Genomic DNA, 115,343 nt, shown 5'->3' on the forward strand with positions numbered 1-115,343 from the left:
ATCGCTTGTTTTCATCGTATTATAGTACAAAAAAATGTATTAAACATAAATTAAAACGTATTAAATATACTAATTAATTTATGTTTTAAACTTTTTATAGAATATTATACCAATAATATTGTTTATTATAGCACTTATATTGATTTAAATATACAATATATTGTATAAGAATAGGCGATTTTGTTGTCGCCACTTTTTTCGCTATAATGATGAAAACTAAAATTTAGGAGAATGTATGGCCTCTATTTCAATGGGCGACTTAAAAAAAGGGTTAAAGATCGAAATTAACGGTACACCGTATAAAATCGTAGAGTATCAACATGTTAAACCGGGCAAAGGTGCGGCATTTGTACGTTGTAAAATCAAATCATTTATGGATGGCAAAGTTATCGAAAAAACATTTCATGCAGGCGATAAATGTGAAACACCACATCTTGAAGATAAAATCATGCAGTTTTTGTATGATGATGGTGAGTTCTTACAATTTATGGACAGCGTATCGTATGAGCAAATTGCCTTATCACACGATCAAGTGGGCGAAGCAGCGGACTGGATCATTGATGGTATGAATGTAGATATGCTGTACCATAATGGTAAACCTATCAGCGTTGAAGCACCTCAATTTGTTGAGCTTAAAATCGTTGAGACTCCTCCTAACTTTAAAGGAGATACTCAAGGTGGTAAAAAACCTGCAACGCTTGAGAGTGGTGCTGTTGTTCAAGTACCTTTCCACGTGGTTGAAGGCGATGTCATCAAAGTTGACACCGTTCGCGGTGAGTATTTAGAAAAAGTCAAATAATCTTACATGTAAAAACATAGTACAGGTGATTGTACTATGTTTTTACGCTCTCTCCTCGCTTCTTTCATGTTATAATAACTCCAACTCAATCGTTTGATAGGAGTGTTGCCATGTTGACGAATCTCTCCATTAAAGCACGTAATATTTTATTGGCCTGTGTTGTTGTCTTGGGTCTTACCGCAATTCATTCAACGGCAAAATTTTTTCATGATAAAGAAAAAGTTCTTTTAACGCTTCGTGAGAATATCTCTTCGCTTAAAGAAGATATTTTGACACTTCGTAAACATGAAAAAGACTTTTTAATGCGTCATGATGTTACGTATGAAAAAGCACTGTTAGAATCATCCACTAAACTGTTGGAACGTTTAAAAATTATTACCCAAACAGCAGATGAAAAAGGCATTAATACCAGCAATCTTAAGCAGTTGCAAGAGGTTATCACTACCTATGTACGTATTTTTAATGAAGTAGCCGCTCAAAAAAAGAGAATAGGTCTCAGTCCTGAAGAGGGGCTTGAAGGACAAATGCGTCAAGCGATTCATGAAGCGGAGAGTGGTTTTAAAGATCTTAAAGATTATAAAATGCAAACGTTAATGCTGACATTACGCCGCAATGAAAAAGATTTTATGCTCAGGTTATCTCCAAAATATGCAGAAGAACATCGTATGAATTATGAAAAAGCACTTGAGTATGCACGCAGTCATGAAGAGCTTGCTTTTTCTATCAAACTTCTCGAAACGTATCGTCAGAGTTTTGTTGAATTTGTGAAGGCCTATGAAGTATTAGGGCTGGATGAAAAGAGTGGACTGAATGGAAAGCTTCGTGATACGGTGCACCAAACTGAAGTGCTTGTGGCACAATCCACCCAAACACTTGACACTGAAATTGATGAAAGTATTCGTAAAACAACCGTGATTTACGTCATTGTAGGTGGAACGATCGTGGGCATTGTGTTATGCCTGATTTTTTTGATTATACGTAGTGTTTTAGTTCCATTACGTGCGTTAACCAAAGCGATTGTCGCCAACGAACGCGATCTAACCCTTCGTTATAGTACGCCTTACAATGATGAGCTTAAAGAGATTGTGGATGCACTCAATGCCTTTATGGAGCGGTTGCGAAAGATTGTTATCGGTGCGATTCATGCCAGTGACGAGAATGCTGCCGTATCGCATGAACTCTCGACCACATCCAACAACATCGGTAAACGTGCGGAAGAAGAGAGTCACATCGTGGCGCGCACGACTCAAACGGGCAATCAAGCACGTGATAACATCGATGAATCGGTGGATAACTCCAAAAAGGCACAAGTTGAAATTATCCAAACCAACGAGGCACTCACGGAAGCCAATCAAATTTTTACGGTTTTAATTGCAAAAATTGAGCAAACAGCTGTCGTCGAGAGTGAGTTACAAACCAAAATGGTCACACTTTCGCATGATGCTGAGAATGTCAAAGGAATTTTAAGCGTGATTAGTGACATCGCCGATCAGACCAACTTATTGGCACTCAATGCTGCCATCGAAGCGGCACGCGCAGGTGAACATGGTCGAGGATTTGCGGTTGTGGCGGATGAGGTGCGTAAATTGGCGGAACGAACACAGAAAAGTTTGGTCGAAATCCACGCAACGGTGAGTGTCATAGTGCAAGCGATTGTCAATGCTGCCGCGCAGATAGAACAAAATGCAACACTGTTTGAAGGTCTTGTAACCCAATCGGGCGGAAGTTTCCCATAAAATAGACACGTCGGTGCTTCTCATGGGCAATGCCATTAACGTGGTCGCTTTAGCCACCCGTACTTCGGAAGAGACCGGCAGTGAGATCAAAACGATTGTCGATGAGATTAATGAGATCAACCATATCACATCAAGCAATGCAAGAGACATCGAAGAGATTGCTTCAGCGGCAGAACATCTGCACAGCGTGACGCAAAAACTCAACGACCAGTTACACTATTTTAAAGTTTAAAACAAGGAGTTCAAAATGAGTAAAAAAGTGATTGTCCCTTTGGCGGAGGGATTTGAAGAGATCGAAGCCTTGAGTATTGTCGATATTTTAAGACGCGCAGGGATTGAGGCGGTGATGGCAGGCTTAGAATCTTTACATGTAAAAGGAGCACACGGTGTTACCGTCGTAGCAGACGCACTTTTAAAAGAGTTAGATGGAAACAGTTTTGATATGATAGCGCTTCCTGGAGGACTCCCCGGAGCGACCAATTTAGCCGCCGATAAAACGACCCAAGCACTCCTAAAAGCATTTGATGCCAAAGGCAAAGCGATAGCCGCTATTTGTGCCGCTCCTTATGCGCTTAAAACGGCGGGCGTGCTTAAAAATACCTACACGTGTTACCCAGGATTTCAGGCTAAAATTGGCGAAGAAGGGTACACCGCAAACGCTAAAGTGATCAAAGAAGACAATGTAACAACATCGCAAGGGCCTAGCACCGCCATGCTATTTGCACTCTCACTCGTGGAACAGTTGTGCTCTAAAAATGTAGCGGATGCGTTAGCCAAAGATTTATTGATAGTGTCATAGTAGGCACAAAATAGGAGATTGTGGTATGTTGTCGAAAATTAAAGTTAAACTCATTTTTTTATTTGTCATTTTATGTGTTGGTTTTGGTATTATTGGTTTTGATACCATTAAGATGGGCTCCGATGCAAAAGGTGTTGCGGTGCGTTTTCAGGCGCTTCAACGTCTTGAAGCTGATGTCTTGACGTGCATGATGGATCTTCGAGGTTTTCAGCTTTTGGGCAATCCAAAAATGCTCGAACACTATGAGCAAAGTTATCAAAAATCATCGCAAACTATTGACAAGCTGGCAACCATTTTTTTTAAGTAAAGTCAATCAAGAAAAAATAGCAGCCATTAAAAAGAATTTTGAAGAGTGGCATACCATGAATGTGCCACGTGTGAAGATTTTAGCACAGTATGGTAAAGGGGTCAACGACCCAACGTTTGAGCAATACCATCCAGCAGAACACGCAACACTTAACACCTTAACGCAAGAGAGTGCCGTACATTTTGATACCTTAGTGGAACAGTTACAGTCCCTAACGAAAAGTGTTGAAAAAACAAATTTCGCACGTTTAGATACGGATGAGTGGGTCAATAAAATTGCGCTAGTCATTATTTTAATGGTTGTATCTGTTGCATTTATGATGATTGCGCGAAGTATTCACCGCTCTGTTGCTGAAGCTCAAAGCAAATGCGAACAGATGCGTCAGAGCAAAGCGCTCAATATGTCACTGCAAATTTCCAGCCATGACGAGATTAGCGAAACCATGCAAACGGTCAATGCTCTTTTGAATGAAATAGCGACGGCGATTGCGCAAGCCAAAGATAATGCGGCTGAAAATGCTTCGGTGGCGGAAGAGCTTTCCAGTACCAGCCTAGAGATTGGTAAACGCGCGGAAGAGGAAGCTAATGTGGTAAAAGAGACTACCAAGGAAGCCGAAACGGTTGCTTTAGAAATTGAACGCACGAGTGCCGATGTAACCCGTGTTAAAGAGACGATTTATACCGCGCAAAAGAGCCTTTTGTTGGCGCAAAATTTGTTGAACGAAACGATTGCACAACTGGATGATACGGTTCATGCAGAATCAGACATTAACGCGCGTCTCAATCAGCTCTCACAGGATACCGATCAAGTGAAGAGTGTGTTGGATGTCATTAGCGATATTGCAGAGCAGACCAATCTTTTAGCACTGAATGCTGCAATAGAAGCGGCAAGGGCAGGGGAGCATGGGCGTGGATTTGCTGTCGTGGCGGATGAAGTGCGCAAGTTGGCGGAGCGAACCCAAAAGAGCTTGGTGGAGACCAATGCAACGATCAATGTGATTGTTCAGTCTATTCAAGATATTTGTGGGCAAATGAATCATAATGCAAAGCGTATTCATGATTTGGGCGCGTTCTCCGTTAAAGTCAGTACACAAACGGGTGATGCGGTCAGTTTGCTCGATGAAAGCGCTCATGCTGCCGATGGTGTTGTTGCAAAAGCAGAAAACAATGTTAAGCGTATCAATACCGCCGTCATTCATAAAATCGAAGCGATCAATAGCCTTTCAAGTTCCAATGCAAGAAGTGTCGAAGAGATCGCTGCTGCCGCTGAACATTTGGCACGTTTATCGGAGAGTTTGAGCCTCACGTTAGCACAATTTAAAACCGCGTAACCTTTTACATGTAAAGCTTATACCTCTTTGCAAAATCTAAGAGGTATAAGTGACTACACTGTCTTCCTATAAAACAAAACTAATAATACTAAGAATGAATTAAGTGAATAAAATATATTATTGCATACTATTTTATTAAAGGATAATAATGTCAATTTCAACAATTAAAAGTAAACTGATACTTCTTTTGGTCGTATTGCTTACCAGTTTTGGTATTTTAGGTTACGAACTAAACCATTTGTCTAGTGTTGGAAAAGTGGCAGCGATGCGCTTGGCGGGGACGAGCGAGATAGAAGAACATATTTTACAAATGCGGTTAGAGCAATGGAATTATCAAATTTATTTTCAACAAAAAAATCTTGATAGGTATAAAGAGCATTATGAAGACGCTGTTAAAAAAATGGAGACGCTCTCTGGGCAGTTGCTTTTGAAAACCAATCAAGAAAAAGTGATCACCATTAAAAAAGGTCTTGAGGCGTGGTATGCTCTTGACGAACAGCGCATGGCACTTTGGAAAAAATATGGGAAAAAAGTGCATGAGCCCTCTTTTGAGGTAGACCATAAGGCTGATTATGAGATGCTGGAACGCATAGCCAAAGAGAGTGGCGAAATATTTAATCCATTATTGGTACAGCTTAAAGATATTCATGATCAGATTAAAACAGTCAATTTTGAAAAACTTGATACGGCTAAACTAACGTCGATTACACTACTGATCGTGGTTATTATCGTAGTGCTGATCATCTTTTTTATCATCAATTCATCGATACAATCTTCTGTAGAGCGTGCGAAAAAAAGCTGTGATGCGATAATTCATACGAAAGATTTAAGTCTGAAAATAGAAACTGGTAGTCACGATGAGATTAGTGGCATTACCCATGCTGTCAATACGCTTTTGGCGGAACTCAAAAATGCCATTTCAAATGCAAAAAGCAATGCTATTGAAAATGCTTCTGTGGCTGAGGAGCTCTCTAGTACCAGTTTGCAAATTGGTAAGCGTGCCGAAGAGGAGTCTGCTATCGTCTTTCAAACAACAAGCGATGCGGGGATCGTTTCATCACAGATGGATGAAGCCAGTAGCCAAGCCAAAAAAGTCAAAGATGTCACTGGCAATGCTCAAAAGAGCTTTACTATTGCCCAAGATTTGCTCGAAGAGACCATCGCGCAACTCAACCAAACCGCACACGCGGAAGCTACCATCAATGAGCGCCTTAACCACCTTTCTGAAGAGGCTCAACAGGTACGATCTGTTTTAGATGTGATTGGTGATATTGCCGATCAAACGAACTTACTAGCACTCAATGCCGCGATTGAAGCCGCGCGTGCGGGAGAACATGGACGTGGATTTGCCGTCGTTGCCGATGAAGTGCGAAAATTGGCGGAGCGAACCCAGAAAAGTTTGGTGGATACCAACGCAACGGTAAATGTCATCGTTCAATCCATCGGCGATATCAGCGGCGAGATGAATGGCAATGCGAAACGCATCCATGAGTTAACGGAATTTTCCACCAAAGTAACGACTCAAACGAGTGATGCAGTGGCGATGCTGGCACAAAGCGTTGAAGCGACGGACGAAGTGGTTAACAAAGCCGATTCCAATGTTAAATTGATTCAAAGTGCAGTTATTGAAAAAATTAGCACGATTAATGAACTCTCAAGCTCAAATGCGAGAAGTGTCGAAGAGATCGCCTCTGCGGCTGAACATCTCTCCAAGCTAGCAGGTTCACTCAGTAGCACGCTCTCCCAGTTTAAAACCGCGTAAACTTTACATGTAAAGAGTAGAAATACTCTTTACTTCTCTTCGTAGTGGAGTTTTAAACCGTCACTGCCCATCACAAAACCGCTAATGACGATCTTCCCCTCATGCACCAGTTTATGATGCTTGGCACACAATGGGATGAGATTATAGCGGTGGTTTTGGTGAAAGTGGTCGATGTTGCCGTGCTCATCCGCACACTCTTGCGCTTTGATGTGATGCACTTCATCAACGTATTCATCGCACAGCGCACACTTGGCAAGGTAGAGGTTTTTGTTGTATTTACTGCGTTTTTTCTGCTTTAAAAGCTCTACGTCAACCAGTTCTCCCGCAAGGCTTCTTCGAATGTCATACGCGGTTTTAATGAAGGTTGGATCCATATGCAACGACTTGGCAAACTCCAAACCGTACAGTGAACTTCCGCTTCCAATTTCCAGTTTGCGGTTGTACAAGAGTTTGTCGCTCTCTTCATCATAACTCACACCTAAATGCAGGTAAATCACCTTTTTAAGCTCCGAAATGAGTGAAAGGCGATTTAGTTGGTGTAAGTGCGTAGCAAAGACAAAGAAAGAGCCAAGAGAGTGCATTTTGATGACGCTACTCGCCACAATCGCCAACGCCGATTCGGTCTCCGTTCCATGGCTGATCTCATCACCCAGAACAAGTGAAAACTCTGTAGCGCGGTTAAAGATATTTTTGAGCTCCAACATCTCAACGGTAAAGGTGGAGAGCCCTTTGTAGAGATTGTCATGGCTGATGATGCGTGTAAAGATTTTATCGAACAGATGAAACCGCAGACTTGCACACGGTACAAAAAAGCCTGCTTGCGCCATAATGACCGCAATGCCAAGGCTTTTCATGAGCGAGGATTTACCGCTGGAGTTGATGCCATAGAGCAAAATGCCTTGCACATCATCAGTACTGCACGCTTCAAGCGTGACGTGATCGTGCGTGATCTCTGGCGTGCTATGGCCTAAGAAAAGATCGTTGGGGATGTAGATGCCATTCTCTTCGCGCGATTCGATGAGCGGATGACGAAGCCCAATGGCTTCAATAAAACGCCCTTTCTCTTGCATAGGAAGAAGTTCAGGTCTGACGTAGTTGTATAAAATGGCGCATTTGGCGTTACTCAGAGCGACATCCAGCGTTCCCACAAACGAGATGAGGTGCTCTAATGTCAACGCATAATGCGTCTCGATTTTTTCCAGTATCTCATCGTAGCGCTGTTTCACGAGCGCAATCATCTGAAGGTTACTGAGCGTAATCTCTTGGGAAATCTCCTCAATCAGTGAGGCTGAAATCTTCACGCTGTTTTTGAGATGTTTGTAACTGAAATCTTTGAAAAAATAGTGTTGCTCGCCAATGGTGATGAAGCTTTGCATCAGTTTGTCTTCAATGAGTGCAAAACGGTTTTTACTCATCGTGATGTAGTGTCCTTCGCTTTCCAACCATTCGATACTGAGCGTGGAGCGGTTGCTCTCTTCAAAGAGCGCTTCGATATGGCTTGCGATGTGCTCTAGGGCACTAAAACGCTCCTGTTTACTCTGCTCAATTTTATCGATTTGGGGGAAAATACCTCTTTGAAACAGGTTTTCGTTGATTTGATCTTTACGAAATTTCGCACAAATATCCAGCACAAACGTGCTTTTTAGCATCAAAAGAAGCGCTTCACTTTCATCAAAAAGCTCTTTGGGAATGGGCACTTTTTTAAGCTCTGCTGCTTTGAGAATGCCTAAAATTGCTTCCAGTGATGTGCCGAGGTAATCCAGCTCCAATGGGTGCAACTTTTTAAGCGCAATCCGCCTTAAAATGCGTTCCAAATCGTAGACTTGCTTGAGTGCAATTTCAAATTTTTTATAATCGTTGATGAGTTGAGCACTTAAATCAAAACGCTCATTTAAGGTTTTGAGATCACAAATGGGATTGAGTAAACGCTCTTTTAACAGTCGTTTTCCGATGGCCGTTGAGGTCTGGTCAATGAGGGTTAAAAGGGTCATCTCCGAAGGGTTTTTGGAGATGATGTCGAGCTGTTCGAGTGCGTTGTTGCCGATGTAGAGGTAACGACTGTTCCCCAGCAAAATGGGGCGGCTCATCTTCTCAATGATATTAGCATCGTGTTCGATGATAAAATCGCATAAAATCGCCAACGATTCGCTCGCATACGGGTAGCGTTCGATGTCAAGGTACTCGATCGGAGAAAGCAGAGAGCGAATGGCGTAAATGCGTCCAAAAAGCTCGTTTTGATAGCTCACTTTTAGGCGCTCTTTGTTGATGCAGTGTACGACACTCGGTGTAATTTCAAGGTAGTTTTGCACCCACTCTTTATCGATGCTCTCCGTGTTAAACGTGAGCACAATTTCGCTGGTTTTATAGGTCTGTAAAAGGTTAAAAATCTCGTCTAGTGCGTAGGTTTTATCTTCTCTCGTGCCATGCACTTCGTTGATCATCGTCTTACCGGTGGTGACATCAATCGCGCTGTAGCCAACAGAATAGATCTGGTGATTGCAGTCGATCAGCAAAGAGACGAGGTAGTTTTCACTGGATTCGATGAGATAATCAAAGTTCGTTCCGGGGCTGATGATGTTGGAGATGTAACGTTTGACATGCGGTGGCTCGCCCTTTTGGCGTACCAAAACGATGGTGTATTTTTTACTTTGAACCAGACGGTTGAGGTAGCGATCCAGCGAAACAGAGGGGATGCCTGCAAGAAGGGGATTTTGGAGTGAATTTTCTAAAATGGATTTGTTTTTTCGGGTGAGTTGGATGTTTAAAAGCTCACTCACTTCTTTGGCTTTGCCGATTTGGTGGGTTTCGTTGTTGACTTCGTAGGTTTCAAAAAAAGAGCCAATTTCCATAAAAACAATCGTGTTTTTGCCATATTTTGATTCAAAAAAGAGCTGAAGATCGAAGTAAATTTCAGTGAGTAGTCTCTCTTTTGAGCAGAGCATTTGAGCAATATTTTCAAGCATTCGTGTCGTTTCCACCTCTGTAAATTGGTTAGATTATAGCGCACGGAAGCATAAAGTTTGGTTTGATAAAAGCCGTTTTAAGGTACAATAAAAGCACTTAATGTAAAGGATAACCATGGACATTGAAATTTCAACGCCCGCACTTTTATTTCCCGCCGTTTCACTCCTTTTGCTTGCCTATACCAACCGTTTTCTAGCAGTCGCACAACTGGTTCGTATGCTTCATCGTCAATCGCAAGAGAGAGAAAATTGTGAAGAGTACAAGCAAATTCAAAGTTTAAAACACCGTTTGGAATTGACCAAATGGATGCAGTTTTTTGGAGTTCTCTCCATTCTTCTTTGCACTCTCTCTATGTTTGAACTTTTCCTAGGACTTTTTGGCATCGGGAAACAAATTTTTGGACTCAGTCTTATTGCCATGTGTGTGTCGCTTTTTATCTCCCTTTGGGAAGTCATGATCTCCACGCATGCCTTGAATATGGAACTCAGCGATATGAATGATCGATGTAAAATAAAAAAATAAAGAAGTCATTATGAATCAATACCTCCTTGTGGGTGAAAAAAACCGTCTTAAGATCAATCGCTATACGGACAATGGCGTTTACCTAATCTGTAAAGATGAGGATGAAGTCCTTCTTCCCAATCAATACGTCACTTTTGCGATGAAAGAGGGCGATGAAATCGACGTTTTTGTCTATTTTGACTCCGAAGATCGTATTGTGGCGAGTACCACGTTTCCCAAAGCCATGCTCGATGAATTTGCCTGTTTTGAAGTGGTCGATGTCACTCCTTTTGGCGCTTTTTTAGACTGGGGCTTGCCCAAAGATTTGCTCGTACCCAAAGCGCTTCAAAAGTTTCCATTTTACGTGGGGATGAAGGTGATCGTACAGGTCAGTTTGGATGATGAGACCGGACGTATTATTGGGACACAAAAGTACAACGACTTTTTGAAAAAAGATTTGAGCGCACTCAAACTCAAACAAGAGGTTAAACTCTTGGTGCGTGAAAAAACGCCTCTTGGCTTTAAAGTGATCGTAAACAACCTGTACGACGGGCTTATTTTTCACAGTGAAATTTTTGAAAACATCGAAGTGGGTGATGAAAAAGTAGGGTATATTAAAACCCTTCGCAAAGATGGAAAACTGGACATCATTTTACAACCCATTGGCGATAAAAGCGATGAAGTCGCTGCGGCTAAGATTGTTGAGATTTTAAGTGCAACGGGTGGGGCATGTGAGATGAATTACAAGAGCACACCTGAGCAGATTTCACAGCGTTTTGGGCTCAGCCGTAAGGCGTATAAACGTGCCCTCACCAAACTGATTGATGCGAAAAAACTCGAAGTGAACGATGAGGGAATGCGTCTTTTATGAGTCGTGTTGCTATCATCGGAGCGGGAGCCTCAGGTCTTGTATGTGCCATTGAAGCGGCGCGTAAAGGTCACCAAGTAACGCTCTTTGAAAAGAACAGCAAAGTCGGTCGCAAAATCCTTGCTACGGGCAATGGCAGATGCAATATCTCCAATGAAAAGATCAACATCACGCGTTACCATGGCGAATCACCGAGCTTTGCCAAAGAGGCACTCAGGCGTTTTGACACCTTTACATGTAAAGCGTATTTTCGCGCATTAGGACTGGAAATGCGTGAAGGCGAAGAGGGCAGACTTTACCCGATGAGCCATCAAGCGTCCAGTGTTGTCGATCTGCTCATCCACGAAGCGCGATCTTTACATGTAAACGTTTTGCTGGAAAGCGAAGTGACAAAAATCGAGAAAAAAGATGCGGAATTTATGTTACATGTAAACGCACAAACGCATATTTTTGATGCCTGTGTGATTGCCACAGGAAGTGTCGCAATGCCCACGCTTGGGAGTTCGGGGAGTGGGTACGACTTTGCGAAAAGCTTGGGTCACAGCGTCATCGAGCCGTATCCTTCGTTGGTTCAGTTGATCAGCGATGAGCCTTTTCTGAAAGAGGCGAGTGGCGTCAAGATGGATGCAGGGGTGGATCTTTACATCGACAATCAAAAATGCCAAAGTGTGCAGGGCGATCTGCTTTTTACCACGTATGGACTTTCCGGTTCGGCCATTTTAGAGGTCAGTCGCAAGGCGTCTAAAGCGTTTGTGGATGGCGAAACGGTGCATGTTGTCCTCGATCTTCTCCCCAATCTCAGTCGCGAAGCGCTCGCTTCACTGCTTCAAAAAAGGCTCTCTTTCGCCAAAGGGAAGTCACTCTCTTTGTGGCTAGAGGGAATCATTCCTAAAAAATTGGCACTTTTTATCCTTCAGCGTGAAAAACTCACTTCCCTAAAGGACGCATCATCGCTTGGTGCCAAAGAGATGAAAAAAATACTCTTTGCGTTGAAGTCGTTACGTTTACATGTAAAGGCAACCAAAGGGTTTGAAAGTGCCGAAGTGTGCGCAGGTGGTGTGGATGTAAGAGAACTAGACGCTAAGAATTTGATGTCAAAGAAGATTCCAAATCTCTATTTCTGTGGCGAAGTGTTGGACATTGATGGCGATTGTGGGGGCTTCAACCTTCATTTTGCATGGGCTTCGGGGTATCTTGTGGGGCAGAGTCTTTAGATTTTTTAATACACTATTATTTATACTCAATTGCAAAAAGTAGCTTCTTTTCTTCTTTGTCTCTTAAGGTATAGACAAGTACAATACAGCACTTAAAGTTACATTTTCATTATAATTAAAGTGAATCATTGCACTCACTATAGACAAAAGAGGTACTTTGTTTACATTGAAAGACGATCGTTTGAGCAAAATTAAAAATAGTATTCTTACTCGCGTCATTTTGTTTGCATTTATGATCATCATTATAGGGGGATTCACACGGTATTATCTCTCCTTTCAGACCATCCATACGCATCTTTTCAAAGTTCTTTCTATTCATCTAGAAGCACTTGCCGACGAGGGAGCTCAAGATGTCACGCATAACTTAGACGTTCGAAAAAGTTTTCTGACGAAACTCGCTTCTTTACTACCTCCTTCACTGCTCGAAGATCCAAAGGCACTCAAAAAATGGCTTACGGAGCGAGAAGAATTAAACCCCGTTTTTTCAGGTGCTTTGTTTGTTTTAAATAAAGAGGGGACGCTCATCGCTGGAAATGGTACTGAAATCAACGAAGGTGAAAAAGCTTATGCAGAGGACGATTTTTTTAAGCAGGCAATGACACAAGCGTTTGTCATTGGAACACCGATTGTGAGTACGATTTCAAAAGTGCCTGTTCTTCCGCTCTCTGTACCTATCAAGGATAATTTAGGAAATATATGTGCAATTATGGTGGGGATGACCAATTTTGATACCCCAGGTTTTTTTGACCGTGTTCTTAATGGTCATATTGGACTGACAGGTGGGTTTTTGCTGGTGGATGCAAAAAAACAAATTTTTATTGCTGCTACGCAAAAAGAACTCATACTAAAACCTACACCCAAACGAGGGAAAAACCTTTTACATGACAAGGCAATAGCAGGTTTTAGAGGGAGTGGAATCACGATTAATGCACATGGACTGGAAGAATTATCGGCAATGACATCTGTTCCAAACACAGATTGGTTTGTCGTTTCTCGTATTCAAACCAAAGAAGCTTTCGCTATGGAAGAAAATATTAAAACAACCCTTATTCAAGCACATGCAGCAAGTCTTATCATTGTCCCTAGCATACTTTTTGCATTTTTATTTTTCTTTTTTAGACCTTTGCGAACGTCTGCTTCTTTGGCTGATAAGATGTCGCTAGGAGAAGTACCTCTTAAACCATTGCCAATTAAACGAATGGATGAAGTTGGTTATTTAACCGCGGCCTTCAATCGACTGATGGCGATGCTGTTAGAGAGTCAAAAAGAGCTTAAAGAAATAGCGCACTATGACTATCTGACAAAGCTTCCCAATCGTTTTTTGATGGTTGATAGGTTGGAGCAAGCATTAGCACGATGTGCGAGAAATAATACACGATTAGCATTGCTTTTTATGGATTTAGATGGCTTTAAGGCGATCAATGACTCTTTGGGTCATAATGCAGGAGATGAAGCACTGATGGAAGTGGCAAAACGTTTTTCATCGCTGATACGCACGAGTGATACGTTGGCAAGAATTGGAGGCGATGAATTTGTGATTTTGCTGAGTGACCTTGATGGTGATCTATCTTGTGCAACGAGCGCTGCTAGTTTGGTGGTATCAAAGTGTACAGAAGCGTTAAAAGAGCCAGTCATACTAAAAGGGAATAGACGGTATTTGGGAGTCTCTATAGGTATGGCTATAGGCAATAAAGAGAGCTTGCTTGATGATTTAATGGTAGAGGCCGATACCAAAATGTACAAAACTAAAAATAGAACCAGCAATAACATAATGCCTTCTTCAGTTAACTTACCACCTTTACAATAAGAGGCTCTTTATCGTTTACATGTAAAGGTATGTGAGCAATAAAAAGAAAATTACTCTTTATGCTCTGGTTGTTGAAAAATCATGTAGATGACAAAGGCAAAAAAAGCAATGATAATGGCGGTAAAGAGTAATGAAAACGTTTTAACCACAACGTACGCGACAATCAAAATAGAAAGAAGCGTTGGAACTTCATTGTAGGCGCGAAAAAACTTGCCACTACGTTTGCATTCATCGTTCTCAAGTTGTACTCTAAAATACTCTAATGAAAATGAATACGCTGTCATTAGAGCGACCACAACAAGTTTTGCATACAGCCATTCGCCCGTTTCAAATAAAATAGGGTTCACTATAAGCATGGCGGCACCACTTAAAAGGGTTGCCCAAAAAGCAGGTAGACCGATGTATTTGTAGACTTTGTACTCTTGAATTTTGACGACTTCAACAAATTCACTCTTATGAGAGTGTTCCACATGGTAAACAAAAAGACGCGGGAGATAAAAAAGCATTGCCATCCATGACATAAACGCCATAACGTGAAAAGTTAAAATCCAACTATAATAAGCCATCTTCTGCTCCTGCAAAAATCTTGGTGCAATTATAGCAAGTCAACATGGTTTTTTGTAGGATTTTTAACAACACTCCATTTCGGCTTTTTCCATCAACTCGATGCCTTTTTCAAACGCATACTCTTCAAAAAGCGCTGAAAGATAAAAAACATGAGAGCAAATATGGTAAAGAATATCTTTTGAATCATGCTTGGCAAAAACAGCTTTATAATCTTTAGGAATGAGTGTTTCAAAACGAATCCATAAATCATTTTTTGCTTCAGGACGAAGCTCAAAAAGTTCGTACATGGCATCTAACACATGGGTTGCATTTTCGTAGCAGTCAATATTATGAAAGCTCACGTAACGATCGCGTACTTCTTCCATGATGTAGCCTTTTTAAAAGCTTTATGCATGTTGTGTTCCATAAGCTTACATCTTTTTAACATATGATATTTTTAATTTATTTATAAGTTTTAAATAAATCGCATATGGCGCATATTAAAAGAACAAAGAAGTTTGATTTTTAATGCAATGCCGCTTCTAAGCTCTGGTTTAAAAAGTCATCGACTGCTTTGGTATACATGACCTCTTCACCTAAAAGTTTGTTGATTTCTCGGTGGCTCATATTTTCTTTCAATAATAAGGTTTTTGTTCCCAATGTTGTCGCTTTGGTTAAAAATTTTTCAGCTTGTGGGCAAGAATCTTCACGTTTGGTCGAGCAAACGGCAAGAAGAGGCATCCGTTTTGTTGTAAGTTGATGGTACGGTGAGAGACTTTGCCAATAGACAGGGTTTGTTCCAAAAGCAGGGTCATACAAGCGCATATGTTTGGCACTCATAAGGGCTGGTGTGTCCATCACGGCACTGTCAAGAAAAACAGCAGCAATGGGAGGGGTAATCGAGTACGTAGGATATAAACTATTTGAAGAGGCAATAAGCGCGATGATATGCGCACCCGCCGAGTGTCCCATAACAATAAATTTAGTTTTATCTCCACCCCAAGAAGCACTTTGGGCTTGAGCAAATCCTAGTGCTTTAGCGACGTCATTGAGTTGCTCACTCACTGGCGCTTCGGGGAGAAGTTTATAATTGGTAGAGATAACAATGTAGCCTTTAGCAACCCAATAATTCACTTTGTTTTCCACTACATTTTGCATCTTCTTGTCGCCAATTTTCCATGCACCTCCGTGCACCATAAAGATAACTGGCGCAAGGGTTGAGGTGTTTACATGTAAAGGAGTATAGACATCGAAACGCTCTTTGGCATTGTTTCCATAACTGACATTGGCGATGAGCCGTATCTCTTTGGAAAAGCGAGCCTCTTTTTCCTCTTCGTCATCTCCTAATCCCAAATGATCGCGCAAAATACCAGCCTGTAAGCTTTGGAATACGACAAGAAAAAGAAGTATAAACCATACGTTTTTGATCATCGACAACTCCTTACAAATGAATTACATGTAAAATTAAAAGGCTCTTACATAGGAAGGCTCAATGAGTGCTTTTTTACCTTCTTCTTTAGCGGCATAAAAAACAAAATTAGGATTGCGTAACAGTTCTCTACCGTAAGCCACCAAATCACAAAAGCCTCCTTGCAAAAGCTTTTCTCCCTCTGCTGCGGTGGTAATGAGTCCCACAGCAATCGTCGGAATTCCTACGCTTTCACGAATGACTTTGGCATACGCAGCTTGGTAAAGTGGTACAAGTGGTACAAGTGGTGGCATGTTTTGCGCTTCATTATTACCGCCTGCTGAGACGTGAATCATCGCAACACCCATACTTTGAAGCTTTTTGGCAAGATAGATGCTTTCTTCAATATTCCAACCCTTTTCCATCCATTCATCGGCACTAATACGTACAAAGAGAGGTACTGTTTCCGTTGCATCCAAAATAGCTTGAGCAACTTCGATGACAAACGCACAACGGTTTTCCACACTGCCACCGTATTGGTCGGTGCGTTGATTGGTCAGAGGCGATAAAAATTCACAGAGCAAATAACCATGTGCAGCATGCAACTCAAGAAACTCATACCCAGCATAGGTGGCACGAAGGGCAGCTTGAACAAAATGTTTTTTAATCCCTTCTAGTTCTGCAAGACTGAGCTCATGTGGAAGCTTATAGCCATTGCTTTCACTAAATGCCAGTGGACTTGGTGCTACAGGCGTTGAAGAAGCACAAAGGCTTTTACGTCCTGCGTGAGCGAGTTGTATGCCCATTTTTGCACCGTATTCATGGCAGAGGTGAACCAGTTGTTGATGTCCTGGTACTTGGGCATCATCCCAAAGTCCTAGATCAGCTTCGCTGATTCTGCCACGGGCTTCGACTGCTGTGGCTTCAACGATAATCAATCCCACGCCTCCCATGGCGCGTGTCGTATAATGGACAAGATGAAAAGGGGTGACTTCTCCGTCACTTTCGGCTTTGTACATGCACATCGGTGGCATGACCACTCTGTTCTTAAGAAAAATTCCATTTTCTTCATACGGACTTAAAAGTAGGCTCACTATCACTCCTTTATTTGGTTGTCAAAAGTTCACTCTCTTGCCATCCACCACCGAGTGCTTTGAAAAGTTCTGCTTGTGAGGTTAGTAAGTATTGTTTGGTTGCAACAACATTTAAAGAAGCAGAAAGAACGCCTTTTTGGGCATCTAAGACTTCAAGTTGGTTAGCAACACCTTGATTGAATCGTTTGGTAGAGAGGTCTAGCACTTTTTGATAGGCTTTCAGCTCTTCTTCTTGGAAGGAAAGTCTACTTTGGGCTAAGTTCTCTTTTGCCAGTGCATCATGTACCTCTTTGTAAGCTTTCTTGACACTTTGTTCATAGCTTACAAGCGAAGATTGCAAATCGGTTTCGGAGATAGCAACACGTTGTTTAATACGCCCAAAATCAAAAATAGGTACGCTGAGGCTTGGTCCAAAGCTCCAGCGATTGGCCGTTGATTTAAGGATGTTGCTTAGATCATCACTCTCTTGACCGTAACCTCCTGTGAGACTAATGGTTGGAAAATAGGCGGCTTTTTCAACACCAATAAGTGCATTTTTACTTCTAAGATTTTCCAGTGCTTCTTGAATATCGGGGCGATTTTCCATCAGTGTGGAAGGTACGCCTGCAGGTATCGTGAGTGCATTGGGTAAGCTTGCTTCTGAGTTTTTATCTTCAAAAAGTGCTTGTGGGTTTTTGCCCAATAAAATCGTTAAAGCACTTTGTTGGAGTTTATAACTCTCCATTAAGCTGTTTTGAGAGGCTTTAACGTTGTTATATTGAGCAAGCGCTTGATTAGCCAAGACATCACTAATCGTTCCCACTTTTTGCTGTTTTGATCTAAATTCATAGCTCTCTTTATACGACTGTGCAGTTTTTTCTAAAATAGCCATACGCGCTTGGAGTGAAGCTAGGTTAAAATACGCACTGATTACATCGTGAATGAGTGCATTGCGAACGGTTTCGCGTGAAGCTTGTGTGGCTAAGTAAAGTGACCAGTTAGATTCGCTCTGATTAGAGAGTCGTCCCCAAAAATCAACTTCGTAAGCAAGCCCTAGCCCAAGTGTAAAGTCTGAGTACGTAGCTCCCTTACCTTTTGTGCTATAGGCTTCATTACTAGTTTTCATACGTGTATCACCCGCATTGGCACTGAGTGTTGGAAACTCATTGTCTGTGCTGAGCCCGTAAGCTTGGCGAGCTTTAATGACTTTTAAAGCGGAGAGTTTAAGATCATCACTGCCGAGAAGTGCTTCATCCACAAGAGCATTGAGTTTCGCATCATTAAATTGTTTCCACCACTCTTTGTTTACATGTAAAGCTTCTTGCGTCGTTTGGGGAAGATCCACTTTCGGAACATTCAGCTCAGGAGAGAGTGAACATCCACCCAAAAAGAGGATCGTGACAAAGGATAAAAGGGTAATACTACGAGTCATGAATGACTCCTTTTTGAATCAATTTTCTCTTTAGTCTTCATAATGAGGTAGAAAAAGAGCGGTACAAAGAAAGTACCGATCAAGGTCAATGTAATCATACCACCCACAACGGTTGTTCCAATAATATGGCGGCTATTGGCTCCCGCACCTGTGCTTAAGGCAAGGGGGAGTGTTCCTGCAATAAAAGCAAAAGAAGTCATAACGATCGGTCGGAAACGAATACGTGCACCTTCAATCGTTGCATCTAAGAGATTATAGCCTTCATGCATTTTTTGTATTGCAAATTCAACCATCAAAATGGCATTTTTAGACGATAATCCAACCAGCGTTACAAGACCGACTTGGAAGTAAATATCGTTTTGTAAATCTCTAAAATAGACTGCAAGGGCAGCACCAAAGAGTGCAAAGGGAACAGCAAGTACAATGGCAAACGGAATCGTCCAGCTTTCATAAAGGGCAGCCAAAATTAAGAAAACAAAGATGATGGCATAAATAAAGGCAGTATTTCCACTTTTTTCAAGCTGTTTCTCTTGGTAGGATGTTCCTGCCCATGCAATGGTATAGCCATTAGGCAGAACCTCTTTTGCCACCTCTTCAATAATGCGTAATGCATCACCTGAACTGTATCCAGGGGCAGGTTGACCTGAAATTTGTGCGGCTTGAAACATGTTGAATTTTTGGACAACCGATGGACCTACAATGCGTTTAATACTTGCCAATGAACTAATTGGGACGAGTCTTCCTTCACTGGATTTGACAAAAATATCATTGTAGTTTTCGGTGCCTTCTCGAAAGGTGCTTTCCGATTGAACATTGACATGATAGGTTCGACCAAAGAGGTTAAAGTCGTTGGTATAGGTATTACCAAACGTTGCTTGAATCGTTGTAAAAATATCAGCGACATCCACCCCTAAAGATTTAGCTTTTTCATTATCAACATTGATAAGAAATTGCGGTACATTGGTATTGAGTGTTGTACGCATGGCCGCAAGTTCTTTACGAGCACTTGCTTTTTCAATGATCGTTTTCACGTAACTATCGAGCACTTGGATATCAGAGCCTGTACGATCTTGAATGTACATTTCAAAGCCACCCGTGGTACTCATACCCATAATAGGAGGGGGTGTCACAGGAATGAGCATTGCCTCTTTATTTTGAAAAAGCCCCATCATCATTTGACCAGCGATGGCTTGGGATGTTTGATCCGCACGAGGACGTTGATCCCAATCTTTGAGACGTACAAAGCTAATACCTGCATCGGTTTTATACGCGCCGGTAATGAAGTCAATTCCCGACATTGCGCCAACACGTTCCACATTGGGATTTGTAAATGCAAAATTACTGACCTCTTGGCTAACCTTTTGAGTACGACCTAAAGAAGCACCTGGCATAAGGTTGTTGATGACTAAGATAATCCCTTTATCTTCGTTAGGAACTAACCCTGTTGGAATACGTGTTGTAATCAGGTAGATTGCAAAAATCATTACACCAAAAACAGCCACATTCATGATGCCAAAGCGAATGGTTTTACGTACACCTGTGGAAAAAAGTTTTGTGCCTACTTCAAAAAGTGCATTAAATTTTTGGATGAGCCAAAAAGGTTCACTCTCATGTTTACGCAATAAAAGAGCACATAAAGCCGGTGTTAGTGTCAATGCCACGATACCCGAAATGGTAACAGAGATAATAACGGTCATCGCAAATTGCTTGTACATCATGCCACTAAATCCACCCATAAAGGCAGCAGGAATAAAAACGGCACACAGAACCATTACGATGGCGATAACAGGATTGGTGATCTCACGCATTGCTTTAATGGTTGCATCTTTAACGCTTAAATCTTCTTCATCCCTTAAAATTCTCTCGACATTTTCGATAACAACAATCGCATCATCAACAACCAAACCAATCGCTAAGGTTAGACCAAAGAGTGTTAACAGGTTGATTGAAAAGCCTGCGGCATAAAAGCCTGCAAAGGTTCCAACGATGGAAACTGGAATGGCAAGGACAGGGATAAACGTTGCTCGAAGATTTCCTAAAAAGAGGTAGATGATACCTACAACGAGGGCAATGGAAAGAAGTAGGGTAAAAATAACCTCATGGATGGATTCTCTTACAAAGGTGGTAGGATCATACGCCGTATTGATTTGAAGATCCGCTGGAAAATTGGTTGAAATTTCAGCCAGTTTTTTATCGAGCAGATCAGAGACTTCCAATGCATTTGCGCCTGAGGCTAAAAAGATACCTATAGGAATCATTAGACATCTTGCAAAACTCAAATAAAAGGCACTAAAAATGCTTGGCAAGAGGCATGAAAAAATATGAACAAATGCAAAAGCATAAACCCAAAGATTTTAAGCGCCATATTGGCGTTAATGAAGAGACATTTAACGCAATGATAGAGGTGTTTAGGCAATACGATGAGAATCGTAAAAAAGGATTAGGTGTAGGAGGGAGGAGATCTCTTTCACCAGAAAATAAAGTACTTTTGATGCTTGGCTATTATCGTGAGTATCGCACCCTTGAACATATTGGATTTGATTATGGTGTGAGTGAATCAACGGCTTCAAGGATTGTATGTGAAGTAGAAGAAGTGTTGATTAAGTCTGGTAGATTTTCATTGCCAAGCAAGAGAGAACTCTATAAAAGTGATGTTGCCCTCTCTTTTGTTGTCATTGATGCGACAGAAACGCCTTGTCAAAGACCCAAAAAAAGCAAAGAGAGTACTACTCAGGTAAGCAAAAGCGTCATACCCTTAAAGGACAGATTGTGATTGATAAAGAGGAGAGGATTATGTGTGTGCATACCGCTAAAGGTACGACACATGATTTTAGACTGTTTCAAGAATCTAATCTCCCCTTGATGCCCAAGACCTGTGTTTATGTTGATTTGGGATATCTGGGTATTGCCAAAGAACATAGCCATTGTCAAATTCCCCATAAAGCCTCCAAACTTCATCCTTTGAGTGAGGAGCAAAAAGAGGAAAACAGACAAAAAGCAAGTGCTAGAATATGTGTTGAACATGTGAATGCTAAAATCAAAACATTTCAGATACTCACCCAAAAATACAGAAACAGAAGAAAACGATTCAATCTACGCTTTAATTTGATATGTGGATTAATCAACTTTGACCGTGGTTTTGCTGTGGAATACAAATGAGTTTTGCAAGATGTCTATTGGATTATTGTTGTAGATACCACCAAAATAGTAAGCTTCAACACCCAATTCAACACGGGCAACATCTTTGAGTTTTAACGATGAGCCATCCGCATTAGACTTAAGGATAATATTTTCAAATTCGGTTGCATTTTTAAGTCTGCCATCGGTTTTGACAGTATAGGTAAACGTAGGCTCTTTCTCCATCGGTTCTTGTCCGATTTGACCTGCGGCATACTGTTCATTTTGACTTTTAATGGCATTGACAACTTCGGCAGTTGTGAGCTCATAGGTAGCCAATTTATCAGGGTTAATCCAAGCGCGAATCGAATAGTTTTTATTACCAAAGATACTCACATCACCAACCCCTGGAATTCGCTTAAGGTCATCGACAATATTGACCAGTGCGTAATTGGAGATAAAGGTTGTGTCATGAACATTCCCTTTAGACGTAAGTGCCAAAACTTTCAAAATATCAGGTGATCGCTCTCTGGTTGAAACACCTTGTCTTCGTACCGCTTCAGGAAGTTTATTGGTCGCAATTTGAACGCGGTTGTTGACATCGACTTTGGCTTGGGCAACATCAGTTCCAATTTGAAAATAGACGCTAATGCTCACACTACCACTTGGCGATGCTGTTGTGGTCATATAGAGCATATTTGGAACGCCGTTGATTTCCTCTTCCAAAGGAGCAGCAACGGTGGTCGCTAAGGTTTGCGCATCAGCTCCTGGGTAGGTTGCAGAGACGATGATCTGTGGCGGAGCGATGCTAGGGTACTCTTGCACCGGCAAAGACTTAATCGCAATAATACCTGCCAATATAATTACAATCGAAACAACGGTTGCAAAAATAGGGCGATTGATAAAGAACTTTGAGAACATTATTTTGCCTCTTCGTTAGTCACTTTATCCACTTTGACAGGGGCTCCAGCTTTAATTCTGAAGAAATTATTAACGATGACAACATCGCCAGCTTTGAGTCCACTTTCGATAACGTAGTCATTTTCGCTCGCTTCACCCATTTTGACAGGTTTAACAACAGCTTTACCATCTTCCACGACAAAAACAATGGTGCCAAGAGGATTTTGAAGCACCGCTTTTTGAGGTACTTTAATAACGTTATTACGCGTCAAACCTATAAGATTGACTTTCACAAATTGGTTAGGTAAAAGCTCTTTATCGACATTTTTAAAGGTAGCACGAGCTTTGAGTGAGCCTGTTTTGGCGTTGAGTGAACTGTCTAAAAAATCTACCACACCGATCTCTTTAAATTTGGCATCGCCAACTTGTAAAGAAGCTTTGAGTTTACCTTCTGTTGGATTTGACCATTTACCATTTTTGATGTTGTACTTTTGTTTCATGATATCAATATCAGGGATGGAAAATTCTACATGTAAAGGATTGATCTGTGTAATATCCACAAGTGCTGTTCCATCGGTTACAAGGGAACCAACATCGACTTGTTTCAGTCCTGTCATACCACTCATGGTTGCTTTAATGGTCGTGCGGTCTAAATTGATGGTGGCATTTTGTAAAGCAGCTTTGGCACTGGCTAAACTGGCTTTTGCCCCTTCATATGCCCAATATGCGGTATCTTTTTCTTGTTCGCTGGAAGCTCCAGAATCGTAAAGCGCACGAATTCGCTCCCAATCTTTCCCTGCTTTTTGCATTTGAACATCCAAGGCATTGACATTGGCTTTAGCAAGATTGAGCGCTGCTTCATAGGTGTCAGGTTCAATTTTGTAAAGCACATCACCTTCTTTAACAAAATCACCTTCATTAAAGAATTTTTTGAGCAAAATGCCGTTGGCACGTGCCTTAATTGTGACACTTTGAGAACTGAGTGTTTTACCAGGATATTGAAGTGTTAATGCTTCTTCTTTAGCCGAAGCAATTTTAAATACATCAACTGCTGGAGCAGGGGCATTCGTGGCAGCAGCTGCAGGTTGCTTCTTTGCTTCCTCTGCATAGCTTTGCGTTCCAAGAGCTAGACACGTGACGAGAAGAAAAATCTTTTTATTAAGTAAGAACATCCGCATTCCTTGTGTGATTATAATAAGACTATTTTAACATATCGCTGTTAATAATATGTAAATAATAAAATTTGCGATCATGCTTTAATAAACTTTAAATGCAACACCCTTTATAATCAAGCAAAAGATGATGTTAAGGATATGTCAATGCAAACCTTAGGCGATGAAATTTTACTGGATGAAACGTCTTTATTGGTTTCCGAAACGGATGCAAAAGGCGTTATTGTTTATGCGGATGAGACTTTTGCCAAATTTTCTGGGTATACCTTAGAAGAGTTAATTGGACAGCCTCATAATATGATTCGTCATCCTGATATGCCCAAAGCGGCATTTAAAGAGCTTTGGGAGACCATTAAGCATGGCAATACATGGCAAGGATTTGTCAAAAATAGCACTAAAAATGGAAAGTATTATTGGGTTTATGCAACTATCTTTCCTTTTGGAAAAGATCATTATCTCTCTGTTCGTAAAATGGCAAGTCGAGATGAGGTGGAAAAATATTCAAAACTTTATGCTGCAATGCGCGCAAGTGAGGGAAAATAATGAAACATTTATCCATACAATTTAAAGTGACCTTACTTCTTGTCATCTCTTTGGTAATGACGGCAGTTGTCTCGACAATAGTTGTCGCTTTTTTAATGAAAAGTGATGCTTCAGAGCGACTGGATAGTGTTCGTGCAGTCATGACACGAGAGAAGGTCGAAGCACTCTCCGATAAAGTTAAGATTGCGTATCACGTGGTGAATTCGTTTTATGAGGCATTGCAAAATGATCCCGAGAAAAATGACCCTGTCGTGGTGAGTGCTTATCAAGAAAAAGCAAAAATTGCAATCAAAAAACTGCGCTTTGGCGAAGATGGTTACTTTTGGATTAATGATTTTACTCCTAAAATGATCATGCACCCCATCAAATCTTCCTTAGATGGATCTGATTTGAGTGGTTCAAAAGACCCTAAAGGGAAGTTTTTATTTAAAGAAATGGTTGAAGTTGTCACTAAAAATGGTAAGGGTGTCGTGCATTATTTATGGGAAAAACCTGGTTTTACAACACCGCAGGCGAAAATCTCTTTTGTGGAAGGGTTTAAACCGTGGGGGTGGATTATAGGAACAGGTGTTTATGCCGACGATATTGACGCTCTGGTTGTTAAAGAGAAGCAAAAATTGGATGATGCATTGCTCTCTTTAATCCTGCGTAACAGCATTATTCTCTTAATTGTTGTCATACTTTTCTCTTTTGTCTCACGCTATTTGAGCCAAAAACTCATTGGTCGCAGAATGGCAGCATTGAAACGGTATGTAGAAGATTTTGGACTGTATGTGACCAACAAAAAGAATCTTGTTGATGAACGTTTGGATGACCATGCCGATGATGAAATAGGCTCAACGGTGAGCGTCATTGATAAAACGTTTAAAGATTTTGAGAAATTACATCTGGATGATATTCGTGTTGTGGGTGAAGTGCTCATTATCTGTTCTAAAATGTCCAATGGCTATATGAACAATAAAACTTCTTTTATCTCTTCTAACTTCTTAACCAATCGACTCTCGTATGAAATTGATGCGATGATTGCTAAGGTCAATGAAGTGATGCAAGCAACACTCTCATCTTTGAATAATTTTCAAAAAGGTGACTTTAGCAAGCCTATTCCTATCGCAACGAATGGGGAGCTTAAAGAGTTGGTTGAGGGTGTGAATGCGCTTGGCAGTGCTCTTTCTAAAATGATTCGTGAAAATGCAGAACAGAGTGCACAACTTCATGAAAATGCTAACCAACTAGCAAGTTCTGTGGCGACAATCAAAAATGAACCACTCAGCGATCTCAACCGAATTGTTAAAAAGACAACGGCATCAATGCATGAAATGGGCTTGGTTCAACAACACCTTGCCGAAACCCTCAGTACCCTGACTCAAAATGCGAAAGAGGCCAATGACATCTTAAATATGATTGGAGATATAGCCGATCAAACCAATCTTTTAGCGCTGAATGCCGCCATTGAAGCAGCACGTGCTGGGGAGCATGGTCGTGGTTTTGCTGTTGTGGCCGATAACATTCGCGAACTTGCCGATAAAACAAGTCACTCACTCACCCAAATTCAAGCAACCATCGGTGTAATCGTAGGCGGTATTGTTGATAGCTCGGCTAAAATGAGCACAAATGCTAAAGAGATGAATAGCTTGACGGGCGATGTGGAAGAGATTCAAGAAAAGACCAGTGATATTTTAAATATCATGAGTAAACTAGGCTAAATCACGTTACATGTAAAGTACGTTATCTTTACATGTAACCCCTCTTTTTGTTCTCGCCTTCATTTTTTGCCATATTTCCCGATTTAGGTATGGGGCAAATAAAATGAAGGAGATGGACATGAGCACCATCAACACATCTTACACCAATCAAGTTCTGGTAGATCAAAATCAAAATACCTCCAGTAACAGTTCTACCTCTTCAACTAAAACGGAAGAGACAGTATCAAGTGTGACAGAAACTTCGAGTAGTACACCTGTTGATAGCGTTGAAATTTCGGATGAAGCAAAAGCTTTGGCTGCTAGTAGCACAACCAGTGCTAGCTCAAGTAGCAGTGATACCTCTTCATCATCGACATCAACGAGTAGTCAAAGTAGTGGTTCAAGCAGTGCACAAAGCGGGGGCGCAAGTGCAGCTTCGGGAGCCAGTGGTTCGTCATCAACAACGAGTAGTGCAACAATAGATGCACAGATCAAAGCACTTGAAAAGAAAATTGCTGCACTTGAAAAAGAGATCGTGGCACAGCAAAAAACAGCTAAAAATGATGAACAAAGTGCTAAAGATCTTCAAGCAAAAGAGGCTCTATTAGCGTCTTATCAAGCACAATTGGCTGAACTTGAAACGGAAGCTGCTAAATCAGCATCTGCCTAAATAACCTATTTGGCTTGGGCAAAAGCTTTACATGTAACGTTTACATGTAAAGCTTTTTAGGCAACTCTTACACCCTCTTAAGTCCTCATGCGCTACAATAAATACTAATGAAAAAACTAATTATTGATGAGAAACCATGAGCGACATACCGTACACCCATTTACATTTACATACCGAATATTCACTCCTTGATGGCGCCAATAAAATAGGCAAGCTGGTCAAAAAACTGAAATCCCAAGGCGTGACTTCTGTGGCGATCACCGATCATGGAAACATGTTTGGCGCGATTGATTTTTACAAAACGATGCGCAAAGAGGGCATCAAGCCCATCATCGGCATGGAAGCGTACATCCACAACCAAGAGGACATTGGCGATAAAACCACGAAACAGCGTTTTCACCTCTGTTTGTACGCTAAAAATGAGGTCGGCTATAAAAACTTGATGTACCTAGCGTCGATGAGCTATATCAAAGGTTTTTACTATTATCCACGTATCAATAAACAGATGTTGCGCGAACACGCGGAAGGGCTGGTGTGCTCGGGTGCATGTCTGCAAGGTGAAGTCAACTGGCATCTCAATCTCAACAACAAACGCAATGTCCAATTTGGCGCGAAAGGGTATGAACGTGCTAAAGAGGTAGCGCTTGAGTACAAAGAAATTTTTGGTGAGGACTTTTACTTAGAGCTAATGCGTCATGGCATTACCGATCAACACTTCATCGACGATGATATTTTGCGCATCTCCAAAGAGACGGGCATAAAAGTCATCGCCACCAACGATACCCACTACCTAGAGCAAGACAATGCCGAAGCGCACGAGGCATTTATGTGTATTGCGATGAACAAAGAGTTTGATGACCCGAATCGTCTGCGTCACTCCGTGCATGAGTTTTATCTCAAATCGCCCTCTCAAATGAGCGACCTTTTTGCGGATATTCCTGAAGCGATTTCCAATACGCAAGAGATTGTGGAGAAGTGCAATTTGGAGATTAAACTGGGCGATCCAACCCCTCCTAAATTTAAATTTACCAAAGAGTATGCCGCCAAAGAGGGGCTTAGCTTTGAGAGCGATGACGAGTTTTTTGCGTACCACAGTCGTAAAGGACTCGAAAAGCGTCTTTTAAATGTTGATGTCAGTAAGCATGAAGAGTATCGCGCCAGACTGGAACGGGAAATTGACATTATCTGCAAGATGAAATTCCCTGGTTATATGCTCATCGTTTGGGATTTTATCCGTGAAGCCAAAGAGCGCGGTGTTCCTGTGGGACCAGGCCGTGGTTCAGCAGCAGGTAGTTTGGTCGCATTTTCGCTTTTTATCACTGACATTGACCCGATGCCCTATAACCTGCTCTTCGAGAGGTTCTTGAATCCTGAACGTATTAGTATGCCCGATATTGATATTGACTTTTGCCAGAGTCGTCGTGGTGAAATCATTGATTACGTTGTCGAAAAATACGGACGTTACAATGTGGCACAAGTCATTACCTTTGGTAAGCTGTTAGCCAAAGGTGTCATTCGTGATGTTGCGCGCGTTCTCGCCATTCCTTATGCCGAAGCCGATGCAATGGCAAAACTGATCCCCGATGAACTGGGCATCACACTTAATGGTGTGGGTGTTGAGGGAGAAGAAGGGTACAAACCAGGCGCCTTTCAAAAAGAGCCAAAACTTCGTGAACTCATTGAAAGCAGTCCGAAGATGCAACGCGTGTGGAAGTTTGCGTTAGCACTTGAAGGACTGAACCGCAACTCAGGCATGCATGCCGCGGGTGTGGTTATTAGCGATGAAGAGTTGTGGCACAAAACACCGCTTTACCAACCTTCTGGCGAAGATCACTTAGTGACGCAGTATTCACTCAACTATCTTGAAGATGTGGACTTAATCAAGTTCGACTTCTTGGGTCTGAAGACCCTCACGGTGATTGATAATGCGCTTAAGCTCATTAAACTTCGTTATCAAAAAGAGATTGATTTTACGACCATTGATATGAATGATCCGAAGGTGTATGAGCTGATTCAAAGTGGCGAAACGGTGGGATTGTTCCAAATCGAGTCAAGCGGTATGCAGTCTTTGAATGAACGCCTCAAACCGACCAACTTTGAAGACCTGATCGCCGTACTCGCGCTTTACCGTCCAGGTCCGATGGAATCAGGCATGCTCGATGACTTTATCGAACGTAAAAACGGTCTCAAAGAAATCAGTTATTTTTTTGACGAGTTTACGAAGCCTCTTCGCCCGATTTTAGAGCCAACGTATGGGGTTATTGTTTACCAAGAACAGGTTATGCAGATCGTTCAAGCGATTGGTGGTTTTAGCCTTGGCGAAGCGGATTTGATTCGTCGTGCGATGGGTAAGAAAAAGATCGACTACATGAAACAAAAAGCCGAAGAGTTCGCGCAAGGTGCGGTCAACCAAGGCTTAGATCGTGCCCATGCGATTGAGCTCTTTGGCTTAATTGAGAAGTTTGCGGGATATGGTTTTAACAAATCGCACTCCGCGGCCTATGCGATGGTTACATTTGAAACGGCGTATTTGAAATGCTACTATCCACAAGAGTTTATGGCAGCGCTTCTTACTTCAGAGCAAGACAATACCGATAAAATTGTTAAGTACATCGATGAGGTCAAACGTCTGGGATTGAAGCTTTTACCACCATCCATTCAGCACAGTTTGATCGAATTTAGTGCGATCACCGATACCGATGGACAAGAGGCGATTCTCTTTGGCATGGGTGCGATCAAAGGTGTAGGCAATGCGGCGATCAGCAAGATTTTAGAAGCGAGAGAGGGCGCACTTTTTGCGGATATGAGTGATTTTATCTCCCGAATTGATAGCTCCAAGGTCAATAAAAAAGTGTTAGAATCGTTTATCAAATCAGGTAGTTTTGATGACTTTGGCTACTCCAGACGTGCGTTACTTGAAAATATTGATAGCATCATTGAAGCGAGTGCGGAGTGCAGCCGTGCCAAAAAAATGGCGGAGTATTCGCTCTTTGGTGATGCCGAAGAGATGATGACGGTACAAGTGAGCATTGAAAATATCCCTGAATTTGATAACAAACGCATGCTTGAACTGGAAAAAGAGACGATTGGTTTTTACATCTCAGGGCATCCTTTGGACGCATTTAGAGCGGAAATTGATGAAATGAATTACACGCTTTCCAGCGAGCGCGATCAGGTTGAAGATGGAAGTAAAGCCCTTTTTATTGGAAAAGTGGAAGGCATTACGGAAAAAATTAGCAAAAAAGGCAACAAGTTTGGCATCATCTCGCTCATGGATTTTCATGGTTCAATGGAATTAACCGTTTTTGAAAAACAGCTGGAATTACTCTCCCGAATGGATTTGGAAAAACCACTCTGCTTTAAAGTTGACGTGAGCAACGATGGGCAGAATACCAAAATGCGTGTCATGAAAATCATGGAGCTTGGTGAAGCGAAAAAAGAGAAGATTGAAACCAAAGTCATTGAAGTGCCCCAAGAGCCCAAAGTGCTTCTGCTTGATCTGAGTGATGATACGAGTAAGCTGGAATTTTTATACCAAATTGTGCGCCAAAATGGAGGGCGTAGACCGCTTCATCTCGTTATCACCTCAAAATTGCAAGATGTCGTGATCGAGACAGGCTTTTGTGTCGATGATAGTATTGATGAACAGATCGCAGCACTTGAGTATGTTAAGGTCGTCTAACCTTTACATGTAAAGAGGCTTTTAATAGCCTCTTTAGCGCGGAATTCGAATTTCAAAGCCTTTTGGATCGTCTAGAAGATTGATTCTTCCATTGTGCGCTTGAATAATCTGCAACGAAAGCGCAAGCCCAAGTCCATTGCCTTTGGTTTTGGTTGTTTTAAACGGTTCAAAGAGGATATTTTTATTTTCGATGGCCTTGCCATCATCCTTTACATGTAAAAGCACAAACTCACAATCTTGCACGTAAGAAATGCTCACATTCCCGCTCTCATTTTCACACTCTTCAATCGCGTCAATCGCATTAAAAATAAAATTCTGAAGTACCAAATTGAGCAGCTCAAAATCGGCTTTAATCTCAACGTGAGGCAGATCAAAATGAAACGAAACCTCCTTGGTGTAGGAGTAGTGTGATATGGCTTGTTCACACTCTTTGATAAGGCGGTCAAGGTAGAAGTAACTTGGGTTGATTTGAACATTTTTGGTAAAAAGAAGGGTTGCTTTAATGATGCGTTCCACTCGCCAAATGGCCTTTTTAATTTCAGTGACGAGAGGTTTGACACTAGGATCTACTTTTTTGAGTAATGTAGAGGCAAGCAAAGAGACGGAGCCTATGGGGTTGCGAATTTCATGAGAAAGATGTGCCGCAACTTGTCCCATGGAAACAAGGCGTTCTTGGCGTTTACCTTCCGTAATATCTGTAGCGGTAATGATTTTTTTATCGCTTTTTGTGACGCTTTTAACCAGATAAGAGCGTCCTTCAAAATCAACTTCGCTCTCTTCTTCAATACGCAATCCTTCCAAAATAGCTTCCATTTTTTTAGCTTCGCTATTTTGCAAAAAAATGGCACCATCTTCATCAAAAACCCACAAAGCATTCGGTTGTACTTCAATGATCTGACGAATAAAATCTTGAAGGGAGGTGTAGGAAACGCCCAGCTTTTTATACTCATCTTCAATGACATACGTTTGGTTAATCAGGTCTGCTAACCCTTGTTTAAAGAGCTCTTTTTCTTTAGCACTGAGGCTGTTGAGTAAATTTTCATCAATCATTTATGATTCCCATCATCGCATAAGAAGTTTATTAAGGGTATAATACCCGAAAATTTTTGGATAAAGTCGTGCAAGCAATACGCAAAAATATTATTAAAGATAAAAATCTTCTCTATTTTGACTACACAGCATCTGGTCAGGCCTATAAGCCGATTGAAAAACAGATACAAGCCATCTTGAAAACCTATGCCAATACCCACTCAGAAGTTGCTTCGAGTGCCATTCAAACAAGCAAATATTATGCCAAGGCACGGAGTGATCTTAAGACCGCTTTGGAAATTGATGAGAGTTTTTATGTGTTTCCCTGTGGAAGTGGAGCTACGGGTGCAATTAAAAAATTTCAAGAGCTCATTGGCATTTATATTCCTCCTCGCACACTTAAACGTTTTACATGTAAACCTGAAAAACTACCCCTTGTCTTTGTGGGACCATATGAACACCACTCCAATGAACTGAGCTTTCGTGAAGGGTTATGTGACGTGATACGCGTACCTCTCGATCAAGATGAAAAAATTGATATGGACTTTTTGAAACGTAATCTTGAAGCCAATAAAGAGCGTGAAATTATCGCCTCTTTTTCAGTTGCTTCCAATGTCACAGGCATTGTGAGTGATTATAAAAGCATCTATCAACTGATCAAACAGTATAACGGTATTTTGTGCCTTGATGCCGCCGCCGCATCTCCTTACATCAACGTTGACTGCCATTACTATGATGCTTTATTCCTCTCTCCTCACAAACTTTTGGGAGGCGTGGGTGCTTGCGGTATTTTGGTGATGAAGAAAGAACTTTGTACGGAAACAACACCGACATTTGCTGGCGGTGGTACGGTGGGTTATGTTTCTCGTACATCTCACACGTATTTAAGTGATATTGAATTGATTGAGGATGCTGGAACGCCTGCTATTTTACAGTTTATACGTGCTTCTTTAGCGTATAACCTTCGAAATGAAATCGGCTTAGAAAAGATTCATGAAAAGGAAGAAGAGCTCAAGTTTTATTTTGGTTCTAGGCTTCGAGTAATTGAAGGGGTTAAGCTTTATTGTAAATATTCACAAGATAAACTTCCCATCTTTTCATTGAACTTTGAAGGCATCAATCCGTACGATATTTCGCAGTATCTCTCCGATGAATTTGGTATTCAAACCAGAGCAGGATGTAGTTGTGCAGGACCTTATGGGCACGATCTTTTGCATCTCGTGGATGGGCAAAGTTTTGATGAAAAACCGGGTTGGTTACGTATCTCTATCCATTATACCCATACTAAAAAAGAGATAGATCAATTGCTTTATGCGATTGAAAAGGCTGTCAAAGCATTACGTAAAAAAGATACTTTTTCAAAGGTTTAGGTTAGGATTGTTTCCAGTAAAGGGGCGATGAGCACATTGAAAATACCTGTTAAGACCATAACCAATGCTGCGATAGTTCCAACTTCATTGTCTAACTCATACGCTTTATTAGAACCCACAACGTGCGCCGCTAAACCAAATGAGGCACCACGCGACATCTTCGATTTTAGGGGCAACCAATAGAGTAATAATTGCCCAAACGATGCACCAAAAATTCCCGTAAGTATGACAAAAATAGCCGTTAATTCTGGCGTACCACCAATCTCGCCTGAAATCACCATAGCAAAAGGTGTGCTAATGGAGCGAGGTAAAAGGCTTAATCGAAGCGTACTATCAATACCCACAGCCGAAGCTAAAAACCACGCAGACGCAATGGAAAGAATCGAACCAAAAACAACGCCAATACTCAGTGTTCGCCAGTATAAAATCATAATGTGTTTACGCCTATAGATAGGAACAGCAAACGCAACGGTGGCAGGTCCCAGCAATGCAATTAGCCAGTGTGTGCCACTGATATAGACATTGTAATTGGTATGTGACACAATCGTTATGATGATTAGGAGTATTGGAGTAATAATAATAGGAGCCGTCCACCAACGTTTATAACGGCGGTGAAAATATTTAGAGAGCCAATAGAGTCCTATAGTGACAATAGACCATAAAAGTGTCACTTCTGCTGCCATGACAAGAGAACGGTAGGTAAAAAATGTATCAAAATTCATTGTAGATTCTCATCTTTGGTATGTTTTTCTAGTTTATAAAAACTAAAATCGACGATAAAAGCGGTGCCAATAATCACGATGATGGTTCCTATAATAATAATGGCTAAGATTTTTAACCCTGTCCAACCAAAAAATTCTTGGTGGTTTAGGACCGCCGGCACTGCCGGTATAAAAAAAAGAAGCATTTCAGCTAAAAACCACTCTGCACCAAGAGCTAAAGAGCGAATGCTCAGAATATTAAATTGTAGAAGCAACAGTACGAAGAGTAATCCTATAACGCCACCGGGAATGGGTATGTGGAAAAGAAGAGAGATCTCTTCGGCAAAAAACCAAAGAGCACAGATAAGGACTATTTGGAGGATACGACTTTTGTGAAATTTACGTTTAAAAAGAATTAAAAGTTTTTTAAAAGTATGTGGTAGCATGATAAACTTTTCTAATAGGGATGTTCATATGAATTTAGATAATGAGAAAGTTTTTGGAATTTAGTATCAACTCGCATGAAAGGGTAATACTGAATTCAAAGGAGACTTCATCAATAACCATAAATTTAATTGAGTGGAATTATACACAAAAATAAAAATAAAATACGTTAAACACGTATAAGAGCTTTACATGTAACCCTAAAATGAGATTTCCATCACTCTAAATCTTATAGACATCTTTTTCTTTTTTTCTCCTTTTATAGCTTTTAGTAAAAATTAATATTGTAAGCACTAGAATAAGCTCTTGCACTTTTTTTAGGCAAGAGAAAAAAAGTGTTTCCCCGTTTACAAAGGATGACAATATATGACGTTAAAAGAACGTATTAAAAATGAGATGATGGTTATAAAGGCACTCGGTGTTGTTTACGGCGATATTGGGACAAGTCCTATCTATACCTTGGCAGTTATTTTTCTTATTGTTCCGCCAACAGTCGTTAGTATATATGGTATTTTGTCATTTGTCTTTTGGGCATTAACTATTCTTGTTACCATTCAATATGCATGGTTAGCTACGAGCTTAAGTGCAAAAGGAGAAGGTGGTACTGTTGTTCTCATTCAAATGTTAACACCGCATCTTAAAAGTGCAAAGATGGTCTCTATAGTATCCGTCTTAGGATTTTTAGGGCTTTCCTTGATGATTGGCGATGGTGTTATTACTCCTGCTATTAGTATTCTGAGTGCGGTAGAAGGTATTCTCCTTATTCCACAATACGAAGAGCTTCCTCAAATTGTACTTTTAATCTTAGCGACACTGATTGCATTTGCCCTTTTTGTTGTTCAAAAGAGAGGTGTTGAAAAAGTCGCTTCTACCTTTGGTCCCATAATGGTCATTTGGTTTTTATGTTTAGGTGGCGTTGGATTTTGGTATGTGAGTCAAGATTTTTCTATTTTAAATGCAATTAATCCGATGTATGCGATTAATTTTGCACTGGCAAATCCTGTTATTACCTTTATTATTCTTGCAGATATTATTCTTGCAACCACTGGTGGCGAGGCGTTGTATGCTGATATGGGCCATTTAGGGCGATTGCCTATTCTTAAGGGGTGGGTTTTTGCTTTTATCGCATTAATTTTAAGCTATTATGGACAAGGAGCATTTTTGCTAACGCATCCTGAGTCTGTTGGAAGCCCGTTATTTGAAATGATGCGAGAGTTTGCACCTTTTTTATATGTCCCTTTTCTTATCCTAACAATTATAGCAACCATTATCGCTTCGCAAGCAATGATCAGTGGAATTTTTTCCGTGCTTTATCAAGCTATGACAACACGTATTTTCCCCCATTTTCGTGTTGAATACACATCACATGAGTTACGTTCGCAAATTTATGTAGGATCTATTAACTGGTTTTTATTTGTCTGTGTCATTATTATGCTTTTTGTCTTTAAAGAGTCTGCAAAGCTTGCCGCTGCATATGGTTTAGCTGTTGCGGGAGCGATGAGCATTACCGGTGTTTTAATGACAATGATTTTTGCCTACCGCAGAGAGTGGATCAAAATGAGTTTTGCCACTTTTTCAGGGATGGTTAGTTTTGTTTTCTTCTTATCGTGTCTTCTAAAAATTCCTCATGGTGGTTTCTGGTCTCTCTTAATTGCAGCAGTTCCACTAGGCTTTATTATTCTTTATACGCAAGGACAAGAACGCCTTTACTCTTCATTTCACTCGGTAGATAAGGAAAATTTCTTACAAGCATACAATGCACATTATGCACAAGAGTCTCATATTGAAGGTACTGCTCTTTTCTTTGCACGTAAGGCCGAAAATATCCCTGCTTATATCCCTAAAACAATGTTCCAAAACGGCATTATTTATGAGAGAAATGTGATTGTGAAGGTTAAACCGACGAATGAGCCTTTGGGCATTACGAATGAGTTTAAATCCTTGGCAGAGGGACTTGATCTTCTTGTGATTCATGTTGGGTACATGGAGGTTTTCAATATGGAAGAGAGCCTTAAAAAACAGGATATTCATGAACGAACCATTTTTTACGGCGATGAAGAAATTGTCTCAAAACATTTTTCATGGAAACTTTATGCACTGATTAAAGATATGTCTCCAAGTTTCGTAAGCTTTTACAATTTCCCTCAAGAAAAACTCATCGGTGTTTCACGTCGTATTGAAATCTAGCTGACATGTAGGTAGTGTATATTGATAAGGCGTTGGAAGGGAATTGCTTTCTTCTAACGTTATGCTCTTAGCAGCGTTGGAATTTCCTCTGATCATCTATGCGGTTAGTGATGTGTACGAAAGTCAATTTGAAGAATGCTAGTGAAAGTTGATAGTTGTTATGAAAACACCGAAAAGGTGCCAAAAGAGTTACTTTCGGCTACCTGTTTCGCTGTATTGTTTCATGCTTTCAAAGAAAGTATCACGTAAGGTATTTGTATAAGCCGTAGCTCTTTTGGCATCGGTGATGGTAATCAATGCTTCATTACCAAATTTATCACTTACTTTAGAAAGATCATATGTTAATTTTGATTTATCATTGAGTTTGGTTAGTGCTTTGAAAAATGCCTCATCCAACTCTTTATTTTTAAGTTTATCATTTTGGTAGAGATAAAGTGCAACACGGTAAACTTCGTCTTTATCGGTACTATAAACTTCAACGTATTCAATAGCATTGTCCAGAAGCTTGACATTGAAATAGTTTTGATCCTTCGTTACACAGGAAAACTCTGTACATTTAAAACCATTGGCTTCTAGGAAAGTTTTATCTTTACCAATAAGATCATCTAAAAAACCTGCAAAGAGAGAGATATGTGAAGCGATTGCGAGAAAAAGAAGTGCTTTTTTCATAACATTTACCTTTTTGTATCAAATTAAAAGTAATCAAAACCAAGAAGCAAGTGGTGGGTCCTGAGTGGCTCGAACACTCGACCACCCCGTTATGAGCGGGGTGCTCTAACCAACTGAGCTAAGGACCCATTTTAAAGAGTGAAATTGTATCTTTTTTATTGTTAAAAGAATATAAAAATAACGCTACACACGGGCTTAGAGCGAATATTTGATGGAACGGTAGGTCGGGTCAAATCGGAAAGCTAATAGGTTTTCTAAGATACCAAAAAGAGCAAAGAAAGTGATAAAACTACTTCCTCCGTAGCTGTAAAAAGGTAATGGAACACCTACTACGGGAGCTAGCCCAATCGTCATAGCAATATTAATGCTCATATAGAAAAATATCAGTAAAGAGATACCACTGGTGATGACGCGAGCAAAATAGTCTTCTTTCAAAAGAAAATTAAGACTTAAAAGGTGCGTGACTAAAGAGGCATAGCAGACTATGAGCCCCAATGCTCCCCAAAAGCCAAGACGTTCAACCGTATAGGCAAAGATAAAATCACTCGTAGCGATGGGAAGGAATTTGTAATGTGTTTGGGTTGCTTCACTGCGTTCTTTTCCTGTTAATCCACCTGAACCAATGGCAATGATAGACTGCTTAACATGGTAACTTGGCTTTTCAGAGATAAAATCAGTAATACGTTGCTTTTGGTAATCATGCAAACTATTGTACATGAGAGGGCTGCAAATACCAATGATAATGGCTAATGTAATCCATATTTTTTTATGCACACCAATCACAAAAAGCGTTCCATAGCCCAACAATACTAAAACCATAGCCGTGCCAAGGTCGGGTTCTTTTGCCACAAGTACAAATGGCAATAGAATATAAAAGCTGAGCTTAAAAAAAGACTTCCATCCATAGCCATTCTCTTCTGGAGGATTGTTCTTGATAAGGTAGGCAAGCATTAAAATAAAAGCGGGTTTGAAAATTTCAGAAGGCTGGATGGTAAAATGCACAAAGGGAATTTCTAGCCATCTTCGAGCACCTAGTTTTGCAATGCCAAAAAAATCAACACTCAAAAGTAAAATAATCGTGACCCAATAAAAAAAAGGAATGACCCACTCAATTTTTTTAATAGGGATAATAAAAAAGAGGAGAAACACAACAAATCCAACCGTGTAATAGACAATCTGTTTATTGGCCAGCATCGTGTTGGCTTCTGCGATGAGATAATAGGAAATCACGATGATAGGAAGAACGAGTATAGGAATTAAAAAATCAAAATGTGTTAAGATGCGCCTATCAATTTGAAACACTCTATCCCTTTGGAAAGTTTTCGCAAGTATATCAAAAATTAGAAGAAAGTAGGCTGTATGGAGTTTACATGTAAAGAGTCAAAAAGGCTTGATGCCGCGATGAGTGAAGCGCTAGAACTACCGCGCAATCAGGTCGAAAAACTCATTAAAAATATCGGTGTTATGGTCGATGGAAAATTGTGCACAAAGTGCAGTACGAAGCTTGTGGAAGGCAATGTCATTTGTTATGAGTTTGCAGAGGCTGAACAGAGTTCAAGTGAGTATGAAGTTAATTTTGATGTGCCTATTTTGTATGAAGATGATGATCTTCTGGTGATTAATAAGCCACCGTTTTTAACGGTTCATGGGGCTCCTAGTGTCAAAGAAGCAACACTCGTGGATTGGCTGAAGTTTAAGCGTATTAATCTTTCTACTATCAGCGGTGAAGAGCGTCATGGTATTGTACACCGCATCGACAAAGAAACCAGTGGTGCGCTAGTGATTGCTAAAAACAATGAAGCGCATTTAAGCCTCTCTTCTCAGTTAGAAGATAAAAGTATGGGGCGATACTATCTCGCCATGATTGATTTGCCTCTCAAAGATAATATTGTTGTTGAGCTGCCTATTGGACGTAGTGTTAATAATCGTTTGAAAATGGATGTCCTTAAAAAAGATGGACGCATGGCAAAAAGTGCTTTTTCAAAACTTTTGGTATCTCGTGATGGTAAAAAAGAGCTGATTGCCGCCAAACTTTTTACAGGGCGAACGCATCAGATCAGAGTGCATCTCCAAGCACTCTCTCGCCACATCTTGGGCGATAGTTTATACGGCTTTAAGAGCCAAAATGGTACAATACCAAGAGTTATGTTACACGCTTATATTTTGTATCTTATGCATCCAAGAACAGGGCAATTATTGCAAATAAATGCTCCATTGTGGGATGATTTTGATGCCTATTTAAGACACCATTTCAGTAAGGAAGAGGTAGATGAAAAAATTACTTTGGATAGTATCGTTAATGGCTTTAAGCTTCATGATCAGTGGTTGCGAAAAGACGCTTGAAACACCTAAAGAGCCCGTTGTTGATGCTTCTATGCCCAGAATAGAAGGCATTCGTACCTTGGCAGGTTCTACAGAAGTTGGTTTTGAATGGACGCCAATCTACAGTTCACAAATCGAAGGGTACTACTTATACCGAATGGAAGGCAATAGTATGAAAAAGATTGCCACCATTAAAGACAAATACGTATCACACTATGTGGATACGAAACTAAGACCCAACTCAAGCTATAGCTATCAGATGAGTACCTATTCTGCGGACAAACATGAATCTGCGTTAAGTGCTATGGCAAGCGTAACAACAACAGGACTTGTCGCTAACACTCCAACCGTAGGTGCCATTGATTCTGTTTCATTTATCAATGCGGTCTCAGGATTGCCTGCGTGTATTAAAATTATTTGGAGACCACATTCACAGCAGAATGTAGAATATTACATCATTGAACGTAACGAATATAAGTCTAATTCATGGGATGAGATTGGCAAAGTTAAAGGTAGATTAAATGCCGAATATATCGACAAAGATATTAAAGATAATTCTGTTTACCGTTACCGTGTTAAAGTAAAGACCTCTGATGATGTTGTCTCAAAACCAAGTGATACCGTTGAAGCACATTCAAAACCTCTACCTCGTGGCATTACAGGTGTTAAAGCAACGTCAGATTTACCTAAAAAAATTATTTTGACATGGAGTCCATCAACGACAAGTGATTTTGCTTATTATAAAATCTATCGTTCTCCAACATCAGGTCTGTTCTATACTTTTTTTGGCAAAACAGTCAATACCGAGTTTGAAGATTTAATCAACGATAACGGTAAAACCTATTACTACAGAGTTGTAGCTGTCGATGTTGATGGTCTTGAATCAAAGCAAGATACAACGGTTGCTGGTATGACACTCTCAGCACTGAATGCTCCTTCTGTCAGTTCGGTAAAACATGATGGTAGTTCTATTTCCATTTCATGGGCGGGGGATGATAATGCAATCAAATACAGTGTTACCAAAGAATTTGAGATCTCTGGCAAAACAAAAAAACAGAATTTTACAGGTATCTTTGAGAGCAATTTTGTTGACCAAGACACCGTTCCTGGTGTAGAGTACAAATATAATATTATTGCAATTGATAAATATGGTATTGCTTCTAAACCTTCGGATAGTGTGCTTATTACGATTCCAAAGGGATCAAATTAATTTATGCCGAATTTTCATACGCAAACACTGAAACCTTTAAGCTATCCTTGTACGTACAAAGAGACCACATTTAGTTACGAAGCGCACTCTAAGAGGGGCAATAAACTAGTGATGGCCTCAATGCAAGGAGAGCATTTACTGATTCGTATTCATCAAAAAGAGGATGGGAATTTACTGGTCAAGGGTGACAAAGTTACTCGCCCAACCCAAGCCTCTTTTTTGCAAAAAGTGTTGATTGATTTTAGAGATGCATGCGAAGCCAAAGAAATTTATTCCAATATTGAACCTAAGAATTTTTTAGAAGTCAAGCATTCGCCTTACCTCAAAGAGATTGATTTTTTTGCACATCACTTTGACGTGAAAGGTGAAATTTGGATCGAAATCGGCTTTGGAAGTGGACGACACTTACTTCATCAGGCAAAGAAAAATCCACATATTCAGTTTATTGGTCTAGAAATTCATAAGCCATCCATTGAGCAAGTTTTAAAACAATGCGAACTTCAATCAATTGAAAATATTTTAGTTGTCGATTATGATGCACGCTTGTTTATGGAGTTCTTGCCCTCCAATGTGGTGGGGCGTATTTTTGTACACTTTCCTGTTCCTTGGGATAAAAAACCGCACCGCCGTGTTTTATCTGCGGCTTTCATTGAAGAGGCGTTACGTGTTTTACATGTAAAGGGTACTTTGGAGCTTCGAACCGACAGTCCACTCTATTTTGAGTTCACTTTTGCGCAGATGATGCAACTTTCCCGTGCCGATGTGCATGTGAAAAAAAATGCGGAACTTGAGATTACAAGTAAATACGAAGACCGATGGCGTAAGATGGAAAAAGATATTTACGATGTCATTTTAACCAATGAAATGCTTTCTGCATCTATTTCAAAGCCTGATACATTGCATTTTGATGAGCATGTTGATTTTAGAAAAATTCGTGATGTTTTTAAAGATGAATTGTTACGAGGAGAGGGCTTTTTTGTCCATTTTGAAGAGCTCTTTGAAATTGATGAACACAGTGGGCTCATTCGCCTCTCTTTTGGTGCAAACGAACGTAATGAAAAGTGTTATATAGAAATTCAAAAGGGTAAAGTTTCCTATCTGCCAGATGCAATTTTAGCAACGAAAAGCAACAGAGCAGCTCATACATTAATTAAAGAGTGGTTTCATGGAATATGTGATTAAAGCCAATGGCTTAAATATTAGCTATGGGCGAGATGAGCCGATCATTACAGATGCAAGTATGCAAATCAAAGCACAAGAATTTGTCTTTATTACGGGCAAAAGTGGTAGCGGAAAATCAACCATTATCAAGTCGCTTTACGGTGAGCTCTTCCCTAATCGTGGTGATCTTAACGTATGTGGCATTGATTTTAAAAATATTAGTAGTTCAAAGCTTAATCTTTTGAGACGTTATTTAGGTGTTGTTTTTCAAGACTATAAACTGATTGATGAGTGGACAGTGGAACAAAATGTCATGTTGCCTCTTATTATTGGTGGATTTTCAAAAAGTGTTTGTATCAAACAAGCGCATAAGCTTTTAAAACATGTCAAGTTGTTGCATAAAATCAATAAATACCCTTATGAACTGAGTGGTGGGGAACAACAACGTGTTGCTATGGCAAGAGCCTTGGCACACAACCCTGTCCTTATTTTAGCGGATGAGCCTACAGGAAATTTGGATAGCTATTCGAGTGAAGTGATTTGGAATTTGCTAAAAGGTGCTAAAGAGCATTTAGGTACGACTGTTTTAGTGGTAACGCATAATATCCCAGCATCTCTTGGCATTGATTATAAACACTATTTCTTAGAAGGTGGCGTTTTACATGAGGTCAATTAATAGCCATTTTTCGATTATGATTTCTGTCTTTGTATTGCTCTTTTCATTTCAATTTACAAATGTTATTAAGAGTATTGTCAATGACTATGCAACGAAAATAGTGAATGACTATGCTATTGTTGTGGTCTCTTCATCAGAGCTCAAAGAAGAAGACCTCAAAAAGCAGATTCCAGAAATTGAGTCTTTATCGGAGATTAGTAGTAAAAAGATATTGGATCGTCTTAAAAATGATATGTCATCCAAAAACTTGGCTCTTTTGCAAGTCGCTCTTCCAAAATTTTACTCCTTAAAACTTGAGTCTATTCCTAATAAAAAAAGAGTTGAAGCGATTAAGCAGAAGCTCTTAAGCATTAGTTCGATAACCCGTATTGAAACGTTTGCTAAGACGCATGAAAAGATGTTTAAAATGTTTCTATTACTTCAGGCAATGGTCTATATTTTTGCATTTTTTGTGGCGTTTGTAGCTATACTCCTCATTTTTAAGCAGATTCGCATTTGGACGTATGAACATAACCGTAGAATGTCCATTATGACACTTTTTGGTGCCTCCTTTTTTATGAAAAGTGCAATGTTGTACCGTATGACATTGGTTGATTCGCTCATAAGTTCTATCGCGGTATGTGCAATATATACGATAGCCCCCAAAATAACGATTGTTAAAGATTTTGCAGCAGAACTTGACATTATGCTTCCTGAGTTTGATCTTCTTTTTGAGGGAGGCATCCTGATAGGTGCTTCTATTTTATTCTCTTTGATTGCCGTAACCATTGTTTCTCGTAAGATAGGGCGTGTATGAAATTAGGATTGTTGAGTGGTGTGGCGCTTTTTCTGCCATTAATACTGCTGGCAGCTTCATCGGGTAATACAGCGCAAAAAATTGATGAAAAAGCAAAAACGTTGCAAGAAAAAATGCAAACTGAAAAACAAATCCACGGCAAACTCCAAGATATCGCCAACGATATTGTAAACGAAGAAAAAGATATTGAAAAAATTAAAGATAAGATTGAAGAGCTTAGTCGTACAATCAACGACTCGCAAGAAGTTGTTCAACAAAAAAGTGAATATTTGGACAAATTGACGAAAGACACTCAAGCACTTTCCTCTCAAAAAAAAGGGTTAGAACAAAAAATTATCAAAATTATTGCAGAGGATTTTTCATTTTATTTAGTTTCAGATAGTGATTATTTAGATAATGAAGATGGGATTTTAGTGGATGAAGTGCTTCAGAAAATGGACACCATTATGCGTAAGGAGTTTGGAAAATTAGCGGCAGATTATAAACAAGTCAATGACCAAATTTACTCTCAAAGCCAGGAAATCAAAACGATTCATGGTGAAATCCAAAGTTCAAAAAGTAAAAAAGATGAGCTTGTCGCACTGGAAAAAAAACGTGAAAGTTCCATCCTCGCTCTTAATACAAAAAAAGAAGGTTACAAAAAACAGTTAGATGATATTCAAAAAGAACGTGATGAAATTAGAACAACACTTGAGCAACTTAAAATTATTAAGGTTCAAGAAGAAAATAAACTTTTAGCTGAAAAAAATGCTGCAAAAAGAGACAAAGGGCCTAAAACCGTTGGTGGGGAAGACAATAGTATTAGGCAAATTGGCTCTTCCTATCAAAACAGTAACGTAAAAAAATATGTTGGAGAGCGAACCATCGCTCCGTTGGATAGTTACAATGTAAAACGTAAATTTGGCGATTATGTTGATCCTATCTATAAGATTAAAATTTTTAATGAATCTGTTGTTCTGGCATCTTCAACCCCCGATGCTACCGTTAAAAGCGTCTTAAATGGGAAAGTTATCTTTGCTAAAGATACTGCCTCTATGGAAAAAGTGGTTATTATCGAAAATGGTGATGAAATTCATACGATTTATGCGCATCTCTCAAAAATTGCACCTACGATTCAGGTAGGACAGAAAATCAAAAAAGGGTATGTCATTGGTCGTGTTGACAATGATCTTACCTTCGAAGTGACTCAGAAAAATTTTCACATTGACCCACTAGAACTGATTGCAAAGTAACTTTTTAGGTCTGTTAGGATAAAATATAGAAGTTTTCTATGCCTAGAAAGAAAGGTTTATATAATATGGAGAAGAGAAAAAGAGTTTTAGTTAAGTTCTCTGGTGAAGCACTTGCAGGTGATAATGGATTTGGTATTGACACGACTATTTTAAAATATATTGCTGATGAGATTAAATCATTGGTGATACATAACATTGAAATTGGTATCGTTATTGGCGGAGGCAACATCATTCGAGGTGTGAGCGCTGCAAAAGATGGTATTATCAAACGTACGAGTGGTGATTATATGGGAATGCTGTCAACCGTGATTAATAGCATTGCAATGCAAGAGGCGCTTGAACATGTTGGAATGGAAGTGAGAGTTCAAAGTGCGATTAAAATGGAAGCCATTTGTGAGACGTTTATCGTCAGACGAGCACAACGTCATTTTGAAAAAGGGCGTATTGTAATTTTTGCTGCAGGCACAGGCAACCCTTTCTTTACAACTGATACTGCGGCAACACTACGTGCGATTGAAATTGGCGCAGATATGATTATCAAAGCAACAAAGGTCGATGGTGTATATGATAGAGATCCTAAGAAATTTCCTGATGCACAAAAATTAGCTGAACTGACTTATGATAGAGCCATGGATGATAATATTAAAGTCATGGACGATACGTCCATTGCGCTTGCAAAAGACAACAATCTCCCGATTGTCATTTGTAATATGTTTGCAAAAGGAAATTTACAAAAAATTATAGAAGGCAACTTATCGTGTTGCTCAATCGTTAGAAATAAATAAGGAAAAAAAGATGGAAAGAACAGAAGAAATTACAGCAAGAGCTTTATTGCTTGTCGGTCAAGATCGTTATAAATTAGTCATGATGGTTTCTAAAAGAGCAGAGCAACTTTCAAATGGTGCAGAGCCTTTGATTAAAGCGGATAAAAACAAACAAAAGTTTACAGACATTGCTCTTCTTGAAATTGCAGAAGGCAAAGTTAGATTAGAATCTATTACTGACTGTTAAGTAGTTTGAACATTGGAAGAGTTACTTGAAATTGTCAAAGAGTGTAAAAGCTCTGAAAAAGCGGTAGAACTCTTATATAAGTATATAAAGCCAACGCCCAACATTGAGAAAGCAGTTACGTTTACGATGACTAAACATAAAGGGCAATATCGTAAAAGTGGCGAAGAGTATGTTGTTCATCCTATCTTAGTGTGCGTTTTTGTCGCATACTTGGGTGGCGATGAGCCGATGATTGTAGCAGGTTTGCTGCACGATGTCGTTGAAGATACTTCATGCTCTTCTGAAGATATTAAGGTAATGTTTGGTGAGGAAGTTGGACATTTAGTAGATGGTTTAACTAAAATTGTTGAAATACGTGATGTTGAATTGATACCTTCGTACTCCAATGACAAACTGGTTGCTTCTGCTCTAACGTTTCGAAAGATGCTTATTGCCTCTATTCGTGATGTGCGTGTATTAGTCGTGAAATTATGTGATAGACTTCATAATATGCTTACGCTTGCTGCACTTGATCCTGTTAAGCAACGTCGTATTGCAGAAGAGACATTAGTGGTTTATGCACCTATTGCACACCGTCTGGGTATCTCTTCCATTAAAAATCTTTTGGAAGATTTTAGTTTCTTCTATGTTATGCCCAATGAGTACACTAAAATTGATGGCTATATTACAGAGCATGGGCAACAACTTCAACTTCGCCTCAATCATTTTATCTCCAAAATTAAAAATCATATGCTCAAAGAAGGATTTATTGAGAGCGATTTTACGATTCAAAAGCGTGTTAAACACTATTATTCCATTTATCTTAAAATGCAGCGTAAAGGTGTCAGCATTGAAGAAGTTTTGGATCTTTTAGCCATTCGTATTATTGTGCGAACTCCCATTGATTGCTACCGTGCCCTTGGTATTGTTCATCAACATTTTAAGCCGTTAATATCACGTTTTAAAGATTATATCGCGATACCGAAAGAAAATGGTTATCAGACAATTCATACAACGGTATTTGATGATAAGTCCATTGTTGAAGCGCAAATCCGAACCTATGATATGAATAAAACAGCAGAATATGGTGTGGCAGCACATTGGAAATATAAATCAGGAGGTCTTAATCCTAAACTGGATTGGCTCAATGAACTCAATAACCAAAATGAAGAGATTGAAAATATTGAAGATTTTTATGCCATTGCCAAAGATAATCTTTATACTGAAGATATAGCGGTTTTTTCTCCCAAAGGAGATATCTTTACGCTTCCTCGTGGGGCGACAGTGCTAGATTTTGCTTATGAAGTTCATACTGAAGTTGGTACATATGCGGATGAGGCGTATGTTAATAAACAAAAAGTACCACTTTTAAGTGAACTCAAAAATGGTGACATTGTTCGTATTGTAACCTCAAAAGAGCCAAAATATCGTTGTAGCTGGATCAATAGTGTTAAAACAGGTAAAGCAAAAAGTACGATTCAATCGAATTGCCGTCAAAAAATCAAAGAGATTAACCACAAAGTAGCGATCAAAATCCTTGCCTATACTTTTGGAGTTGCTGAAAGTAAAGTTGAAGCATGGGTGGAACAAGAACATGCTATGAAAAAGATTTTTAAAATTTCTACAGATTCTATTTATTTACAAGATGTGGCTAATACATTAAAACTCTATGCTATGCAAGATACGATGCTGTTTCCTTTACTCAAAAAAGATCGTTATCACATCAAAAAGCAGAAGTTTGAAAATATCGTCATCTACTCAAATCATCATATTTCTAACGTCTATTTTGACTACTGTTGTCATCCTAAACGAGGGGATGATATTGTAGGTTTTAAAAAAGGCAATGATGTTTTTGTGCATCATAAGTTGTGTGAACGTGCAGCGACTTTGATGGAAGAAAATGAGCCTATGGTATTTGTGAAATGGACGAGAGAAGCGCCCGATCGTTACAAATTGATTGTAAGTCTTGAAAACAAGAAAGGTTCTTTAGCCTCATTTTTAGCTTATTTGGCTAAAATGCAGATCAATCTGGTGACGATAGAACTCGGCAAGGGTGAAGATGAAGGTCATGCAGACTATTTTGAGATGATTTTGGAATTGCCTGATAAAAATGTGAATGCAGTACGGGATAATCTCAAAGGAAAATACCGAGTGATTGAATTTATTTCAGTCAATGATGCCTATAAATAATCGAAGAAGGAACTGATAGAATGGATATGCGGATTCAAAATGCGCTCAAAGAGATCAAAAGAGGGATTAGTGAGATTATTGATGAAGAGCGTGTTGTTACATTACTCAAAAATTATTTTGAAAAAGGTGAAACTTTTTTAGTGAAAGCGGGATTTGATCCCACAGCACCAGACCTTCACTTAGGGCATACAGTGCTTCTTCAAAAAATGGCACTCCTTCAAAAATTTGGAGCTATTGTTCAGTTTTTGATTGGTGATTTTACAGGTATGATTGGTGATCCAACGGGCAAAAATGAGACACGTAAAAAATTGACACGTGAAGTTGTTTTAGCCAATGCGCAAAGCTATAAAGAACAAGTCTTCAAAATCTTAGACCCTGAAAAAACAGTGGTTCTCTTTAACTCCGAGTGGATTGAGGCTTTAGGTGCATCAGGTTTGGTGGAACTTACAACAACATTTAATGTGGCACGTATGCTTGAGCGTGAAGATTTTGAAAAACGCTATAAATCTCAAACACCTATTTCGATTAGCGAATTTATATACCCATTGCTTCAAGGCTACGATAGTGTTGCAATGAAAAGTGATATTGAAATGGGTGGTACCGATCAGAAGTTCAATCTTTTAATGGGGCGTCATTTACAACGTGCCTATAACATCGGCAAAGAGCAAGCCGTCATTATGATGCCGTTACTCGAAGGCTTAGATGGCGTTAATAAAATGAGTAAATCTTTAGGCAATTATATTGGTGTTACAGATGCACCATCGGATATGTTTGGTAAGATGCTTAGTATTTCTGATGATTTGATGTGGCGTTATTATGAGCTTTTAAGCACGAAAAGTCTTGAAGAAATTGAAGCTCTTAAGAAGGATGTTGCCGCAGGTACTATCCATCCCAAACATGCAAAAGAGATGATTGCTGCAGAAATGGTTGAGCGTTATCATGGCAAAGCTGAAGCACTTGAAGCTCAAGCTGAGTTTGATCGTGTCCATTCTCAAAATGAGATTCCAACAGACATTGAAACCTTTACATGTAAAGAATCTCCTATTTGGATCGCCAAAGCTTTGGTTGATTGTGGACTTGAAATTTCAACTTCACAAGCTAGACGTGATATTAAGCAAGGAGCAGTAAAGCTTGATCAAGACAAAGTGGATGATGAACAGCTACAATTGGAATGTGGAGAGTATATTCTCCAAGTCGGTAAGCGAAAATTTGCTCGATTAAAGGTGCAGTAATGGCATTTGAACCTCTTAAAATTGGCAAGTACACACTTGAATATCCTATTATTCAAGGGGGTATGGGGCTAGGCATCAGTTGGGATAAACTTGCAGGAACCGTAAGTTTAGAAGGCGGATTGGGTGTCATTAGCTCTGTTGGAACAGGTTATTATCAGAACACGCACTTTAGTAAAAAAAACATCAATACACGCCCCTTCGAGACGGAGAATTTTTACTCCAAAGAGGCTTTATTTGCAATTGTTGAAAATGCACGAAAAATTTGTGGCTCAAAACCACTTGCAATGAATATTCTTTATGCCATTAATGATTATGAACGTGTTATTAAGGACTCATGCGAAGCAGGAGTTAATATCATTATTACCGGAGCAGGGCTTCCAACCAATATGCCTGAATTTACGGCTGCCTATCCTGATGTAGCACTCGTTCCTATTGTCTCTTCGGCAAAGGCATTAAGAATTATTTGTAAACGTTGGACACAACGTTATAATCGCTTGCCAGATGCTATTGTTGTTGAAGGTCCTTTAAGTGGTGGGCATCAAGGTTTTACCTATGAACAATGCGCTATGGAAGAGTATCAGCTTGAAAATTTAATTGGACCTATTCGTGAAGAGATTAAGGCTTGGGGTGGCGAGTTTCCTCTTTTTGCTGCAGGTGGCGTATGGGATCACAATGATATTTTAAAGATGATGAGCTTGGGAGCAGATGGCGTTCAAATGGGAACCCGTTTCATTGGAACACATGAGTGTGATGCCGATCAAAATTTTAAAGAAATTTTGCTGAACGCACACCAAGAAGATATTAAACTCTTTAAATCACCCGTAGGTTATCCAGCGCGTGGTGTGAGAACCAATCTTATCAAGATGGTTGAAAAAAGAGAAGGACCACCTATTCGTTGTATTAGTAACTGTGTCAGTCCGTGTCATCGGGGGCAAGAAGCTAAAGCAGTAGGGTATTGTATTGCAGATAGTTTGAGCGATGCCTATATGGGGAAAGTCGAAACAGGGCTTTTCTTTACAGGTGCAAATGGTTATAAACTCAATGAAATTATCAGTGTAAAAGAGCTGATCGCAAAGTTGGTATATGGGGAAACTAATTAGATCATTTTTTGTTTTACTGTTGATGTGTGTAGCCCTTTTGGGTGCTCCGAATTACATGCAACAATTACAGCAGTATGATACACAAATGAATGGTGCAAGTAATGATGAGATGTTGCGTATCTTTCATGGACTGAAAGCTATTTATATTCAATCTATTATTGGTAATGATGAAAATCTCAAAAAAGAGACATTGGAGCGATTGATTAAGACTGCTAAAGTTCTTAAGTTAGATGCATCAAAGTATGAGTCAGAGCTTGCAACATTAGGCAAAGGTAGCAAAAAAACAGCTCCTTCTAAGCCTCTTGTTCCTCCTCCTGCATCTGAAGAGAGTTTTGCTGCTTCCTCCAGTAATACGCCGTCTTCTTCGGCATCATCACCATCGGCTTTTGCTCCTGCCCCCATGCCGCCTGCATCTGTCGTTAATGAAAATAGACCAGCGATGCAAACGGCCAATAGTAGTGGTTCATCAAACCAGTCAAATTCTGCGCTTCCAAAATCATATAATGGTAAAAATGTACTTCAACATGTTGTGACCAATGAAGATGAAATTGTGCTTGATTTTGGGGCTAAGGTTGTAGAAAGTAGTGTGAAAATTTTTGTTCTTAAAAGTGCAGACAGTTATAAAAAAATTATTGATATCCCAGCAATTATTATGAATGCTCCTTTGACGATTACGACACCTAAAAAGCTGCAAAGTTTACGAATTAGTCAATACAATAATAATGCTATTCGTATTATTCTAGATGCTCCTAGTGCCTTTGAGACATATGTTAGCGTGTTTGAAAACCAAGTCATTCTTTCACTCAATAAACAGCCTGTTTTAACCCAAAGACCTATACCACAGCCTCAACAACCCGTTGTAGAAGCTACTCATAAAAATATACCTCCACCAGCAACAGTTGCTCCTGTTGCCGCGGCTAGTGCCTCTCCTGTCACAGCAACAGCAAAGACGACTCCTCCACCCTCTGCGTCTAGTGCTACTTCTTTGAGCAGTTCAAAAAAAGGACCTAAACGTGACAAAACCATTGTCATAGATGCTGGACATGGTGGAAAGGATTCGGGTGCCACAGGATATAAACAACGTCTTGAAAAAAACCTTGTTTTAGAGATGGCTTTGCAATTAGGAAAAGAGTTAAAATCACGTGGTTACAAAGTCTTTTATACACGTCAAAGTGATGAATTTATTGAACTAAGAGATCGTACCAAAGTGGCTAATGATAAAAATGCGGACTTGTTTGTTTCTTTGCATGCAAATGCTGCACCCAATGAAGCTAAAAAACTCTCGATGAAAGGGCTAGAGACCTTTTTCCTCTCTCCGGATCGATCGGAGCGTTCTAAAAACGTCGCCGCATTGGAAAATCAATCAACCATGGAAGAGATGGATTTTTACTCAAAAGAGACCTTTCTCAATGTTTTCAATCGTGAGAAAATTGTACTTTCCAATAAGATGGCGATTGATATACAATCAAGCATGCTAAAAGCCGTCAAAAAGAAATATAATGTTGAAGATGGTGGGGTTAGAGAAGCTCCTTTTTGGGTCTTAGTCGGTGCCACAATGCCTTCTGTATTGATTGAACTTGGATATATTACCAATCCTGAAGAGTCAGACAATATGGTCAATCCTCAATATCAAAAACAGCTTGTAGATGGTATTAGTGATGGAATTGATCGTTATTACGTTAACAACCCCTAATGGTTTTCCCTTTTTTGAGTACACTCTCTTTAAAGAAATCTGACCAATGCTCTACAAGTGCTTGGTCCGTGTGTGCAAGATAAATTTCCACAATACGTTTGTGTTCTTCGAAACGAGGGAGTGAGGAGAAATTAAGCTCTTTGGGTAAAGCTTCCATGATCTCAATTAAGTCATTTTCCGCTGCTTCAACGATAAATGATGTGCTAAAAAGCATAGGTTGAATGGGGAAGTATTTATCGAGAGCTTCTTTGATCATTGGCCAAGCCATAGAGGGAAAGCCTGGTGTAAAAAAGAAACGATTAAAAAGTGAAAAGCCGGGGACTTGATTGACAACATTATGCAAAAGATCAGCTTCTGGTGGAAGCATTGCCATCGTGATTCTATGAGGGTACGCTTCATCTCCAAACTGATTCACAATAAGCTCTTTTGCCTTTACATGTAAAGCTAAAGGCTGCCCTGTAAAAACTTCACTAGCAATAGCACGTGTGAGATCATCAGGTGTTGCACCAATACCCCCAAAGCAAAACATTACGCTCTTTGAATCTTGTAAAATCATATTGAAACAGTTTTGAATAAGCGAGGGGTCATCTTGAATGACAAAACTTCCTACATGTAAAAGTCCGCGACTTTGAAGCTCTTGGTTAATAAAGGCGAAGTGTTTATCTACCCTGCGACCATTGAGCAGTTCAGTCCCAATGATAACAGAGTAGAAGTGGTGCATTAGATGTTGCTTTTAACGAAGTTTTCCATCTCGCTGACGATCTCTTCGATGGTACGTTCGCCATTGATTTTATGAAGAAGATTTTTCGCACCGTAGAAGGCTTGAATACCCGCTAATGGTTCCGTGTACACTTTCATACGATTTTTGAAGACTTGAACGTTATCATCCGCTCCACGTGCACGTCCTAGAACACGATCACATGCAACTTGCTCGCTGACTTCTACTTCCACGACAGAGACAAGTTTCACAGTAGTTTCTTTTGCAAGAATAGCATCCAGTGCTTTCATCTGCTCATCAGAGCGTGGAAAACCATCGATCAAAATGACATCTTTAGGGCTATTTTTGATGGCGCTAACAATGGTATTGATAACAATATCAAGAGGAACAAGATTGCCCGCACTGACAAATGAATCAATCGTTTTACCCAGTTCACTACCACTAGCCACCTCATCACGAAGTAACTCACCTGTTGAGTAGTGCGCAATTACGTCGCTATTTTTTTCTGCAATTAAACTCGCATCCGTTGTTTTTCCGCTGCCTGGGGCGCCAATAATCAAAAATAGTTTCTTCATCAACATCCTTTTTAATTTTTATACGCAACAAAAGTAAAACTCTTGTTGCTACGTTAGCCACTAGGGCACTAAAGCTTGCTGCGCATCTCAGCAGAACTTATTTGGTTTTTTCTCTTAGACGAATACCTAGATCACGCAACTGATCGCTCTCAACGGCACTTGGTGCATGTGTGAGTAAACATTGTGCTTTTTGGGTTTTAGGGAAGGCAATCACATCACGAATACTTTCACTTTTGGTAATTAGCATCATCATCCTATCCAAACCAATTGCCAATCCACCATGTGGAGGCGCACCAAATTTGAGGGCATCGAGTAAGAATTCAAACTTCTCATGAGCCTCTTCATCACTAATACCAAGAAGATTGAACACTTTTTGTTGAATCTCTTTTTTATGAATTCTGATGCTGCCACCACCCAATTCGACGCCGTTTAAAACAACGTCATAGGCGATAGATTCCATCTCATCAATCGGTGTGTTATCGATGTCTTTTGGCATCGTAAAAGGATGGTGAAGTGCTTTAACATTGCCGTTTTCCACTTCAAACATCTCAAAATCAACGACCCATACAAATTCAAATCGATCTTTGGGGATAATGTTCATTTGCTCAGCTAGAAAAATACGGAAACGTCCCATATAATCGAGTACCAGTTTTTTCTCACCCGCACCAAAGAAGATCGCATCGCCTACATGCAGATCGGCTGCAGTAACGATGGCTTGTAAATCGTCTTCATCAAAGAATTTTGCCAAAGGACCTTTAAGACCTTCTTCTTTCATTTGGAAATAACCGAGACCTGATGCGCCAAATTTGCGAACATACTCTTCAAAACCTTGCATTTGACGTTTCGAGAAGATGTTATCGCCGTTTGGAACTTTGAGCGCTTTAATGCGGTTGCGTTTTGTATCTTTGGCGATGTTACTAAAGATCTCATTTTTACACTTTGCAAAGATGTCGATTACGTCAATCATGCTAAGGTCATAGCGAAGATCGGGTTTATCGGAGCCATATTTTTCCATCGCCTCTTTAAAACGAATACGGTTAAAAGGAATGCTGATTTCATGGCCACAGGCTTTGAAAACATCTTTTAAAAGATTTTCAGTGACTTTCATAACATCTTCTTGCGTGCAAAAGCTCATTTCGATGTCAATTTGTGTAAATTCTGGCTGGCGGTCTGCTCGTAAATCTTCATCACGGAAACATTTAGCCACTTGGAAATAACGATCAAATCCTGCACACATTAAAAGTTGTTTGAAAAGTTGAGGGGACTGTGGAAGGGCGTAAAATTCACCATTGTGAACACGACTTGGAACGAGATAATCACGTGCTCCCTCGGGTGTTGATTTGGTCAAAATAGGGGTTTCCACTTCCAAAAAGCCTTGAGCATCCAGTGAATTACGAACGGCAACGGTAGCTTTACTTCTCAGTTTAAAAATTTCGTAGGCTTTAGGATTACGAAGGTCAAGGTAGCGGTATTTAAGACGGACATCTTCACCTACGTTATTATCACCAATGACAAAAGGAACGGTTTCACTTGCATTTTCGATGATCAGTTCATCTACAACAATTTCGATTTTACCTGTTTTAAGGCGTGGATTTTCTAAACCTTCACCTCTTGCTCTGACACGGCCTTTCGCTTTGAGAACAAACTCATCTCTGACAAGAGCAGCAATTTCATGTGCTGTAATACTATCGGTTGGATCACAAACAAGTTGCACAAGTCCTGATTTATCACGAAGGTCTATAAAGATGACACCACCATGATCTCTGTTGCTATTTGCCCAGCCACACACTTCTACGGTCTCGCCGATATTGGCGACATCTAAATCTGTACAATAATGACTTCTCAATGTTTATCCTAAAATAAGGGTGTTTTGATGAACCCTTGAGTATCGTTTTTTAAAAACAATCAGTATATCTAAATGTAGCTTTTCTTTAGTTTATTTTAGAGAACATTGTTATGTTTTGTGGTACAATCATCTGCATATAGTTAAAAAAATTTGTATTATTTTGGGGTTGCATGTATTCAATTGTCGTGATAGTTGAATTAATTTTACTAATCATTGGTGCTCTCTTTCTTATTCGCGCTCTTACACCTATTAGCCACTTGATTCTTGAGCTTCCAGAAGGAAGCATCAAAGAGAGATGGAAGGTTTTGAGTATTTTTATTCTCTTTTTTATTGCTGGCTATTTTATTTTTGGTTATAACTTATGGCTCCTTGGCGATGAATTTAATCATCTGTCCATTATTACATCTATCACTATGTTTTTGGGAGGAGTATTCGCTTATTTAGTAGGACAGCTTGCTCTACATACGATGAATGATGTTAAGAATATGGCAATATTGCAGCATGAAAGTATCACCGATGGCCTTACCAATCTTCACAATAGACGCTATTTTGATGAGCGCATTGCGGAGGAAGTTGCACTCTCAAAACGTTATAAACTACCTTTAACATTTATGCTTCTTGACGTCGATCATTTTAAAAAAATCAATGATACCTATGGTCATAAAGTGGGTGACGAAGTTTTGAGAAATCTTTCAAAAGTAGTTTTAGAAGTTGTTCGTGATAGTGATGTTGTAGCACGGTATGGTGGTGAAGAAATTGCTATTATAACACCGAGTACCAACAAACAAGATGCGGAGCTTTTAGCTGAGCGTTTACGTGGCATTGTTGAAAAGACAACGGTAGCTACTATTTCTACAACACAAGAGGTCGTACAAGTGACCGTCAGCATAGGTATTTGTTCTTTGAGTGCAGTGATTACTGACAAAGATGCTCTGATAGAAGAGACAGATCAAGCCCTTTATTTGGCAAAAAAATACGGAAGAAATAGGGTTGTGGTCAGTAACTGGTAAGAGAAGTCTAAAGGAACATGGGTTTCCATTAAAGAAAACCCATGTGAAAAAAAGAATTTTTTACAAGCGTGTTAAACGAGTAACGATTTGATCAATACTATCTGAAAAAAGTGTGTATAAGAAAGGCTCTAAGTCTTTAGAATTGTTTGATGGCGCTATCCATTTACTTCCTTTTTGGCGGAAGTTTTGGGTGATCACATCATCCCCTTTGCGTACGATAACTTCAAGCTCAATCTCACCATTGAGGTTGGTATCAAAATTTTTATCATTATAAATAATCTCAATATCTTTGATGTACACTTCAACCACCAAACTAGCTTCTTGTTTACTTGCATCAATGCTAAAGCCTGCAAGATTCAATGCGTAGCCTAAACCTTCTGCGTATTTCTCTGCAAAATTCTCATTGCTGTAGAATTTAATCTGAGTGGCACTTTTTTGATCAACATACCCAATAATGCTTTTATTCGCTCGTAGATCTTTAACCGTTCTCAGATAAATCGTCTTTTTATCTTTTGAAACAGGTCCTGCGTACTCTGCTTTGTATGAATCGAGTGCAATGGCTTCATTTTTATAAGCACAGCCACTAAAAAGTAGTAGTGTCATTGCCATCAAAAATAGATATTTCATGTTTTCTCCCTGTAAATTTTGATCTCCTCAAGAGGTCTGTATATCGCGAAATTATAGCATAAACGCTGATTAATAAAAGACACGATAGAATGAGTTATCATGAAAATAACCAATCATACAAAAAAATTAACGACGATTACGACCGTAGGGCTTGTCAGTAAACCCAATGATGGCACGCTGTGTGGCTATGTGCGTGAGATTGAAGCGGCACTCAGTAAACATGACGTGACCTTACTCATTGAAGAAAAAAGTGCCAAACTTTTAGGTTGCGGTGCGGGTGTTAGCTTTGAGTCGATGTGTACACGAAGTGATTTTCTTATCTCACTTGGCGGAGACGGTACGCTCATTTCACTGTGTCGCAAAAGTTTACACTATCACAAGCCAGTTCTAGGAATTCATGCGGGGCAATTGGGCTTTCTAACGGACATTCAGACCGATGAAATTAGCCATTTTATTGAAGAGCTTTTTGTGGGAAATTACCGCATTGATACGCGAATGATGCTTGAAGTTTCTTTACATGTAAACGGAAAAATTGAAAAAGTAGTTGCGTTTAACGACATTGTTTTATCGCGTTCGAAGATCTCCCATATGAGTAATATCAAGGCCTATGTTGATGGGCAACTCTTTAACTCTTACTATGGCGATGGTCTCATTGTCTCCACACCAACAGGCTCAACGGCATACAACCTCTCAGCGGGAGGTCCTGTTGTGTATCCTCTGACGGAGGCACTGATTTTGACGCCGATTTGCCCACACTCTTTGAGTCAACGACCTCTCGTTTTACCGGTTGATTTTGAAGTTTCGTTTGAGAGCGATGGCGATACGGTGATTGTTGTGGATGGGCAAGATACCTATACGATGAACGAGGTGGATCGTGTTTGTGTTCGAAGTGCAAAGCAGGGTGCGGAGCTGATTCACAGTTTGGATCGGGACTATTTTGATATCTTGAAAAAGAAATTGCATTGGGGGCACGTGTGATAGAGCGATTATTCATTAAAAATCATCTCTCCTTTGCTGAGTGTGATATAGAGTTTTCAAAAGGGCTGGTTGTTTTTAGCGGGCCGAGTGGTGCTGGTAAATCGGTGTTGATGCAGGGGTTACTCTCATTGTTTGGATATGGGGATGTGCATGCCGATGTCATCGAAGCAACGCTTACGTCCAATTTGGGACTGGATACTTTTGGTTTTGAAGAGGAAGAACCCAATATCTTTAAATTTCTCAAAGCCAAAAATGCACGCTATTTTATCAATGCGCAAGCTGTTTCTAAAAAAGGGATGGTGGAACTCTCTCGTACGTTTGTGAATTACCTCTCCATCAAAGATAATAGTGAGTTTGAAAACAGTCGATTGTTGGGGCTTATTGATGGTGTCTGTGCGAGTAAAGAGCCAAACCATCTTGAAGTTGTCACCGCTTTTGAAGCACTTTTTGTGGAGTATAAAAAGCTCAAAGATGAGCTTGAGAGTATTGAAGCTGAAGAGAAAAAAGTGGAAGATCTCAAAGAATTTGCACGTTTTGAAATTGCTAAAATCGATGAGGTAGCTCCTAAAATTGGCGAAGACGAAGAGCTGATTGCTTTTAAAAAATCACTCTCTAAAAAAGAAAAAATTGAAGTGGCAATGCAAAAAGCAGGGTCTATTTTTGAACTTGAGAGCAGTGTCATAGAGGTTCTAAATCTTATTGAAGCAGATAGTAGCTTTTTTGATGCCTCTATGAATGAGCTTCGTTTGGTATTTGAAAAACAGAATGAAACGCTTGAAGCCCTTGAAGAGATTGATGTGGAGTCTCTTTTAGATCGTATTGAAAAGATTGCGCAACTCAAAAAACGTTACGGTTCTATCGAAGAGGCGCTAGAACATAAGCAAAAGCGTCAAGAAGAGCTGACACGTTATGAAAATATCGCGTTTGAAAAGAGCCAGTTGCAAAAAGCCGTTGCAAAATCAGAGCATGAAGTCAACATTCAAAGCCTCCAAATCAGTGAAACACGCAAAAAATATTTACCTCTCTTAGAAACACGTATCAATGATTATCTTTCACAGTTGTATATGCCTTCTTTGCAATTAAGTTTGGAAGAGAGTGCTTTAAATGAATTAGGGTTTGATGCTTTACATGTAAACCTTGGCAAAGTCGATCTTAAAAAGATTAGCTCGGGTGAATATAATCGTGTACGTCTTGCTTTCTTAGCCACCCACAATGAATTTTTACTCTCTCGTGGAGGTGTTTTGATCTTAGATGAAATTGATGCCAATCTCAGTGGTAAAGAGTCCATGAGTGTTGCCAATGTCCTCAAAACACTCTCCACGAAATATCAAATCTTCGCGATTTCACATCAACCACAACTCTCTTCTGTTGCCAATCAACATTTTTTAGTGACCAAAGACGCTTTACATGTAAGCCATGTTGTGCCTCTGAAAGATGAAGAGCGTATTGTGGAATTGGCACGTATGGTGAGTGGTGAAAATGTCAGCGACGAAGCGATTGTGTTTGCCAAATCCCTTTTGGAAAGTTGAAATTTGCAATAGTCTCATTGTGTATTGAGTGATTTTCTCACGGGACGTTTTTATAAAAGTACTAAATTTTTTATGTTACAATGAAAAGTAACTTACATGTAATTGCTAGGATTATTTATGGCACGAGAGAAAATTTTAATCGTTGAAGACAATAAAGCACTGTCTAAACTGATTGTCAAAAAAATGGAATCAAACCTTGATTTTGATGTTGATATGGCATATACGTTTGAAGAGGCACAAAATCTTGTTGAAAAAAATAGTGACTATTTTGTAGCATTGCTCGATCTTAATCTCCCTGATGCCCCAGATGGCGAAGTGGTTGATATGATTTTGGCACATAAAATCCCTTCTATTATTCTTACTGGCTCAATGGAAAAAGAAATTCGTGAAAATATTTTGAAAAAAGATGTGATTGATTATGTCTATAAAGGCAATATTGACGATGTTAATTATATTTTTACATTGATTGAACGACTCCATAAAAATCGCGATATCAAAGTATTAGTTGTCGATGATTCCATGGCAACTCGCGCACAGATCAAATCTTTATTACAGCACCAAATGTTTAAAGTCCTTGTTGCAGCACATGGTGAAGAAGCGCTTGCTTTTTTAGAGGACAATCCTGACATTAAGCTTGTTTTGACGGACTATCTGATGCCCGTGATTGATGGTGTTGAGCTGACCAAAGAAATTCGTAAACGCTACAGTAAAAATGAAATTTCTATTATTGCGATGACGGGGACCAATGCGGATCTGATCTCTGCCAAGTTTCTCAAAATTGGTGCCAATGATTTTATTAATAAACCCTTTACGAGAGAAGAGATTGCATGTCGTATTAATAATTCGCTGGATGCCTTAGAATATATTGCCAAAATTGAAGATATGGCACAAAACGATTTTCTCAGTGGACTCGCCAACAGACGTTATTTTTTTGATGCGATGCAAGAGTATTTTAAAGAGGCAAAAAAGAAAAATGAGTCCTTTGCTATGGGCTTAATTGATGTGGATAAATTTAAACAGATCAATGATACGCTAGGGCACCGCGTTGGTGATACGGTCATTGTTGAATTGGCCAAGACACTTGAAAAACATCTTACCCATGATCATTTTATTGCACGTTTGGGGGGCGATGAGTTTTGTGTGGTGCTTAAAAATATTGACCAAAAAAAGGCATTGGAGTTTTTCATTAAGCTCAATCATGCGGTTGCGGGATTACATATCCATACCAAAGAGAAAAAAGATCTTAGCATCAGTGTTTCTATCGGTGTGACGTTTGGAGATTTGGAGAGCGTGGAAGAGATGATTAATCAAGCGGATAAAGCACTGTACATTGCGAAAAAAAATGGCAGAAATAGGGTTGAGGTTTCTTAAATGATTATAGATACCCATTGCCACTTGGATGATGCACGTTTTAGGGATGACGTTGATGCTGTGATCACAAAAGCTTATGAGCAAGGAGTTAAGGGCATTATCATTCCTGGAGCAGATATTGACGATCTAAGTTATGCCCAAAAACTTTCTCATCGTTATGAACATATCTTCTTTGCGGCAGGTATCCATCCGTACAATCATGAACAATATGATGAAAAAATACTACGATCTTTTTTGCAGGATGAAAAATGTATTGCGGTGGGGGAATGCGGTTTAGATTATTTTAGATTACCTGAGGATGTCGAGGAAAAACAGATTGAAAAACAGAGACAACACGACGTCTTTGCTCAGCAAATTGCACTTGCAAGAGAGTTTCAAAAGCCTCTCATCGTTCATATTCGAGATGCCAATGAAGATAGCAAGCAGATTTTGCTAAAGGAAAAAGCATACGAAGTAGGCGGTGTTTTACACTGTTATAATGCATCTAAACATCTTTTAGATTTGGCAGATAAAGGTTTTTACTTCGGTATAGGCGGCGTTTTAACATTTAAAAATGCTAAGAATTTAGTTGAGGTATTGCCCCTCATTCCACGTGATAAACTCCTCATTGAAACAGATGCTCCTTACCTTTCTCCGATGCCTCATCGAGGAGAACGCAATGAGCCAAGTTATACACTTTTGGTTGCAACGAAGATGGCGGAGCTTTTAAATATAAGTGTCACCGAACTTCACAATTTGACCTCAAAAAATGCTTTTTCACTCTTTAAAGCTTTAGAAAAGATAAAGTTAGTTACAATCTAATAAATACTAAGCAATAAATACACCAAAAAGGAGAGGCATGTATAAGGTTATTTTAACCCTTTTTCTTGTGTTTCAGAGTCTCCACGCGTTTTTAAATACCGACAATAATTACGAAAAACAACTTACCGCCCTTAAAAATTTTGATCTTCCAACTACTTTTTTGAAAGATTCTATTTTTATTTCTATGAACGAAGATGTCGAAATGTACAAAACAAAACATTTCCTACGTGAATTAGAAAGTGGTGATAAATTTGTTCCAATTTTGCAAAAAAAGATGAAAGAAGCTGGCGTTCCTCCAGAATTTTTATATTTAGCTATGACCGAATCTAGTTTTGATCCTTTTTCTTCGTCTTCTGCAAAAGCTTCAGGTATTTGGCAATTTATTCCTGAAACGGCTCGTCGTTATGGTTTGGTTGAAAATGCTTTTGTAGACGAGAGGCGAGATCCTGTTAAATCAACGGAAGCGGCGATTGTTTATTTACAACGGTTACACGATCTTTTTGGTAAGTGGTATCTTGCGGCACTTGCTTACAATTGTGGTGAAGGCACGGTTACAAAAGCGATAGCCAAAGCTGGAACCGATGATATTAATGTTCTCTTAGATGAGAGCCAAAAGTACCTTCCCAAGGAAAGCAGACTCTATATCCGTAAAATTTTAATGATGAGTTTTATCTCTGGTAGCACAGACATTATGCTTGACAATGGTTCTGAATACCTTCTCAATCGTGCGAATAATGCAACGTTTGTTAAAGTTTCCGTCCAAAGTGGTACAAGTCTTAAAGATGTGGCAGAGAGTATTGGAATTTCACTACGTGAATTAAAATCGTACAATCCGCATCTGAAACATGCCTTTACCTCGCCTCTTGGTGAAAAAAGTTATTTGTATATTCCTCAAGATCGTCAAATTACATTTACTCAAAATTTTGATCAAACCAAACAACCCCAAAAATATGCTGTGTATAACACCCAAAAAGGGGATTCCCTACAAAGTGTTGCAAAAAAATACGGCATGAGTTATCAATCTTTAATGGAACTCAACAATTTAAAAAGTGCTTCACTGAAACCAAAAACAGAGATTATTGTACCTCTTGGCACAGCGACACATTCTTCCGTAACGGTGGCATCAGCAAATAATGTCGAAAAATTGTATGTCATAAAAGCAGGGGATACCATTGAAACAGTATCAAAAAAATACGATATTCCTGTCGCGCAATTGATAAAAACCAATAAGAAAAAGAATGCACTTGTAAAAGTGGGAGAGAGTATTGTTATACCAAAAAACTAGTGGATTGAGCCTTTGTGTTGTAATGCTTTTGGTATTTTACGGATGCGCTTCTAAACACGACTCTTATTCTTATCGCTCCAGGGGAGGTGCTACAATGGCAGCTCCTGATGGCAGTGGCCCTATTAATGATTCGCCTGCAATGCATAAAGCGACGATGCGTCCTTATACGATTGATGGCGTAACGTATACACCGACGATGGTGAGTGTAGGAGATACATTTAGCGGTATTTCCAGCTGGTATGGTAAAGATTTTCATGGTAAGAAAACTTCCAATGGTGAAGTTTATAATATGTATGATATGACGGCTGCACATAAAACACTCCCTATGAATACAATGCTGAAAGTAACCAACCTTAAAAACAATAAAAGTATTATTGTCCGTGTTAACGATCGAGGACCTTTTGTGGGGACACGTATTATTGATCTCTCCTATACTGCTGCGACACGTATTGATCTTGTTGCTAATGGAACGGGTCCTGTGGGTATTGAAGTTCTAGGGTTTGCAGGAGTAGTCGCACCTGCTGGTGCACCAAAAGAGAGTGTTGTTGAAACCGATTATTTCATCCAAATTGGCGCCTTTAGAAATAAAGATGGAGCGACACGGTTTGCTCAAAGCAATATGAATGTCAATAATCGCTACAATGCGGTCGTAAAAGAGGGTACATTTGAAAATAAACCGATGTACCGCGTATGGCTTAAAGGATTTGGCAGTGAAGCTGAAGCCTCAGATTTTATTGCAAAAGGGCCTTTTAAAGGCTCATTTATTGTAAGGGAATAGAATGCAAACACTACAACGCGTAACCAAAGAGACAGACATTAGTGTAGAATTAGAGATTAATGGTACGGGTAAGGCAAACATCGCTACGGGTATTGGTTTTTTTGATCATATGCTAGAAGCCTTTACCAAGCATTCTTTGATCGATTTAACCCTTACATGTAAAGGTGATACACACATTGATTTTCATCATAGTGTTGAAGATGTAGGCATTGTTTTAGGGCAAGCTTTACGTGCTTCGATATACCCTATTGAAAGTGTAGAACGTTATGGTAATGCCGTCGTTGTTATGGACGAAGCAGCGGTTGAATGCGCCCTTGATCTTAGCAATCGCGCTTATTTAGTCTATGAAGTAGCGATGGAAGGAAAAGTTGGCGAATTTGATGTGGAACTGGCGGAAGAGTTTTTTAGAGCGGTCATCAGCAATGCTGGCATTAGTGCACATATTATTGCCCGTCGTGGTAAAAATAGACATCATCTTTTGGAAGCCGCATTTAAAGCTTTTGCTGTAGCTCTTCGTCGGAGTTTAGTCAAAAATGAGCGTGCAGGAATTCCAAGCACTAAGGGTGTTTTATAATGATTGAATTATTGGTTTTTGATGTTGATGGTTGCCTTACGGATGGTGGAATTACCTATGGCAACAGTGATGCCGAAGAGTTTAAAACATTTAATGTCAAAGATGGTTTCGGCATTGTCTCATGGATGAAATTGGGACGTAAAACAGCAATCATTACGGGACGAAGTTCTCAGGTAGTTCATAAGCGAGCCAAAGAACTTGGCATTAATTATTTGTATCAAGATGTCAAAAATAAAAAAGCTGTTTTACAAGAAATCTTGGATAAAGAAGGACTCTCATTCAACCAAGTCGCTGCTATTGGTGATGATTTGAATGATGTGTCATTGTTACGTTCTGTTGGCCTTTCATTCGCTCCAGCCGATGCCTTACCTATGGTTTTGCAATCTGTTGATGTTGTATTACATAAAGAGGGTGGAAAAGCGGCAGTTAGAGAGATGATCGACATTGTGGTCGAGAAAGAAAACTTGAGTGAGGCATTTGTAAACCTTTGGCTGTAAGATTACTGGTATATTCAACACTTCTTTTCTTTGCAATGATGCTCTTTTTAATTATTAAAGAGCCTTATACGATTAATATCGTAGATCAAAATGGAAATTTAGTTCCTGATATAGAACTTTTTAATGCTCAAAATTATCAGATTAAAGAGGGAACGATTGAAAGCATCGTACATGCAGATCGCGTAGCACGTTATAAAGATTTTGATAAACTGTATGTTATTAATGCAGGGCACAAGACTAAAGAGGGATTGCATGGTACGCTTATATCAGATGAAGGCACTCTTCAAGATAATGTCATGCACTTCCAAACCAATTCACATTATGCTAGAGAAGATGGTGTTGCCCTAGATGGTGAAGATATTTTTTATGACCTTAAAAAAGAGATTTTAAGCAGTGAAAAACCCTTTGATTTCACCCAGAAGCAGAGCCGTAGTCATGGGCTTTCATTTGTTTATCAGATGAAAGAGGGCACAATAAGTGCCACTAATATACACTCATTTATACAACAACTAGGGAAGAAGTAGATGAAAAAACTGATAGCACTCTGTTTATGCGCTTCAAGTATGCTTTTGGCTGCGGAAGTCGAAGTCACTGCTGACAAATTTTTTGCTGATGATAAAAAGAAAATCAGTACCTTTGAAGGTCATGTTATCGTGATCAAAGAGAGTGATAAACTGACAGCGAATAAAGTCGTCATAGAGTTTGATGATAAAAAACAACCTTTACGCTATATTGCAACAGGTAATGCCAAGGGCAATTTAACGATGAATCAAAAAAAGTATTATGGCGAAGCTGAAAAAATGACCTATGAACCATCAAAAAGCCTCTACACTTTAGAGAAAAAAGCCTTTTTGCATGAGATTGAAACAGATAAAAAAGTGTATGGTGATTTTATCCGAGCGGATCAAAACAGTGGGCAGTATCAAGTGGATGGAAAAGGGGCTGCACCTGTGAAATTTATCTTCAAAGTTGAGGATAAAAAACAGTGATTAAAGTCAAAAATGCCTTCTTTGTGAAGTCTGCTTCCAAAATGGAAGAGACTACACCCGAAGGGATGAGCGAAGTTGCTTTTATTGGACGTAGTAATGTGGGCAAAAGTTCCATTATTAATGCACTTACCAATAAAAAAGGGCTTGCTAAAAGCTCTTCAACACCAGGCAAGACACGTCTCATTAACTTTTTTCAAATCGTCTTGGACAAAGACGGTGAAAGTTACCATGCGCAACTAGTGGATCTTCCTGGCTTTGGATATGCCAAAGTATCGCATAGCCTCAAAGCAGAGTGGCAAAAAAACCTGACAGATTATATTAAAAAGCGCGTTTCAATCCGTGTTTTTGTCCATCTTGTTGATTCTCGTCACCCTTTTTTAGAGATAGACCAAGCAGTACACACCTATTTAAGTGAAATTGTAAGACCCGATCAGACCATTTTGCGTATTTTTACCAAACTTGATAAATTAAAACAGAGTGAGATTAGCCTGATTAAAAAGAATTATCCGGATGCTATTTTGGTCTCAAGTAGTAGCAAAAAAGGGGTAGATAAGGCACTTAACGCTATTTTCTTAACGCTTTTTGGAGAAGAGTCATGATACGTTATACGAAAGCAAAACTGAGTGATATTGTCCATATGCAAGAGGTTGTAAAACCTGAAGTCGAAAAAGGAATTATTCTCTTCCGCAGTTCCGATGAAATGGCAACCAATATTCGTTCGTACATCCTTGCCAAGGAAGATGACCAGATTATTGGATTTGGAGCTTTACATTTCCATGCAGATAATTTAGCAGAGATTAGAAGTCTTGTTGTCAAAGAGGGGTTTAGGGGTCATGGCGTTGGAAAAGGAATTATTCAAAACCTTTTGATCGATGGAGAAAACTTAGGTGTTAAGAAAGTCTTCACTTTGACCTATCAAAAAGCTTTTTTTGAATCTGTTGGTTTTTCTGAAATCCCCAAAGAGGCACTGCCTACTCATAAAATATGGGCAGATTGTATTAAATGCAAACATTTTCCAATATGCGACGAAATAGCGCTCATCAAAACTATTTAGTGACCTTTTGGATCAGTGGATGGCTCTTTTTGAGTCTTGTCATGTCCTCGTTGTATCCGCTGATCCCCTCTTTTGTAGGCGTGGTTTTTTGTTATCTTATTCTTAATTTTAACCGACATGAAGATAATGCTCTTCCTCTCTTTCTGAGTTTGGGTTATGTGTGTTTATACGATCTTACTAAAGGGTTTTATCTCTTTTCGTATGTTATTTTATTTGTAGTGGTTTACCGCTTTGCAATCTATAAAATTCAAAATGTTATTACATGTAATAACTGTATTTTAGCGGCATACGTGGCGATTGCGTATTTGGGGCACTATTTTTTAAATGCTTTTTTTGCCTATTTGGACAATGCACCTTTCCCTTATTTCTCAAACTACTATTTTTACTATATCATCATTGATTCATTACTCTCTTTTATGCTTTTTAGGATTTCACGGTGAGAATTAAGATTGTTCTTGGTATCTTCATTTCGGTGTGGATCGCCCTGCTGGTTAGGGTTTATTATATTAGCATTAAATCTAATGCCTATTATGAAGAGATTGCGAAGCAAAATGCAGTCAAAGTCGATGAATTAGCCCCTTTACGTGGTGTTATTTTAGATCGCAATCTTAACCCACTCTCTGTCAATCGTTTAGGTTTTTCTATTCGGATTAAACCGAGGTTGAGTTACAAAGTCAATCGGGCTATTTTAGATGAAGAAATCGCTTTTTTAGCAGACCTTTTACCTGACTACACTATAAAAGAGATGACCAAAGAGTATCTCAAAGCAGATTCTGCTTACAATCATGACTTTGTGGATGTCATTCCCTTTGTTCCTTACGATAAGCTCATCCCTTATTTTGCAAAAATTTCGCAGCATGAAAATCTTAGAATAGAGATTACTTCTAAACGTCATTATCCTTATGGTGCGTTAGCATCGCATGTCATTGGGTATGTGGGAAAATCGAATACGCAAGATATTTCTGAGGATGAAACAGGTACGGCAAAATTAGTTGGCTTCTCTGGTAAAACGGGTATTGAAAAATATTACAATGATGTTTTGCGTGGCGTTAAAGGGGAGAAAAAAACTAAAGTGACTGCATTTAACCAAGAGATTGAGCAGGTCAGTAAAACACTTCCTAAAAGCAATGATTTGGTTTTAAGCCTTGATTTGGAGTTGCAACGCTACATTGCAGAACTTTTTGGTACGGATAGTGGTGCAGTGGTTGTTCTGAATGCACAAACAGGTGAAATTTTAGCCGCGGCGAGTTTTCCAGAATATGATCTTAATAAATTCGTCAGTGGCATTACGCAAGAAGAGTGGGTTGTTCTTGCCAATGATCTCAACCATCCTTTTACCAATAAATTGGTCAATGGACTTTATCCTCCAGGGTCTGTTGTCAAAATGGGCGTCGGTCTTGCAATGATGAATTCAGGCATTATTAACCCAACAACGAGTTTTGAGTCAACCGGTACGATGGAGCTTGGCGGTAGGGTATTTCGTGACTGGAAAAAAGAGGGACATGGTATGATCTCCTATGTTCGTGCTATTAAAGAGAGTTGTGATGACTATTTTTACAAAGCGAGTCTCAAAGTCGGTATTGATAACATTGCTCCTTTTTTAACAAAAATTGGTTTTGCAACAAAAACAGGGATTGATTTACCTCGTGAATTTACGGGAACGGTTCCAAGTCGTGAGTGGAAAAAAGCACGTTTCGGCAAAGGGTGGTCTCAAGGTGAAACCCTGATTACGTCAATCGGTCAAGGGTATTTTCTCGTGACGCCTGTGCAAATTGCTAAATACACCGCTTTTTTAGCAACGGGGAATGGTGTGACACCTCATTTTATCAGCAAAATAAACGACGAAACGATCAATTTCCCCGCTGATCCCAGCATCGTGAGTGAGAGTGAAAAACGCTTTTTGAAAGTTACGCGTGAGGGTATGTTTGAGGTCGCCAATGTTCCTGGAGGAACAGCTGTCAATCACATCAAAGTAACAGCCCCTTTTAAAATAGCCGCTAAAACAGGAACAGCACAAGTTGTGGGTATTTCGCAAACCGATAAAAAACGTATGCGAGAAGAAGATATGGATTATTTCCAACGCTCTCACGCGTGGCTTACCACGTTTGGACCTTATGATAACCCGCAATATGTTGTAACGGTTCTTGTTGAACATGGAAGTCATGGTGGGTCAGAAGGGGGTCCAATCGCCTCAAAAATCTATGATAAACTCTACGAAATGGGTTATATTAAACTTCGATAATGCCTCTTTAATGACTTCAAATCTCAAAGCTATTTTAGGGCAATAAGCTCTATACTATATGAGAAAATTTTTGAAAGTCATAGCTTCAAATAATTTTATTCAATGTAAAGAAAGGTAGAAAATGAAAAAAATAATCTTTGGTTGCATGATGACGGCAATCATGTTGAGTGGATGTTGGTGGCGACCCTATTATGGTGACCATGATAGTGGCAGACATGGTGGACATGGCATGGAAATGCATGAAGGTGGCGAAGGTAGGGACATGCATGGCGGTGAAGACGGTCGTCGATAATCATGTTAGATACCTCGCATAATGCGAGGTATCTTTAAAAAACAAAACAATCCTATAGGGAAAAAGATCTTTACATGTAAAAAGTTAAAGATGCATAATATCGATGGTGTATTCTATTCTTTCTGCCACCTCTTGTGCTAAAGGGGCTCCAAAGAGCTCACGTAAAAGGTAAAAACCTAGCTCCAAACCAGAGCTTACACCAGCAGCGGTAATAATCTTTCCATCACGGACTACTTTAGATGAGACAACATTGACACCATAAGCGGCTAGTTCATCAAAAGCAGTGTAATAGGTGGTTACCTCTTTCCCCATCAGCATACCTGCTTCAGCAAGAAAAAATGCTCCTGTACAGACCGATGTTAAGTAGGTCACCTCTTTGGAGTGCTTTTGGATAAAGTTTTGCATAGAAGTCTCTTTCATCCATGTCATACGCCCCTTTCCACCTGGGAAAAGTAAAATATCTAACGTAGGACAGTTTTCAAACGTTACATCAGGCAAAATTCTCAAACCATTGAAGGCGTGTACAGGCTCTAAACTGGGAGCAATTAAAAGGACTTTTGTGCTGTTAGGTTGCACTTTGTTAGCGTAACTCAGTACCTCAAAAGGTGCTACAAAATCAAGCTCTTCGACGTTTGGAAAGATAACAATACCAATGGTGACCATAGGCTACTCCTCTGTTCTCACGATTAAGCTGGCAGGTAGATTGTACTGCTTAATCCATTCCTCTTCTTTAGCACGCATTTCTCCGTGATCAATTTCATGGTCAAAACCCAAAAGATGAAGCATTCCATGAATAAACAAAAGGGTAATCTCTTCTTCCACACTGTGTCCAAGCTCTTTCGCTTTTTGTGCCGCCAATTCGTGATTGATAACGATGGAACCTAGCGGGGCATGAGGAAAGTCGTCAATGGGGAAGCTGAGGACATCCGTGGTTTTGTCCATGCCACGATGTGCCAAATTAAGCTCCTGCATACTATCCCCATCAATGATAAGAAGCTCAACTTCTTTTGGAGTATGTTCTTCACAAATCTGCTCCAGCATTTTTACATGTAAAGCGATATTGAACTCATTTTCGATCAGTAGCATGCAAATCTCCTTTTAAAATAGGCTTGGTTGGATTGTAAATGATTTGATAAACAGAGGCTCATAGCTCTCTTTATCTCCTAAAATAAGGGCATATGCAAACGATTTTTGCGCTAAAATGGAGAGCTCTTCGATGGTTTCAAAAATAAGCGTTTCTCCTTCAAAAGTGATATTTTGTTGGAGTTGCTTAGGTAAAGCGAGAATAATATGAGAGCTTTCAATCATGGTTTGCATATAGCTCAGTAATGAAGGCAATAAAGAAGATGTAGGCTCAAAAATGAGCACTTTGTCGCTAGAGCCAAACTCTTTTTTACAGAGTGCATGGGTGACGAACTGCGGATAAAAATGTTCACAAAACCCTAAATGCTCTAAATTATAAGTGATTGTGTGAGTATCACAAAAATGAAGTAAACAGAGCAGTTCTTCCACAAAAAGAGAAGGAATTTTTTGCTCATAAAGGTAGCGCTCTTGATGCCAAAAGGAAGAGAGAAAAAGTCCTTTGGAAACAATGAGAGGTTTTACATGTAAAGCGTTTTCAACACGGTGGGCAACGGGAGCAATCTTTTGCACAAGGACGCTATCGCTGAGAGAAAAATGCTCTTCCTCTTTTGCAGTGAGTAAAATTTTAGCAATATTAAAAAGATCGCCACGTAAACGCTTGATGGTTTTAGGGACGTGAATCATCTCTAAAAGTGCTTCTTGCACAGGGGAAAGTAGCACAATATTAAGTGATTTTTGCGTAATGGTATACCGTAAAAGCTTGATCAACATCTGCTCTATGGACGTGACTTCGATCCATGCGCATTCGTCATCCTCATTCAAAAAAGGAAGGGTTGTGACAATGGCATAAGCCCCTTTATCTAGCGCTTGATGAATAGATTCGCGTGAAGTCGTATCTATGAAAAAGATCGCCATGAGAGACACGCGAACTCTCAAGCGATATAGAGGCAAACGCATCAATGGGAGGCAGGGTTGCAAGCTTCCCATCAATGATGCGTACAAAGTTATCTATTTTCATCCAATCGAAGCGCCGCTTTGGCGAGGACGTTCTGGGCGAACAAGGCATAGACCTTCTTTATCTTTCGCCGCTAAAAGCATCCCTTGACTAAGGAGCCCTTTGATGGTGGCAGGTTTGAGGTTGGCAACCACACAGACTTGCGTGCCCACCAGCTCTTCAGGGGTATAATATTCACGAATACCCGCAACAATTTGTCTAGGCTCACTCTCACCTAAATCAACTTTGAGTTTTAAAAGACGATCACTTCCTTCTAAAATACTCGCTTCTAAAATCGTTCCCACTTTTAAAGCCGTTTCGAAAAATTGATCAATCGTAATGATGGATTCTGCTTTATGCTCTTTTTTAGTGCTTTTTGAAGGTTGCGCTTCTACTACTGCTACGGGAGCGGTAGGTTGTGCCATCAACTCCTCTTCAATGCGAGGGAAGAGGGGTGGTACTTTTTCGATGGTAAATTCATCTAAGAAGTCTTTGCGAACAACCAGTTTGTCAAAGTTCGCCGTATTAATCTCAAAGCCCATTGCTTTGGCAATCGTCGCTGTTGTTTTTGGCATAACAGGGTGGAGTAGGACGGTGACTCGTGCCAAAATATTGGAGACGAGTGCCACAAGTGCTAAGGCTTGTTCGGTCTTCCCCTCTTTCATTTTCACCCATGGCTCATGCACGGTAATGGCTTGGTTAGCAATACTAAGCGCTTTCCAAAGCTCTTCAAGGTAACGGTTCGTTTGAAGTTCTAAAAGGTTACTTTCCACGTTTTTCAAAATTTCATCGACGGCGTTTAGTTCACTCTCATGAAAGGTACTGATATCTTTGGAGTTAACCACACCATTGCTGTATTTGCCACTCATTCCGATGATGCGGTTGAGCAGGTTCCCCAGTTCATTTCCAAGATCAGAGTTGATACGATCCATCAAGGCTTTTTGGCTGAAGTCGCCATCTTGTCCAAACGGTACTTCACGCAGCATAAAGTATCTAAAATTCTCCAAACCATAGGCATCAGCGACCTCTTTGGGATTAACGACATTGCCTTTACTTTTACTCATCTTCTCGCCATTGCGTGTCCACCAACCGTGTGCCGCAACGTGTTTTGGCAAAGCCAACCCAAGGCTCATCAAAAACGCTGGCCAGTAAATAGCATGGAAACGAAGAATATCTTTTCCAACTAAATGAATGGTCGCAGGCCAAAATGCCATATTTTTTTCATCAGTACCATATCCAAGAGCAGTTGCATAGTTTAAAAGCGCGTCCAACCAAACGTACATGACGTGTTTGTCATCGTTCATAGAAGCAGGGAGTTTCACACCCCAATCAAAGCTAGTGCGTGTAATGGAAAGATCACGAAGTCCTTGTTTGACAAAGCTGATCACTTCGTTTTTCTTACCTTTGGGAAGGACACATTTTTCATCGCTGTTGTACCATTTAATGAGGTCTTCTTGGTATTTGGAAAGTTTAAAGAAGTAACTCTCCTCTTTCACTAAGCGTGTAAGTTTGCCACAATCTGGGCATTTATCTTCATCGACCAGTTGTGTGTCGGTAAAAAAGGTTTCACAACTGACACAATAATGTCCTTCGTATTCACCTTTGTAAATGTCGCCTTTGTCAAACATGACTTGAAATGCTTTTTGCACACCCGCTTTATGATCGGCATCGGTGGTACGGATAAATTTATCATAACTGATCTCAAACTCATCCCAAAGGGCACGAAATTTGCCACTGATCTCATCAGCATATGCTTGAGGTGTTTTATTGCGTAATTTAGCAGCTTCTTCGATTTTTTGACCATGTTCATCGGTTCCGGTTAAGAAAAATGTCTCATACCCTTTAAGGCGGTAATAGCGTGCCATCGTATCGGCAATAATCGTTGTATACGCATGTCCGATATGCGGAACATCGTTAACATAGTAGATGGGAGTGGTAATGTAAGCTTTTTGGGACATCGTTTTTCCTAATTAAAATTGATTCATTGTATTGTTAAAACTCAAAGCCGCCACCTTGTCCTTTAGCCATACTCTCGTAAACGGCTTTCACATAGGTTTTGCGGGTTTCACATTCAAACATTTTTTCACAGTCACTACAGGTCACAAGATTTTTGTCTTGTTGACACACTTGCAAGAGTGCTTTTTTTTCTTGCAAATCTTGTTCGTAAATGTCACTCGTTTCACTACTCATAGCACTTCCGAACACGTTCTATCTCTGCATGCGAGCCAAAGAAGCATGGTGTGGTGTCATGAGGATGTGATGGTGCCAGCTCTAAAATTCTACGTTTTCCATTGATCGCCGCACCACCCGCTTTTTCATAGACAAACGCAAAAGGGAAGACTTCAAAAATCATGCGTAGTTTGCCTTTGGGTACGTCACTCGTTGCAGGGTAAGAGAAGAGTCCGCCACCTTTGAGAAGAATCTGATGCAAATCGGGTACCATGCCGCCAGAGTAACGTAAACGGTAGCCATCTGCAAAAATGGCATCAATCATTGCTTTGTGTTTTGGCTCCCACCCCATTTGGGTTGCTCCAGGTGCGTTGAGTTTACCTTTTTCTTTGAGCTTAATTTCTTTAATGAAAACGAATTCCCCCGCTTTATTTAAACGGTACATCTTGACATCTTCTTGCGCGATCACGAGCTCAACACGTGGTCCATAAACAACATACACCGCTGCTTTAAGGTGTTTCCCCTCATAGCCACCTTCGTAGATGCCAAAGATGGAACCAACACTCAGATTAACATCGACAAGGCTAGAACCATCCAATGGGTCATATCCCACACCGTAAATCCCGTTTACATGTAAAGGGGTTTTACCTTCTTTCTCTTCACTGACAATCTCTTTAATCGAGGCAACTTTTGCAAACTCTTCTTCGATGATAAGATCGCTTTTAATGTCTAATTTAAGCTGTGTGTCGCCTGTGGAGTTAATATTCTCAGAATATCCTGTGTCATCAAACTCAATGGCCTCTCTGATGCGCTTTGCTGAGCGCTTGATTGCTTCATAAATTTCTTGCATATTATTTGACCTTTTTGGCATTTTTTTGTATCCAAGCAACGACTTGCTCGGGGTTATTTAAATCTAAAATCGCAATATGTGAGGGGATCGCGTAGTCACTTAATGTCACACTCTCATCAACGGCAATGGCATCGGAACAGTCAAAATAGTCTACATTCAGTTTGTTACGAAAAATAGCAATGCGAGGGAGTGGGAGGGTCTTGAGGCCTTCAACCAATAAAAAATCAAAATCGCCAAGCAAGGAGATAATCTCATCTAAACTTTTAGGGTGTTTTGAAAAGAGTGTGGTACGCGTGGGAGAGGTGACGACGACTTCAGCTCCTGTTTGGGCAAATTTCCAACTATCTTTACCCTCAACATCAAAAATAGCTTTATCACTTGGGTCATTTTTAATGATAGCTAGAGTATATTCAGATTTTAGAATATTGGCGACTTTGAGGATCAGCGTTGTCTTTCCGCTATCCGATGGTCCTGTAAAAGCAACGGCTAAGGATTTCATTTTTTCCTGCTTTTTATGTTATTATCATAGTAATAATAGCAAAAAAAGATTTAGCTTTTGATGAGATGCGAAGAATAAGAGCTGAAGATGGAGAGCAATAATGCGATATGGTTTGATGGTTTTGGTTGTTTTAATACTGCAAGGATGTGCTACAAAGTTAGCCGATGATCAACATGAAAAATTGATGGATTATGGGATGTTCAACTCTAAAAAAATTGAGATCAAAAATTCTGAAACATCGAAGACGTATGTGACGATTACCTATTTAAACCCGATCAGCCATGAATTAATTACACAAGAGAGTGAAAAATTTATTGTCGGTACGTATATGGCGACGGGGGATGGCTCTTTTGAAAAAGTGACACTTGGTGGTTTTAAAGTCAATGGCTCAGATGAAAATCTCACCGTGACACCTCTTCCCCAAGAAGCGCCGCTCCTCAAGCTTGTTTCAAGTACAAATGCTTGGACCAACTATGTGCTAGTCCAAGCGCCTAAAACAGAACAGATTAAAATGGAATTTAGTTTCGAAAACGATCAGTCAAAGAGGGTGACAACAAATTTTCAAAAAGATTACTAATAGAGACGTCGTCACCTAAAAGGTGGCGATAGACCACATAATTTGCAAGCACCTTTTTACCGTACTCGCGACTCTCTTCGTTAGTCATCGTCTCCATGCTCCAAAATGGTTCATATTCCCCTTGAGAAAACGCTCCACCTTGCAGATGTTTTTTGGTAAATCCCATGCCACCATTGTAGGCATAAGCCACAAAAAGAGGATGGTACAAGCTTTTTTCTAAGAAATTGAGGTGAATATTTCCAAAAAGATACGCAATACGAGGGTCGAACATATTGGAGATGGAAAACTCTTCAAGTTTCTCTTTTTTAGCAATATCTCGTGCCACAAACGGCATAAACTGCATCATGCCTAGAGCATACGAAGTCGAGACAACAGAGGGAATAAAACGACTCTCTTGACGCGCGATAGCAAGCATCAACGCTTGGCGGTGTATTGAGTAAGTGCTCAGCTCTTCAGGATAAGGAATAGGGTAATAGCTTTTTGTATAGTGCGTGACACGTTCCATCAAATAGCTGTAATGCGGTAAGGTATTGGCATATTTAAAGCTTTGCGCTAAGGCTTCAACTTCTTCAGCACTCATTTTATAGACTCTGTTCATAACACGTGGCCATGCAAAAGGATCACTGATATTAAATGTCGGGTGCGTTCCTTCGAGTACAGGCGATACAATGTTCTGCACAGGACGATCCAATTTTTCATAGGCGTAAAGAGCATACATATTAATGTCACTATCGTGTATGATACGCTCTAAAAAGTGGCTATCTTTGGTCACTAAATATTGCCAAAAGAGGGCTTTGTCTTTTTCTTCACCTCTTGTAGCCCGTTCATTTGAAAGTTCAAAAAAGTGGAGAGCTTGCTCTTTTTCTTGGTATTTAAGGGCATTAAGACCCAGATAAAAAAGTGATTTAGCGTTTACATGTAAAGATGGATTTACATGTAAAAGTGATTTTTGGACAGTGTCAAGTTTATCGTTTTGGACGGTGCTATACACGAATTGGTTAAATTTTGGCGAGTTCGAAAGCCTATCTATCTGAGCTTGGGGAATGAGCTGTTGGTTAAAAATAGCCATCTTGTACGATGAAATACTTCCATTGAAAAGGCTTAAAAATGTGTTTTCACCACTGTTCAGTGCTGCTTCATAAACATCATCACTTTCCATCAATGTAATGAGATTAACAAGCTCATTATTGTGTTTTAGGCGAGGTTTAATAAGTTTCAGTTGGCTTTTAGGAAGTGAAGTGATTTTAGCAGTGTTGATGCCGATATTAAGGCATTCATCATCTTCTTTCATTAATGAATTAATGTCAAGATCAATACATTTTGAAATTTTTTTGTATTCTAGATTATCCATTTTTTTAGCGAAAAGGTGGAAAAAACGGATGTTCATCGTGTGGACCATCCCAAAGAGCGCTTTGGCTTCTTTGGGAGTTGTCTCATCACGTTGAAGGTATTCGTAAATATAAAAATCTTTGGCAAGGCTTCGTGGTTTATCAGCAAAAAAACTAAAATTCACAGCTTCTTCAGCAAAAAGATCGACACAGACGCAAAGGCAGAGGAAAAGTCCAATCAGTAATTTATAAAACATTGGCAAGTGCGAACAAAAGTTTAACTGCGAACAGGTCTATAAATTGAAGTGCTAAAATCACAATGAGAGGCGCAAGGTCGATACCACCAATTAACGTTGGAACCAGTTTACGAATAAACGCATACACTGGATTTGTGAGCCGAAAAAGGATCTGCACAATCGGATTGTACGGATCAGGGCGTACAAAGGTAATGAGTGCTGCAATAATCACCACCCATATGTAGATATTAATCAAGGTATGCAAAATAGTGGCAAAAGCTTCAATAAGTGTTGCTAAAACGATCATCTAACAATCTCCTTCAGATAGGTTTTAATCAGTGGATACAATAAGACAAGCTCAGGGCTATTATCTGCGCCACTCAGCCAAAAACGAAGCGGTTTAAAGAAAGGTTCTCCTTTGATGCCGCTTTTTTCGATGAGATATGTTTGAAATTCATCAAATTTCTCAAAATAAGGTGCTTGTAAAATCAACTCTTGTAAAAGTTTACTCTCTTTTTCAAACGCTGCATGAAACGATTTTTTGGCAAAAATAGCATCAACTTTTTGCTTGATTGCACGCGTGGTACTTACCTCTTCGGTGAAAAGTTTTGCCAGCTTTCCAATGTTGTCACAAGCATAACCGATACGTTTAGAAAGCTCCATATCGGGGATACGTTTGATGTGCTCACGGTTAATCAAACGAAGTTTTTCAATGTCAAAACGCGCAGGAGCTTTGGAAATTACCTTGAAGTCAAACCATGTTATCGCTTCTTGAACAGTAAAAATTTCACACGGAGTAGGGTGACTCAAAAGAATCAGATAGTTTAAAATCGCTTCTGGCATAAAACCTTGATCTAAAAGCCATTTCACGTTTGATGTATCATCAGAGGGACTCATTTTTTGACCCTCATCGTTAAGGATGCTTGGCACGTGAGCGTATTGAATTTCTTGGTCGTACCCCAAACTTTTACGTATGAACTCTTGTCGTGGCGTATCAAAGAGATGATCTTCGCTTCGGATGATGTACGAGATACCTTGAAGCATATCATCGCATGCACAGGCAAAGTTATAGGTCGGATATTTATCCGCTTGCATAATCACAAAAGCGTCAACCGCATCAGGTTCAAGGCTAATCTCTCCTTGAATTGTATCGGTAAACGAAATAGTCGCTTCTGGTTTTTTCATACGGATAACAAACGGCTTTGGATTGTTTAAAATCTCTTCGCTGCTTAAGTGCTCACACGTTCCATCGTAACAGTACGTTTTGCCCTCTGATTTGGCTTTCTCTCGTTTTATCTCAAGTTCTTTTTCATTGCAAAAACAGATAAACGCTTTTTTTGTGTCTAAAAGCGTGGAGGCAAATTGAAGGTGGTATTTAAAATTTTGACTTTGGTAATACAGTTGCGTGTAAGAAATACCAAAAAGATTCAGCATATCAAGGATGTCTTGGTCTTTGCCTTCGATGTTCTGCTTTTTGTCCCTATCTTCAATGCGTACCACCATAGAGTCCTTGGTTTGAATAGCATACATGTAATTAAACAGTGCGATTCGTAAGGATTCTATATTTAAATCTGCGCTAGGAGTGGGTGCAAATCTAACCATTTTTTAATTTCTCTGCTACCAGTTCATTCACGACGGTTGGGTTCGCTTTGCCACCGCTTTTTTTGATGACTTGTCCTACAAAAAAGCCAAAAAGATTGGTATTGCCTGCTTTATATTTTGCGACACTCTCAGAGTTTTTGGCGATGATTTCTTCAATCATAGGCTTTAATTTTGCAGGATCACTGATCTGTGTGAGCCCTTTGGCTTCAACAATGGCTTTTGGATGATCCCCCGATTTTGCCATCTCTTCAAAGACTTGTTTTGCAATTTTAGTGGAAATTGTTCCTTCATCGATCATGGTGACAAGCTCGGCGATCTCTTTGGCGCCAAAGTTTAATGCACTAGCACTTTTGAGTTCTCTTGCCACTTCATTGGCGACACTATTCGCAAGGCTTATAGGACTATGGATGTAAGAGAGCGCCTCTTCATAAAAAGCAGAGAGTTGTGTATCGCGCGCTAAAATATTGGCGATTTCATTGTTGAGTCCAAGTACCATTGTGTACTTCTCAAAGAGTGCCTGTTCTGCTTCGCTCATAGGCGCTACTTCACCTTCTACGATAGGGAGCTTTTTAGTCTCAGGTTTAGGAGCAGATTCGGTTGCTTCAACCTTTTTAGCCCATGAGTCTTTAAGCCCTACAATTTTGTTAAAGACAGGCTTTGCATCGGTGTAATCAACGGGGTCTGCGTAAAAATACCCTTGTCTTTCAAACTGAAATCTAACATCAGGTTTTTCGGTAATCACGGCAGGTTCAACAAACGCATTTGTGATTACATGTAAAGAATCAGGATTGAGATCTTCTAAGCCATCAGGGGCATCACTCGAATACAACCGCTCATAAAGCCTGACTTCGACTTTTTTGGCATGCTTTGCACTGACCCAGTGAATAGCACTTTTTGTTTTAATTCCACTGGTGTCTTCACCACTTTTGGAGTTGGGATGATACTCCGCTTTGAGCTCTACGATGTTGCCATGAGAATCTTTGATAATCTCTTTACATGTAAGAATATATGCATGTTTCAAACGCACGGATTGCTCCGGTGTGAGACGGTAATAGCCAGCTGGAGGATTCTCCATAAAATCATCTCTCTCAATGTAAATTTCCCGTGAGAAAGGCAGTTTACGTGAACCCTCTTTGGGGACATCATGCGGGTAGTAAGAAGCATCAATCTCTTCAACGCCGTCATAATTTTCGATGGTCACTTTAAGCGGATCAAGCACACACATCACACGCGGTACTTTTTGATTGAGATCGTCTCTGATGCAAAATTCAAGTTGCGCTACATCGACCATGGAGTTTGCTTTGGCAATACCAATTTGATCGCAGAAATTCAAGATGGATTCAGGGGTGTAGCCTCTTCGTTTGTAGCCTGCAATGGTCGGAAGGCGAGGGTCATCCCAGCCATTGACATAACTACCATTAACGAGTTCTAAGAGTTTTCGTTTGCTCATCACCGTATAGTTGATGCCCAGACGTGCAAACTCATATTGGTAAGGGCGAGGGAGTTTTAATTCGAGTTCATCTAAAACCCAGTCATAAATCTCACGGTTGTTTTCAAACTCTAACGTACAGATAGAGTGCGTCACACCTTCGATGTAGTCGGACAAGCAGTGCGCAAAGTCGTACATCGGGTAGATGCACCACTCATCACCCGTTCTAAAATGATGTGCATGGCGAATGCGGTATAAAAGAGGGTCGCGCATTTTCATATTGGCAGCACTCATGTCAATTTTGGCACGTAAAACGTGTTCGCCATCTTTAAACTCACCTTTTCTCATGCGTTCTAACAGGTCAAGATTTTCTTCAATGCTACGCTGCGCAAATTTACTTCTACGACCTGCTTCTTTGATCGTACCGCGGTATTCACGGATTTCTTCTTCATTGAGGCTGTCCACATAGGCTTTACCCATTTTGACCAGTTGTACGGCATAGTCGTAAATTTTAGGAAAATAATCAGAGGCAAAGCGCACGTGATTCGCCCATTCAAACCCAAGCCATGTCACAGCATCTTTTAGCGCTTCAACATATTTCATATCTTCGGTTGTGGGGTTTGTGTCATCCATTCTGAGATTACAATGCCCTTTATAATCACGCGCAATGCCAAAATTGATACAGATAGACTTAGCATGACCAATGTGCGGGAATCCATTAGGTTCTGGAGGAAACCTGGTGATAATTTCATGATACTTTCCAGACTGTAAGTCCTCTTCCACAATGGTACGTAAAAAATCTTTGCTCTCACTCATGTTCTTAAAACCTTTTGTTTTATTCCTCTTATAAACATGTATTTTATCATGCTCTTTATTAATTAATAGGATTTATGGGTATTGACAATTTTATCTTATGTGCGATAAGGAGTGTATTAAAGAATCCAATTTTAAGTTGAGATCGCAAGATTAAACCTGTTGGTGAGATGCTTTAATACCCCTCAATGATAGCAATCACTACGAAAATTTAAATTTTATGAGCATGTTGCACTTATTCCATTAATGACACAAAAAAGCTTGAGATCAATGTACCGTATAATCTTTAGTGTTTGAATTTTTGGAAGTAAATTTCACTATTTATACAATCCTTACATGTAAAATATTTTGAAATTATTAAAGAGGAATGTCTTTGAATTTGGTGATTAAAAAAGAGAATAGTGAGACTACATTCATTTACTTTGCCTGTGAATGATATTTATAATTCATAATAGCCCAAGTGATTAAGATGATATTAGCGAGCACAATAATGCCAATGAAAATATTCATGTTCGTCAATTCTCCTTTTAAAATTCTAGGAAAGGAAGGATGAAATCCTTCCTTAAAAAACGGCTAACGTGCTGGAACGCGCGTTGAAAGTGCTAAGGGTTTAAACTCAGGCACAATACGACATTCATGGCTTGGATCCCATTTTGGGTCGAGTGCTTTACACTGCTTTTCAACATCATTTGGTGTTGGTTTTTTACCAGTATCAACCCATGAAAGAAGTGCATTCATAGCAGCCACATATTGAGCATCACTCAGGTAACTGTGTTCTTTGTCATTGGTGTAGAGTTGAACCATATTCCCTGCATGTCCCGCTTTTGCAACCGTCTCTTCCCAAGTATTTGCAAGTTCCACAAAAGCGATAGGGTCATTCATACCGCGCATCGTTAAGATTGGAAGAGCAATATTTCCCGTTGGATTAGTGTCCTTTCCAAAGTCAGCCACTGCGGTTGGGTCTGCTTTGTAACGAAGGACTTTTGTGTTCAATGCTTCATCATTGCTTGAACCAATATATTTTACCGTGTCGTTGCTAAAGGGATTTCTGCCTTGTAAACGCGTAAAGACAATATCTTGGAAATGGTGTGTTGCCCAACTCATATGTCCTTGAATACTTTTTTCAGGAATTCTAATAACATTAACAATCGTTTTAAGATTCTCTTTCTGCTTTGCTGAGCGATTAGCTTCCGGCATATTCAGTCCTAAACATTTAAAGAACTGAGAAGAGATTGGTATGATCCAAGATCAAGACCATGGTACAGTAGTGGAATCAGTGCTGATCAACCTCTTATTGCAGATCCTTTTGTGGGATTTGCAAGCAACCAATTTACGATTGCCATTGCCTCACCTGTAATGGTCGATGGCAAAAAACAAGGCGTCGTAGCGGCCTCTTTTTATGTCAATAAACTGTACCGTAAAATCAAAGCGATTCATGCTGAAGAGGGGTATGCTTATGTGGTTGATGCTTCGGGTAAAATACTTTTGCACCCAGACAAAGCAATGCTCAATCTCTCTTTACCCGAACAGATGTCAAGCGAAGCGCAGAACTGGTCAGTTTTTAGTGTAAAAAAGTTGCGAATTGAAACTTAAACCACCTCTTGATTTTGACCTTCTATGTTTGAAGATTTAGCTTCAAACTTATAGATTTCTGAGTGTAAAACTCCTGTTTGTTTCTTCTCTTTAAGTCGGTAGCTATCTCCTTGAATATTGATGATATGTGAGTGATGTAACACTCGATCTAATATAGCGGTTGTAACGATTTTATCTCCTGCAAAGACTTGAACCCATTTACTAAATACAAGATTTGAAGTAAAAATGGTAGAGCTTTTTTCATAGCGTTTAGAAATAATTTGAAAAAAGTGATTGGCTTCTTCTTTGCTCATATTGAAATATCCAATCTCATCAATGACAAGTACCGATGGAGAGGCGATAGATTTCAAGAAGCTATCATATTTTTTCTCTTTTTTGGCTCTATTTGCATTACTTAAAAGCTCACTTATGGTGGTAAATCTTACTTTATAGCGATGTTGCACCGCTTTGAGTGCTAGCGCAATAGCAAGATGTGTTTTACCCACACCACTTTCACCTAAGAGGATGATGTTCTCATACTTTTTAACAAATATTAGGCTTGAGAGTTCTTCAATCTGTTTACGGTTCACGCCAACGGAGAAAGTGTAATCAAACTGCTCTAATGTCTTAATAACTGGGAATCCTGCGAGTTTGGTCAACATATTTTTAGACCTTCCTAGTCTATTATCTACTTCCACTCGTAATACCTCCTCCAAGAACTGTGTATATTGCCAATTCTCTTTAGCTGCCATACTGGCAATATCATGATATTTTTCGCCTATGATAGAGAGCTTGAGTTCTTTACATAACTCATCGATAGAGGTATCTAACTCCATAATGCACCACCATAAAATCCAACAGGAAGGATGATGTTTGCAACCATGGGTATAAACTCATCGTAACATTGAATGTCTCTATTGGGGATATATAATTTTTCCAAGTCTTTGTGAGAATTGATTGGGGAATATTTTTTAGCTACACTTTCAATCAAAGCTTTAGGGTGGATTCCTTGATAGGCTTTAGGCACAGGAAGTAGCTGTAACTGCTCCTGTGCTAACAACTCAAATGGCATCTGTAATGTCGTTTGGTGGATGCGTTTATTGGCGGTATTGTCCAACCATTTTAGAACTTCCGCATTTGCATTATCAAGCGTTAATGTGTAATGTTTCATAGAGAGTCTCACTCGTAATCCATTATGAAAGTTATACCGCAGATAATGGTTAAATCTCTCAACTTTTCCTTTGGTTTTAGCGCGATAGGGTTTGCATACTTTGATACTAAATCCACAGTGTTTGGCAAAGTCAGCAAACAAGGGATTGAATCTATGATCACCTTTACCATAGTCATTTCGTGACAATATGACAGTTTTCATATTGTCATATAAACACTCTTTTGGAACACCACCAAAGTAGGCAAAAGCGTTCATATGGCACCCTATCAAGGTCTCAATCTTCTCATTATTAACGTATTCCACATAAGATGCTCTAGAGTAACCCATCGTCGCTACAAAGGCGGATAAATTATCCTTGGGAAACTCTACCCAGTCAACTTGCATCTGCTGGGCTGGTTTGGTTTCAAAGCGTATAATAGGCTCATCTAATTTGGCTCGAGCTCTAAGCTCATATCTTAGTATGACTTGTTGAAGCCACCTTAGACTTCCATCATATCCAAGCTTCTTAATCTCTTCATAAATGACGGTTAAGGGTATTTCACTTTTCTGCTGCTCTGCCGTCTCTAACATCTTGGCGATATGTGGCAAATAAGGATCAACACTGTTAATCACAGGAGGTCTATTGATATGGGGAATATAATCATCTGGAAGATTGGCATAGCGCCTTACAGTTTCTCTTGAAATACCTAACTTTCTAGCAATGGCACTTTTACTAAACCCTTCAGCTAAAAACTTCTTTATCATTTTAATTTCACCTTTTTTTAACATTCAACTCCTTTCCAAAAAATTGAAAATGGAGTTTAACCAATTTAACTTGGTTCTTTAAGGTTTTAAATCAAAATGCAACTCTCAAATTACATTTTCTACTGACCAGTTTAGCAGTTCGTTTGACACGTGCTTCTTGCTCTTTTGATTCAAACGCCTTTATGGTGTGAGAGTGACTATGTTCAAAACTATTTGCAGGAGCATCAGGCTAAGAGCAAAGCGGTAAGTGATGCGTTTGGTAAACTCGTCGTGCAATCGCGCATGGGGCGAATGAAGCCTTTTGATACACTCAGCCAAGAGGTACTTTATAAACTCAGTGGTAAAAGCAGCCTGTACGATATGGATGCGATGCAAGTAATGCTTGGAATGCTTTCCCATCCCACTTTGTGGAAAACACTGCCGATGATTCAGACCAAAACGCCACGACTTAGGGATTTTATCGGTATTGCGAAAGAGCAAAAACTAGCAACTTTTGAAGATTTTTTCGACGGACATCGTTACAAATTAGACGCTGAACTTCAAAAAGCTTTGGCGATGAAACCCAGCCAGAGAGGCACCTTTGAGAACGATCTGATCAAAGTCGATGAGCGTTTGAGCATTGCGTTTATGCTCTACCAAGGAGTCCTCTTTAAAATCTTCCCACTGCCCAATGATGCGAACCACACATGGCTTGCCTTCGAGCAGATGTTTGCACAACTTCAAGGTGAAGAGGCAAAAAAATTACAAGAGAGTTCCACCGCTTTTATTGAAGCACTGTTTGAGCGAAATTACGCCAAAGCACTTTTACATGTAAAGACGTTTTCACAGTTTCAAACCCACTATGGCGCGGATATTATGCCTTCACCCACACACATCAAAGTGGAGATACTCTTCAATAAACTGATGATTTTTGAGCGTTTAACCTTGGCGTATGTACTCTTAGGTTTGGTGCTTTTAGGCGTTGCATTTGGGCATGTTTTTGCTCCCAATACCTTTACATGTAAACTGAACCGTCCGCTCTTTTTCAGTGTCGCAATGCTGTTTGTCGTGCATACGTGTGGGCTCGCTTTGCGTTGGTATGTGAGCGGTCATGCGCCTTTGAGTGACACGTACGAGTCTATTGTTTATATCGCGTGGTCGTGTCTGCTTTTTTGCATGCTCTTTATGCGCACTTCGCTTTTTGCACTCTCTGGCTCGGTGATGATGGCGGGCATCTTTATGTTTGTCGCACACCTAGGGCACATTGACCCAGAGATCACCAATCTTGTGCCCGTTTTAAAATCGTTTTGGCTTAGCGTACATGTCTCCATCATCACCGCCAGTTACGGCTTTTTAGCCCTGGGTTGTGCATTGGGATTTTTCACGCTCATCCTCTTTACATGTAAACCTTCTTCTAAAACCATTGCGACCATCAAGCACCTTACCTCCATCAATGAAATCACCCTGATTTTGGGCTTGAGTCTTTTGGTCATCGGTAACTTTTTAGGCGGTGTTTGGGCGAATGAATCGTGGGGGAGGTATTGGGGTTGGGACCCGAAAGAGACGTGGGCGTACATCTCTATTTTGGTGTATACCATCATTTTACATGTAAGGCTTGTACCACGGATTTATTCGCACTATTCGTTTGCGGTGCTTTCACTTTTAGGGTTTGCCTCCATCTTGATGACGTACTTTGGCGTGAACTTTTACCTTGCAGGCATGCACTCCTACGCTACGGGCGATCCTGTGCCAATTCCACTTTGGGTTTATGTATGTAGTGTCGTGGTCGCAGGTTTGATTATAATGTCGTATAAAAATAGATTTTTAAAGGAAGAAAAATGAAGAAAGTATGTTTAACGATAGCGGCTTTGACCTGTGCGCTAGCCCTTCATGCGGGCGATATCTATGAAGGTACAGTGGTCGATACGCTCGATGGGGGTGGTTACACCTATATGCAGATTGACGATACCAAGAAAAAATACTGGGTCGCTGTTGAGGGAACGAAGGTTGAAAAAGGAACAGAGGTTCGTTTTACCGAGGAATTACGTGCTAAAAACTTTGAGAGTAAATCCTTAAACCGTACCTTTGATGAGATTGTGTTTGCTTCAAACCTTCAGTACCGCACTAAAGTACCAGAAGCTGGCAATCTTGCGCTCATTAGTGAGCAAGTGAAAGAGTCTCCTTACAAACAAAAGGATACAATGAGCGTCAAAGAGGCATGGGAAAAACGCGCTAGTTTGAAAGACAAAACAATTAGTATTCGTGGTAAGGTTGTCAAAGCTTCGCAGAACATTATTTCACGCAACTGGATTCATATTCAAGATGGAACGGGCGAGGGAAGTGAAGTAGGGCGCATTGTCTTTACGTCAAAAGAACTTCCAAAAGTGGGAGATATTGTAACTGCTACGGGTGTTGTTACGGTTGATAAGGACTTTGGCTCGGGTTATTTTTATAAAATTATTGTTGAAAATGCTACATTTACTAAATAAATTATTTTAAAGAGAGTGCAATGGCAAATGATTCTTTATCTCTGATCGCTTCATTGCCACTGTTCGATGCGCTAGAACATGAAGACATCGAGAAGATCGCCTCTTTTTGCAGTGTACGTCATCACAAAGCAGGTGACGTGCTTTTTTATGAGAAAGATACCAAAGATTCGATCTATTACATCATCAAAGGCTCTGTAAAATTTTACAAAGTGGATCGTTTCGACAATGAAATCTTCCTCTACAAACTCTATTCCAATTCGCTCATTTTCAATGTCTCCAAGCTGATCGACAGCTTTTTTATCAGCTGTTACGCGAACGCTGAGTTTTTGGAAGACAGTATGGTGCTTTCCATTCAGAGTGAGCCCTTTCGTGAGATGATCTATACCAATCACCGTTTGATGACAAAGATTTTGGAAGAGTCGTTTAAGATGATTCAGCAGATGCAATGTATCATTAGCCGTGATGTTGTGTTTGATGGAACGGCAAGAGTGGCGCACATGCTTGTCAATGAGCTTGACACGTTTAATCGCCTAAAAAAACATGAAATTGCCTATATGCTGCATATTCAGCCTGAGACACTTTCCCGTATTTTAAACAAACTCACCCGTAATGAAACGATAGAAATTGAAAAAAACAGTGTTGTAATCTTGAATATTCAAGAATTAAAAGAGATTTATGAGTAGGACATTATGATTAAACCAACAACCATTAGCACCAAAATGAAATTAGCAGGTGGACTGCTCTCTTTCGTGATTATTTTCATCATCTCACTCACTGTGATGATGAATCAGATGAGCAAAAAAGACTCGTATATCATCAACATCGCAGGTAAGCAGCGTATGCTTTCGCAAAAAATTAGTAAAGAGACTTTTTTCATCGTGCATCGCCATACCAATGACTTTCGAGAACTCAATACGGCTGTCAACTTGTTTGAGAGCAGTCTTAAAGACCTTTTGTATGGAAATGATACCAAAGGCATTTATGCTCCACAAAATGAACGCATCCAAGCCAAACTGGAAGAGGTGATGAGCTTGTGGGTTCCCTTTCGCTTGGAAGTAGAAGCGCTTAAAACAGGCATCGAAGATGTACGTCCCGATATGGAAGTGCTCACGCCGCGCATCGAAAAACTCCTCATCCTTTCCGATAACGTTGTTCAACACATGGTCATAGCCAATCTTAGCAATATTCACATTGATCTCTCCGGTCGTCAGAGAATGCTCTCACAACGCATGGGACTTTACGTCAATCGTTATTTGAGGACAGCAAATGCCCAAGATTTACTGGTCTATGCCGATGCTAAGGCACTGTATAACAAAACGATAAAGAGCTTTTTAGATGATCCTGCGGTCAAAAATGTTCCGGCTGTCTATGCGATTGTGAAAGAAAATAACGCCTATTGGGAAGAGTACAGTGTTTATTTAGACCATCTTATTGCTGTAGAGAGTGAAATCAACAAACATATGGCGTTTGTGTATGAAAAAAATGTTCAACTGCTCAATGCCATGGATGATGCTGTTTGGCTCTATACCAATCACAGTGAAGCGAAGAACGATATGTTCCTCAAATTTCAGTACATTGCACTTATTATTGGGCTCATCATTATCGTCTATGCGTTTGTGATGACCAAAGAGGTTATTGAGCATTTAGAGGGGTTTGTGCAAAAAGCCAAAGAGTTGGCACATGGCGATATTAATAGCTTTACTGGACACAATGTTACGCTCTCTGCCAACGGTGAAGATGAGCTAAAAGAAGCCTCTTCACATATTTCACTCTTTGTTCAAAAAGTCAATCTTGCGATGAAAGACTCCGAAGATGCGCTTAAAAAAGCGGAAAATGCCGTCTCTCAACTTCAACAGCTTGCGGAAGATGTGGAAGATGTCATCGAAGATATGGGGATTGATGAGCATGATAAAAAAACATTTGACAAAAATGTTAATGCCACGGAAGACATCGCTATTCAGTCCGCAGAAAATCTTATCCATGTCAATCGCATGTTGCAAAAGCTTAAAAAAAGCCTCAATGCGATGGTCGATAGCGGCAATCAAGTGGACGAAAAAAAGGACGTGTAACAATTTATTTAAACTCTTAATGTATCATATTTAAAAGATTGCACAAGAGGCTTGAATGAAAAAAATTTACATTATTCATGGTTATTTTGCTTCACCAACGGATCATTGGTTTCCATGGTTTGTCGAAAAAGTTCATGCCGATTATGGCATAGAAGTTGAAGTGTTGCGTATGCCAACACCCGATACTCCTGACATGGATGAATGGCTGGAAAAACTTCACGATAAAATCGGCATGCCGAGCAACGAGACGTTTATCATCGCGCACAGTTTAGGCTGTATCACCCTTTTGCATTACCTAGATACGCTTCAAGAGAATTTTGCCCTTGGCGGTATGATCTTAGTCTCTCCTTTTGATAAACCGCTCGAAGTTTTTCCCAATCTTAATTCGTTTGTTGATATTACGCTGGATTTTTCCAAGCTCTCCCGCAGTGTCGCTCAAAAGTATGTCATCTTCTCCGACAACGATATGTACGTACCGCCCTTTATAAGCAAGACCATAGGTGTTAAACTTGACAGCGCCCTTCTTGAAATCCCTCGCGGCGGTCACTTTTTGGGCATAGAAGGGTTTGAAACATTTCCTGAATTGTATGAAATTTTTAAAACGATGCTGGCAAAAAGATAACTTTAGTTCAAAGTTCTTCGTGTAAAAGTTTGATACCAAGCGCTAAAAAAAGCGCACCAATACTTCTATTGAACCAAAGTGCAAAGGTATGATGCGCTTGTAATTTTGAGATAAAGACCATCGACAACCACGCGACAATGATATTCCAGACTGTGCCATTGATGTCAAATAAAATACCTAAAAACAGCATACTCAATGCCTTGTTATTGGATGCAATATCTACAAATTGCGGTAAAAATGCAAGGAAAAAAAGTGCTACTTTGGGGTTGAGCATATTAGTAAGAAAGCCTTGCCAAAAGATATTTTTTAAGGTTTGATGACCGGTTTTTGTTTTTACATGTAAAGGGGTTTGCGTTGAGCGTAATATCGTGATACCAATGTAAATCAAATAAGCGGCACCGATGCTTTTAATAATGCTGAATGCCATTGCCGAGGTTGCGAGCAAAGCTGAAAGTCCAATCGTTGTTGCGAAAATATGCACCAGGCATCCCGTACCAATACCAAGGGCTGCAAAAAATCCCGCACGAAATCCTTGCGTACTGGAACGTCCGACAATATACAGCGTATCAACGCCTGGTGTCATATTTAAAAGCAAGCCTGAAAGGATGAAAAGCCAAAGATCATGCGTACCTAACATGGATCATCTCCTATTAATAAAAATATGAGTTAATTATACTCAATTTATTTTTGGTGTGTTTTATAGCGTTTAACCAAATGTTTTGGTGAAACACCACACCAGTATAAAAAGCTTAAAACACGATTTCTAAGGGTGGTGTAAAGGATGCCTTCTTTCTGCCATCTTCTGGATGAAGTTAAGGCTTTGGGCTTTAAAAGGGCGATCTTTTCTCCTTGTTTTTGAATGTGTTTCATGATCTCCACATCTTCCATGAGTGGTATTTCTGCGTAGCCACCGAGGTTTCTAAAAAAAGAAGTTTTAAAAAACTGGGCTTGATCGCCGTAGGGAATGCGGGTGATCGAAGTTCTAAAATTTGCCATGGTTTCGATGAAACGAAAGACAATGTTGGCATCATCAATTCCCAGTGAAAAAGCGCCCGCTTTGTTTACATGTAAAGACTCTTGGATGAGCGTGTCCCATGCGTTTGGAAGCAGAGTATCGGCATGTAAAAAAAGCACAATTTCTCCCCGTGCTTTGCGTGCGCCTTCATTCATCTGGGAGGCTCTTCCTTTGGGGGCAAAGACGATGTGAACATCTTGTAAGGCTAAATGCTCCACCGTTGTTTTTTCCTGTGTGTCGGCCACGATAATTTCGTAGTTTTGGCTTTGCGCCATCTCTCTCAAATGTGTTAGGGTTTTCAGCAGTGTTTCGTCTTCATGGTACACGGGGATGATGACACTGATGTGGGGCAATGTGCCTAAAACACGCTGTGCAAAGTGTGCCAGAGGTGTCGTGAACGCTTTACATGTAAAAGCACGCAGGTCATCCAATGTGTCGATGTCAGAAAGCATCGCACCTTTGGCAACGCGAAGATGTGCCATCTTTGAAAGCGTTTTAGCATAGACATCGTTTTGGCTGTAGGTAATGCCTTTAAACGCTTCTTTGCAAAAGGTGTCAGCATGAAAACCAATGAGATAATACCCGCCATCTAGCGTAGGAGAGAGTAGGGCATCGTTGGAAAAAAGTAAGTCAAACGCTTCTTTTAAAAGGAGCTCATCCACTTCGGGAATATCCGAACCCACTAAAATAGCACTCGCATATCCTTGTGCAAACACTGCTTCAAAGGCATTTTTCATGCGCTCACCCAAGTCCTTGCCGCTTTGATACAAGAGAGGTTTATGTTCCACATAAGCAGGTAAAGGCATACGTGCTTCATTATCATACGCCACGATAATATCGACATCGCGTGGTAGCGTTATGCTGAGCAGTTGTTCACACATAAGACGGTAAAGTATGGTAGCGTTTTCATCGCCAATATGCTCAGCAAGGCGTGTTTTTACTCGACCAACAAGAGGCGCTTTCATAAAAAGAATTAGTGCGTTTTGGCGCATAAATGCCGCTCCACAATAGCGATAAACTCTTCCACACTCTTTACATGTAAAAAGTGTTCAACCAGCTCTATGCTCAGATTTTCACACAGTGCGTAGGCTTTAGTTTTGGCTCTCTTAGAATGAATTGCCTCAAGGGGCTTGGCTTTGGCAGGGACGACCAAACGGCGTGAAAGCTCTGCTCCGCAAAAGCCGACACTCTGCTCTAAAATATGCTCAGGTACGCCACCCATTTTCTTTTCAAATGCGTTCCAAAGCGCAGAGAGGGTGGGTTTGAATTGGAGAGGTTTTTTCTCAAAAAGATTGTAGATTTCACCTAAAAGAATGTGCGCCAAAAGTGTTCCAACATCAAATCCTAAAGGGGCAAAGCAGGAGAACTCTGCATCGATGATGGCGAGGTTTTCATGCTTGATCATGATCGAACCTGTGTGCAAATCGCCGTGAATCAAACACTCTTTTTCCTGTTGGAAGAGGTTTAAAAGAAGGCTAATGTTGTGCAGAAAAAGCGCACTTTTGGGTTTGGGGCAAAAGTAAGAGGGCAACACCAAAGCAGGGTGATTGGAAATGTAGGGGAAGATGAAAATATACTCTTCGCTGATGCGTTTAAGGGTGGCATTTTCATAGTAGCCCTCATCCTTCTTTGGCGGTGTTTTGGCGTATAGTGTTGCCAAAAATGTGCCCAGTTTCGTGTAAATAGAAAGCGGAATAAACTGCTCAAATTGGGCAGTTTGCAAGAGTTTATACTCCACAAGATCTTCCATAACAAAGCAAAATGCTGCTTCATCACAATGGTAAATATTTGGAATGAACGATGGCGCGATAGTTTTAAAGTAAGAGAGCGTGTGCATCTCCACACAAATACGGTTTTGTGGAAGCGGAAAATCTTTACCTAAAAGCCTAAGATAGGGCGCTGCATATTTGAGAATCAGCGAATTTCCACTCTCATCCTCAAGGCGAAAGATAAAATTTAAGTTACCGTCTCCAATTTCGCTGACATGTAATGGAGGCGTTTTGAAAAAAGTTTTTAATGCGGTCGTTCTTTGAGCATAATCAATAATCTCATTTTCCGTTTGCATGCCTCAAATCCTTACATGTAAAAGCGCCATTATAGCAAAAACAGTCAACAAGCATTGACCCTGTTAACCTTTTTCTAAGTCGTAACAGTTTATCATACCGCATAACTCATGTAAGGGCTTAAGGTTTAAGCATACATCAAAAGTGACATGAAACTGCTCTTTTTTGATACTTCCCCCAACCTTTACATGTAAAATCCCTTTTAGGAGAACAGGATGAAACTTGCTTCATTTTTTGTGTTGCCGATTGCGGCTTTATTAGTGATTGGTTGTGGTGGAAAAGTGAAAGAAAACTCAAAATACAACTACATTACAGCGGATGAGACCGCAAAATTGATACGTGAAGATGCTTCTAAGATCGTTCTTGTTGACATTCAAGAAAAGCCTGATTTTGATGAAGAACATTTAAAAGGTGCCCTTGCAACCTATGCGTACCCTGTCAAAACAGAGGATGAAAAAGCAAGACTAGCCACCCTTCTCCCCGAGATTAAAGAGGGTCAAAAAGTGATTATTGTCTGTCCAAGAGGCGGTGGAGGAGCTGATCGCGCGTATGATTTTTATCTTTCAAAAGGTCTTAAAAAAGAGCAACTTTTAACCCTCAAAGATGGACAATACGGTTGGCCACGCGATAAAGTCAAAGACGTTTTAGCCGTCAGTAAATAAATGCTTAAGCCACGCAAAATAGCGATACTGCTCTTTGTCGGTATCGCGCTTACCTTTCTTTTTTCCTGCCCCCAAAGTCGAAACTATTTTTTTGATGTGGTGGGGTTGTTTGAAGGGCTTGATATTGAAAAAATCAAAACGTACATTCTCTCTTTTGGCATTCTAGCACCTCTAATCTCTTTCGCGTTGATGGTCTTTCAAGCCATTGTGGCTCCTTTGCCCGCATTTCTTATTACCTTTGCCAATGCAGCACTTTTTGGTTGGGTATACGGAGCCGCACTTTCATGGGCAAGCGCCATGGTGGGCGCACTTTTGTGCTTTTACATCGCCAAGTTTTTAGGACGTGAAGTGGTTGAAAAGCTCACCAGCAAAATGGCGTTAGAGAGTGTCGATGCTTTTTTTGAGAAGCATGGCACGTATGCGATTTTGATTGCACGTCTTCTGCCTTTTATCTCGTTTGATGTGGTCAGTTACGCCGCAGGACTGACGTCTATGAGTCTTCGTTCTTTTTTGATCGCCACGGGCGTGGGACAACTGCCTGCAACATTGATCTACTCGTATGCGGGAGAGATGCTGACCGGTGGTGCTCAAACGATTGTGTATGGACTTTTGATCTTATTTGCACTTTCACTTTTGATTTATTTGATTAAGCGGGTGTATCGTGGAAAATAAAATCAAAGCGTATGAGCGTGAGTGTGTGGATTGTAGGAGTTGTATGAAGGGTTGTCCGATGTTGTACAGCTTTACTATCTCTCCCAAAAAATTGCTCACCAAATTTACCACGGAGATTCCAAGCTCTCAGATGGCGTTTTCATGCGCAAATTGTGGTCTATGTGCGCACACATGTCCTCATGATATTGACTTTGGCGCGATCTTTACAGCTTCTAAGAAGAACTACGCTGAAGATAAAAAAGTGTTGAAAAAGTATGGCTATGGTGGCGTGATATTCCATCAAAAAAGTAGTTTTTCAAAACTTTTTTCTACTACAAAAAAGTTTACAACTGGAGAGTACACCCATATGGCATTTATGCCTGGATGTGCGCTAAGCTCGTACTCTCCGAGCCTTGTTCACACCGTTTTTAATTACTTACAATCCAAATGTTCTGGCATTGGTATCATTCAACAATGCTGTGGCACACCCACTCGTGTTATGGGCGATATGGCACAATTTAAAATCTACCACTCACAGCTTGAAGCAGACCTAGATAAAATGGGTGCGACCACCGTTGTGACAGCCTGTGAAAACTGTTTTATGAGCATTAAAACCTATGCCCCACATATTAAAATCGTTTCACTTTATTCACTGTTAGCGCAGATTGGACTTCCAGAAAGCGCCAAAGACCGCCATAAAAATACCCTGAAAATGGCACTGCATGACCCGTGCCCCACACGGTATGAAAAAGAGATTCATAAAGACGTTCGTACCCTTTTAGCACAGATAGGTTTACCTTTTGAAGAGTTCAAACAAAATCGTGAGAAGACGCTTTGTTGCGGAAGCGGAGGTATGTTGGAGCTGACCAATTCTGCTTTAGCGCATGAGCAAATGCGCACGCGTGCCAACCAAACAGAGTGCGAAAGCATCGTCAGTTACTGCCAAAGTTGCGCGGAGTCGATGAGTCATGGGGGTAAAAATGGCGTGCATCTGCTTGATCTTATTTTTAACCCCACCTTTGAGATGAAGCAAAAAGAGCAGGGAACTTTAAAAAAATGGTATAACCGTTTTACATCACGTCAAATGATCAGCGCTCTAAAGGATAACACATAAAAAAGGTCATACTTTTTTTAGCCTTTGGCATTGTGATGTTTGTCTTTTATAAAAATGGCGTGCTCTCTTACGCACAAGTTGAGTCCATCAAAACGTTTGTACTTGGCTTTGGTATTTACGCACCGCTTATTTTCATAGCTCTTTTTACGCTTGCACCGCTTATCTTCTTTCCTGATGGTATTTTAGCACTTGCGGGCGGGCTCATTTTTGGCTTTGCATGGGGGAGTTTTTACATCATTTTAGGTGCACTGTGTGGCGGTACATTGTCGTTTTACCTTGCACGACTTTACAGCCATAAAATGCGTGAAAAATTGGCACATGAAAAGCTGATACACTTTCAAAAAAGCGTTCAAAAACATGGTTTTGTGATGATTTTGTTGTTGCGATTGGTGCCCTTAGTTCCGTTTAACATCATCAGTTACAGTGCTGGGTTTTCAACGATTCGCTACCGTGATTTTTTCTTTGCAACGCTTTTGGGTATGATGCCAGGAGTTTTAGTGTACGCCAATATAGGTGCGCAATCGCTGAGTTTTGGAAGCCAAGAGTTTTACCTCTCGGTGGCATTATTGGTTGTGCTCGTGGTGGTTTCGATGGTGTTAAAACACCGTGTAAAAAAGAGGTTGGAGAGGTATGAAAAGTAATTGGCAACGTATTGTTTTTGAAGAGAGTCCTATTTATGTGCATCGCCACAGTGCGGACTGGTTTGTGCCCAATTTTGCGGCGGATAGGTTATTGCAAAGCGATGAAAAAAGCCTTGCATATGAGGCGTTAAAACATCGTATTTCTGAGCCAAATCCTTTGGTTTATAGACCAAAACCAACTTCTAAAACAGCGCTGCAAGAGTTTTGGATCCATCTGACCAACCGTTGCAATCTCTCGTGTACGCATTGCCTTTTTACCTCTTCACCCACAGAGAAAGATACACTGAATTTTGAGTCTATTTCTTTACATGTAAAAGAGGCGTACGCACTGGGTTGTCGGCTTTTTATCATCAGTGGTGGTGAGCCGTTGGTGCATCCTGAACTGCTAGCGTTGGTTGAGATGATTTTAACACTCAGTGACACCGAAGTGGTCATCTTAACCAATGGCATATTGCTTGAAAAAGTCTTTACATGTAAAGAGTTTCCAACCTCACGTCTGCATTTTCAAATCAGCCTTGATGGTCTGCCCAAAGAGCATGATGCCATTCGTGGGCAGGGAAGTTTTGACAAGCTTGAGCACAATATTGTTTGGCTTCAAAAAGCGGGTTATTCGTTTTCATTGTCAGTGTGTCTGCATCCTCTGAATATTGCGAGTTTAGAAGCGATTGTGGCATTGGCAAGCGAACTTAAAGCGGGACATCTGCATTTCTTATGGTATTTTTCGCGTGGACGAGGCGAAAATGAAGGTTTAATAGACCAAGACGTACTCTTTCAAGCGCTGATCAATGCCTATGAAAAAGCGCAACAATTAGGCTTAGTCATTGACAATTTTGAAGCGCTCAAAACGCAAATCTTTGCCCCCAAAGGTACGGTACATGACGGCTCTAGTTCGGGGCGAAGTTCCATCGCTTTAGGCTACGATGGACACTTTTACCCCAGTGCCGCGATGGTAGGTGAGAGTGCGCTTTTAATGGAAGGTGAGAGCATCGCTAAGGCGCTTGAAAGTAAGGTGGCTCAAGCGATTTGGGCGCAGTCCATCACCGCACTCTCTTCGCCACTTCGTTTTTTACTGGGTGGTGGCGACTTAGACCACAGCTTTTCTCATGCCAAAACCTTGATGGGCGATGACCCGTATGAACCCCTTTTGGAGAAGCTTGCCTTGTGGATGATTTCACAAGAGGCGAAGCGATTTGAGCCTTTACATGTAAAGCCTGCTTTGTGTTTGGAAATGGGTGACATCTTGCAGAGTTGCGGCGCAAATGAAGGTGTGGCGCATACCCATGCGAACTGTCTGCTTGCCACAGGTGAGAGTGAATCGTTGCGCCTTGTGAAAGCCTTTTACCATGACGCGGCATTGGAAGATAAAGAAGACATCCTCAACCCTGCATGCTACGAAGAGCAGTACCTTTCGCACATTCCCTCCCATTTGCGCTTTCGAGGGTACGGCTGTGGCAGTCCTATCTTAGATGCGAAGCTCAAAATGGGTGAATCCATGCTTGATCTTGGTTCTGGCAGAGGCATTGAGTGTTTTATCGCCTCAAAACTTGTAGGGAAAAGTGGGCGTGTCGTGGGTGTCGATATGCTCGACTCCATGCTCAAAATCGCGCGAAGTGGCGCAGAAGAGGTGGCGCAAAGTTTAGGTTATAAAAATCTCACATTTGCCAAAGGTTACCTTGAAGCATTGCCAGAGGACGATGAGCGTTTTGATGTCATCACCTCCAACTGTGTGCTGAACCTCTCCAGTCACAAACGCAAACTCTTTGCCGAAATCTTTCGGGTGCTTAAAAAGGGCGGAAGGCTTGTAGTTTCCGATGTTGTGTGCGACGAAGAGGCAAGTGCACTTATCCGCAATGACGCAAAACTAAGTGGTGAGTGCATCGGCGGAGCGCTGACACAAGCCCATCTTTTAGGACTACTACGTGAGAGTGGCTTTGAAAACGTTGAGCTTATCAAACGCTTTTTTTACCGTGAGGTGCAAGGGCATATGTTTTACTCGCTTACGTTTGAGGCACACAAGCCAGACACGCAAAAGCAGGTCGAAGTCATCTACAAAGGTGTAGGCGAAAGCCTTGCATTAGACAATGGTATTGTGCTGTTTAAAGGGGGTAAAACACGCATTGATGAGGCTTTGGCAAAGCGGTTGGAAAGCGAGCTGTTTACTGGACGATAATGGTAATGTCACCAATCAAAGAGGGTCAAAGCTGTTGTTGTGCGACACCACCTGAGTCCAAACCAAGTCTTTTATTGACGACAAAACCGACAGCGAAAGTTTCGTTTAGCATAGCACCTTCTAAGAAAAACCATAACTGCATGGTCTGCGCATCGGCGCTTGTTTACACACCCTCACCGCACGAAGTGACATGTTATTATTGCGGAAGTGTGAGCGTTCAAAGCGTTACATGTAAAGAGGGGCATTATGTGTGCGATGCGTGTCATTCCAAAGAGGCACTAGCCGTCATCAAACACATCTGCGCTACGTCTAAAGAGCGCGATATGCTCAAGCTTTTTCAGCAGATACGTGAGCATCCCAGCATCCCAAAACACGGGCCTGAACATCATGCCATGGTACCTGCCATCATCGTTACTGCCTATAAAAACAGTGGTGGGAAACTTCCCGAAAATGCACTTAAAACAGCGCTTTCACGCGGCTCTAGCATTATGGGTGGTGCCTGTGGATTTTTAGGGATTTGCGGTGCGGCTTCGGGGGTTGGCATTGGCTTTGCGATTGTATTGGAGGCTTCACCCGTTGCCAAAAAAGCACGTTCTGCGGCTCAAAAGGTCACATACGCAGTGCTCGGTAAAATCGCTGAGTACGAAGCGGCGCGTTGTTGCCATAGAGAAGTCTGGACAGCCCTCAATATCGCTTCATCGCTCTCCGAAACCTTTTTACATGTAAAGCTTTTGGCACAGATGGAAACGAAATGCGATCAGAAAAAGTTTAACCAATATTGCTATGGAAAAGAGTGCCCGATATTTTAAAAGTAGGTAAGAGCGAATGATGAAATATAAACGTGAATTTATGGGTGAATGCTTAGGAACGTTTATGATGGTGATGTTTGGATGTGGTTCTGTTGCGGTGTCGGTGTTGTTTAATGCCCATCAAGGATTGTTCCAAATAGCGATGATTTGGGGTATGGGTGTGAGCCTTGCCATTTACGCGGCACGTCATTTATCGTGCGCGCATCTCAATCCAGCCGTGACGTTGGCAATGGTGATCAGCCAAAGAATGACGATCAAAAAAATGCCTATTTATCTTTTAGGGCAGTTTCTTGGCGCTTTTGGTGCAGCTGTGATGGTGTATGTGCTCTTTAATCCTTCTATTGTGGCTTTTGAAAATGCGCATCACATCATTCGTGGTACGCAAGAGTCCATTGCAATCGCGAAAATGTTTGGTGAATATTATCAGTTCCCTAACAGTAATGCCATCGTCTCGCTGCCCTTGGCGATGATCGCAGAAGGATTTGGAACGTTCTGCCTTGTGATTATCATTTTTTGTTTGACGGAGAGCTGTAATTTGGGACGACCCGATGACAATATAGCCCCCATTCTCATAGGGCTTGCCGTCACTTCCATCATCTGCCTTATCGCCCCTTTAACGCAAGCAGGACTGAACCCTGCACGGGATTTTAGCCCTCGTATGGTTGCATGGATCTTTGGGTGGAAAGAGGCTTCTTTTCCTGATCAAGTTGGAGGTTTCTTTTGGGTTTATATCTTAGCTCCTTTGCTTGGAGGCATGAGTGCGGGATTTTTATTTACACGCCTCATTGAGCCTCTTATGCGTAACAAATGTGAAAAATGTGACTGCCAATAAAAAGGATGATGATGAAAACACGTATTATTTTAGTGGGTGGATTTTTGGGAGCGGGTAAAACTACGCTGTTGTGTGAGTCGGCACGAATGCTGAGTGAACAAGGCAAACACGTTGGTTTAATCACCAATGATCAAGCCTCAGGACTGGTCGATACAGCGTTTCTTGAGCACTCCATCCGTTCCGTTACAGAGGTGAGTGGTAGCTGCTTTTGCTGTAATTTCAATGGGTTTGTAGAGGCTATCTCTCACCTCAAAGCAAAAGGTGCTATGGAGATGATTATTGCTGAACCTGTAGGCAGTTGCACGGATCTTTCTGCCACGATTATGCAGCCTTTAAAACAAAAATTCGAAGAGGATTTGATCGTTTCGCCGCTAAGTGTTTTAGTCGATCCCGAACGGTTGAACGCTATACTCAAAGGTGGTACATCGGGGTTTCATGAAAGTGCGGCGTATATTCTTCAAAAACAGCTTGATGAAGCCGATATGATTGTCATCACAAAAATAGATTTACTCTCACGTGATGCGCTTGAAACCTTAAAAAGACGAGTTGCCAAGAGGTGGCCATTAGCTAAAATCTTCTCCTTAAGCGCTAAAAGCGGTGAAGGCTTGGAACTGTGGCTCGATGAAGTGAGCCATTCTACAGTAGCAGGAACGCACTTAGCCGAAGTGGATTATGATATTTACGCGCAAGGCGAAGCCGTGCTTGGATGGCTTAACACGACAGTCACCCTTCAAGGTCACTCAGTAAATTGGGATGCGTTCACGCACAAAATGTTAAAAAGCTTGGCAGAGCGGTTTGATGCTTTAAACTTAGCCGTTGGGCATGTCAAAGTGTTACTCGAAGCCGAAAAAAAGTATGTGATAGGCAATGTGACAGGAAAGAGTGAATCTCTTAGCATAAGAGGCAGTGCAGGAAGTGGAAATCAGGCTCAAATGACGTTAAATGCGCGTGTTGAAATGAATCCAGCAGCGTTAGATCGTATTGTAACAGAGGTCCTTTCTGAGGTATGTGGCAATGAGGTTACTCAAAAAATCGAAGCTTCCAAATGCCTGCAACCCGGACGACCAAACCCAACCTACCGCTACGATTATGTCGTATGATAGTGCTTCATAAAAAGATGATGTAACCACCATGAAAAGGCAATAACCCCGCTTCCCAAAGTCAGTAAGAGATAATTGGTCGGCGTTCCCCAGATGAGAATGTTTACAATCAACCCTGCGGGAACGTGCACGTTGTTCATGATGGCAAGCACTCCTGCATCGACTTCACATGCGCCTTTGTTCCACAGAAAATACCCAAGACCCGAAGCGACAACCCCCAGCCACACTAAAACGCCCCATTGTATCAAAGTGGGTGAGAGTTTATCGGTGTTGGCAAACAGTCCAAAAGCAACGATGCCGATAATCAGCGCTCCAAAGTGAAAGTAACCAAATACATCACTTTGTACAATATTTGTATTGGATTCCATTACTTTTTTATAGGCAGTTTGCCCAAGCGCAAAGCAGATATTTGCCCCTTGCACCATCAAAAATCCTGTGATAAACTCAGAATTGACGTTTTGATAACGAATAATATACGCCCCCAAAACCGCCACCCCTGTGCTGATAAGATACAGCGGTTTAAACTGCCCCTTCAGTCCATCATAAAGCAGTGTCACATAGATAGGTGTAAAAATAGTGAAAAGAATCACCTCAGGAACGGTGAGAAATAAAAATGATTGATAGAAAAAGATATACATGAAGCCAATTTGCACACCGCCAATCAGCATGATTTTGATCTTTAATGTCGTGGGAACGCCTCGAAATTTCGTAAACGGTAAAAAAACCAGTGATGCAAGCCCAATACGCACCAACACCGCAAAATAACTATCGACTTTACCTGCTAAAACTTCACCAATAAAGCTAAACGAAAACGCCCAAATCAGCGTTATCAAAATCAAATATCGCATAGATGTCCTTGTGGAAATGAAGGTGTTATTATAGTATGGAGAGGATTAGTTTAAAAGAAAGGAATTGGGGAAAATAGAGGGGAGAAGGTGTTTTTTAGGTTTACATGTAAAGAAAATAATTGCCTACCGCCTTGATGTTAAACTTTGAAAATTTAGCTCAAAATCCAATTTCTATTTTTCTATCTCTAACATCTCTTCGACATTAAAATCGCAATTCTCTTTTTTATAATCTCTTATTAATGGGATAGCGTAACTACCACCACTTAAAGCTTCATTGAATTTGATATAAGCTTTGATTCTCTCTTTGGTATTCATATAGGCATTGCTTAAAAATTTAAGACCTTCAACATTTGGCATTTCTATCTTTTTAACTACTTCTAAATATCCGGAACATGAACCTTCCTTCCACATTTCATCTTGTGTTTCTTGTGCTTTAGCGCTAGCAATAGGGTCTTCTAAATATTTAGGATATGATTTGGCACTTTGCATCATAAATGCTTGGATGACGGGCTTTTTATATCGGAAGTAAATTTTTCTCTCAACATCATCTCTAACGCCATTGTGATTACTGTCGATGCCCAAAAGGGTTGCGTTGTTCACTTTAGCATCAGGCTCTGGAGGAAGTCTATGTCTACTAATTTCTAGATAGACGGTAATGTTCAATGTATTGGAGAGTACCTTACCATAGCGTGCTTGAAGTGTTGTTGTTCCTTCTTTAAGAGCTTGAAGTGTGTTATTGGATATAGTAATAATCGTAGGATTTGCCACAATCCACTCTATATTTTGAGTGATGACTTGAGTGGAATTATTGCTCAAAAGGGCATTGAGTTCTAAGCTTGTTTGCGTCGACACTTTAAGTTCTAATGTCTTGGAAATCAAGGTTAAATGTTTAATTTCGGAAACACTAATATCAGCAGAGTCAGAAATAATAGTGTGAGTTGAAGCTAAATGCTCTTGTGGAATAACATCATCAGCGTAAACATTGAGACCCATGATGACCGATAGAAAACCCATGATACATCGTAATATCGTTGACCATCTTAAACGTGTAGCTTCCATTTTAGACCATATGCTCCATGCACTCTGTTGTGTCATCTTATCACCTTTTAAAAACATATTTGCGTTTTCTAAGCCGTAGTATAGCAAAATGAGATTGTGCCATGAGCGTATGAGCTGATACGTATTTTCTAAATAGAGGCAAAAAATAAAAGCAGTCAAAAGAGGGAAAAGGGGAGGTAACATTTCCCCTTTTTATTTTGTAAACGTTTTTTTCTATTTCACTATGCACCTAAAACAATACAGCCCTCTGTTGGACAGGCTTCCATACACGCTGGTGAGTCATGATGACCTACACACTCAACACATTTGTCAGCATAAACATAATACGTATCTGCACCTGTTGGATTTTCGCTATCATCTACAATAGCTTCTACAGGGCACTCATCGATACAAGCGCCACACGCGATACAAATATCGGTAATCTTCGCTGCCATAATATCTCCTTCTTTTTTTTGTTTTTTGAAAACATTTTCATGCAGCATGCTACTGTAACAGTGTAGCATGAAAATAGCCTGCTTCCCATGTAAAAAAAGAGTTAAAAAGGTCTGCTCTAAGCAATAGTATAGCAAAATGAGACTATAAAGGCAGGATGAAAAAACAAGGAGCTGTATGCAAAACAGTAATGAACTTGGTCTCACTGATGTGACCGCATGGACGGATAAATATTTTTCCAATACCAAAGCAATCATCGAACATTTTGGCGATACTGAAGTCACGTATGCCTTCTTTTTACGCCGCCCAGTGCTTTGTGCGACACGTTTAGCCACGCAGTGGATTCAAACACAAGCGACAAGTCGTGGCATCAACGTTATCATCGAAACGACGCACGAGGAGGGTGAATGGGTAGGTGCTGGTGAGCCTTTGTTTTATCTTAGTGGTTCGTTTATGCATTTAGTAGAATTAGAGACGATCATTTTACAAAAATTAGGCTCGGCATGTGTCGCTGCTTACAACGCCTATGAAATGTGTCAAATGCTTCCACATGTCTCATTTTTAGCGATGGACGCGCGTCACTGTGCAGGAACTGAGATGGCTGAGATGATGGCGTATGGGGCATCGGTGGGTTCACGTGTGGCACAACGTTTAGGTGCAGTGGGTTTTATTGGCAATGCGACCGATGCAACGGCGCATTTCTTTGGATGTGAAAAAGGCTTAGGCACGGTTCCCCACGCGCTCATCGGCTACGCAGGCTCAACGCTTCGTGCGGCTGAAATGTTTCATGAATGTTTTCCAACGGAGAACATCCCTATTTTGGCGGATTATTTCGGTCGAGAAATCACCGACACCTTAGAAGTATGCCACGCTTTTCCAAAGTTTGCACGCGATGGTAAGATCGCTGTTCGCCTCGATACGCATGGCGGACGTTTTTTAGAGGGGCTTGATACACAAGAGAGCTATCATGTTTTAGGACGGCATGTTCCTGACGCGGTGCGTGACTACCGTACGGAAGCGGAACTCCATGACTTGATCGGCACAGGCGTTTCGGCGGCAGCCATCTGGAGCATGCGAGAAACGCTTGATCATGCGGGATTTTCCAAAGTACGCATCATCGCTTCTTCAGGTTTTACGCCGCAAAAGTGTCGTTCAATGGCATGCGCAAAAGCGCCCATCGACATCATCGGAACAGGTTCATTTCTACCCGAAAAATGGAGCGAGACCAATGCAACCGCTGACATCATTGCTTATGGTGGCACACCAAAGGTTAAAGTGGGGAGGGAGTTTTTGCTCAAAAAGAGCCACTAAATTTCACTTTTTATTTTTACATGTAAAGGGAGGGCTTAACGTTTAACTATCTTTACATGTAAAAAGCTAGTAATGTCCATCCACTTTTTTTTTGTATCTCACTCATCAAAAAACCAACCCGTACCAAAGCCTTTATACACTAGACTGCATCACATTATAAAGGCATCATCCATGAATCAAGATTTACTCACTCTCCAACCCGATAAACCGCCAATTATTACCTCCGAAATCGAAGTGATACGTTTTTATCACGACACGGATGCGAAGGCTGCCGTGCAGGAGATGATCGTAGGGACGTATGTTCTTGTGGAAGAGTTTTACAGCAATGGTTTAGAAATTTTGGCTGAACTCAAACGAACGCTTTTAGTTTACTATACCGATAAAAAATTTCAAGGACAACGCGATTTTCGTAGCGCCTTTAGAGAGGCATCGCACCGTTTGTTAGTGGAAGTCAAAGGTCATAAACTAGTTGTGAAGAAGGCTCCCGTGATTGGTTGGTTGAAAGTGCTATACCCCGAAATTGCTGACTTTTATGTCTCTTTCCCTGAAGTTCAGGGGATGAATAGCGCGTGGCAGTGGTACCAAAAAGGCATTGAAGTGAAAACTTTAGGCATCACGCTTCACCCTTTTTATGGGACGTATTTTCCCACACGATTTGAGCATTTAACGCTCTTTGATAGGTGGCTTAAAAAATACATTGGTTCAAAAGAAAAAGCCATAGAAATCGGTGTAGGAAGTGGTATTTTATCGTTTCAACTCATTCAAAATGGTTTTAAAACTATCTTCGCATCCGATACCAATAAAAATGCGATTATTGGCGTGGCGCAAGAGTGCAAGCGATTGGATTATGAAGCAAATATAACCCTCAATCATGGTGATTTATTTGAAAATTGCGATGTTAAAGCGGATGTGATTGTGTTTAATCCACCGTGGTTACTGGCAAAGCATAGCTTGGAAGAGGGGCTTGATAAAGCGATTTATTATGAGAAAGAGCTCTTTCCACAGTTTTTTGAACAAGCCCAAAAACACCTTACATGTCATGGGAAAATAGTGCTTCTTTTCTCCAACCTAGCGCAAGTTATTGATGCAAAAAGTCCCCATCCCATCATCGAAGAATTACGCACTAACGGCCGCTTTAAAAAAGAGTTACACCTCAGACGAGACGTGAACGCTTCCTCAAAAAAAACAAAACGTACAGATTCAAGAGAGAATGAAAAAGTTGAGCTGTGGGTTTTAACGCCAAAAGAAATGGTGTAAAAGTGTGAGTTAATTTTTATATACTTAAAATATACTTAAATTTTTATGCTATTTCCATGCTATATATTTGATGTAATATTTTAACAGACTTCTTACATAACTTAGCATAATACTATCATGTCAGGTGATGCAAGAAGTCTAATCTGCTTTAAGGAGGAAATATGAAAATAGCTAAACTTAGCTTGGTGGCTATTGTAGTTGCGGGCCTCGCTTCTAGTTCTTTTGCGGCATCAGATACACTTGCTGACGCATTTAAAAATGGAAAAGTAACGGGTGAATTAAGAGCTTGGTACTTTGATAGGGATACAGGTTCTTCTAACCCTACGGTATCTATACCTGGCAAAGATGGGACACTTGGCAAGGGTGATGCTGACATTTTCTCTACAGGTGTTATGTTGAGTTATGTAACAGATTCATTGTATGGTTTAACTCTTGGGTTAACAATGCAGTCAAGTTATGCACCGTTTGCTGATGACGATGCAAAAAATCTTTATGCTACCGATATGTACGGTTCAGGTGCGGTACTTTCAGAAGCCTATGTAGCGTATACGATTGGTAAGACAACGGCAAAAGTGGGTCGACAATTTATTACAAGCCCCCTTGTTAACAGTTCTAGTTCACGTATGATTAAAGAAGCATTCCAAGCAGCAGTTCTTGTCAACACAGACCTTCCAAATACAACCTTAGTTGCAGGTTATTCTGACAAATTTCAAGGTAGAACATCTGATTATGACGCAAGCGTAGCTGGTGGTGAATCAGGGATTCCTAACTTTAAAAAAGAAGCGGTATTTTACGGAACCGGTAAAGCTAATAATGGATCAAATGTTTTTGGATTTGACGGAGCATACACTGCTGCTGCTATCAACACATCCATCACAAATTTGACATTAACAGGTCAATACTTATTTGTAAATGATGTTGAATTAACCAATGGTGGCGATGCCAATGTTTTCTATGCTGAGGGTAACTATGTTGTGCCTTTAAGCACTATGAAATTACTCCTTGATGCAACCTATCGAGGGTCAAGAACATCAAATGCTACATTTGATAGTTTCCATGTTGAGGGTGATATGTACCAAGGACGTGTTGGCTTTAAAGAGCTAGCAGGCTTTAATGGATCTTTTGCCTATAGTACCGTATCAAGTGGACAATCTGTTCTCCTAGGTGCAGGAAATGGCCCTACAACGTATACTGCTCCATTGATCAAAGGTGCTGAAGTAACTTCAGGTGCTAACACAGATGCTTACAAAGTTGAAGTGGGTTATGATTTTACAAAAGTTGGTGTTACGGGTCTTAAAGTCTTAGGACAATATGTCAAAATCAATCAAGATGCTTCATCTGTCGCTGTAGGTTATATCTTGAATCATGCAGAGAGTGATACGAAAACTAAATACTGGGAAGGACAAATTGCTTATGACATCCCTTCACTTAAAGGTTTAACGCTATCTCTTGAGTATGAAAATGCTACAAAAGATGTTGCCGCATTGGGTGCGACAGCTGCTAGTTCAACAGACTTTAATGAGATGAGATTTAGAGCTAACTACAAATTCTAATTGAAACTCCGTCTCTTTTGAGGCGGAGTTTTCCCCTCAATTTCTCTAAACAGGGGATATTCCTTTTATTAAGTATATGAATATTTTATAAATTATTTAAATTTTAAGTTATAATCATTATAATGTATTCATTATATAAAATTTTATACAATGAATACATTATACAAATTTTTTCGTTGCACATTGATGGCGTATGAATATTTTTTAAAGCCTCTGCTGGATGTTATGATTTATTAATACTAAAGAATTCATAAAATATTTTAATCAGATATATCGTTATATATATAAAAATACTACAACTTAAAAGAGGGGCAGGGATGAATGTAACAGGGAAAAGAACATTAGTGTTTAGTCTTATTGCACTATGCAATTTGTATGGGCAAGATTCTTATCAATTAGAAGAGGTTATTGCAACGGGGAAAACAGGGAGTGCCACAGCTTTTGAAACGGGTGGCAAAGAAAATGTTAATTCGCAAGGATACAATAAAGACGCCATTGATCTTTACAGTGGTCCTATAGGCATTTCAGCTCTCAAAGTCGTAGGTATGTCGCCTTCAGTCGATTATCAACCTGCGGAGGTTTTTGGTTCCAACGAAACATCGTTCCACGATCCTTTGCGTATCAGGGGTAAAAATCAGTCAGGACCGGGCGGTGTTTACATGTTAGAATCACTCCCCATCAGCGGCAATCCAGGTGGTGGAAAAACCATGTTTGATATGGAAAATATCTCATGGATTGATCTTTATAAAGGGTATATGCCTGCGGATAAAAGCCTTGGTTTTTCCAACCTGATCGGAAAAGTCGATATGATTGTCGATCGACCCAAAAAAGAGATGGAAACAACGGTATCACAAACGGTGGGCTCAGACAATGCCCTCAGAACTTTTTTACGTTTTGATACAGGACAAATGGGCGATGTCTCAGCGTTTGGATCGGTTTCTAAAACCAGCGGCGATAAATGGAAAGGCGAAGGTGATTTGGATCGCACCAACGTGATGTTAGGCATGACCTACAAACCAAATGATAACTTTAAAAGTGAACTATTTTATGCTCACAGCGAAGACGATCATCACAATTATTATGGGCTTTCCTATACTGAAGCAAAAGATTTGGACGCGAATTATAAAAAAGATTGGAATACGGCGTATCCTACAACAAAGAATGCTAATTATTATGATTGGAATAAGCAATCTTTTACCGATGACGTCGTCACGGCAAACCTAGAATACCGCTTTGCAAATGACTCTGTTTTGAGTTTTAAACCGTACTATTCAAAAGACAAAGGCGAATATTGGTTCACCAATATGCCAGCAACTCCAGCAACATCGCCCGTGACCCAATGGCTCATTGATCATGACAGGTATGGTGCCGTATTGGCCTACGAGATACCGATCATTGAAGAAATGGCGATGAAGATCGGCTATTGGTATGGAGAGCAAGATTTACCAGGACCTCCAACGAGTCGAAGAATGTACACGGTCAGCAATACGGGGCAATTAACATACAATGGCTGGAACATGTTAGCCGAAGAGGCAACGCATAAGTTTAGCTCTCCATTTGTACAATTTAGTGGTGACATTAAAGATTTTAGCTATGCGTTTGGCATACGATACCTTGACTTTAAACTCGCAGGAATTAACAGTCACACGGCAGGTGCAAATAGTGCTTCTATAAGCTCTGATTACGATACGGCACTCAGTCAAGTTGCGCTTGATCCGTGGTCAAGTGTCGCCTCTAAAACCTTTACCGAATGGTTACCCAGTGCCTATTTAGGATATAAAGTAACATCCAATACGGAAGTCTATTTTGATTACGGTCGAAGCTATGGTTACGATGTTAATCTTTTTCCAACGTACCTCTCCAATCGAGCAACTTATGTGAGTAAAGGTGTCACCCTTCAGAAACTATGGGATAAGCAAAACCTAGAGATTTCCGATAATTACGATGTCGGTCTAAAGTACAGAGTTGGAAGCATTGTTTTGTCACCAAATCTTTTTTATACCAAAGTATCGGGTAAACAAGCCACCATTTATGATACCCAATACGGCATCAATTATCCTACCAACAACCTTGATGCCGAAAGTTACGGTGCTGAGTTTGCCATTAGTGGTGCAGCCACTGAGTCTATAGATTTTCTTGCCAGTGCTTTTTACAATCGCTACTACTATACAGAGAACTTTCAAACCAGTGCGCTAGCAACAACGTCGACAAAAAACAATCAAGTTCCTGATGCTCCGATGCAAGGGCTTAAAGGTTCTATGACATATAAAATAGGTAGCTTTAAATTCACACCTATTGTTCGCTATACGGCTAGTAGGTACGGTAATGTGGAGCATACGCAAGAAATTCCTTCGTTTACGACAGTGGATTTTAATGTTGATTATAAATTGCCTAAAATCCAAAGCATTAAAGAGAGTAATATGCAGTTAAGTTTTGTCAATCTTTTGGATAAACACTATATTGCTTCCATCATTACACCTGATAATGCGCTTGCAGCGGATACAACACAACCAACCTATTTGGCGGGCATGCCATTTGGTGTCTACTTGACGCTCAATATGAAATTTTAAGTCAGCACTTTTTCAAAAGTTTTGCCCATGCTTACGTATGGGCAAAACCTGAATGCTCTGCTTTAGAACTCGTGGATTTCTACATCCCCGCAGTCTCACAAAAAACGTACCAATTCTTTTTTACATGTAAATACAAATAGCTATTGGTTTACATAAATTTCAATGCGTTCTTTGCCTTTGCCGATGTTCTTTCGTTTTAAGCAGAGTCGCCCCACTTCACCTGTGTGTTTCAGGTGCGTGCCACCGCAAGGAACCTGTGCGAAACCGTCGATTTCCCAGTAACGTCTTTGGTTTGCAAGATCGCTGTAGTCGCTTTTAATGGGTAAGTTTTTATTGATTAATTCTGTTGCTTTGTGAAGAAGGAGGGGAAACAGGTTGCTAATGTTTTCCTGCCAAAAAAAATCAATGCGGGCTTTATCTTGGGCGATGTGCGCGCCGATTTTTTCCACCGAACCTAGTTCTTGATAAAGTAATTCCAAGATTAATTCTGCAGCAAAATGGTGTTGCATCAGGCTATAACGTCTTTGCCAGTCGATCTTGACTGCTACTTCTTGCCCCACGTGAAGATCATGTTCGCTCGCTAGAGTGTAACGTATATTGGTACCTTCTTTGGTTGCTTCTAAGACTTCAACGCCACCAATGGTTCCAAAATCACTCTCTTGACCGCCTGAAAATGCGTAAAAAATGGTTTGGTCTAAGTAAATACCATCACCCTCAACCGATGCAATTTTTGCTTGAATTTCGCTCGAGTAAGGATCATCCCAAAAAAGTTTATCTAACATAACGTTCTCCATGGTTTAATGCATGAATATTATATAGAAAATTGAAAGGAAAAAACTGAACTTTTATGCTTACATGTAAAGAAAAAATAACCTGTTCTCTTTATGTGTATTTACTTAATCTAACATAATAGAGAGAGAATTATGACCTGTAAAATCTCTAATTACAAATGAACTTATACATTGTGCCAAAACATATCCATTCCATAACTCCAAGAAAGTCAAAGTTTGTTCTTCATATCTGGCTTCAATATTTGGTAAATTTTTTAATCTATTGCGAAGTAAATCAAGGCTTTTATTACCAGATATTTTAATTGTTTCATCAAATGGTTTAAAAAGATTGTGGTTAAACTTTTTAGCTTCTTTTTCAGTTAATCCTCGTTTTAATGCAATATATGCTTTTAAACTTGTTTCTACAGCCGCCCTACAATTCAGTATAGCTCTCTTTTGGACGGGGAGGCTTAGAAGGTTGTTGGTTGCAGATCGTAATTCTTCATTTGCCGAAAGTAAAAGACTTTTTCCAAATGAATCTATATCAGTTTTTTGACGAAGTTCTGAGAAGCCCATCGCATAGTCAATGCAATCTGACCAAAATGCAACATAATCCAATTTTTGTTTTTCATTCTTTAAAATTTTTTCTTTGTCAATATCAGATATATCTTTCAAGCTATCAAGTGAATTTAGTTTTACTGTTCCAAAAAAAACAGGAATTGAAAGTTCCCAAAATTGTGCATCATAATAATATGCAGAAGTATAGAGACTTCCTATACTATGGGCACCTTCTTTTGCTCTTTTTTCAAACCATTCAAAAATATATTTTGCAAAGTTTGATGACAGATTAACTGGCTGATTAAACTCTGTGGAATATCTAGAAATAAACTCGAATGGTCTTCTTTTATGTTCAATATGCTTTTGCTTAAATTCTTCATTAAATGTTTCCAAATATCTTTCAAGGTCTTTATGTGGCAATTTTAATTCCTTTCCATAATTGTTCATCTATATTTGCTAGCTAACTATATTGTTCATAGAACATTATATACTACAGTACTTGATAAAGGATACGAGCTATTTTTCTCTTGTCTCAACTTCGCTCACTCTCTCCAAAAAACTCCATCAATACACTTTTACATGTAAACCCCAAATCCCCACAAAATTAAATTCACCAAACTAAAGTATTGACTTAAGTCATAGATTGTCTTTTTGCTTAGTGATAGAATGACCTCGTAACTCAAATCAGGAGGTTTCAACATGTCGCTTTCAAGAAGAGACTTTTTAAAAACATCTGCCGCTGTGAGCGCTGCTGCTGCGGTGGGCATTAGCGTGCCTTCCGAGCTTAAGGCCGCAGGGGAACACGCCGAAAAAGATTGGCGTTGGGACAAATCTGTGTGTCGATTCTGTGGTACCGGTTGTGGTATTATGGTGGCGACCAAAGAGGGTAAAATTGTCGCGGTCAAAGGTGATCCAGCGGCTCCCGTCAACCGTGGACTTAACTGTATCAAGGGCTATTTTAATGCCAAAATCATGTACGGTGCGGATCGTCTTAAAGAACCACTTTTACGCATGAACGACAAAGGTGAATTTGACAAACACGGTCAATTCAAACCTGTCTCATGGAAACGTGCGTTTGACGAGATGGAAAAACACATGAAAGCCGCGATGAAAGCGGGCGGTCCTGAAGCGATCGGCGTGTTTGGTTCCGGTCAATACACGATTCATGAAGGTTATGTCGCCGCAAAATTGATGAAAGCGGGCTTTCGCTCCAATGCCATCGATCCTAATGCGCGTCACTGTATGGCTTCAGCCGTTGTTGGCTTTATGCAAACCTTTGGTATCGATGAGCCGGCAGGCTGTTACGATGACATTGAACTGACCGATACCATTGTTACTTGGGGTGCCAACATGGCGGAGATGCATCCGATTTTATGGTCAAGGGTGAGTGATCGAAAACTGACCTCTCCCGATAAAGTCAAAGTGGTGAACCTCTCTACGTATACGCACCGTTGTTCTGACCTTGCGGACACGGAGATTATCTTCTCTCCAAGTACCGATCTTGCGATTTGGAACTACATTGCACGTGAGATTGTTTACAATCATCCAGAAGCGATTGATTGGGATTTTGTGAAGAAAAATACCATTTTTGCAACCGGTTTTTCGAATATCGGTTATGGTATGCGAACGGAAGCTGAGGCTAAAAAATTAGGCTACTCCGATAAAGAACTTGAGATTATTAAAAAAGAAGAAGCGAAAGTTATCTCTGCAAAAGAAGCTCCAGGCCTTGCACACTTAGGTGTTAAAGCGGGCGATACCATGAAAATGGATAAAGCAGATGCTGCGATGCTTCACTGGGAAATTAGCTTTGAAGATTTTAAAAAAGGTTTAGAGCCTTATACTCTTGATTATGTTGCAAAAATTGCTAAAGGCAATCCTGATGAGACCATCGAGAGCTTTAAAGCAAAACTGCAAACACTTGTAAGCCTTTACATTGAAAAAGAGCGTAAAGTTGTCAGCTTCTGGACAATGGGCTTTAACCAACACCAACGAGGTACATGGGTAAATGAACAAGCGTATATGGTTCACTTTCTCCTTGGCAAACAAGCCAAACCCGGTTCTGGAGCATTTTCTTTGACAGGACAACCGAGTGCGTGTGGAACAGCGCGTGAAGTGGGTACCTTTACACACCGTTTACCTGCCGATATGGATGTTTCGATTCCTGCACACAGAGCCGTGAGTGAGAAAATATGGAAATTACCAGAGGGCACACTCAATCCAATGGGTTACCAACATATTATGAATATCCACAGACAAATTGAGAGTGGAAAAATCAAATTTGCATGGGTCAATGTCTGTAATCCTTACCAAGACACAGCGAACGCTGAACACTGGATCAAAGCGGCTCGTAAAGCTGACAACTTTATCGTCTGTTCTGACGCGTATCCAGGAATTTCTGCCAAAGTGTCTGATCTGATCTTACCTTCTGCGATGATTTATGAGAAATGGGGCGGATACGGTAACGCTGAGCGAAGAACACAACAATGGAAACAACAAGTCATCCCCGTTGGCGATGCGATGAGTGATACATGGCAATGGGTTGAGCTTTCAAAACGCTTTACGATTGCAGATGTTTGGGGTGAACAACCAATCAAGGGTGGCAAATTACCAAACGTTATCGAAGCGGCAAAAGCGATGGGCTACAAAGAGACCGATACTTTGTATGACGTTTTGTTTGCTAATGAATTTTTCAAATCATTTAAAGCACAAGACCCTATTGGTGAAGGCTTTGATAACACCGAAGTCAACGGCGATAAACGTGGTGTCATGGGCAGTGATGGTAAAGAGTGGAAAGGGTATGGCTTCTTCTTGCAAAAAGCGATTTGGGAAGAGTACCGCAAGTTTGGGGCTGGTCATGGACATGACTTGGCTGACTTTGACACCTACCACAAAGTAAGAGGACTTAAATGGCCTGTTGTCGATGGTAAAGAGACACAATGGAGATTTAACGCTAAGTATGATCCGTATGCTGCAAAAGAAAACAATGGTGAGTTCGCATTTTATGGAACATTTGCAAAAGCGATCAAAAAAGGCAACTTACTCAAACCAACCACCGAAGAGACATACCCGCTTAAAAATAAAGCGAAAATTTTCTTTAGACCGTATATGGATCCATGCGAAATGCCAGATGCGCAGTATGATACATGGTTGTGTACAGGGCGTGTGCTAGAGCACTGGCATAGTGGTACGATGACGATGAGGGTTCCTGAGCTTTACCGTGCTGTTCCTGAGGCACTTTGTTATATGCACCCAGAAGATGCAAAAGCGAAAGGCTTTATCCAAGGCGAATTGATTTGGATAGAGAGTCGTCGTGGATCATGTAAAGCGCGTGTGGAAACCAGGGGACGTAATCGAACACCACGTGGGCTTGTATTTGTTCCTTGGTTTGATGAGAAAGTTTTCATCAACAAAGTATGTCTTGATGCAACATGTCCTCTTTCTAAACAGACGGACTATAAAAAGTGTGCGGTCAAACTTTATAAAGCATAAGTAATAAAATGGAAACAACAGATAAAATCGCAATCTCAGACCGCCGTAAATTCCTCGCTTTGATGGCTCAAAGTGGTGGATTCATGGCGTTGGGTGGCATGGTTTGGACAGGGTATTTGGAAGAGGCAAAAAGCGCTCCGTTGGTTTTACGACCACCTGCTGCAGTCTTGGAAAAGGACTTTATGCGCTTGTGCATCAAGTGTGGGCAGTGTGTTGTCGCATGTCCTTACCATACGCTTAGCCTTGCCAAACCAGGTGACACAAAGCCGTTGGGAACACCGTTTTTTATTCCTCGTGAAGTACCGTGTCACATGTGTACGGATATACCGTGTGTACCTGTCTGTCCCACGGGAGCATTGGATGAGAAGAGTGTTTCTAAAATCACTGAAGGTGTCTTTGAACTTGACATCACCAAAGCGCGCATGGGACTTGCCGTCGTTGATGTCCAGTCCTGCATCGCATTTTGGGGAATTCAGTGTGACGCGTGTTACCGAGCATGTCCTATTATGGACAGTGCGATTAAGTTAGAGTATAGACGCAATGAGCGAACAGGCAAACATGCCTATTTGACACCGATAGTCAACAGTCTTACCTGTACGGGATGTGGTTTGTGCGAGAGAGCCTGTGTCACTGAAAAAGCAGCAATCCATGTGTTGCCTTTGGAAATCGCCACAGGAAATATCGGCTCACACTATATTAAAGGCTGGGAGCAGGGGGATGAGCAACGCTTAGAAAAAGCGAGTGGTGATGTTACAACGCATACCAAACGTAGCGAGAAGTCTGCGACAGACTACTTGAATTCGAATGAGGAGATGTTCAAATGAGAGAATGGATCAGAAGCCACCGTTTTATGATGGCACGACGCTTCACTCAACTGAGCATTCTTGGTTTGTTTGTGGCTGCCAATGGTTATGGGTTTAGGCTACTCAATGGTGATTTAAGCGCCTCTTTGGTGATGAAAAAACTTCCTTTAGCCGATCCTTTTGCCTTATTGCAGATATTAGCGACGGGTGCGATTGTAGGCATAGATGTACTTACGGGTGCAGCTTTGATCCTACTGTTTTACATGGTTGTCGGTGGGCGCGCATTTTGTTCATGGGTTTGTCCTCTCAATATGGTAACCGATGCTGCAAATGGAACACGAAGAGTCCTTCTTTTGGATAAAACCGTTGAAAAGAAGGTGTGGATGAGTCGTAATGTAAGGTATTGGGTGTTGGCTCTTAGCCTTATATTATCGTTCATGACAGGCGTGGCTGCATTTGAAATGGTCAGTCCTATTGGGATTTTAAATCGGGGTATCATCTTTGGGATGGGCATGAGCGTGGCTCCTATACTTTGCATTTATCTGTTTGATCTTTTTGCCGTAAAAAATGGCTGGTGCGGACACATTTGCCCTTTGGGCGGGTTTTACTCTCTTGTTGGGCGTTTAAGTCTGGTACGTATTAAACACGACCACACGAAGTGTACTTTGTGCATGAAGTGTAAAGAGATTTGTCCTGAGAAGCAGGTTCTTGGCATTATCTCCAAAAGGAGCGGTGCCATAACTTCAGGAGAGTGTACCAATTGTGGACGATGTGTTGAAGTGTGTGAGAGTGATGCACTCTCTTTTGGTGTGCGGAATTACATTAACACAAATGTAGGAGAAAAAGAATGACTAGTATAAAAACGTTGATAATAGGTTCTTTGATAAGTATTATTGTGGCAAGCGGATGTGCGGTGTCACAATCATACAA

At 40.3% G+C, this 115,343-nt stretch carries 110 protein-coding genes, 1 tRNA gene and 2 pseudogenes (2 of these 113 cut by a window edge); 71 read left to right on the forward strand and 42 right to left on the reverse strand.

Going from position 1 to position 115,343, the window contains the following annotated elements:
* Positions 1-15 carry the 5' portion of a DNA-binding protein gene (locus FA584_RS03565; RefSeq protein ID WP_037958366.1) on the reverse strand. The gene continues 234 nt to the left of window position 1, outside the view, so the window shows 15 of its 249 coding nt (coding positions 1-15); it begins with the start codon at positions 13-15; its stop codon lies beyond the left edge, outside the window.
* 220 nt (positions 16-235) lie between these two features.
* On the opposite strand from FA584_RS03565, the gene efp reads away from it, so the two are divergent.
* From efp to FA584_RS03595, 7 genes and pseudogenes are all read left to right on the forward strand, one after another.
* Positions 236-799 carry an elongation factor P gene (gene efp / locus FA584_RS03570; RefSeq protein WP_087437940.1) on the forward strand — a complete coding sequence of 188 codons (564 nt, stop codon included), beginning with the start codon at positions 236-238 and terminating at the stop codon, positions 797-799.
* 110 nt (positions 800-909) lie between these two features.
* Complete coding sequence (locus FA584_RS03575) at positions 910-2,535, forward strand: methyl-accepting chemotaxis protein (RefSeq protein ID WP_167750240.1); 1,626 nt, start codon at positions 910-912, stop codon at positions 2,533-2,535.
* A 22-nt stretch (positions 2,536-2,557) separates the two neighbouring features.
* A complete protein-coding gene (locus FA584_RS03580; RefSeq protein WP_167750241.1) occupies positions 2,558-2,767 on the forward strand; it encodes a hypothetical protein in 210 nt (69 codons plus the stop codon).
* Between the two features lie 15 nt (positions 2,768-2,782).
* The gene (locus FA584_RS03585) at positions 2,783-3,334 is read left to right on the forward strand and encodes a DJ-1 family glyoxalase III (protein WP_167750242.1); all 552 of its coding nucleotides are present in this window, start codon (positions 2,783-2,785) and stop codon (positions 3,332-3,334) included.
* A gap of 25 nt (positions 3,335-3,359) precedes the next feature.
* Entirely contained in the window at positions 3,360-3,641 is a 282-nt protein-coding gene (locus FA584_RS14395) for a CHASE3 domain-containing protein (protein WP_228448590.1), read from the forward strand.
* Between the two features lie 781 nt (positions 3,642-4,422).
* A pseudogene (locus tag FA584_RS14970) lies at positions 4,423-4,971 on the forward strand (methyl-accepting chemotaxis protein); the annotation flags it as partial.
* A gap of 148 nt (positions 4,972-5,119) precedes the next feature.
* Positions 5,120-6,733, forward strand: coding sequence for a methyl-accepting chemotaxis protein (locus FA584_RS03595; RefSeq protein ID WP_167750243.1), 1,614 nt, complete (start codon positions 5,120-5,122; stop codon positions 6,731-6,733).
* 29 nt (positions 6,734-6,762) lie between these two features.
* Here FA584_RS03595 and FA584_RS03600 read toward each other — a convergent pair whose 3' ends face one another.
* On the reverse strand, positions 6,763-9,696 hold the full coding sequence (locus FA584_RS03600) for a MutS-related protein (RefSeq protein WP_167750690.1): 2,934 nt from the start codon (positions 9,694-9,696) through the stop codon (positions 6,763-6,765).
* A 115-nt stretch (positions 9,697-9,811) separates the two neighbouring features.
* Between FA584_RS03600 and FA584_RS03605 the strand changes: the two genes are divergently transcribed.
* From FA584_RS03605 to FA584_RS14770, 4 genes are all read left to right on the forward strand, one after another.
* A complete protein-coding gene (locus FA584_RS03605; protein ID WP_167750244.1) occupies positions 9,812-10,219 on the forward strand; it encodes a DUF2721 domain-containing protein in 408 nt (135 codons plus the stop codon).
* A 10-nt stretch (positions 10,220-10,229) separates the two neighbouring features.
* Positions 10,230-11,069, forward strand: a complete 840-nt coding sequence (locus FA584_RS03610; RefSeq protein WP_167750245.1) for a CvfB family protein — start codon at positions 10,230-10,232, stop codon at positions 11,067-11,069.
* Positions 11,066-12,280 carry a BaiN/RdsA family NAD(P)/FAD-dependent oxidoreductase gene (locus FA584_RS03615; RefSeq protein WP_167750246.1) on the forward strand — a complete coding sequence of 405 codons (1,215 nt, stop codon included), beginning with the start codon at positions 11,066-11,068 and terminating at the stop codon, positions 12,278-12,280. Before FA584_RS03610 ends, FA584_RS03615 begins: the two co-directional genes overlap by 4 nt.
* Positions 12,281-12,437: 157 nt before the next feature.
* Positions 12,438-14,087: a diguanylate cyclase domain-containing protein gene (locus FA584_RS14770; RefSeq protein WP_167750247.1), complete on the forward strand. Its 1,650-nt coding sequence runs from the start codon at positions 12,438-12,440 to the stop codon at positions 14,085-14,087.
* Between the two features lie 50 nt (positions 14,088-14,137).
* On the opposite strand, the gene hemJ is transcribed toward FA584_RS14770, so the two are convergent.
* From hemJ to FA584_RS03650, 6 genes are all read right to left on the reverse strand, one after another.
* The gene (gene hemJ / locus FA584_RS03625) at positions 14,138-14,653 is read right to left on the reverse strand and encodes a protoporphyrinogen oxidase HemJ (protein ID WP_096046011.1); all 516 of its coding nucleotides are present in this window, start codon (positions 14,651-14,653) and stop codon (positions 14,138-14,140) included.
* A gap of 63 nt (positions 14,654-14,716) precedes the next feature.
* Entirely contained in the window at positions 14,717-15,019 is a 303-nt protein-coding gene (gene cowN, locus FA584_RS03630) for a N(2)-fixation sustaining protein CowN (RefSeq protein WP_096046012.1), read from the reverse strand.
* A gap of 139 nt (positions 15,020-15,158) precedes the next feature.
* Positions 15,159-16,064, reverse strand: coding sequence for an alpha/beta hydrolase (locus tag FA584_RS03635; protein WP_167750248.1), 906 nt, complete (start codon positions 16,062-16,064; stop codon positions 15,159-15,161).
* Between the two features lie 33 nt (positions 16,065-16,097).
* A complete protein-coding gene (locus tag FA584_RS03640) occupies positions 16,098-17,138 on the reverse strand; it encodes an NADH:flavin oxidoreductase/NADH oxidase (RefSeq protein WP_167750691.1) in 1,041 nt (346 codons plus the stop codon).
* Positions 17,139-17,145: 7 nt separating this feature from the next.
* Positions 17,146-18,546 carry an efflux transporter outer membrane subunit gene (locus FA584_RS03645; protein ID WP_167750249.1) on the reverse strand — a complete coding sequence of 467 codons (1,401 nt, stop codon included), beginning with the start codon at positions 18,544-18,546 and terminating at the stop codon, positions 17,146-17,148.
* Positions 18,543-20,804, reverse strand: a complete 2,262-nt coding sequence (locus FA584_RS03650) for an efflux RND transporter permease subunit (RefSeq protein ID WP_167750250.1) — start codon at positions 20,802-20,804, stop codon at positions 18,543-18,545. The genes FA584_RS03645 and FA584_RS03650 overlap by 4 nt, the downstream gene beginning before the upstream one ends.
* Positions 20,805-20,857: 53 nt before the next feature.
* On the opposite strand from FA584_RS03650, the gene FA584_RS03655 reads away from it, so the two are divergent.
* A complete protein-coding gene (locus FA584_RS03655; protein ID WP_025343414.1) occupies positions 20,858-21,319 on the forward strand; it encodes a transposase family protein in 462 nt (153 codons plus the stop codon).
* Positions 21,241-21,705, forward strand: a complete 465-nt coding sequence (locus FA584_RS03660) for a transposase family protein (RefSeq protein ID WP_084613060.1) — start codon at positions 21,241-21,243, stop codon at positions 21,703-21,705. The genes FA584_RS03655 and FA584_RS03660 overlap by 79 nt, the downstream gene beginning before the upstream one ends.
* Here the strand turns inward: FA584_RS03660 and FA584_RS03665 are convergent.
* Positions 21,664-22,584 (reverse strand): efflux RND transporter permease subunit, encoded by a 921-nt coding sequence (locus FA584_RS03665; RefSeq protein ID WP_167750251.1) that lies wholly within the window; start codon positions 22,582-22,584, stop codon positions 21,664-21,666. The genes FA584_RS03660 and FA584_RS03665 overlap by 42 nt on opposite strands.
* The gene (locus FA584_RS03670; protein ID WP_161491979.1) at positions 22,584-23,735 is read right to left on the reverse strand and encodes an efflux RND transporter periplasmic adaptor subunit; all 1,152 of its coding nucleotides are present in this window, start codon (positions 23,733-23,735) and stop codon (positions 22,584-22,586) included. The genes FA584_RS03665 and FA584_RS03670 overlap by 1 nt, the downstream gene beginning before the upstream one ends.
* A gap of 147 nt (positions 23,736-23,882) precedes the next feature.
* On the opposite strand from FA584_RS03670, the gene FA584_RS03675 reads away from it, so the two are divergent.
* The 5 genes and pseudogenes from FA584_RS03675 to dnaE all read left to right on the forward strand — a co-directional run bounded on the left by FA584_RS03675 (position 23,883) and on the right by dnaE (position 30,312).
* Positions 23,883-24,278 (forward strand): PAS domain-containing protein, encoded by a 396-nt coding sequence (locus FA584_RS03675; protein WP_087437957.1) that lies wholly within the window; start codon positions 23,883-23,885, stop codon positions 24,276-24,278.
* A gap of 140 nt (positions 24,279-24,418) precedes the next feature.
* Positions 24,419-24,823 (forward strand): annotated as a pseudogene (locus FA584_RS14870) (cache domain-containing protein); the annotation flags it as partial.
* A 771-nt stretch (positions 24,824-25,594) separates the two neighbouring features.
* On the forward strand, positions 25,595-25,981 hold the full coding sequence (locus FA584_RS14875; protein WP_228448201.1) for a methyl-accepting chemotaxis protein: 387 nt from the start codon (positions 25,595-25,597) through the stop codon (positions 25,979-25,981).
* Positions 25,982-26,099: 118 nt separating this feature from the next.
* Positions 26,100-26,630 carry a hypothetical protein gene (locus tag FA584_RS03685; RefSeq protein WP_167750253.1) on the forward strand — a complete coding sequence of 177 codons (531 nt, stop codon included), beginning with the start codon at positions 26,100-26,102 and terminating at the stop codon, positions 26,628-26,630.
* Between the two features lie 136 nt (positions 26,631-26,766).
* On the forward strand, positions 26,767-30,312 hold the full coding sequence (gene dnaE / locus FA584_RS03690) for a DNA polymerase III subunit alpha (RefSeq protein ID WP_167750254.1): 3,546 nt from the start codon (positions 26,767-26,769) through the stop codon (positions 30,310-30,312).
* Positions 30,313-30,345: 33 nt separating this feature from the next.
* Here the strand turns inward: dnaE and FA584_RS03695 are convergent, their stop codons facing one another.
* Positions 30,346-31,362, reverse strand: coding sequence for a sensor histidine kinase (locus tag FA584_RS03695; protein ID WP_167750255.1), 1,017 nt, complete (start codon positions 31,360-31,362; stop codon positions 30,346-30,348).
* 68 nt (positions 31,363-31,430) lie between these two features.
* Here FA584_RS03695 and FA584_RS03700 point away from each other — a divergent pair, with 68 nt between their 5' ends.
* Positions 31,431-32,711 carry an aminotransferase class V-fold PLP-dependent enzyme gene (locus tag FA584_RS03700; RefSeq protein ID WP_167750256.1) on the forward strand — a complete coding sequence of 427 codons (1,281 nt, stop codon included), beginning with the start codon at positions 31,431-31,433 and terminating at the stop codon, positions 32,709-32,711.
* Here FA584_RS03700 and FA584_RS03705 read toward each other — a convergent pair.
* Positions 32,708-33,433, reverse strand: coding sequence for an LrgB family protein (locus FA584_RS03705; protein WP_087437962.1), 726 nt, complete (start codon positions 33,431-33,433; stop codon positions 32,708-32,710). The genes FA584_RS03700 and FA584_RS03705 overlap by 4 nt on opposite strands.
* Entirely contained in the window at positions 33,430-33,858 is a 429-nt protein-coding gene (locus FA584_RS03710) for a CidA/LrgA family protein (RefSeq protein ID WP_087437963.1), read from the reverse strand. The genes FA584_RS03705 and FA584_RS03710 overlap by 4 nt, the downstream gene beginning before the upstream one ends.
* Before the next feature lie 364 nt (positions 33,859-34,222).
* Between FA584_RS03710 and FA584_RS03715 the strand changes: the two genes are divergently transcribed.
* Complete coding sequence (locus FA584_RS03715; protein ID WP_087437964.1) at positions 34,223-36,043, forward strand: KUP/HAK/KT family potassium transporter; 1,821 nt, start codon at positions 34,223-34,225, stop codon at positions 36,041-36,043.
* 189 nt (positions 36,044-36,232) lie between these two features.
* Here FA584_RS03715 and FA584_RS03720 read toward each other — a convergent pair whose 3' ends face one another.
* From FA584_RS03720 to FA584_RS03730, 3 genes are all read right to left on the reverse strand, one after another.
* Positions 36,233-36,712, reverse strand: coding sequence for a hypothetical protein (locus FA584_RS03720; RefSeq protein WP_087437965.1), 480 nt, complete (start codon positions 36,710-36,712; stop codon positions 36,233-36,235).
* A 51-nt stretch (positions 36,713-36,763) separates the two neighbouring features.
* A tRNA-Ile gene (locus FA584_RS03725) sits at positions 36,764-36,840 on the reverse strand.
* A gap of 67 nt (positions 36,841-36,907) precedes the next feature.
* On the reverse strand, positions 36,908-38,014 hold the full coding sequence (locus tag FA584_RS03730; protein ID WP_087437966.1) for an FtsW/RodA/SpoVE family cell cycle protein: 1,107 nt from the start codon (positions 38,012-38,014) through the stop codon (positions 36,908-36,910).
* A 57-nt stretch (positions 38,015-38,071) separates the two neighbouring features.
* Here FA584_RS03730 and FA584_RS03735 point away from each other — a divergent pair, with 57 nt between their 5' ends.
* The 12 genes from FA584_RS03735 (at position 38,072) to FA584_RS03790 (ending at position 51,314) form a co-directional block, all read left to right on the forward strand.
* Entirely contained in the window at positions 38,072-39,055 is a 984-nt protein-coding gene (locus tag FA584_RS03735) for an RluA family pseudouridine synthase (protein ID WP_088437244.1), read from the forward strand.
* Positions 38,982-40,244, forward strand: coding sequence for a fibronectin type III domain-containing protein (locus FA584_RS03740; protein WP_228448105.1), 1,263 nt, complete (start codon positions 38,982-38,984; stop codon positions 40,242-40,244). Before FA584_RS03735 ends, FA584_RS03740 begins: the two co-directional genes overlap by 74 nt.
* A 3-nt stretch (positions 40,245-40,247) precedes the next feature.
* Positions 40,248-41,426, forward strand: a complete 1,179-nt coding sequence (gene trmB / locus FA584_RS03745; RefSeq protein WP_167750257.1) for a tRNA (guanosine(46)-N7)-methyltransferase TrmB — start codon at positions 40,248-40,250, stop codon at positions 41,424-41,426.
* A complete protein-coding gene (locus FA584_RS03750) occupies positions 41,410-42,081 on the forward strand; it encodes a cell division ATP-binding protein FtsE (RefSeq protein WP_096046048.1) in 672 nt (223 codons plus the stop codon). Before trmB ends, FA584_RS03750 begins: the two co-directional genes overlap by 17 nt.
* Entirely contained in the window at positions 42,068-42,877 is an 810-nt protein-coding gene (locus FA584_RS03755) for an FtsX-like permease family protein (protein WP_096046049.1), read from the forward strand. The genes FA584_RS03750 and FA584_RS03755 overlap by 14 nt, the downstream gene beginning before the upstream one ends.
* The gene (locus FA584_RS03760) at positions 42,874-44,109 is read left to right on the forward strand and encodes a murein hydrolase activator EnvC family protein (protein WP_167750258.1); all 1,236 of its coding nucleotides are present in this window, start codon (positions 42,874-42,876) and stop codon (positions 44,107-44,109) included. Before FA584_RS03755 ends, FA584_RS03760 begins: the two co-directional genes overlap by 4 nt.
* Positions 44,110-44,174: 65 nt before the next feature.
* Entirely contained in the window at positions 44,175-44,894 is a 720-nt protein-coding gene (gene pyrH / locus FA584_RS03765) for a UMP kinase (RefSeq protein WP_087437971.1), read from the forward strand.
* A 10-nt stretch (positions 44,895-44,904) separates the two neighbouring features.
* On the forward strand, positions 44,905-45,120 hold the full coding sequence (locus FA584_RS03770; RefSeq protein ID WP_096046052.1) for a DNA-directed RNA polymerase subunit omega: 216 nt from the start codon (positions 44,905-44,907) through the stop codon (positions 45,118-45,120).
* Positions 45,121-45,132: 12 nt separating this feature from the next.
* Entirely contained in the window at positions 45,133-47,289 is a 2,157-nt protein-coding gene (locus FA584_RS03775; protein ID WP_096046053.1) for a RelA/SpoT family protein, read from the forward strand.
* Between the two features lie 26 nt (positions 47,290-47,315).
* Positions 47,316-48,521, forward strand: coding sequence for a tyrosine--tRNA ligase (gene tyrS, locus FA584_RS03780; protein WP_228448203.1), 1,206 nt, complete (start codon positions 47,316-47,318; stop codon positions 48,519-48,521).
* A complete protein-coding gene (locus FA584_RS03785; protein ID WP_167750260.1) occupies positions 48,521-49,621 on the forward strand; it encodes a nitronate monooxygenase in 1,101 nt (366 codons plus the stop codon). The genes tyrS and FA584_RS03785 overlap by 1 nt, the downstream gene beginning before the upstream one ends.
* The gene (locus tag FA584_RS03790; protein WP_167750261.1) at positions 49,605-51,314 is read left to right on the forward strand and encodes an N-acetylmuramoyl-L-alanine amidase family protein; all 1,710 of its coding nucleotides are present in this window, start codon (positions 49,605-49,607) and stop codon (positions 51,312-51,314) included. The genes FA584_RS03785 and FA584_RS03790 overlap by 17 nt, the downstream gene beginning before the upstream one ends.
* Here the strand turns inward: FA584_RS03790 and FA584_RS03795 are convergent.
* The 3 genes from FA584_RS03795 to aspS form a co-directional block, all read right to left on the reverse strand.
* Positions 51,301-52,035 (reverse strand): competence/damage-inducible protein A, encoded by a 735-nt coding sequence (locus tag FA584_RS03795; protein ID WP_167750262.1) that lies wholly within the window; start codon positions 52,033-52,035, stop codon positions 51,301-51,303. The two genes, FA584_RS03790 and FA584_RS03795, sit on opposite strands and share 14 nt — an antisense overlap.
* Entirely contained in the window at positions 52,035-52,607 is a 573-nt protein-coding gene (locus FA584_RS03800) for an adenylate kinase (RefSeq protein ID WP_167750263.1), read from the reverse strand. Before FA584_RS03800 ends, FA584_RS03795 begins: the two co-directional genes overlap by 1 nt.
* Positions 52,608-52,704: 97 nt before the next feature.
* Positions 52,705-54,453, reverse strand: coding sequence for an aspartate--tRNA ligase (gene aspS, locus FA584_RS03805; RefSeq protein WP_167750264.1), 1,749 nt, complete (start codon positions 54,451-54,453; stop codon positions 52,705-52,707).
* 170 nt (positions 54,454-54,623) lie between these two features.
* On the opposite strand from aspS, the gene FA584_RS03810 reads away from it, so the two are divergent.
* Entirely contained in the window at positions 54,624-55,463 is an 840-nt protein-coding gene (locus tag FA584_RS03810; protein ID WP_191342078.1) for a GGDEF domain-containing protein, read from the forward strand.
* A gap of 60 nt (positions 55,464-55,523) precedes the next feature.
* Here the strand turns inward: FA584_RS03810 and FA584_RS03815 are convergent, their stop codons facing one another.
* A complete protein-coding gene (locus FA584_RS03815) occupies positions 55,524-56,090 on the reverse strand; it encodes a YajG family lipoprotein (protein ID WP_167750266.1) in 567 nt (188 codons plus the stop codon).
* Between the two features lie 99 nt (positions 56,091-56,189).
* On the opposite strand from FA584_RS03815, the gene FA584_RS03820 reads away from it, so the two are divergent.
* The 15 genes from FA584_RS03820 (at position 56,190) to FA584_RS03890 (ending at position 68,480) form a co-directional block, all read left to right on the forward strand.
* Positions 56,190-57,068, forward strand: coding sequence for an NAD(+) kinase (locus FA584_RS03820; RefSeq protein WP_096046062.1), 879 nt, complete (start codon positions 56,190-56,192; stop codon positions 57,066-57,068).
* Entirely contained in the window at positions 57,065-58,597 is a 1,533-nt protein-coding gene (locus tag FA584_RS03825) for a DNA repair protein RecN (protein WP_167750267.1), read from the forward strand. Before FA584_RS03820 ends, FA584_RS03825 begins: the two co-directional genes overlap by 4 nt.
* Before the next feature lie 117 nt (positions 58,598-58,714).
* On the forward strand, positions 58,715-59,968 hold the full coding sequence (locus FA584_RS03830) for a GGDEF domain-containing response regulator (protein WP_096046063.1): 1,254 nt from the start codon (positions 58,715-58,717) through the stop codon (positions 59,966-59,968).
* A complete protein-coding gene (locus FA584_RS03835; RefSeq protein ID WP_096046064.1) occupies positions 59,969-60,769 on the forward strand; it encodes a TatD family hydrolase in 801 nt (266 codons plus the stop codon).
* A gap of 37 nt (positions 60,770-60,806) precedes the next feature.
* The gene (locus tag FA584_RS03840; RefSeq protein ID WP_167750268.1) at positions 60,807-62,054 is read left to right on the forward strand and encodes a lytic transglycosylase domain-containing protein; all 1,248 of its coding nucleotides are present in this window, start codon (positions 60,807-60,809) and stop codon (positions 62,052-62,054) included.
* Complete coding sequence (locus FA584_RS03845; RefSeq protein ID WP_191342079.1) at positions 62,035-62,832, forward strand: septal ring lytic transglycosylase RlpA family protein; 798 nt, start codon at positions 62,035-62,037, stop codon at positions 62,830-62,832. The genes FA584_RS03840 and FA584_RS03845 overlap by 20 nt, the downstream gene beginning before the upstream one ends.
* Before the next feature lies 1 nt (position 62,833).
* The gene (gene hisB, locus FA584_RS03850; RefSeq protein ID WP_167750269.1) at positions 62,834-63,406 is read left to right on the forward strand and encodes an imidazoleglycerol-phosphate dehydratase HisB; all 573 of its coding nucleotides are present in this window, start codon (positions 62,834-62,836) and stop codon (positions 63,404-63,406) included.
* Positions 63,406-63,903: a KdsC family phosphatase gene (locus tag FA584_RS03855; protein ID WP_096046067.1), complete on the forward strand. Its 498-nt coding sequence runs from the start codon at positions 63,406-63,408 to the stop codon at positions 63,901-63,903. Before hisB ends, FA584_RS03855 begins: the two co-directional genes overlap by 1 nt.
* Positions 63,894-64,427 (forward strand): LPS export ABC transporter periplasmic protein LptC, encoded by a 534-nt coding sequence (gene lptC, locus FA584_RS03860; protein ID WP_096046068.1) that lies wholly within the window; start codon positions 63,894-63,896, stop codon positions 64,425-64,427. Before FA584_RS03855 ends, lptC begins: the two co-directional genes overlap by 10 nt.
* Entirely contained in the window at positions 64,428-64,892 is a 465-nt protein-coding gene (gene lptA / locus FA584_RS03865) for a lipopolysaccharide transport periplasmic protein LptA (protein ID WP_096046069.1), read from the forward strand.
* A complete protein-coding gene (yihA, locus tag FA584_RS03870; RefSeq protein WP_191342080.1) occupies positions 64,889-65,491 on the forward strand; it encodes a ribosome biogenesis GTP-binding protein YihA/YsxC in 603 nt (200 codons plus the stop codon). The genes lptA and yihA overlap by 4 nt, the downstream gene beginning before the upstream one ends.
* Positions 65,488-65,946, forward strand: a complete 459-nt coding sequence (locus tag FA584_RS03875; protein ID WP_096046071.1) for an N-acetyltransferase — start codon at positions 65,488-65,490, stop codon at positions 65,944-65,946. The genes yihA and FA584_RS03875 overlap by 4 nt, the downstream gene beginning before the upstream one ends.
* Entirely contained in the window at positions 65,913-66,386 is a 474-nt protein-coding gene (locus tag FA584_RS03880) for a hypothetical protein (protein WP_167750270.1), read from the forward strand. Before FA584_RS03875 ends, FA584_RS03880 begins: the two co-directional genes overlap by 34 nt.
* Positions 66,383-68,188 (forward strand): penicillin-binding protein 2, encoded by a 1,806-nt coding sequence (mrdA, locus tag FA584_RS03885; RefSeq protein ID WP_167750271.1) that lies wholly within the window; start codon positions 66,383-66,385, stop codon positions 68,186-68,188. The genes FA584_RS03880 and mrdA overlap by 4 nt, the downstream gene beginning before the upstream one ends.
* A gap of 148 nt (positions 68,189-68,336) precedes the next feature.
* Entirely contained in the window at positions 68,337-68,480 is a 144-nt protein-coding gene (locus FA584_RS03890) for a hypothetical protein (RefSeq protein ID WP_191342081.1), read from the forward strand.
* An 84-nt stretch (positions 68,481-68,564) separates the two neighbouring features.
* Here the strand turns inward: FA584_RS03890 and FA584_RS03895 are convergent, their stop codons facing one another.
* From FA584_RS03895 to mobB, 7 genes are all read right to left on the reverse strand, one after another.
* Positions 68,565-69,143, reverse strand: coding sequence for a DJ-1/PfpI family protein (locus tag FA584_RS03895; RefSeq protein WP_167750272.1), 579 nt, complete (start codon positions 69,141-69,143; stop codon positions 68,565-68,567).
* 3 nt (positions 69,144-69,146) lie between these two features.
* The gene (gene ybeY, locus FA584_RS03900) at positions 69,147-69,566 is read right to left on the reverse strand and encodes an rRNA maturation RNase YbeY (RefSeq protein WP_167750273.1); all 420 of its coding nucleotides are present in this window, start codon (positions 69,564-69,566) and stop codon (positions 69,147-69,149) included.
* A gap of 12 nt (positions 69,567-69,578) precedes the next feature.
* A complete protein-coding gene (locus tag FA584_RS03905; RefSeq protein ID WP_228448592.1) occupies positions 69,579-70,487 on the reverse strand; it encodes a hypothetical protein in 909 nt (302 codons plus the stop codon).
* 90 nt (positions 70,488-70,577) lie between these two features.
* Positions 70,578-72,515, reverse strand: a complete 1,938-nt coding sequence (gene metG, locus FA584_RS03910) for a methionine--tRNA ligase (RefSeq protein WP_167750274.1) — start codon at positions 72,513-72,515, stop codon at positions 70,578-70,580.
* Between the two features lie 34 nt (positions 72,516-72,549).
* Entirely contained in the window at positions 72,550-72,747 is a 198-nt protein-coding gene (locus tag FA584_RS03915) for a hypothetical protein (RefSeq protein WP_096046077.1), read from the reverse strand.
* On the reverse strand, positions 72,740-73,576 hold the full coding sequence (locus tag FA584_RS03920) for a class 1 fructose-bisphosphatase (RefSeq protein WP_096046078.1): 837 nt from the start codon (positions 73,574-73,576) through the stop codon (positions 72,740-72,742). The genes FA584_RS03915 and FA584_RS03920 overlap by 8 nt, the downstream gene beginning before the upstream one ends.
* A 1-nt stretch (position 73,577) precedes the next feature.
* Positions 73,578-74,075 (reverse strand): molybdopterin-guanine dinucleotide biosynthesis protein B, encoded by a 498-nt coding sequence (gene mobB, locus FA584_RS03925; protein WP_096046079.1) that lies wholly within the window; start codon positions 74,073-74,075, stop codon positions 73,578-73,580.
* Positions 74,076-74,175: 100 nt separating this feature from the next.
* On the opposite strand from mobB, the gene FA584_RS03930 reads away from it, so the two are divergent.
* Positions 74,176-74,652 (forward strand): hypothetical protein, encoded by a 477-nt coding sequence (locus FA584_RS03930; protein ID WP_096046080.1) that lies wholly within the window; start codon positions 74,176-74,178, stop codon positions 74,650-74,652.
* On the opposite strand, the gene FA584_RS03935 is transcribed toward FA584_RS03930, so the two are convergent.
* The 5 genes from FA584_RS03935 to FA584_RS03955 form a co-directional block, all read right to left on the reverse strand.
* Positions 74,594-76,237 carry a lytic transglycosylase domain-containing protein gene (locus tag FA584_RS03935; RefSeq protein ID WP_167750275.1) on the reverse strand — a complete coding sequence of 548 codons (1,644 nt, stop codon included), beginning with the start codon at positions 76,235-76,237 and terminating at the stop codon, positions 74,594-74,596. The genes FA584_RS03930 and FA584_RS03935 overlap by 59 nt on opposite strands.
* Entirely contained in the window at positions 76,227-76,523 is a 297-nt protein-coding gene (locus FA584_RS03940; protein ID WP_087438001.1) for a YggT family protein, read from the reverse strand. The genes FA584_RS03935 and FA584_RS03940 overlap by 11 nt, the downstream gene beginning before the upstream one ends.
* Positions 76,520-77,818 (reverse strand): glutamate--tRNA ligase, encoded by a 1,299-nt coding sequence (gene gltX, locus FA584_RS03945; protein WP_167750276.1) that lies wholly within the window; start codon positions 77,816-77,818, stop codon positions 76,520-76,522. The genes FA584_RS03940 and gltX overlap by 4 nt, the downstream gene beginning before the upstream one ends.
* Positions 77,811-80,063: a glutamine--tRNA ligase/YqeY domain fusion protein gene (locus tag FA584_RS03950; protein WP_167750277.1), complete on the reverse strand. Its 2,253-nt coding sequence runs from the start codon at positions 80,061-80,063 to the stop codon at positions 77,811-77,813. Before FA584_RS03950 ends, gltX begins: the two co-directional genes overlap by 8 nt.
* A gap of 570 nt (positions 80,064-80,633) precedes the next feature.
* Entirely contained in the window at positions 80,634-81,257 is a 624-nt protein-coding gene (locus tag FA584_RS03955; protein WP_167750278.1) for a hypothetical protein, read from the reverse strand.
* Positions 81,258-81,368: 111 nt separating this feature from the next.
* Here FA584_RS03955 and FA584_RS03960 point away from each other — a divergent pair, with 111 nt between their 5' ends.
* Positions 81,369-81,653 carry a cache domain-containing protein gene (locus FA584_RS03960; protein ID WP_501993666.1) on the forward strand — a complete coding sequence of 95 codons (285 nt, stop codon included), beginning with the start codon at positions 81,369-81,371 and terminating at the stop codon, positions 81,651-81,653.
* Here FA584_RS03960 and istB read toward each other — a convergent pair.
* Positions 81,650-82,468, reverse strand: a complete 819-nt coding sequence (gene istB, locus FA584_RS03965) for an IS21-like element helper ATPase IstB (RefSeq protein WP_025344704.1) — start codon at positions 82,466-82,468, stop codon at positions 81,650-81,652. The genes FA584_RS03960 and istB overlap by 4 nt on opposite strands.
* On the reverse strand, positions 82,459-83,571 hold the full coding sequence (gene istA / locus FA584_RS03970) for an IS21 family transposase (RefSeq protein WP_167749319.1): 1,113 nt from the start codon (positions 83,569-83,571) through the stop codon (positions 82,459-82,461). Before istA ends, istB begins: the two co-directional genes overlap by 10 nt.
* Before the next feature lie 126 nt (positions 83,572-83,697).
* On the opposite strand from istA, the gene FA584_RS03975 reads away from it, so the two are divergent.
* The 5 genes from FA584_RS03975 to FA584_RS03995 are packed head-to-tail and all read left to right on the forward strand — an operon-like array spanning position 83,698 to position 88,706.
* Positions 83,698-85,368, forward strand: coding sequence for a cytochrome c biogenesis protein (locus tag FA584_RS03975; protein WP_167750279.1), 1,671 nt, complete (start codon positions 83,698-83,700; stop codon positions 85,366-85,368).
* Positions 85,365-86,015 (forward strand): hypothetical protein, encoded by a 651-nt coding sequence (locus tag FA584_RS03980; RefSeq protein ID WP_167750280.1) that lies wholly within the window; start codon positions 85,365-85,367, stop codon positions 86,013-86,015. Before FA584_RS03975 ends, FA584_RS03980 begins: the two co-directional genes overlap by 4 nt.
* A gap of 20 nt (positions 86,016-86,035) precedes the next feature.
* Complete coding sequence (locus FA584_RS03985) at positions 86,036-86,698, forward strand: Crp/Fnr family transcriptional regulator (RefSeq protein ID WP_167750281.1); 663 nt, start codon at positions 86,036-86,038, stop codon at positions 86,696-86,698.
* Positions 86,699-86,704: 6 nt separating this feature from the next.
* Positions 86,705-88,084: a type IV pili methyl-accepting chemotaxis transducer N-terminal domain-containing protein gene (locus FA584_RS03990; protein ID WP_167750282.1), complete on the forward strand. Its 1,380-nt coding sequence runs from the start codon at positions 86,705-86,707 to the stop codon at positions 88,082-88,084.
* A gap of 55 nt (positions 88,085-88,139) precedes the next feature.
* Entirely contained in the window at positions 88,140-88,706 is a 567-nt protein-coding gene (locus FA584_RS03995) for an RBBP9/YdeN family alpha/beta hydrolase (protein WP_167750283.1), read from the forward strand.
* A 7-nt stretch (positions 88,707-88,713) separates the two neighbouring features.
* Here FA584_RS03995 and FA584_RS04000 read toward each other — a convergent pair whose 3' ends face one another.
* Genes FA584_RS04000 through FA584_RS04010 form a run of 3 tightly spaced genes read right to left on the reverse strand, consistent with a single transcriptional unit; the run spans position 88,714 to position 91,786 of the window.
* Positions 88,714-89,343: a LysE family translocator gene (locus tag FA584_RS04000; RefSeq protein ID WP_096046102.1), complete on the reverse strand. Its 630-nt coding sequence runs from the start codon at positions 89,341-89,343 to the stop codon at positions 88,714-88,716.
* A gap of 44 nt (positions 89,344-89,387) precedes the next feature.
* On the reverse strand, positions 89,388-90,713 hold the full coding sequence (locus FA584_RS04005; RefSeq protein WP_167750284.1) for a TIGR04283 family arsenosugar biosynthesis glycosyltransferase: 1,326 nt from the start codon (positions 90,711-90,713) through the stop codon (positions 89,388-89,390).
* A complete protein-coding gene (locus FA584_RS04010; protein ID WP_167750285.1) occupies positions 90,695-91,786 on the reverse strand; it encodes a phosphotransferase in 1,092 nt (363 codons plus the stop codon). Before FA584_RS04010 ends, FA584_RS04005 begins: the two co-directional genes overlap by 19 nt.
* Before the next feature lie 213 nt (positions 91,787-91,999).
* On the opposite strand from FA584_RS04010, the gene FA584_RS04015 reads away from it, so the two are divergent.
* Genes FA584_RS04015 through FA584_RS04050 form a run of 8 tightly spaced genes read left to right on the forward strand, consistent with a single transcriptional unit; the run spans position 92,000 to position 99,763 of the window.
* Positions 92,000-92,446 carry a rhodanese-like domain-containing protein gene (locus tag FA584_RS04015; RefSeq protein WP_167750286.1) on the forward strand — a complete coding sequence of 149 codons (447 nt, stop codon included), beginning with the start codon at positions 92,000-92,002 and terminating at the stop codon, positions 92,444-92,446.
* Entirely contained in the window at positions 92,447-93,118 is a 672-nt protein-coding gene (locus FA584_RS04020) for a TVP38/TMEM64 family protein (RefSeq protein ID WP_167750287.1), read from the forward strand.
* Positions 93,108-94,211, forward strand: coding sequence for a (Fe-S)-binding protein (locus tag FA584_RS04025; protein ID WP_167750288.1), 1,104 nt, complete (start codon positions 93,108-93,110; stop codon positions 94,209-94,211). Before FA584_RS04020 ends, FA584_RS04025 begins: the two co-directional genes overlap by 11 nt.
* A gap of 35 nt (positions 94,212-94,246) precedes the next feature.
* On the forward strand, positions 94,247-94,852 hold the full coding sequence (locus FA584_RS04030; protein ID WP_167750289.1) for a TVP38/TMEM64 family protein: 606 nt from the start codon (positions 94,247-94,249) through the stop codon (positions 94,850-94,852).
* On the forward strand, positions 94,842-97,022 hold the full coding sequence (locus FA584_RS04035; protein ID WP_167750290.1) for a methyltransferase domain-containing protein: 2,181 nt from the start codon (positions 94,842-94,844) through the stop codon (positions 97,020-97,022). The genes FA584_RS04030 and FA584_RS04035 overlap by 11 nt, the downstream gene beginning before the upstream one ends.
* Positions 97,022-97,831: a DUF5714 domain-containing protein gene (locus FA584_RS04040; protein WP_167750291.1), complete on the forward strand. Its 810-nt coding sequence runs from the start codon at positions 97,022-97,024 to the stop codon at positions 97,829-97,831. The genes FA584_RS04035 and FA584_RS04040 overlap by 1 nt, the downstream gene beginning before the upstream one ends.
* Before the next feature lie 19 nt (positions 97,832-97,850).
* A complete protein-coding gene (locus tag FA584_RS04045; protein WP_167750292.1) occupies positions 97,851-98,663 on the forward strand; it encodes an MIP/aquaporin family protein in 813 nt (270 codons plus the stop codon).
* 11 nt (positions 98,664-98,674) lie between these two features.
* A complete protein-coding gene (locus tag FA584_RS04050) occupies positions 98,675-99,763 on the forward strand; it encodes a GTP-binding protein (protein ID WP_167750293.1) in 1,089 nt (362 codons plus the stop codon).
* Here FA584_RS04050 and FA584_RS04055 read toward each other — a convergent pair.
* The 3 genes from FA584_RS04055 to FA584_RS04065 all read right to left on the reverse strand — a co-directional run bounded on the left by FA584_RS04055 (position 99,751) and on the right by FA584_RS04065 (position 102,104).
* Entirely contained in the window at positions 99,751-100,611 is an 861-nt protein-coding gene (locus FA584_RS04055) for a DMT family transporter (RefSeq protein WP_167750294.1), read from the reverse strand. The two genes, FA584_RS04050 and FA584_RS04055, sit on opposite strands and share 13 nt — an antisense overlap.
* 171 nt (positions 100,612-100,782) lie before the next feature.
* A complete protein-coding gene (locus FA584_RS04060) occupies positions 100,783-101,706 on the reverse strand; it encodes a hypothetical protein (protein ID WP_167750295.1) in 924 nt (307 codons plus the stop codon).
* A gap of 185 nt (positions 101,707-101,891) precedes the next feature.
* Positions 101,892-102,104 (reverse strand): 4Fe-4S dicluster domain-containing protein, encoded by a 213-nt coding sequence (locus tag FA584_RS04065; protein ID WP_167750296.1) that lies wholly within the window; start codon positions 102,102-102,104, stop codon positions 101,892-101,894.
* 175 nt (positions 102,105-102,279) lie between these two features.
* On the opposite strand from FA584_RS04065, the gene FA584_RS04070 reads away from it, so the two are divergent.
* From FA584_RS04070 to FA584_RS04085, 4 genes are all read left to right on the forward strand, one after another.
* Positions 102,280-103,413 carry a nicotinate phosphoribosyltransferase gene (locus FA584_RS04070; protein WP_167750297.1) on the forward strand — a complete coding sequence of 378 codons (1,134 nt, stop codon included), beginning with the start codon at positions 102,280-102,282 and terminating at the stop codon, positions 103,411-103,413.
* A gap of 171 nt (positions 103,414-103,584) precedes the next feature.
* Positions 103,585-104,670 carry a methyltransferase gene (locus FA584_RS04075; protein ID WP_167750298.1) on the forward strand — a complete coding sequence of 362 codons (1,086 nt, stop codon included), beginning with the start codon at positions 103,585-103,587 and terminating at the stop codon, positions 104,668-104,670.
* Positions 104,671-104,831: 161 nt separating this feature from the next.
* The gene (locus tag FA584_RS04080; protein WP_096046119.1) at positions 104,832-106,223 is read left to right on the forward strand and encodes an OprD family outer membrane porin; all 1,392 of its coding nucleotides are present in this window, start codon (positions 104,832-104,834) and stop codon (positions 106,221-106,223) included.
* Positions 106,224-106,540: 317 nt separating this feature from the next.
* Positions 106,541-108,793 (forward strand): TonB-dependent receptor, encoded by a 2,253-nt coding sequence (locus FA584_RS04085; RefSeq protein ID WP_096046120.1) that lies wholly within the window; start codon positions 106,541-106,543, stop codon positions 108,791-108,793.
* 140 nt (positions 108,794-108,933) lie between these two features.
* Here the strand turns inward: FA584_RS04085 and FA584_RS04090 are convergent, their stop codons facing one another.
* Complete coding sequence (locus FA584_RS04090; RefSeq protein WP_167750299.1) at positions 108,934-109,575, reverse strand: alanine--tRNA ligase-related protein; 642 nt, start codon at positions 109,573-109,575, stop codon at positions 108,934-108,936.
* A gap of 114 nt (positions 109,576-109,689) precedes the next feature.
* A complete protein-coding gene (locus tag FA584_RS04095; RefSeq protein WP_167750974.1) occupies positions 109,690-110,541 on the reverse strand; it encodes a hypothetical protein in 852 nt (283 codons plus the stop codon).
* Between the two features lie 279 nt (positions 110,542-110,820).
* On the opposite strand from FA584_RS04095, the gene napA reads away from it, so the two are divergent.
* The 4 genes in view from napA to FA584_RS04115 are tightly spaced (at most 8 nt apart) and all read left to right on the forward strand, a layout consistent with a single transcriptional unit that may run on beyond the window.
* Positions 110,821-113,610: a nitrate reductase catalytic subunit NapA gene (napA, locus tag FA584_RS04100; RefSeq protein ID WP_167750301.1), complete on the forward strand. Its 2,790-nt coding sequence runs from the start codon at positions 110,821-110,823 to the stop codon at positions 113,608-113,610.
* 8 nt (positions 113,611-113,618) lie between these two features.
* Positions 113,619-114,434: a ferredoxin-type protein NapG gene (gene napG, locus FA584_RS04105; RefSeq protein WP_087438050.1), complete on the forward strand. Its 816-nt coding sequence runs from the start codon at positions 113,619-113,621 to the stop codon at positions 114,432-114,434.
* Positions 114,431-115,264 carry a quinol dehydrogenase ferredoxin subunit NapH gene (gene napH / locus FA584_RS04110; protein ID WP_096046125.1) on the forward strand — a complete coding sequence of 278 codons (834 nt, stop codon included), beginning with the start codon at positions 114,431-114,433 and terminating at the stop codon, positions 115,262-115,264. Before napG ends, napH begins: the two co-directional genes overlap by 4 nt.
* Positions 115,261-115,343 carry the 5' portion of a nitrate reductase cytochrome c-type subunit gene (locus FA584_RS04115; protein WP_096046126.1) on the forward strand. The gene runs 442 nt beyond the window's last position, so 83 of the gene's 525 nt are visible here — the first part of the coding sequence; the start codon lies at positions 115,261-115,263; the stop codon falls past the right edge of the window. Before napH ends, FA584_RS04115 begins: the two co-directional genes overlap by 4 nt.

This window comes from Sulfurospirillum diekertiae, from assembly GCF_011769985.2.
Lineage (GTDB): Bacteria > Campylobacterota > Campylobacteria > Campylobacterales > Sulfurospirillaceae > Sulfurospirillum > Sulfurospirillum diekertiae.

Coding starts and splice junctions, on each gene's coding strand:
- efp (WP_087437940.1), top strand. CDS start 236: ATGGCCTCTATTTCAATGGGCGACTTAAAAAAAGGGTTAAAGATCGAA.
- FA584_RS03575 (WP_167750240.1), top strand. CDS start 910: ATGTTGACGAATCTCTCCATTAAAGCACGTAATATTTTATTGGCCTGT.
- FA584_RS03580 (WP_167750241.1), top strand. CDS start 2,558: ATGGGCAATGCCATTAACGTGGTCGCTTTAGCCACCCGTACTTCGGAA.
- FA584_RS03585 (WP_167750242.1), top strand. CDS start 2,783: ATGAGTAAAAAAGTGATTGTCCCTTTGGCGGAGGGATTTGAAGAGATC.
- FA584_RS14395 (WP_228448590.1), top strand. CDS start 3,360: ATGTTGTCGAAAATTAAAGTTAAACTCATTTTTTTATTTGTCATTTTA.
- FA584_RS03595 (WP_167750243.1), top strand. CDS start 5,120: ATGTCAATTTCAACAATTAAAAGTAAACTGATACTTCTTTTGGTCGTA.
- FA584_RS03600 (WP_167750690.1), bottom strand. CDS start 9,696: ATGCTTGAAAATATTGCTCAAATGCTCTGCTCAAAAGAGAGACTACTC.
- FA584_RS03605 (WP_167750244.1), top strand. CDS start 9,812: ATGGACATTGAAATTTCAACGCCCGCACTTTTATTTCCCGCCGTTTCA.
- FA584_RS03610 (WP_167750245.1), top strand. CDS start 10,230: ATGAATCAATACCTCCTTGTGGGTGAAAAAAACCGTCTTAAGATCAAT.
- FA584_RS03615 (WP_167750246.1), top strand. CDS start 11,066: ATGAGTCGTGTTGCTATCATCGGAGCGGGAGCCTCAGGTCTTGTATGT.
- hemJ (WP_096046011.1), bottom strand. CDS start 14,653: ATGGCTTATTATAGTTGGATTTTAACTTTTCACGTTATGGCGTTTATG.
- cowN (WP_096046012.1), bottom strand. CDS start 15,019: ATGGAAGAAGTACGCGATCGTTACGTGAGCTTTCATAATATTGACTGC.
- FA584_RS03635 (WP_167750248.1), bottom strand. CDS start 16,064: ATGATCAAAAACGTATGGTTTATACTTCTTTTTCTTGTCGTATTCCAA.
- FA584_RS03645 (WP_167750249.1), bottom strand. CDS start 18,546: ATGACTCGTAGTATTACCCTTTTATCCTTTGTCACGATCCTCTTTTTG.
- FA584_RS03650 (WP_167750250.1), bottom strand. CDS start 20,804: ATGATTCCTATAGGTATCTTTTTAGCCTCAGGCGCAAATGCATTGGAA.
- FA584_RS03655 (WP_025343414.1), top strand. CDS start 20,858: ATGAAAAAATATGAACAAATGCAAAAGCATAAACCCAAAGATTTTAAG.
- FA584_RS03665 (WP_167750251.1), bottom strand. CDS start 22,584: ATGTTCTCAAAGTTCTTTATCAATCGCCCTATTTTTGCAACCGTTGTT.
- FA584_RS03670 (WP_161491979.1), bottom strand. CDS start 23,735: ATGTTCTTACTTAATAAAAAGATTTTTCTTCTCGTCACGTGTCTAGCT.
- FA584_RS03675 (WP_087437957.1), top strand. CDS start 23,883: ATGCAAACCTTAGGCGATGAAATTTTACTGGATGAAACGTCTTTATTG.
- FA584_RS14875 (WP_228448201.1), top strand. CDS start 25,595: ATGGGCTTGGTTCAACAACACCTTGCCGAAACCCTCAGTACCCTGACT.
- FA584_RS03685 (WP_167750253.1), top strand. CDS start 26,100: ATGAGCACCATCAACACATCTTACACCAATCAAGTTCTGGTAGATCAA.
- dnaE (WP_167750254.1), top strand. CDS start 26,767: ATGAGCGACATACCGTACACCCATTTACATTTACATACCGAATATTCA.
- FA584_RS03695 (WP_167750255.1), bottom strand. CDS start 31,362: ATGATTGATGAAAATTTACTCAACAGCCTCAGTGCTAAAGAAAAAGAG.
- FA584_RS03705 (WP_087437962.1), bottom strand. CDS start 33,433: ATGAATTTTGATACATTTTTTACCTACCGTTCTCTTGTCATGGCAGCA.
- FA584_RS03710 (WP_087437963.1), bottom strand. CDS start 33,858: ATGCTACCACATACTTTTAAAAAACTTTTAATTCTTTTTAAACGTAAA.
- FA584_RS03715 (WP_087437964.1), top strand. CDS start 34,223: ATGACGTTAAAAGAACGTATTAAAAATGAGATGATGGTTATAAAGGCA.
- FA584_RS03720 (WP_087437965.1), bottom strand. CDS start 36,712: ATGAAAAAAGCACTTCTTTTTCTCGCAATCGCTTCACATATCTCTCTC.
- FA584_RS03735 (WP_088437244.1), top strand. CDS start 38,072: ATGGAGTTTACATGTAAAGAGTCAAAAAGGCTTGATGCCGCGATGAGT.
- FA584_RS03740 (WP_228448105.1), top strand. CDS start 38,982: ATGAAAAAATTACTTTGGATAGTATCGTTAATGGCTTTAAGCTTCATG.
- trmB (WP_167750257.1), top strand. CDS start 40,248: ATGCCGAATTTTCATACGCAAACACTGAAACCTTTAAGCTATCCTTGT.
- FA584_RS03750 (WP_096046048.1), top strand. CDS start 41,410: ATGGAATATGTGATTAAAGCCAATGGCTTAAATATTAGCTATGGGCGA.
- FA584_RS03755 (WP_096046049.1), top strand. CDS start 42,068: ATGAGGTCAATTAATAGCCATTTTTCGATTATGATTTCTGTCTTTGTA.
- FA584_RS03760 (WP_167750258.1), top strand. CDS start 42,874: ATGAAATTAGGATTGTTGAGTGGTGTGGCGCTTTTTCTGCCATTAATA.
- pyrH (WP_087437971.1), top strand. CDS start 44,175: ATGGAGAAGAGAAAAAGAGTTTTAGTTAAGTTCTCTGGTGAAGCACTT.
- FA584_RS03770 (WP_096046052.1), top strand. CDS start 44,905: ATGGAAAGAACAGAAGAAATTACAGCAAGAGCTTTATTGCTTGTCGGT.
- tyrS (WP_228448203.1), top strand. CDS start 47,316: ATGCGGATTCAAAATGCGCTCAAAGAGATCAAAAGAGGGATTAGTGAG.
- FA584_RS03785 (WP_167750260.1), top strand. CDS start 48,521: ATGGCATTTGAACCTCTTAAAATTGGCAAGTACACACTTGAATATCCT.
- FA584_RS03790 (WP_167750261.1), top strand. CDS start 49,605: ATGGGGAAACTAATTAGATCATTTTTTGTTTTACTGTTGATGTGTGTA.
- FA584_RS03795 (WP_167750262.1), bottom strand. CDS start 52,035: ATGCACCACTTCTACTCTGTTATCATTGGGACTGAACTGCTCAATGGT.
- FA584_RS03800 (WP_167750263.1), bottom strand. CDS start 52,607: ATGAAGAAACTATTTTTGATTATTGGCGCCCCAGGCAGCGGAAAAACA.
- FA584_RS03810 (WP_191342078.1), top strand. CDS start 54,624: ATGTATTCAATTGTCGTGATAGTTGAATTAATTTTACTAATCATTGGT.
- FA584_RS03815 (WP_167750266.1), bottom strand. CDS start 56,090: ATGAAATATCTATTTTTGATGGCAATGACACTACTACTTTTTAGTGGC.
- FA584_RS03820 (WP_096046062.1), top strand. CDS start 56,190: ATGAAAATAACCAATCATACAAAAAAATTAACGACGATTACGACCGTA.
- FA584_RS03830 (WP_096046063.1), top strand. CDS start 58,715: ATGGCACGAGAGAAAATTTTAATCGTTGAAGACAATAAAGCACTGTCT.
- FA584_RS03835 (WP_096046064.1), top strand. CDS start 59,969: ATGATTATAGATACCCATTGCCACTTGGATGATGCACGTTTTAGGGAT.
- FA584_RS03840 (WP_167750268.1), top strand. CDS start 60,807: ATGTATAAGGTTATTTTAACCCTTTTTCTTGTGTTTCAGAGTCTCCAC.
- hisB (WP_167750269.1), top strand. CDS start 62,834: ATGCAAACACTACAACGCGTAACCAAAGAGACAGACATTAGTGTAGAA.
- FA584_RS03855 (WP_096046067.1), top strand. CDS start 63,406: ATGATTGAATTATTGGTTTTTGATGTTGATGGTTGCCTTACGGATGGT.
- lptA (WP_096046069.1), top strand. CDS start 64,428: ATGAAAAAACTGATAGCACTCTGTTTATGCGCTTCAAGTATGCTTTTG.
- FA584_RS03875 (WP_096046071.1), top strand. CDS start 65,488: ATGATACGTTATACGAAAGCAAAACTGAGTGATATTGTCCATATGCAA.
- FA584_RS03880 (WP_167750270.1), top strand. CDS start 65,913: ATGCGACGAAATAGCGCTCATCAAAACTATTTAGTGACCTTTTGGATC.
- FA584_RS03890 (WP_191342081.1), top strand. CDS start 68,337: ATGACGGCAATCATGTTGAGTGGATGTTGGTGGCGACCCTATTATGGT.
- FA584_RS03895 (WP_167750272.1), bottom strand. CDS start 69,143: ATGGTCACCATTGGTATTGTTATCTTTCCAAACGTCGAAGAGCTTGAT.
- ybeY (WP_167750273.1), bottom strand. CDS start 69,566: ATGCTACTGATCGAAAATGAGTTCAATATCGCTTTACATGTAAAAATG.
- metG (WP_167750274.1), bottom strand. CDS start 72,515: ATGTCCCAAAAAGCTTACATTACCACTCCCATCTACTATGTTAACGAT.
- FA584_RS03915 (WP_096046077.1), bottom strand. CDS start 72,747: ATGAGTAGTGAAACGAGTGACATTTACGAACAAGATTTGCAAGAAAAA.
- FA584_RS03920 (WP_096046078.1), bottom strand. CDS start 73,576: ATGCAAGAAATTTATGAAGCAATCAAGCGCTCAGCAAAGCGCATCAGA.
- mobB (WP_096046079.1), bottom strand. CDS start 74,075: ATGAAATCCTTAGCCGTTGCTTTTACAGGACCATCGGATAGCGGAAAG.
- FA584_RS03930 (WP_096046080.1), top strand. CDS start 74,176: ATGCGATATGGTTTGATGGTTTTGGTTGTTTTAATACTGCAAGGATGT.
- FA584_RS03935 (WP_167750275.1), bottom strand. CDS start 76,237: ATGTTTTATAAATTACTGATTGGACTTTTCCTCTGCCTTTGCGTCTGT.
- FA584_RS03940 (WP_087438001.1), bottom strand. CDS start 76,523: ATGATCGTTTTAGCAACACTTATTGAAGCTTTTGCCACTATTTTGCAT.
- gltX (WP_167750276.1), bottom strand. CDS start 77,818: ATGGTTAGATTTGCACCCACTCCTAGCGCAGATTTAAATATAGAATCC.
- FA584_RS03950 (WP_167750277.1), bottom strand. CDS start 80,063: ATGAGTGAGAGCAAAGATTTTTTACGTACCATTGTGGAAGAGGACTTA.
- FA584_RS03955 (WP_167750278.1), bottom strand. CDS start 81,257: ATGCCGGAAGCTAATCGCTCAGCAAAGCAGAAAGAGAATCTTAAAACG.
- istB (WP_025344704.1), bottom strand. CDS start 82,468: ATGGAGTTAGATACCTCTATCGATGAGTTATGTAAAGAACTCAAGCTC.
- istA (WP_167749319.1), bottom strand. CDS start 83,571: ATGTTAAAAAAAGGTGAAATTAAAATGATAAAGAAGTTTTTAGCTGAA.
- FA584_RS03980 (WP_167750280.1), top strand. CDS start 85,365: ATGAAGAAAGTATGTTTAACGATAGCGGCTTTGACCTGTGCGCTAGCC.
- FA584_RS03985 (WP_167750281.1), top strand. CDS start 86,036: ATGGCAAATGATTCTTTATCTCTGATCGCTTCATTGCCACTGTTCGAT.
- FA584_RS03990 (WP_167750282.1), top strand. CDS start 86,705: ATGATTAAACCAACAACCATTAGCACCAAAATGAAATTAGCAGGTGGA.
- FA584_RS03995 (WP_167750283.1), top strand. CDS start 88,140: ATGAAAAAAATTTACATTATTCATGGTTATTTTGCTTCACCAACGGAT.
- FA584_RS04000 (WP_096046102.1), bottom strand. CDS start 89,343: ATGTTAGGTACGCATGATCTTTGGCTTTTCATCCTTTCAGGCTTGCTT.
- FA584_RS04005 (WP_167750284.1), bottom strand. CDS start 90,713: ATGCGCCAAAACGCACTAATTCTTTTTATGAAAGCGCCTCTTGTTGGT.
- FA584_RS04010 (WP_167750285.1), bottom strand. CDS start 91,786: ATGCAAACGGAAAATGAGATTATTGATTATGCTCAAAGAACGACCGCA.
- FA584_RS04015 (WP_167750286.1), top strand. CDS start 92,000: ATGAAACTTGCTTCATTTTTTGTGTTGCCGATTGCGGCTTTATTAGTG.
- FA584_RS04020 (WP_167750287.1), top strand. CDS start 92,447: ATGCTTAAGCCACGCAAAATAGCGATACTGCTCTTTGTCGGTATCGCG.
- FA584_RS04030 (WP_167750289.1), top strand. CDS start 94,247: ATGTTTGTCTTTTATAAAAATGGCGTGCTCTCTTACGCACAAGTTGAG.
- FA584_RS04035 (WP_167750290.1), top strand. CDS start 94,842: ATGAAAAGTAATTGGCAACGTATTGTTTTTGAAGAGAGTCCTATTTAT.
- FA584_RS04040 (WP_167750291.1), top strand. CDS start 97,022: ATGGTAATGTCACCAATCAAAGAGGGTCAAAGCTGTTGTTGTGCGACA.
- FA584_RS04045 (WP_167750292.1), top strand. CDS start 97,851: ATGAAATATAAACGTGAATTTATGGGTGAATGCTTAGGAACGTTTATG.
- FA584_RS04050 (WP_167750293.1), top strand. CDS start 98,675: ATGAAAACACGTATTATTTTAGTGGGTGGATTTTTGGGAGCGGGTAAA.
- FA584_RS04055 (WP_167750294.1), bottom strand. CDS start 100,611: ATGCGATATTTGATTTTGATAACGCTGATTTGGGCGTTTTCGTTTAGC.
- FA584_RS04060 (WP_167750295.1), bottom strand. CDS start 101,706: ATGACACAACAGAGTGCATGGAGCATATGGTCTAAAATGGAAGCTACA.
- FA584_RS04065 (WP_167750296.1), bottom strand. CDS start 102,104: ATGGCAGCGAAGATTACCGATATTTGTATCGCGTGTGGCGCTTGTATC.
- FA584_RS04070 (WP_167750297.1), top strand. CDS start 102,280: ATGCAAAACAGTAATGAACTTGGTCTCACTGATGTGACCGCATGGACG.
- FA584_RS04075 (WP_167750298.1), top strand. CDS start 103,585: ATGAATCAAGATTTACTCACTCTCCAACCCGATAAACCGCCAATTATT.
- FA584_RS04080 (WP_096046119.1), top strand. CDS start 104,832: ATGAAAATAGCTAAACTTAGCTTGGTGGCTATTGTAGTTGCGGGCCTC.
- FA584_RS04085 (WP_096046120.1), top strand. CDS start 106,541: ATGAATGTAACAGGGAAAAGAACATTAGTGTTTAGTCTTATTGCACTA.
- FA584_RS04090 (WP_167750299.1), bottom strand. CDS start 109,575: ATGTTAGATAAACTTTTTTGGGATGATCCTTACTCGAGCGAAATTCAA.
- napA (WP_167750301.1), top strand. CDS start 110,821: ATGTCGCTTTCAAGAAGAGACTTTTTAAAAACATCTGCCGCTGTGAGC.
- napG (WP_087438050.1), top strand. CDS start 113,619: ATGGAAACAACAGATAAAATCGCAATCTCAGACCGCCGTAAATTCCTC.
- napH (WP_096046125.1), top strand. CDS start 114,431: ATGAGAGAATGGATCAGAAGCCACCGTTTTATGATGGCACGACGCTTC.